The following is a 113,604-nucleotide window of genomic DNA, read 5'->3' on the forward strand; positions in this document are numbered from 1 at the left end:
GATATTCCGACTCACTGTCGGTTCGCTGAGGGATCACATCATGAACAAGCTCACTGCCACCATTCTCGCCAGCTGCTTCTCGTTCGCGACCGCGGGCGCCTTCGCCGATGATAGTGTACCGACCGACGCGACTGCCAACGACGCGCCGAGTCAGGAGATAACCGCAAAGAGCGCAACAGAATCAGACGCGATGAGCGCCGACAGCGCGGCCAAAGACGCGATGAAAGAAGATGCGATGAACCATGACGGCATGGCCGGAGATGAAACAAAGAATGCCGAGGTGAAGGAGTAGTGTCGATGACAGGTGATCCGCTGATGCCAGACCAGAAGACGCTTCCCGGAGGCGCTGCACGGATCACCCTCACCAGGCACCCGCGCAGTAGTCAGGCCCTTCGAAGCCTTGACGGTTTCGGAACGTCCGTTGCCTGCTGGAGAGCCGACGTACGAATGTCAGCGTGAGAACGGTGGCCAGCGTCGGCAACTGGCGGGCATAACAACAAGGTGAAATGTCCAGGCTCTTCGCTAAGCCGCAGCCCCTCCTTATGCAAAGTTTGCATATGTCCATGCCGACACAGCATTAGACGAGCACGTCGGGCCACTTCATCATCGCGTCTCCGCAGCAATTGCGGTTGCCTCTACATCCCAGTGGTCACAAGGCATTACAACAAGGACATGCGTTATCAGGGCCGGCCGGCCGTGTAGACAGGCTCGGTACGGTACATGGATGCCGTACTCCCGGTATGGCTCGCTCGCGCTGTCCATCACGTAGGAGACAATGTGAAGCAATCGATACAACGGAACATCGGCCCGTTCGCGCTGATGTTCACCGGCCTCGGGTCGATCATCGGTTCGGGCTGGCTGTTCGGCGCGTGGAAGGCGGCGAAAATTGCAGGTCCGGCGGCGGTTTGCGCCTGGATCATCGGCGCCGTGGTCATTCTGGCCATCGCGCTCACCTACGCCGAACTCGGTGCGATGTTCCCGGAGTCGGGCGGTATGGTCCGCTACGCCCGCTACTCGCACGGCGCACTGGTGGGCTTCATCAGCGCGTGGGCGAACTGGATCGCCATTGTCTCGGTGATCCCGATCGAAGCCGAAGCCTCGATCCAGTACATGAGCACCTGGCCCTATGCCTGGGCGCACGCGCTCTTCGTCGACGGGTCGTTGACGCATTCAGGGCTCGGGCTCTCCGCGATTCTCGTGATCATCTACTTCATGCTCAACTATTGGGGCGTGAAACTGTTCGCGCGTGCCAACAGCGCGATCACGATCTTCAAGTTCATCATCCCGGGTCTGACGATCATCGGCCTGATGGCGGGAAGCTTCCACCAGGAAAACTTCGGCCAGACGACCTCGTTCGCCCCGTACGGCTGGTCGGCGGTGTTCACGGCAGTCGCCACGAGCGGCATCGTGTTCGCATTCAACGGCTTCCAGAGCCCGATCAACCTCGCGGGTGAAGCGCGCAATCCGGCGAAGAGCGTGCCGTTCGCAGTCATCGGCTCGATCCTCTGCGCGCTCGTGATCTACGTGCTGCTGCAGGTCGCCTATATCGGCGCGGTCAATCCGGCCGACGTCGCGAAGGGCTGGAACACGTTCAACTTCAAGTCGCCGTTCGCGGAACTCGCGATCGCGCTGAACCTGAACTGGCTCGCGATCCTGCTCTACGTCGACGCGTTCGTGAGCCCGAGCGGCACCGGTACGACCTACATGGCGACGACCTCGCGCATGATCTACGCGATGGAGCGCAACAACACGATGCCGAAGATGTTCGGCAACGTGCACCCGTTCTACGGCGTGCCGCGCAACGCGATGTGGTTCAACCTGCTCGTGTCGTTCATCTTCATGTTCTTCTTCCGCGGCTGGAGTTCGCTCGCGGCGGTGATCTCGGTGGCAACGGTGATTTCGTACCTCACGGGTCCGATCAGCCTGATGGCGCTCAAGCGCGCCGCCACGGACATCGAGCGCCCGCTCTCCGTGCCGTTCATGAAAGTGATCGCGCCGTTCGCATTCGTCTGCGCATCGATGATCCTGTACTGGGCGAAGTGGCCGCTGACCGGCGAAATCATTCTGCTGATGGTCGTCGCGCTGCCGGTGTACTTCTACTTCCAGAGCAAGCAGGGTTTTGACGGCTGGGGCCAGGATCTGAAGGCCGCATGGTGGCTGTGCGCGTACCTGCCGATCATGGCGCTGCTCTCGCTCGTCGGCAGCAAGCAGTTCGGCGGCGCCGGTCTGCTTCCGTACGGCTGGGACATGCTGGTCGTCGCGCTGGTCTCGCTCGTGTTCTATTACTGGGGCGTGAATTCGGGCTATCGCTCGCCGTATCTCGCGGAACGCCAGGAGCACGACGAAGTCCTCGAGGGCATCGCAGTCCATTGAATGTCGATCGCCTGTCATGCGCGCCGTGGTCATCGCCAGCAGAGATATCTCTGCTGGCGCTCGGAAATGCATTACAGGCTGCGAAGACGCGGGAGCATTGCAGGGGGCGGCGTCCATCGCATGGTCGAACGCTTTGACGCTGGCACCGCTCGAAGATCGGAGGAGGTAGTCGTGGCGATGCGTGCTCTGATTGCGGGATCAGGCCTGAAGTTGGCAACAGAAAAGATGTTGCGAAGTACGGCGGCGTCTAGGCATCACTGGATGAAACGTCGTAGCTCTACCGTGGACGGGCGGCCGAAGATGTCCTCGGGCGGTCCGCTTTCCCATACGCGGCCTTCGTGCATGAACACCACGTTGTCACTGACCGCGCGCGCGAAGCGCATTTCGTGGGTAACCATGATGAGAGTCATGTTCTCGCGCGCGAGGCTTTCCACGACGCCCAACACCTCGCCCACCAGTTCGGGGTCGAGCGCGGATGTGATTTCGTCGCAGAGGAGTACGCTCGGCTTCATGGCGAGTGCGCGCGCAATGGCGACGCGCTGCTGCTGTCCACCCGAGAGTTGATTGGGATATGCGTCGAATTTGTCGCCCAGACCAACGCGCTCCAGCATTTGATGCGCGTTGGCGCGCGCTTCCTTGCGCGGCGCCTTCTTGACAACCGTCTGTGCAAGCATCACGTTTTCGCTGGCCGTGAGATGCGGAAACAGGTTGTATTGCTGGAAGACCATGCCGACCTTCAGCCGCAGTGCCCGCAGGTCCGCGTGCCGTGCATCGACGTGTTCGCCGTCGATTTCGATCGATCCCGCGTCGATACTTTCGAGCCCGTTCAGCGCCCGCAGCAATGTGCTCTTGCCGGAGCCGCTGCGCCCGATGATGCTGACGACCTGGCCGCGTTCGACCGTAAGGTCGATTCCCTTCAGTACATGATGGGCGCCGAACTGCTTTTCGACGCCCTCGGTCTTAACAAGCGGCATGCCATTTCCTTTGCAGGGCCCGCGCATACCGCGTAAGCGGGTAGCAAAGGGCGAAATAGACCAGCGCAACGAGTCCGTAGACGAGAAACGGGCGAAACGTCGCGTTCGAAATTTGGGTGCCAGCCTTCGTGAGTTCGGCAAAGCCGATAATCGACACGAGCGCCGTATCCTTGATGGCCTGCACACCGAAACCCACGGTGGGACCGATGGCGATACGCGCGGCTTGCGGCAGGATCACGTGACGTAACTGCTCGAAATAGTTCATGGCGAGACTGGCGGATGCTTCCCATTGACCTTTGGGCACCGCCTCCACGCAGCCGCGCCAGATTTCTGCCAGATAGGCACTGGTGAAGAAGGTAAGGCCAAGCGTGGCCGCCATCCAGGCCGAGACGTCGACACCTAGCAGCGGCAGGCCGAAGTACACGATAAACAGTTGCAGCAGCAACGGCGTGCCCTGGAACACTTCGATATAGACACGCACGAGAGCGCGCAGCACGCGCGAGCTCGATACGCGCATCACGAGCAGCAGCAAACCGACCATGCCACCGGTAACGAACGAAACGAGTGAGAGCAGGACAGTCCATCGCGCGGCCAGGAGCAATCCTGCGACGATCTGCGCGAATGTGAACTCTATCATCGCGCACCTCGCATGTTGCGCGTGAACAGTCGTCGGCCGGCGGCGGTGAGCGCGGCGCGCAGGAGTAGCGCCATCGCAAGATAGATCCCGGCGATGAGGAAATACGTTTCGAAAGCACGGAAATTGCGCGACTGCACGTAGCTAGCCGCATACGTGAGATCCGCGACCGAGATCTGCGAGACGACGGCCGAGCCAAGCATCGTGATGACGATCTGGCTCGCCAGCGCCGGGAACACCTTCGCGAATGCTTGTGGAAGCAGCACGTGCACAAACGTTTCGCGGCGCGACATCGCGAGTGCCGCAGCGGCCTCGTGATGTCCGCGCGGCACCGCTTCAATGCCTGCGCGCAGGATTTCCACGGCGTACGCACCGAGGTTCAGCGTCATGGCGAGCACGGCCGCGGTGTATTCGCCGATGTGCACGCCGAGGGCGGGCAGACCGAAGAACACGAAGAAAAGCTGGACGAGAAACGGCGTGTTGCGAATCGCCTCCACGTAGGCGTGAACGACTGCGCGCGGCGTCGCGCGGGGGCTCTGATATGCGGCGGCCCCCGCAACGCCGAGGCTGATGCCCAGCAGCGTTGAACTCGCCGTGAGCGCAAGCGTGACTGCGGCGCCGCTCGCGAACATGGTGGCATAGGCGGCGAGGTCGCCGAACTGAAGCTGATAGCTCATGAGGAAATGAGGGTTGCGTAGCGGAAATTGCCAGCCACGCGTGGTGGCAACGCGGGCGTCACAGATTGGCGGGCAACGGTTGACCGAACCACTTTTTCGACATCGCCTGAAGTGAACCGTCTTTCTTCGCTTGCTCGATGGTTGTGTTGACCCTCGTGAGCAGTTGCGGCTCGTTCTTGTTGAGGCCCACGAAACACGGCGAGTCCTTGATGACGAACTTCATCTGCGGTTCGCGCGGCGGGTGTTTTGCGAGGATCGCCGCGGCGACGATGTTGCCCGCCGCGATCAACTGCACCTGACCCGAGAGAAATGCCTGGATGGTCGCGTTGTTGTCGTCGAAGCGTCGGATGGTGGCGTTGGGCGCCATGTTGGTGAGCGCGACTTCTTCGAGTGCACCGCGCGTAGCGCCAACCGTTTTGCCAGTGAGGTCCGCCGCTGTGTTGACCTTGATGTCGGCTGGCCCGAAAACGCCCTGGAAGTACGGAGCATAGGCCTGCGAAAAATCGATGACCTTCTCGCGCTCCGGCGTTCTGCCGAGCGAGGAGATCACGAGGTCGACCTTGTCGGTCTGCAGGTAGGGAATCCGGTTCGCGCTGTTGACGGGCACGAGTTGAAGCTTGACCTTCATCGATTTTGCGAGCAGTGCCGCCATGTCGATGTCATAGCCTTGCGGCTGCATGTCGGGACCGATAGCGCCAAACGGAGGATAGTCCTCCGGGACGGCTACACGCAGCGTGCCGCGCTTGGCGATGGCGTCGAGCGCATCGGCGTTGGCGGCCTGTACCGTAACGAGGGCCAAGGCTGGCACTGCCAGCAGCGCAGCGAGCCAGCAGCGACGGCGAAATGAATTGGACTTGTATTCCATGCTGGATTTCCGAGGAGATTTGCTGCTCGCCATGGGTATCAAGCGCGAGCGTGCCATGCTCCAAGCAAGGACCGCGCCAATGCCGGCGCGCCAAGCCCGTGATCCTCCAGGCAGATGAAATGACTGCGCCGGTTTTGGCTCGATGTCGGGGATATTCACCAGATCGGTGCGTGCTGGCTTCCGCGGGGAATGCATCACGAGCACACAGGTGCGTTTCGCGCGACGCCATGCGGGCAGCCCCGATTTGCCTACCGCAAATTCAGGAAAACCTGACAGCTGTTCCGTTTCAGTCGTTGCGGCGAAACACCGTAAACATGGTGGTACCACCGGCTACGAAACGAGTCGCAACGGCGAAGCACGCGAGCGCCGGCCGCGCGAACTATCAGGAAGTCAGCATGCACAGCTTCACACAAAGCATCAAATTCAAGATCGTTCTTGCATTCAGTGTATGTCTGGTACTCATCGCTGCAATGGGTGCCTTTGGTCAGTTTGGGCTTTCGCGGCTGAATTCGAATGTAAGCGATTCCTATGAGGGGAACCTGCTTCCGATTCTTGATCTCGAGGACATGCGAGCCGCACTGCTCGAAATGCGCCTTCAGGTTCGTCGCGCCCAGTCTCTTCACGATGTAGCACAGACGAAAGCCAGCATCGGCAGGATTCGCGCGGCTCAGGATCGCCTCAGCAAGGGCTGGAGCGACTACTACCCAAACCGCGTCTCCAGTGACAAGGAGCGCGAACTCGCCGACACGATCAAGAATTTGTTGCCGCAGTTCGAGGCAGGCATTGATGCGGAGGTCTCGGCGCTGGAAGCTGGCAACTACGACGCCGTATCGACACTCGTTGACAAGTATGGCGAAGTGGCCAATGCGACCAGCAAATCGCTCGACGACGACGTTGCCGAAAATCGGCGCCAGGCAAAGCAGTCTGTCGACGACAGCGAAGGCACTTTTGGCACGATTCGCTGGGTATCCATTGCGCTGATTGGCCTCGGTCTCGTAGGTGCCACGGGAGCCATGTTCTATCTTTCCCGGGCTGTTACGAAGCCGCTCGGCGAAGCGGTGGGCATCGCGAACCGGATCGCCGTCGGCGAACTCGAAAACCGCATCACGGTGCGCACACGCGACGAATTTGGCCAACTGCTCGAAGCGTTGAATAAAATGGACCAGCAGTTGAGCGACACCGTGCGGGGCATCAAGTCGGGCGCCGAGTCGGTCACCGTGGCAGCGCAGGAAATTGCCGCCGGCAACACGGACCTGTCGGCCCGCACCGAAGAGCAGGCGGCGTCGCTCGAAGAAACAGCATCAAGCATGACTGAGTTGACCGAAACCGTGAAGCAGAATGCCGAGAACGCCCGGCAAGCCAATGCGCTTGCAACCCGAGCCACCGAGATGGCCGATTCAGGCAACGAAGCCGTACAGGGTATGGTCGGCACGATCGAGCGGATCAGCGGCAGTTCGACGAAGATTTCGGAGATCACCGGCGTGATCGAGGGCATCGCGTTTCAGACCAACATTCTCGCGCTCAATGCCGCAGTGGAGGCAGCGCGGGCGGGTGAACAGGGTCGGGGATTCGCGGTGGTCGCCAGTGAGGTTCGCAGCCTGGCACAGCGCTCCGCGGCGGCTGCCAAGGAGATCAAGGAACTGATCGGTTCGTCTGTGGCGATGATTCGGGACGGGGCACAGCAGGCGGGCGACGTGGGTGCGACGATGGGTGAGGTCAAGCAGGCGATCAAGCAGGTGTCCGACATCGTGGGCGAAATTGCGGCGGCATCTGAAGAGCAGAGCCGCGGCATCGAGCAAGTCAATCAGGCCGTCATGCAGATGGACGACGTGACCCAGCAAAACGCCGCGCTCGTTGAAGAGGCCGCGGCAGCGGCGCATTCGCTCGAAGAGCAGGCAATGAGTCTTACGGGTACGGTTGCGGTGTTCAGGCTTGCCGACGCAAGGGGCGCCCAAACGCGAACACCGGAAAAGCGGCGAATCAAGACCGCTTGCCGCGCTGCTCCACCGGCGTGAAATCGAAGCTGGCGAAACTGCCGCCCTGATACCGCTGCGCCGTCGCGTCGAGCGGGTTCTTTTGCGCCAGAATTTCAGCCGCCCAATCTTCCGAGTTCTGCTTCGGCTCATAGCCAAGGCGCTTCGCGTCGTCGTGCGCGCCTTCCTGAATCCAGTAGCTGCGCGTGTTGTTCGACACGCCCCACACCACGGCAAAGCCGATTTCATCCACATTGATCACACGATCGACGAGATGGAACAGGTCCTCGTGGCCGAACCACGTGCTCAATTGACGGAACTCGGTGGGCCTCGGCAGGCAGCTGCCGATGCGCACATTCACGGTTTCGATGCCGTGCTTGTCCCAGTACAGGCGCGCGAGCGATTCGCCCCACGCCTTGGAAAGACCGTAGAAGCCGTCCGGGCGAAACGCGCAGTCGAGCGTGAGCTTCTCTTCCACGGGGTACATACCGATCGCGTGATTCGAGCTCGCGAACAGCATGCGCTTCGTGCCGTGGCGGCGCATGCCCTCGTAGACTTCGACGAGACCGCGCAGATTGTTCTCGATGATCTCGGGCAGGGGACGCTCGACGCTCGTGCCGGCCATATGGATCAGCACGTCCACGCCGTCGAGCAGGCGGTCGACGACGGCGGGGTCGCGCAGATCGCCGTGCATCACGTCTTCGCCCGCGACGAGCGGTTCGAGCGGCTTCGAGCCGGCCGCGGAACGCAGGTTCACGCCGCGTTCGAGCAGGCCCTTGCGCAACACGGTGCCGAGCTGGCCGCCCGCACCGGTCAATGCAACTTTCTTCACTGTGATTGTCCTCACGTAGAAATGCCGAAAGCCGGCACCCTCGCGGGCGCCGGCCGGTGAACAGGGCGATCAGGCCTGCACTTTGTGCGAGGGCTGGAGCGCAGGGCTGCCCGCGTTGTCCTTCTGCTCGTTCGAGATCAGTCGCCATGCCACACAGGCGCCGATGATGTCGAACAGCATCAGGCACACGAACAACGGGTTATAACCGATCGTGCTGGCCACTGCGCCGACGATGAGCGAGAACACCGTCGCGCCGAGGTAGCCGAACATGCCCGAGAGACCCGTGGCCGTGGCGACTTCGTGCTGGCCGAACACGTCCGAAGCCAGCGTGAACAGCGCGCCCGAAATCGTCTGGTGTGCGAAGGTGCCGACACAGAAGAGGGCGATCGCGGCGTAGGGGCTCGCAACGAGGCCCACGCAGGCCGGACCGACCATCAGCAGCGCGCCGGTCGTGATGACGAGCTTGCGCGAAGTGATGAGCGAGCAGCCGAACCAGCGGATGAAGAGCGGCGCGAGGTAGCCGCCCACGAGGCAGCCGAGGTCGGCGGCGAGGAACGGCATCCATGCGAACAGCGCAATTTCCTTCAGGTTCATGTGACGCACGGTGACCATGTACAGCGGAATCCACGCGCCGAAGGTCTGCCATGCCGGTTCCGCGAGCATGCGCGGAATGCCGATGCCCCAGAAGCGGCGCGTCTTGAGCACTTCCTTGAACGAGGCGCGGCGGCCGCGGGTCGACTTCTGCGCTTCGGTCTGGCCTGCGCGGATGTAGTCGGCCTCTTCCTGCGAGAGCCGCGGGTGCTCCGCAGGCATCTTGAAGAACACGAGCCACAGCGCCACCCAGATCAGCGCGCCGCTGCCGGTGACCACGAATGCGAACTGCCAGTTGAACTTGAGAATGCACCACACGACGAGCGGCGGAGCGAGCATCGCGCCGATCGAGGTGCCGGTGTTGAGCCAGCCGGTCGCAACCGAGCGCTCCTTCGCGGGGAACCATGCGCTGATGGCCTTCATGCCGGCCGGGAAGATGGCCGCTTCGGTCATGCCGAGCATGCCGCGGAAAGCCGCGAGCGCGGGCCAGCTGCCGGCGAGGCCGTGCAGCATGTTGGCGACGGCCCAGCCGAACGCGAAGATCGCGAAGCCGATCTTGATGCCCACGGAGTCGAGCACGAAACCGGCGATCGGTTGCGCGAGGGCATAGCAGGCCTGGAAGGCCGTGACCACGTACGAGTACTGCTGCGTGGTCATGTGAAGCGTTTCAGTCAGCGTGGGTGCGGCTACCGCGAGCGAACTACGCGCGAGGTAGTTGAAGATGGTGCCGATCATGACGAGGCCGATGATCCACCACCGCACCCCCTTGATTGTCTTGCGTTGCACTGCGCGTCTCCTGCTGTTGGCGGGCTCTGGCACCAAGCTGTGCCTGGCCGGGATCAAGGGCGCTGCTGTTCGCGTCGGGCCCTTCATGTAAGACATCATTCTATTTGCGGCAAAGTTGTAAAGCAAATATTGATGTGATGGGGATTTCCCTGATGCAGGGTCGGGGTCGGACGACCGGCGCGACCTCTGCCCGGCCATTTGTTGACTTTGACCATCATTTCTGGAGCCGCGCACGCCGATCTCACGGGTATTTCGCGCCAGTCCGAAGACCGGTCGTCATACATCCTGGGGTGGCCCGCAGCGCAATGGCGGGTTGACAATTTTCGTGTTGTATTACAACAATGCGACCGATCCGCTCGACAGTTTTTCGAGCCACCGCCCGCGCCACGCGCACCACGAAACACGACAACGGACGAGACACGATGACTTCCCCCGCCATGCCCGTCAGCGATGCCGCGCTCGAACAACTGCGCCACGTTTCCAACGCCACGCTCACCACGCAACTTTTCAAACGCGGCCTGCGCAACGTCTTCCTGCAGGGCGTGAAGCCGCTCGCCGCACCGGCGCCGGGCGCTCCCAACCTGGTCGGTCCGGCCTTCACGATGCGCAATATCCCGGCGCGCGAGGACCTCGACCAGTTGAGCGCGTTCCAGAACCCCGAGCATCCGCAACGTAAGGGCGTCGAGACCGTGCCCGCGGGCGCGGTGCTCGTGCAGGACTGCCGCGGCGTGACTGACGCCGCTTCGATGGGCTCGATCCTCGCCACGCGCATGAAGGTGCGCGGCGTGGCGGGCATGGTCTCGGACGGCCCGGTGCGCGACAGCGCGACCATCGCGGCGCTCGGCATTCCGGTGTTCTGCGCGGGTGCTTCGGCGCCGCTCAATCTCTGCAGGCACCACACGGTCGACCTGAACGTGCCGATCGGCTGCGGCGGCGTGGCCGTGTTTCCGGGCGACATCATCGTCGGCGATGCGGATGGCGTGGTCGTGATTCCGCGTCATCTGGCCGAGGAAGTCGCGCGCGACGCCACGGAGCAGGAAACGCTCGAGCGCTTCATCACCGAGCGCATCGAGGCGGGCGCGGCGCTGCCGGGCACCTATCCGCCGAACGAGGCAACACTCGCTGCGTACGAAGCCTGGAAGAAGGAGCAGCGTTGAGCGCGCAGCACGACGTGACGCTCGATGCGGTGTCGACGCCCCCTGTGAGGCCGCTCGAGGCACACGATGCGCGGCGCTCGTCGGTCGGCGAGTGCCCCGTGTGGCGTGCTGAGGAAAGCGCGCTTTACTGGGTCGATATTCCCGCTCAAACGCTCGTTCGCTATGCGGTCGATACGGCGCGCCGCACCGAGTGGACGCTGCCGGAGCGCATCGGCTGCTTCGCGTTCGCGCGCGATGGCGGTGTGCTGGCGGCGTTGGAGACGGGACTTTTTGCCGTGACGCTGCACGAACCGGCCGCGAACGCGCGGGCAGGCGAGGCAAGTGTGCGGCCGCTCGCGAGCGTGGCGCACGAGGCCGCGCGCATGCGGTTCAACGACGGCCGCTGCGATCGTCAGGGCCGTTTCTGGTCCGGCACGATGGTGCAGGACGCGGCGGCGCCCGACCCGGCGGGCAAGCTCTATCGCTACACGGCGCAAGACGGCTTGTCGGCGCCCGTGGTCGAGGGGTTGTGCACGCAGAACGGCCTCGCCTGGTCGCCGGACGGCCGCACGATGTATCTCTCCGATTCACATGCGTCGAGCCGCCTGATCTGGGCCTTCGACTACGACATCGACGATGGCGTGCCCACGAATCGCCGCGTGTTCACCGATCTGCACGACTACACGGGGCGCCCCGACGGCGCGGCCGTGGACGCCGACGGCTGCTACTGGACCTGCGCGAACGACGCGGGCCGCTTGCTGCGCTTCACGCCCGCAGGGCGGCTCGAGCGCAGCGTGGGGGTGCCGGTGGCCAAGCCGTCGATGTGCGCGTTCGGCGGAGCCAACCTCGACATGCTTTACGTCACGACGATCTGCCCGCCGCAGACCGGCGAGCTGGACGGCCTCGTGTTCGCCATCGATGCCGGTGTGCGTGGCCTGCCCGAGCCCGCTTTCGCGGGTCCGCTGCGCGCGACCGACTGACCTTTGCCCTATGCCCTTAACGCGTTGACGATATGCCGCCGTTTCAGGACCGTGGCTCGGCCTGCCCGATGCGATTCACACCGGCCTCGGCCTGCGCTGGCTGGAGCCGGGGGAAACGCAGAAAGCGCAACTGCGCATCCGCGCGAGTGCGCTGCGATAAAGCGGGACAGCGCAAAAGCGTAAGCGCCCGTAAATTGGCTGCAGATTGGTAAAGCGGGACGGAAAGCGCGCAAACACCCGCAAAATGGGGGCTGGCCGGGGGCAGGTGCACGCTATCGGCGTGCCATATGACTTACAATTGACGACACTCCTGACAACCCAAAGTGCACCGTCCGATCATGTCTGAGCAGAAAGCGCCGAATATGCCGGCGCGGATTTACAGCGACATCCTCAATCGCATCATCGAGGGCGAATACAAGGAAGGGGAGCGCCTGCCGACCGAGCACATGCTCGCGGAGCGCTTCGCGACCTCGCGCCCCACGGTGCGCGAGGCGCTTGCCCAGCTGCGCGCAGACGGCATCATCGCCACGCGCCACGGCTCGGGCACGACGGTCATGCGGCGTCCCGACCCGGACGTGCGCCGTTTCGCGCCGCTCGAAACGCTGTCGGACATTCGTCGCTGCTACGAATACCGCGTGGTGGTCGAAGCCGGGGCGGCCTCGCTCGCCGCGCAAAAGGCCGAAGATGAAGACATCGCCGCGATCCAGCGCGAGTGGGACAACCTGCAGACCATCATCGAGACTTCGGGCATCGGCGCGAAAGACGACTTCGCGTTCCATATGGCCGTGGCGCGCGCCTCGAAGAACCAGTTCTTCATCACGGCGCTCTCGGGCATCCAGGAGCAGATGGTGTTCAGCATGAACCTGTCGCGCAACCTCTCGCTCGTGAAGTCGATCGAGCGGCAGCGCCTCGTGCAGCAGGAGCACCTCGAAGTGCTCGAAGCGATCCAGGCGCGCGACCCCGAGCGCGCATCGACCGCCATGCGCGCGCATCTCGAGCGCGCCGTAAACCGGATGTTCGGCTCCTGAGCGCACCTGCGCGGCGTGTGCCTTCATGGGTTCAAACGTTCTGCGCCGGCTGGCTGTTGTGACTGCGACGATCGCGGCGAGCGCGCTGATCGTTGCGCCGGCACCCGCACAGGCTCGCGCCGTGCGACCCGTCAGTGTGATCGCCGACGCGCGCATGAAGGTCGATACCCCGCAAGGCCACGCACAATTCCCGCTCTATGTGAGCGCGGACTGGAACGTGCCGCGGCCCGCCGTCCAGCGCGCGGTGGTAATCGTGCACGGACGGCTGCGTAACGCCGATACCTACTTTCGCACCGCGCAGCATGCGCGCGAGCTGGCGGGCGTCGATCCGGCGGCCACACTGCTCGTCGCCCCACAGTTTCTCGCCACCGCCGACGTGAGCGCGCACCACGCACCGGGCGACCTTCTGAGCTGGCGCGGCAACGCGTGGATGGCCGGCGCGGACGCCGCGAGCGGCGTGCCGGTGAGTTCATACGCCGTGCTCGACGACATTGCGCGGCATCTCGCCGACCGGCGTCTGTTTCCCAATCTGAAAACGATCGTGTTCGCGGGGCATTCGGGCGGCGCCCAGGTGCTGCAGCGCTACGCGATCGCTTCGCATACGGATGCGCTCGCCGCCGCGGGAATCGACGTGCGTTTCGTGGTGGCGAGTCCGTCGTCGTACGCGTATTTCGACGCGCAGCGCCCCGGCGCGAACGGCGCGCCGGCGGCATTCGACGCCTCGCGCTGCGCAGATTTCGACCACTGGAAATACGGGATGGAGAACCGGCCGGCATCCATCGCCGGGCGCACGCCCGCACAGCTCGAAGCGGACTACGTGAAGCGGCGCATCGTCTACCTGGCGGGCGGTAACGACGACGACCCGGCCTCGGCCTCGCTCGACAAGCGTTGTGCTGCACGGGCGCAGGGCGCGCAGCGCGTGGCCCGCGCGCAAGGCTTCTACCGCTACCTGCAAACTCGCCACCCGAATGGCCTGAACCAGACGTTTCATATCGTCCCCGGCGTGGGACACGACGGCGCGCGCATGCTCACGTCGAGTTGCGCATTGGCGACGATGTTCGATACGCCTGGCTGCGCGCCTTGACGGCTCACGCTGCGTTGCGCCGGACCCTCCAATGGCAAACGGGCGAGGAACTCGCATTGCACGAGATCCACGCCCGTCTTCAGTCCGGCTGGCGGCAGCGGTTGCTTCCGCCAGCGGAAAGTAAAGCGTAACGCTTAGGCAGCCTGCTTGGTGGCGCGCGCCGAAGCTTGCGCGACGGCCTTCGTCGCGGCCTTGCCGGCGGCGTCGAAGTTGCTTTCCGCGAATTCCACAGCCTGCTTCGCAGCCTTGTTCACCGACGTGTACGCGTTGTTGGCGGCGTTCAGCGCCGACTTGATCGCGGCGACAGCGGCTTCCGAGCCGGCCGGGGCGTTCTTCACGGCGTTGTCCACGAGCGTTTCGAGCGCGCGCTGCTGCGTTTCGTACTGCGACTGCGCGGCGGTGGCGAATTCGGCTTGCGTAGTCGAAACGATGCCGTAGACGCTGCGGCCATAGGCCAGCGCTTTTTCAGCGGCGGGCTGGGCGAAGCCGGCTTGCACGGCGAAGAAGCCTTGCGGGTCCTTGGCGGAGAGCGCGCGCTGAGCTTGTTCCTGACCTTCGGCGAACGCCGAGCGGGCCGTTTCGATGTTGAGTTCGGCGAGCTTGATCGCGCCTTCGAATGCCTTGCTCGTCAGGCCGAAGAGGGCCTCGAGACCGGCTTTCTGGTTGGCGGCGAATTGTTCGGGGGTCGGCAGGTTCATGTCTCTTTCCTTTGGGGACGCTACGCGTCGGTTTCGGTTACGAAAACAAACTTTCGGTTCGATCACCGGTTCGCGCAGACAAAGTTTTGTGCGATGCAGCAATCGAGTTCATGGTAACCCATCCATAAAACGTGTCAAGAACTTTTTTGTGCGTCGCAACAATTATGTAAACGCCTGATTTTGGGTGGAAATTTCCAACATGGCGGGAGGCCCCTAAGCTGGGCTGCGCGGCGCGTGAACCGCTTGAGCGCAGCGCTTTGCGTCTGCGCGCAAAATGGCCGTTCCCTCGGGCGAGCGCGGGTGCCGAAGGCTGGCACCGGCGCGCAGCCCGGGTTGGTCCCCCAATCTAGCAATGGCGGCCCCGACTGCGGCTCGAACCTGCTTTCGCAGTCGCACGGGCGCGGTGCGCGCAGCCGCCATGCGCGAATCCATCAGGAGAGCGGTAATGGGTGCATCGAACGACAAGTCTCCCGGTCATTCCACGACGAGCACGGGCGCGCCGGCTGTCAGCGACCGTAACTCGCTCACGGTCGGTCCTGATGGCCCGATCGTGCTGCACGACGTGCATTTCCTCGAGCAGATGGCGCATTTCAACCGCGAGAAGGTGCCCGAGCGCCAGCCGCACGCGAAGGGCGCCGGCGCGTTCGGCGAATTCAAGACCACCGAGGATGTGTCGCGCTACACGAAGGCCGCGCTGTTCCAGAAGGGCGCGGCCACGGAAATGCTGGCGCGCTTTTCGACCGTTGCGGGCGAAATGGGCAGCCCCGACACCTGGCGCGACGTGCGCGGCTTTTCGCTGAAGTTCTACACGACCGAGGGCAACTACGACCTCGTCGGCAACAACACGCCGGTTTTCTTCGTGCGCGACCCGATGAAGTTTCCGCACTTCATCCGCAGCCAGAAGCGTCTACCCGACTCGGGCCTGCGCAATGGCCAGATGCAGTGGGACTTCTGGACCAACAATCCCGAGTCCGCGCACCAGGTCGCCTATCTGATGGGCGAGCGCGGCCTGCCGAAAACGTGGCGCCACATGAACGGCTACGGCTCGCACACCTATATGTGGGTGAACGCGAAGGGCGAGAAGTTCTGGGTCAAGTATCACTTCCATACGAACCAGGGCATGCAGTTCTTCACCAACGCCGAAGCCGCAGCGATGGCGGGCGAGGACGCCGACTTCCACCGGCGCGATCTGTTCGATGCGATCAAGCGCGGCGAGTTTCCGTCGTGGACGCTCTCCGTGCAGGTCATGCCGTACGCGGAGGCGAAGAAGTACCGCTTCAATCCGTTCGATCTCACGAAGACGTGGTCGCACAAGGACTATCCGCTCATCAAGGTCGGCACGATGACGCTCAACCGCAACCCGGAGAACTTCTTCGCGCAGATCGAGCAGGCCGCGTTCTCGCCGGGCAACACGGTGCCGGGCATCGGCCTCTCGCCGGACAAGATGCTGCTGGGCCGCGCGTTCGCCTATAACGACGCGCAGCGCGCGCGTATCGGCACGAACTTCAATCAGTTGCCGGTGAATCGTCCGAAGGTTCCGGTGCAGACCTATATGTTCGACGGCAACATGGCCTACGAACATAGCGGCAACGCGCCGACTTACGTGCCGAACAGCTTTGGCCGTCCGTGGGCGGATACGACGGGCGCGGCGGACGACGGCTGGGAAGCCGACGGCGACATGGTGCGCAGCGCCTACTCGCTGCATGCGGAAGACGACGATTTCGGCCAGGCGCACGCTCTCGTGCGCAACGTGTACAACGACAAGCAGCGCGAGGCGGTGATCCAGCAGGTGGTGGCGAGCCTGAGCGGCGTGGGCAGCCCCGTGCGCGAGCGCGTGTTCGACTACTGGAAGAAGATCGACGCCGAAGTGGGCTCGCAGATCGAACAGCAGGCGGGCAGCGGCAAGTAAGCCGTCGAAGCCACCGAGAGAGCCGGAACGGGTTGCACGGCCCGTTCCGGTTCTTCTTTTGTGCGCGGCCGTTTGCGAGGCGCCGCATGGCGGCCGGCCGCCGCCAAACTGGCAGAACCGCCATCTGGTGGATTCTGCAGCGTCAGGGACGACGGGGCATAATGCGCGAGTCGCCGTGTGGCAGCATCGCGCAATCCCGCCGGCGGAGCGCGTGCGGCGGGAATAAAAATGCCGCGCCGGGCGTTATCCCTACTGATCCGCAACGGCCAAGTCCACGTGAAAACTTCCCTTTCCGCCGAATCCCCGTTTGTCGGTGCCGACGCCGGCGCGCAGAAATACACGCGCGTTGCCGTGCTATTGCACTGGTTGATCGCGCTACTGATCCTCACGAACGTCGCCCTCGGCCTGACTGCCGCGCTGCTGCCCGACGGCGCGCTTTCGGACACCGCCATCCGCTTCGTGATCGATACGCACAAATCGATCGGCATTACCGTGCTCGGACTGGCCATTCTGCGCGTGCTTTGGCGTCTTACGCATCGCCCGCCGGCGCTGCCCGCCGAATTTCCGGGCTGGGAGCGCGCGTCGGCGCACGCAGCGCACGTTGCGCTCTACGTGCTGATCTTCGCGATGCCGCTTTCCGGCTGGCTGCACGACTCCGCATGGGTCGCCGCCGCCTCGCATCCCATGTATCTCTTCGGCCTCGTGCAATGGCCGCGCATGGGCTTCATCATGAATCTCGATGCGGCCACGAAGGAACAGTTGCACAGCCAGTTCGGTGCGCTGCACACGGCGTGCAGCTATGCGCTTTATGGCGTGCTCGCGCTGCATATTGCGGGCGCGCTCAAGCATCAATGGATCGACCGTCATTCGGTGCTGCGCCGGATGATGCCGTGAGCAACAGGTAAGGGTACGACTTGAAAACCTCGCTTGAAGAGGCGCTCGCACGCACGTCGCCGCGCCTCGTGCCGCCTCCCACGCCATTCGCGAGCATCGCCATCCACCTCGGTGTCATGGCGCTCTGGTTCGTGCTGTTCGCGCGCGCGTTCTTCCTGCAAGGCGTGGTCGCGTGGTCCACGGGCATTGCCTATGTCGTCTACGACACGGTGTTGCTGCTGTTCGTCGCCTGGAAGGCGCGCGTGCTGCTTGCGCCTGCGGCAGCACCCGCGGACGCAGGCGCGGCGAAGCTGCCGACGCTCGGCGTGATCGTCGCCGCGCACAACGAAGCGGCCGTGCTGCCGATCACGCTCGACGCGCTGTTCGCGCAAACCCGCGCGCCGCAGCAGATCTTAATTGCCGACGACGGCTCGACCGACGGCACGGCTGCCTTGCTCGCGCAGCGCTACGGCCTGGCCGACCCAGGCGTCGGCAAGCTGAGCGCGCCTTCGCCGCAGTATCCGAATCTGCGCTGGCTGAAGCTCGCGCACGGCGGCAAGGCGCGCGCGCTCAATGCGGCCTTGCTTGCGATCGCAACGGAAACGGTCATGACCGTGGACGCCGATACGCTGCTCGAACCCGACGCATGCGCTGAGATGGCGAGCGCGTTTGGCCGCGAGCCGGCCCTCGTCGCGGCGGCGGGCCTGCTCACGCCGGTTTGCGACCATACGTTGAGCGGCCGTTTTTTCCAGTGGTTCCAGACCTACGAGTACATCCGCAATTTCATCTCGCGCTTCGCGTGGATGCGCGCCGACAGCCTGCTGCTCATCTCGGGCGCGTTTGCGGGCTTTCGCCGCGATGCCGTGATGGCCGTGGGCGGCTTCGATGCGGATTGTCTCGTCGAGGACTACGAACTGATTCACCGCTTGCGCCGTTATTCGGCGCGCAAGGGCCTGGGCTGGGATGTGCGTGTGCTGGGCACCGCCCGCGCGCGTACCGATGCGCCCGGTACGCTGACGACCTTCCTGCGTCAGCGCCGCCGCTGGTTCGCGGGCTTCCTGCAAACGCAGTACTGGTATCGCGACATGACGGGCAACCGCAAGTACGGCAAGCTCGGCCTCCTGATGCTGCCCGTGAAGGCGTTCGACACCGTGCAGCCCATTTATGGACTGACGGCGTTCGCGTTGTTGATCGCCTTTTTGTTCGACGGCCGCTTTACGATCGTGCTGCCGGTGCTGGGCGTAATCGTCGGCAAGATCGCGATCGACCTCGCGTTTCATTTGTACTCCGTACATCTTTACCGGCGCTGGAGCGGCGACCGCACGCACTCGAGTTTCGGCATGGCGTTTCTTGCCGCCATCTTCGAGCCGTTTTCGTTCCAGTTGATGCGCCACGGCGGCGCGGCGCTCGGATGGCTGCATTTCCTGCTCGGGCGGCGCAAGTGGGGCGTGCAGAGCCGCACCGGGCTGGCGGCGGCGCGCAACCGCGAGGGCGCGACGTCTCAATGATCTGATTTCCGTGGCATTCGACTTGCTCCCAGGTTAAAAGGGCCGCGCCACGCGCGCGGTTCCGGCCTTTAACCGGTCAGGGAGAATCAAATGCATCGAATCAGCGTCCTCGCTTTACTATTGCCGCTCGCACTCTCAGGCTGCCTGTCGTTCAGCAGCAGCGATCCCAACCCGCCACCGCCGCGTACCGTCGTCGTGCCGCAGCAGCCGGCCACCGAGGCGCCGCCACCCCCGCCGGGTGCGGCTTGTGTTGCGCCTTGCTGATCGATTCACTGACCTGCGGCAGCGTTGTGCATTGCGCCGTCCGGCGCTTTCGCCTCCAGCGCGTGCCGCACTTCGCGCATCAGGCTGCCCGCGAACAGCACGTCCGGTACATCGTCGAGACCCGCCGAGCGCAACGCTCGCGCGGTCCACGTGTTGCAGGTATGCAAGGCATCGTAAGTCCCTGACGCCGCGAAATAGACGCTGCCCGTATAGGGTCCGTCGGCGAGGCGGCGCGGCGCGCCATCCGCGTCGGTTTCCAGCGAAGTGCGCAGATAGCGCTGAACGCTGGCAAGTCCGGCGTCGCCCACCGGCACCTCCACGACGTTCTGCGGGCCGAAGGCCGCCTCCGGGGCCGCGCGCAGTACTGTCATCAGAACGGTAGCCTGGCTCGGTATGAGTGCGCCGATCATCGTCAGCGGATCGTGGCGGCGTTCCACCACGAACTGTCTCTCTCCAAAGCCGAAGCACAGGACGGTTGCGTCGTCGAAGCCGCGCGCGAGTGTGTCGACCCAGGCATCGGCGTCGCGCACCCGCAGGCAGATATCGGTATGCCAGTCGCGCTGCACGACGGCAACAGACGTGCGCGTTGGGCCGTCGCGGGCCGCCGGTTCGAGCGCGGCAGGCAAGGGACCGGCCATGTTCGTACATGCGCCGAGTGCGAGCGCGGGCACGATTGCGCAAAGCGCTTGCCACGCAGCAATTTTCGTACGACGCTCGTTCACGCAGGTCGCTTCGGTCATTCGAACTCAAGGCCCTCCAGTTGCGTGCCGCGTCTGCATATAGCGTGCCGCGCGAGCGCATTGCACCACCTTGAAGCGCAAAATCGGCGCCGCATTGGCATGCCCCGTTTCGACGCCGCCGAACCGCCCCGCGTTGCACCAATCGAGCGCATGAAACGCGCTCCAGGGCCGATGGCATACGCCTTGCTTTTTCCTGTACCGCAGCGCGCAACGCATCGTCTCGCCTCATTCATGAGACGAAACGCGGCGGCGCCCGCTGACCGAGTTGCACTCACGCGCGAGAACGAACCGATGCAAGTCCATGACGAAATGCGCGACGAGGGCGCGGTGCGCCCGCACTACGAACGCTTCCAGCAGTGGCTGGAGAGGCAGACTGGCGAGACGATGGCGCGCAAGCGCGCCGAGGCGGACCTGTTGTTCAGGCGGGTCGGCATCACGTTCGCGGTGAACGGCGACCTCTCCGGCACCGAACGGCTCATTCCCTTCGACCTCATTCCACGCATCATTCCCGCAGACGAATGGGTTCTGCTCGAGCGCGGACTGCGCCAGCGCGTGCAGGCGCTAAATCTGTTCCTGCACGACGTCTATCACGAGCGCAACATCGTGCGCGCCGGCGTGATTCCGGCCGAGCAGGTCTACACCAATGCGCAGTACCGGCCGGAGATGCAGGGCATCGACCTGCCGCTGGGCGTGTATGCGCATATCGCGGGCATCGACATCGTGCGCGATGGGCGCGACGGCGCGTTCTACGTGCTCGAAGACAATTTGCGCGTGCCCTCCGGCGTCTCGTACATGCTCGAGAACCGCAAGATGATGATGCGGCTCTTTCCTGAGTTGTTCGTTCAGCACAAGGTGGCGCCGGTCGCGCATTATCCCGATCTGCTGCTCGATACGCTGCGCTCGGTGGCCCCCGAAGGCGTGGACGATCCGACCGTCGTGCTGCTCACGCCCGGCATGTACAACTCCGCGTATTTCGAGCATACGTTTCTCGCGCAGCAAATGGGCGTCGAGCTGGTGGAGGGCAAGGATCTATTCGTAGAGGATAACTACGTATTCATGCGCACGACGCAAGGGCCGCGTCGCGTAGACGTGATCTACCGGCGTGTGGACGACGATTTTCTCGATCCCCTGGCGTTTCGCCCCGACTCCGCGCTCGGCGTGCCGGGGCTGCTCACGGCCTACCGCGCGGGCCGCGTCGTACTCGCCAATGCGATGGGCACGGGCGTGGCAGACGACAAGTCGATCTATCCGTATGTGCCCGACATGATCGAGTTCTATCTCGGCGAAAAGCCGATCCTGAAGAACGTGCCGACGTGGCAATGCCGCCGGCCCGACGATCTCGCCTGGACGCTCGAACATCTGCCGGATCTCGTCGTGAAAGAGGTGCACGGCGCCGGCGGCTACGGCATGCTGGTCGGTCCCGCATCCACTCGCGAGGAAATCGAGGCGTTTCGCACCCGGCTGCTCGCGCGGCCAGGCAATTACATCGCGCAGCCCACGCTGTCGCTCTCCGCTTGCCCGACCTTCGTCGAAGCGGGCATCGCGCCGCGCCATATCGATTTGCGGCCCTTCGTGCTCTCCGGCAAGACGATCCAGATGGCGGCCGGCGGTCTCACGCGCGTGGCGCTCAAGGAGGGCTCGCTCGTCGTCAACTCGTCGCAGGGCGGCGGGACCAAGGACACATGGGTGCTCGAATGATTCCACTGGCCCTACCACACGCACACCAAGAGGTTCGACCATGCTGAGCCGCACCGCCGATCATCTGTTCTGGATGGCCCGCTACATGGAGCGCGCGGAGAATACCGCGCGCATGCTGGACATCAATCTGAAGGCGCTCCTGCTGCCCGGCAGCGCGGACGCCGAGGCGCGCACGCATCGCGCGATGCTGCGGATCTCGGAACTGGAGCCCGCCTTCGATGCGCGACACGAGGAAACGACCAGCAGCAACGTGCTCAAATTTCTCGTCGCGGACCCAACGAACCCGTCGAGCATCTACTCGTGCCTGCAGGCGACGCGCGAGAACGCGCGTGCGGTGCGCGGCACGCTCACCACGGAATGGTGGGAAACAATCAACGACACGTGGTTGCAATTCGTCGAGCTGTTGCGCGGCGGTGAGCTGGAAGCGCGTCCCGATGCGCTGTTCGAGTGGGTGAAGTTCCGCTCGCATCTGTCGCGCGGCGTGCGCCTTGGCACGGCGCTGCAGGACGACGCGCTCTTCTTCACGCAGCTCGGCACATTCCTCGAGCGCGCGGACAACACGGCCCGCATTCTCGACGTGCGTTTCGTCGACGTGGAAAACGCTGACTCGCGCTCGGCCGCGCGTCAGCTCGAGGACTTCTACTACTGGACCTCGATTCTCGGCTCGGTTTCCGCGCTCGAAATCTATCGCAAGGTTTACCGCGACGTGGTGACGCCCGCGCGCGTGGTGGAGCTGCTCATCCTCAACCAGCAAATGCCGCGCTCGCTGCTGGCGTCGCTGGATGGCGTCTGCACGAATCTCGCGATGCTGCGCACCGATGGCTCTCGCGAAGTGGAGCGTACTGCGGGCAAGCTGCGCGCCGAGCTGCTTTATGCGGACCTGCGGCAGATCTTCTCCCTTGGCGTGCATACGTTTCTTACGCAGTTTCTCGCGCGCGTGTACGAGCTGGGCAATCAGGTGGCGCGCACCTATCTGATGTTGCCGGTCGGTTAGCGCGATCCCGCGCTCATCGAACTCCCAATCGCCTCGATGGAGGATTGACGTCATGCAACTCGCGGTCCGGCACGACACGGTGTACCGCTACGAAGCGCCCGTGCATTATTCGATCCAGCAGTTGCGGCTGTCGCCGCTCACCACGCCCACGCAGATTGTCAAGCAATGGCAGGTCGAAGCGCCGGGCAAGCTCGACGCGTGCCGCGACGCCTACGGCAACGCGCTGATGACGCTGGTGCTCACGCGTCCGCACAAGGAAATTCGTCTGCGCGTGCGCGGCGAAGTCGAGACCGTGGCATTGCCCGATGGCCGGCTGCCCGAAGGCGAGGGCATGGTGCCGATGCACCATTTCACTTCGCCGACACGCCTCACCGAAGCCGACGAGGCACTCACGGAATTCGCGTTCAGCCTGCCGTCGCTGGACGACACCGCGGCCGTACTCGACGCGGCGTCGCGCATCACGGAGCGCGTGCGCTACGAATCCGGCGTCACGGATGTGACACACACCGCGGCGGACGCGCTGGCGCTCGGCCGTGGCGTGTGTCAGGACCATGCGCATGTGATGCTGGCGGTGTGCCGCGCGCGCGGCGTACCGGCGCGTTACGTGAGCGGATATATCGACCCCGGCGACGTGCCCGAGATGGCGAGCCATGCATGGGTCGACGTGTGGCTCGACAACGGCTGGGTGACGGTGGACGTCACGCACGCATGTTTCGCAAGCGAAAAATATTGCCGGATCGCGGTGGGGCGCGACTATGACGCAGCCGCGCCGGTTCGCGGCCGCCGCGTGGGCGGCGCCGGTGAAACGCTCGATGTCAGCGTGCACGTGAGCGCGCAACAGTCGCAGCAATAGTTTTGCCGCTATAACAAAAAGAGCGGCGAGGTCAGGGAGGCGCATGACGTACTGTGTGGCAATGGCAGTGGATGAGGGGATCGTGTTTCTCGCGGACACGCGCACGAATGCGGGTGTCGATCACGTCAGCACGTCGCGCAAGATGGCCGTGTTCGAAGAGCCCGGCGAGCGTGTGCTCGTGCTGCTCGTCGCGGGCAATCTGGCTATCACGCAGGCGACGCTGCAGGTGCTGACCGAGCCGCAGGACGCGGGGCGCGCCACGCTCTGGAACGCGCCTTCCATGGTCGAGGCTGCGCGCGTGGTGGGCGAAGCCGTACGCGAGGTGCACCGGCGCGACGCCGAAGCGCTCAAGACTTTCAACGTCGACTTCAACTGCAGTTTCATTCTCGGCGGCCAGATCGGCGGCCATGCCATGCGCCTGTTCCAGATCTACGCGGCCGGCAATTTCATCGAGACGTCGAGCGTCAATCCGTATTTCCAGATCGGCGAATCGAAGTACGGCAAGCCGATCATCGACCGCGTGCTGACACCGGACACGCCGCTCGACGAGGCCGCGAAGTGCGCGCTCATCTCCATGGACTCGACGCTGCGCTCGAACCTCTCGGTCGGCCTGCCGCTCGACCTGCTCGTGTACGAGCGTGACGCGCTCCGTGTCACGCGATATGCGTCGCTCGATCAGTCGAATGCGTATTTCCAGATGATCCATTCGACGTGGGGCGAGCGGCTGCGCCAGGTCTTCGGTGAGATTCCCGATCCGCTCTGGACCGACGAAGGCGATGTGCCGCGCCACGAGCGCGCGACGTTGCCCAGCGCCCCGCGCGCCGCGCATGAGGGGCACGCGAGCGAACCGCGTCCCGCGCAAACGCTCGCGCAAGCCCAGCCGCAAGGCGCCGCAAGCGCGCCGCGTATGCCGCGCGACGGTTAAAAGGGCGGCTCGAGCGCTTCGTTTTTGCCTGGCCAACTGCGGAACCGGTATCCTGCTGCGTAATATTCGCGGTACGCCGCGCGCAATGCGCGTCCCCTCGACAATGGAGGCAGGCTGATGAAGCAGAACGACGAACCCAGGAACGGGCGTCCCGAAGAACCTTCCATTCCCGCCGGTCCGGACGATCCCGCGCGCCGCCGTGTGCTCGGCGGGCTGGCGGCGGTTGGCGTGGGCCTCGCGCTGGGCGGCTGCGAGACGCCGGCGCAGAGTGCGGCGGGCGCGCCGCGCAGCGCTGCCGACGCGCGCGTCGATGCCGCGTTGCGCGACCAGGTGCGCCAGATCGTCGTGATCTACGCCGAGAACCGCAGCTTCGTCAATTTGTACGGCAACTATCCCGGCGTGCAGACGCCGCTCGCGAATGTGAGCGCCGAGCGCTACGCGCAGCTCGATCGCGACGGCAAGACGCCGTTGCCGCAGTTGCCGAAGATCTGGGGCGGCCTCGTGCCCCAGGCGCAGGAGCTGGATGGCAAGCGCTACATGATCGCGGAGCATCAGATCACGGGTCTGTCCAACCGTCCGTTCCGGATTGTGGATACGCACGGCAATCCGCTGCCGAACGGCATCATCACGCGCGACCTGATCCATCGCTTCTATCAGAACCAGATGCAGATCAATGCGGGGCGCAACGACCAGTTCGCCGCGTGGGGCGACTCGGGCGGCCTCGTCATGGGCTTCTACGAGAACTCCGCGCAGACGCTGCGGCTCTGGAATATCGCGCAGCAGTACACGCTCTGCGACAACTTCTTCATGGCCGCGTTCGGCGGCTCGTGGCTCAACCACATCTTCCTGATCTCCGCGCAGGTGCCGCAATACGCCGATATCCAGACGAGCGCCGCCAGGCATCTCGCCTCCGTCGTGGAGGGCGACGATCCCACCGGTACGCGCCTGAAGGTCGCGCCGAACTCGCCGGCCTCGGCGCTCGACGGGCCGCCGAAGTTCGTGAACGACGGCCTCTTCACGCCCGACGGCTACGCCGTCAACACGATGGCGCCGCCGTATCAGCCGAGCAACGTGCGCCCGTCGGAAGACGGCAACCCGGCGCTCGCCGATCCGGCCAATCCGCGCGTGCTGCGCCCGCAGACGTACGCGACGATCGGCGACCGGCTCTCGGCGAAGGGCGTCGACTGGGCCTGGTATAGCGGCGCCTGGCAGTTTGCGCTGGACCATCAGGACACGGGCGCGGTGCCCGACTTCCAGTATCACCACCAGCCGTTCAACTACTTTGCCAACTTCGCGCCGGGCACGTCCGCACGCGCGCGTCACCTGCGCGATGCGGGCCTCGGCGACGATCCGTCGACCAACCGTCTGCTCGCGGATATCGACGCAGGGCGCTTGCCTGCCGTGACGTTCTACAAGCCGCAGGGCAACCTGAACATGCACGCCGGCTATGCGGACGTCGAGTCGGGCGACCGCCACATCACGACCGTGATCGAGCACATCCAGCGCGGCCCGCAATGGGCGAACACGATGATCGTCGTGACGCACGACGAGAACGGCGGCTGGTGGGACCCGGTCGCGCCGCCCTTGGGCGACCGCTGGGGTCCGGGCTCGCGCATCCCGGCGCTCGTGATCGCGCCGTTCGCGAAGAAGGGCTACGTCGATCACACGTTCTACGACACGGTCTCGATCCTGCGCTTCATCAGCCGCGTGCATGGCCTCGCGCCGCTCGACGGCGTGGCCGCGCGCGATCAGACGTTCCTCTCGCGGGAGCAGACTCCGCCCGGCGATCTCACGGCGGCACTCGATCTGGCCTGAGTGCTGCACGCACGGATGCATCGAGGGAGAACGGGCGGCGGCCGTCGCGAAACGTTTGCGCCGCCGCCCCGGGTTGCCCATCCGGAACGCAATTTGATGCATCCGCGACACAAGCGACGAACTCTCTATCCGATCAATGAGTTGGCGCGCTCGCCAGGCGGTTATCAACAGGTTTGTCACCAAAAACTGTGGACAACTTTGCTGCGCAAAAAACATGCATTTTTCATGTCGTTTGCGAGCTTCCCGTTTCCATTCAAGGACTTGATGCGGATGTCCAGAACTTGCTAACAGGGCTCTCAACAAAATCTGTGGAAAACCCTCCGCGCGTTTCCCCCCAAAACGCCGCCGCTGCAACAAACGGCAACGCTGCGCACAATCCGAATCGCATCAAGCACTTGGTGCAGTCGTCAAAGGGTTACGCACAAGGCTGTCCCCCGAAGTTGTGGATAGCGCACCCAGATGTTGATCGCTGCGGGCTCAACCTTGCACAGTGTGGGAGTTCGGCCCGATAATCGCCGTCGATATGGCCGTCGCGTGACCGCGCGTGCACGGGCAACTCTCTTCTCGCCACTACCCGCCGCGCCGTGCTCAAAAACTCGCGCTTTGCCGGTCTTCTGCGTATTCCTGGTTTTCTGCCACTCGCCGGCGCCACCCTGATGCTCGGCGTGGCGATGTCCTTCACCGCGCCTTATCTCTCGCTCTTCGGCGTCGAGCGCGCCGGCATGACGCCGTTCCGGCTCGGTGTGTTCATGACCGCCATTGCCACGAGCGGCGTGATCGCGAGCACCGCGGCGGGCCGCTGGAGCGACGCCACCGGCAAGCACCGAACCCTGCTGCTCGTCTCGCTGTGCGCGGCCACGCTCGGCTATCTCTGCCTGTGCGTCGTGCGCGATTACCGGCTGCTGCTGCTCGTGGGCATTGCGTTCATCGGCGCGGGCGGCTGCGCGCTCTCGCTCGTGTTCTCGTTCAGCCGTGCGGCGCTGCCCGCGAGCGACGACGCCGAGCGGACCTTCGCGAGCGCGACGCTGCGCACGATCCTTTCCGCCGCGTGGGTGTTCGGGCCCGCGGTCGGCGCGCTCGTGCTGGCGGCCACGAACTTCTACGGGCTCTTCCTGTTCGCGGCGGCGAGCTTCGCGGCTTGCGGCACGATCGTCTGGCGCATGCGCGAGCCGCGCCACGACGAACACGCCACGCAGCATCTGATGGCGCGTCCCACCGCCGGCGAAGTTGCGCAGGAGATCGATGCTCAGAGCGAGGCGCAGTACGAGGGCCAACCGCTCACGCAGGCCGAAGTGCAGCCGGGTGCGCCACGCGACCCCGCAACGCTTCCGGCGGCTAAGGCAACGGCAAAAGCGAAGGTCAGAGCGGCGCGCGCGCCGGTGCCCGCCGCCGAGGGTTCGCAGAAAGACATCATGCGCGCGATCGTTGCGCTCACACTCATCGGCCTGGCCGCCAATGCGACGATGATCGTGCTGCCGCTCTACATCGTCCATGGCCTGCAGGGCACGCGCATCGATGTGTCGATCATGCTCGGCCTCGGCGCGCTCATGGAGATACCGATGATGCTCGCGCTCGGCGCGCGCGCCTCGGTGCTGGACAAGTCATGGTGGCTGGCCGCCTGCGCCGTGGTGCATGCCGTCTACTTCGTCGCGATGTCGCTGGCGCCGGGCGTGCACGCGCTGATCCCGATGCAGATCCTCAACGCCTTCGTGGTGGCCGTTACGTCGTGTCTCGGCATGACGTTCGTGCAGGATCTGATGCCGTCGTCGCCGGGACGCGCAACGGCGCTGTTCTTCAACGCGTCGCGGCTCGGCTCGATACTGTCGGGCGTGCTTTCCGGCATGCTCGTGCAGGCGTTCGGCTATCGCGGCACGTTTCTTGTTTGCGGCGCGCTCGCGCTGTGCGCGCTGGTGCTGTTCGCCGTACCCGGCGAGCAGTATCCGAAGATGGCGCGTGCCGTGCGGCGTTATCTGCGTGAGCGTTCAGGCAAGCGGGATTGATTCATGCCGTGCGGCCCAGCCAGTGCCTGTGTCAGTGCATGTAGGTGACGCGGCGCGAGCGGTCGCTCAACCGCACGCCCGCGTCGAGCAGCGCGATGGCGAACCAGCGCGCGGTCTTGAGCATGCCGCTCACGCTCGGCATCGGCAGCCAGTCGTTGAGCAGTTGCACGGCGGCCTCGCTGCGCGTGGACTGCAGGAGCGCGATCACCTGCAGCAGCGAGCCTTCGTCCTTCGCGAGTTCGGAGGCGCAGCGGCAGCGCGTATCGAGCGGGCGGCACGAGGCGCGGCACAGGGTGCCCATCAGCAGATCGAAGTAGCCGAAGCCTTCGCCGCCGAGCCCCGCGTCGGCGAGCACGCCGCGCCAGCTTTCGGCCTTGCCGTAGGCGTCGCAATGCGGTCGCAGCCAGGTGCGCACGGCGCGCAGGACGGTCTGCTCGGCGGTGTCGGGATGATGGACGAAGGTGTCGTCGATCAGCGTGTCATTTCTCGCGAAAGGGGTGGTGTAGTTCATGGAGCCTCCGGTCCCGCACAAATCATTCGGGTGGTGCCGGGTCGTCCGGCATGGGCTGTATTCTGGGACAAATGGCGGCTAAATGCAAATGATTCTCATTTGTAAAAATGAGTCGCTGCGCAAAGGCGGCCTCGCACACCCAGTAAGGGACTGTTCCATCCAGCGCCCTTAATTGCGGGGACACAAGCCGTTAAAGTGCCGGCCATGCGTGTTCCAGTGTTCTGGCGCAACGTGAGAGTTGGCCCCGGCCTCATGAAGGCCGGGGCTTTTTTTTGCACCGCGCAAGGGCGCGCGGGGCGGGCCTGGCACGCGTTGTGGAGGGCGCCGGGGACCTGACTTCGATGCATAAGTCATTGAACCGAAAGAAACAAGTAAGGTATTATTTCGGCCGCGCAGCGTGACAGCGTGCCGCGCGTCATGGCGCCCAGAAGGTCGAAAGCGCTGCTTTCGCGATCAAAAATGGGTGGTAACAGCCCGTTTGTTGTTTTTTCTCTTAGTACGTTATTGAATAAAAACAATGACTTGCGTCAATCTTAGATCCGGCCCGTGTTGTTGCGCTGCAAAACTTCCGTATTCCGTTTACCCTCGTTAACCCTTGAACGTGTGTTGCATTTCGCCTCGTCGCTGACAAATACATTACAGCCAGCCTGGTTCGATTTTCACCCCGCGTCAATCTTTCAAGTTGCTTGCGTACCTGAACGTGCGCCGTGGAAGCTATTTGCTCCGCATTTTTGAGGTCCTGTTGAAATGCAATCCGTTCCATTCCTGAGTCTGGCGATCTGGATTCCCATCCTGTTCGGCGTGGCCGTGCTGCGCCTCGGGTCGGATCGTCATCCGCAGCGTGCCCGTTGGCTGTCGCTGGTTGGCGCCGTCGTCGGTCTGCTGCTGACCCTCCCGCTCATCGCCGGCTTCGACAACCACGCGGCCGGCATGCAGTTCGTCGAATTCCGCGACTGGCTGCCTGAGTTCGGCGTGGCGTGGCGACTCGGGATCGATGGTATTTCGATGTGGCTCGTGGTGCTCACCGCGTTCACGACGCTCGTGATCGTGATCGCTTCGTGGGAATCGATCACGGTGCGCGTCGCCCAGTACTTCGGCGCGTTCCTGATTCTCTCGGGCCTGATGGTCGGCACCTTCGCCGCGACCGACGGCATGCTGTTCTTCGTGTTCTTCGAAGCCACGCTGATCCCGCTGTACCTGTTGATCGGCACGTGGGGCAATGCCCGCCGCACCTACGCCGCGGTCAAGTTCTTCTTCTTCTCGCTCGCCGGCTCGCTCTTGATGCTGGTGTCGATGCTGTACCTCTACAGCCAGTCGCACACCTTCGACATGTCGGTGTGGCACAACCTCACGCTCGGCTTCATCCCGCAGATCCTCGTGTTCATCGGCTTCTTCGCGGCCTTCGCGGTGAAGGTCCCGATGTGGCCGTTTCACACGTGGCTGCCCGACGTCCACCTCGAAGCGCCGACCGGCGCGACCGTGATGCTGGCCATGCTGAAGCTCGGCGGCTACGGCTTCCTGCGTTTCACGCTGCCGATCACGCCCGACGCTGCGCACTTCTTCGCGCCGGCGATCATCACGCTCTCGCTCGTGGCCGTGGTCTACTCGAGCCTGCTCGCGCTCGCGCAGACCGACATGACCAAGCTGCTCGCGTACTCGACGGTCGCCCACATGGGTCTCGTCACGCTGGGCCTCTTCCTCTTCAACCAGATCGGCACCGAAGGCGCGATCGTGCAGATGATCTCGTACGGTTTCGTTTCGGGCGCGATGCTGCTCTCGATTGGCGTGCTGTTCGACCGCACGAAAACGCGCACGATCTCGGCTTACGGCGGCGTCGTCAACGTGATGCCGCGCTACGCCACCTTCATGATGCTGTTCTGCATGGCCAACCTCGGCCTGCCGGGCACGTCGGGCTTCGTGGGCGAGTTCATGGTCATCATGGGCGCGATCCGCGTGAACTTCTGGGTCGGCGCGATCGCCGCGACGACCGTCATTCTGAGCGCGGCGTACACCCTGTGGATGTACAAGCGCGTGATCTTCGGCGCTGTGGCGAACAAGGGCGTTGCGAAGCTGGCCGACATCGGCCGCCGCGAAACGCTGATCTTCGCTTCGCTCGCAGCGTTCGTGCTGGCAATCGGCCTCTACCCGAAGCCGATGACCGACGCGATCGAACTGTCGGCGGCGAACCTCGTCACCCAGGCCGGTCGCAACAAGCAACCCGTCGACGAAGCAGCGCCTGCTGACGCAGTGCGAGCTGGCACGGACGTTCGTGCTCAGCACTCGCCGACGTGATCACTGAAGATTGACGGCGCAACCAACGCGCCGCATCGCCTCCGGGCGCTGCGGCGCGTTGTTGCGTCCAAGGGTTTTCGAATTTTGAGATTCGAGAAGTAGCCGCGGCGGGCCGCTGTCAAGGGCAGAGCAGGGCGCGACGTGCGTGTGTTTCCGAGGCGCGACAAACCTCGCGAACACATGCGACAAAGTGTCTCAATCTTCTTTTGACAAAGGTCATTTTCCACATTCATTGATTGCGAAATATCAAAGCGGCTGTATGATGCGGGCGCGCTTCCTTTGTCGGATGTCAGGGGACGCGTCCGGAACTATTCAATGAATGAATTTCAGGCAAACGTGATGAAAAGAACGACCTTTCAAAGGTTACTGCTTCCCATCAGCGCCGGATTGGCCTTGTGTCTTTCCGGATGCAACATGGAGCTCCTTGACCCCAAGGGAAGTGTGGGCGTGGCGGAAAAGCAGCTGATTGCGACCTCCACATGGGCCATGCTGATTGTTGTGATCCCCGTGATCGTCCTGACGCTGTGGTTTGCGTACCGCTACCGCGCGTCGAATCGTAGCGCCACGTACGACCCGAAGTGGTCGCATTCGACGGCGATCGAAGTCGTCGTCTGGACCATTCCGACACTGATCATTCTGTTCCTCGCCGTGCTCACGTGGAAAACCACGCACGAGCTCGACCCCTACAAGCCGCTCGAATCGAACGTCAAGCCGATCAACGTCGAAGTTGTCGCGCTCGACTGGAAGTGGCTGTTCATCTACCCCGATCTCGGTATCGCGACGGTGAACCAGCTGGCCGTGCCCGTTGGCACGCCGGTGAACTTCAGCATCACGTCGGATTCGGTGATGAACTCGTTCTTCATCCCGCAGCTTGGCACCCAGGTTTACGCGATGGCCGGCATGCAGACGCGTCTGCACCTGATCGCCGACCACGCTGGCGACTACGCCGGCCTCTCGGCGAACTTCAGCGGCAAGGGCTTCTCGGACATGAAGTTCCGCACCCTCGCCACCAGCCAGCAAGACTTCGACGCGTGGGTCCAGAAGGTGAAGGCGTCGCAGACGCAGCTTTCGATGGATCAATACGCGACGGTCGCACAGCCGAGCGAGAAGGCTCCGGTGGAGTACTTCTCGACGGTCGACCCGAAGCTCTTCAACAACATCATCGCGAAGTACAACAACGGCCACGTCACGAATTTCAGTGACCCGTCGTGCGTGACCAAGGGGTAAACCAGGCATGTTCGGAAAACTTACACTGGACGCCATTCCGTATCACGAGCCGATTATTCTCGGCACGATGATCGGTATGGCCGTCATCGGCGCATTCGTGCTCGGTGGCATCACTTACCTCGGTAAGTGGAAATATCTTTGGACGGAGTGGCTGACGAGCGTCGACCACAAGCGTCTGGGCGTGATGTACATCGTGCTCGCCCTCATCATGCTGCTGCGCGGCTTCGCCGACGCGATCATGATGCGTACCCAGCTTGCGCTTGCGTACAACGCGCCGGGTTACCTCCCGCCGCACCACTACGACCAGATCTTCACGGCTCACGGCGTGATCATGATCTTCTTCATGGCCATGGCTTTCATGGTCGGCCTGATGAACATCATCGTTCCGCTGCAGATCGGCGCACGCGACGTCGCGTTCCCGTTCCTGAACTCGCTGTCGTTCTGGATGACCGCAGTCGGCGCCATCCTGCTGATGATCTCGCTCGTCGTGGGTGAGTTCGCAATGACGGGTTGGCTCGCGTATCCGCCGCTTTCGGAGCTTGCGTACAGTCCGGGGGTAGGGGTGGATTACTACCTGTGGGCGCTGCAGATCTCCGGTGTCGGCACGCTGCTGACCGGCGTGAACTTCTTCGTCACCATCATCAAGATGCGTGCCCCCGGCATGACGATGATGAAGATGCCGGTGTTCACGTGGACGGCACTGTGCACGAACGTGCTGATCATGGCCGCGTTCCCGATCCTGACGGTGACGCTCGCGCTGCTCGGCCTCGACCGCTACATCGGCACGCACTTCTTCACGAATGACGGCGGCGGCAACGCCATGCTGTACCTGAACCTGATCTGGGCCTGGGGTCACCCTGAGGTGTACATCCTGATCCTGCCGGCGTTCGGTATCTTCTCGGAAGTTGTCGCGACGTATGCCAGGAAGCCGCTGTTCGGCTACAAGGCAATGGTCTACGCGACCTGCGCGATCATGGTTCTGGCGTTCGTCGTGTGGCTGCACCACTTCTTCACGATGGGTTCGGGCGCCGATGTGAACGCGTTCTTCGGTATCGCCACGATGATCATTTCGATCCCGACGGGCGTGAAGATCTTCAACTGGCTGTTCACGATCTACCGCGGCCGCCTCGAGTTCAACTCGGCGGTGCTGTGGACGATCGGCTTCATGGTCACCTTCACCATCGGCGGCATGACCGGCGTGATGATGGCGATCCCGGGTGCGGACTTCGTGCTCCACAACTCGCTGTTCCTGATCGCGCACTTCCACAACGTGATCATCGGCGGTGTGGTGTTCGGCTATCTCGCCGGCATGAACTACTGGTTCCCGAAGGCGTTCGGCTTCAAGCTCAACGAAAAGCTCGGCAAGCGCGCGTTCTGGTTCTGGCTCTCGGGCTTCTATGTCGCCTTCACGCCGCTGTACGTGCTGGGCTTCATGGGCGCAACCCGCCGTCTGAACCACTACGACAATCCGGCATGGCATCCGTGGATGATCATCGCGTGGGTCGGCGCCGTGCTCGTGGCAATCGGTATCGCACATCAGCTGCTGCAGCTGTACGTCTCGATCCGCGACCGCAACCTGCCGGAAAACCGCGACTTGACGGGCGATCCGTGGGGTGGCCGTACGCTGGAGTGGGCGATCTCGTCGCCGCCGCCGTCGTATAACTTCGCGATCATTCCGCAAGTGAGCGAACTCGACGAGTTCCAGCACCTGAAGGACACCGGCCGCGAAACCGTGGACGTCGCGAACACGAAGTACACCGACATCCACATGCCCTCGAACACGAGCGCGGGTCTGTTCATCGGTCTCTTCAGCCTGGTGCTCGGCTTCGCTGGCATCTGGCACATCTGGTGGCTCATGATCGCTGGCTTCGTCGGCATTCTCGCGACGGCTATTGGCTACAGCTTCCAGAAGAACGAAGGCTATTACATCCCGGCCGCCAAGGTTCGGGCAGACGAAGAAGCGCGCGAGCGCGCACTGGTCAAGGCGTTCGCCGACAAGCAACGCAATGGCAAGGTTGAAGCAGCACTGGAGGCCAACTGATGTCGACGCATACTAGTGCGGCCGCACACGCGGAGCACGATCACCACGATCACCCGCCGTCACACTCGGTGTTCGGCTTCTGGCTGTACCTGATGACGGACTGTATTCTGTTCGGCTCGCTGTTCGCAGTGTTCGCCGTGATGCAGAACCAGTTCGCAGGCGGCCCGACGGGCAAGGACCTGTTCGACATTCAGGGCGTCGCGATGGAAACGGCAGTGCTGCTGCTGTCGTCCATCACGTACGGTTTCGCGATGATCGGCGCGCACAAGCAGCGCAAGGGTCAAGTGTTCGTCTGGCTGGCGATCACGTTCCTGCTCGGCGCAACGTTCCTGTATTTCGAACTGCACGAATTCGCGAACATGATCGCCGAGGGCAACGGTCCGCAACGCAGCGCGTTCCTCTCGTCGTTCTTCACGCTGGTTGCCACCCACGGTATCCACGTGACGATGGGCATGATCTGGATGGTCGTCCTGATGGTTCAGGCCTTGAAGGCGCCGGTTCTGGGCGAGCGTGAAATTCGCCGCCTGACCTGCCTGAGCCTTTTCTGGCACTTTCTGGACATCGTCTGGATCTGCGTGTTCTCCTTTGTCTATCTTGCGAGCGTGATCTAAATGAGTGCTCATCCTATCCATGAAGAAGAAAGCCACGGCAGCGTAGGCAGCTACCTGGTTGGTTTCGTCCTGGCGGTGGTGCTCACGGCCGCTTCGTTCTGGCTCGTGCTGCATGGCGGCTTTTCGCGCGAAACCGCGCTGCTCGGCCTCGCCGTGCTGGCAGTCGTGCAGATCCTGGTTCACCTCGTGTTCTTCCTGCACATGAACACGTCGTCGGGCCAGCGCTGGAACGTGACGGCATTTGGCTTCACGGTGTTGACGGTCCTGATCGTGGTCGTCGGCACGCTGTGGGTCATGCACAACGTCAGCATGAACATGATGTCGCGTTAAGCGTTCATCGTTGCTGGACTTGCGCTTCGCCCGCTGCGGGTGAAGCGCAAAAGAAAAACGCCGCCAGGCCTTCGGGCCGGCGGCGTTTTTTCTTTTTGCAGCCCGATGTGCGCTTATGCGCCGAAGCGCTGACGCACGACTTCCGCGACGGCGTTGCCGAGCCGGTGGTGTTGCGAGGCTTCGTAGTGAATGCCGTCGGTGGGGCTAACAGTGGCGAATTCGCCGGCGTCGAGAAACGCCGAGCCGTATTTGACGGCTACCCGCTCATAGAGCGGCGCAAGCAGGCGCGATTTCGCGGCGCCCCCCGTGAAGATATCGCCGAGAAAGCCAATCTCTTCGATCGGCACCGGCGACATGAGCAGCACATGCGGCGTCGAGCCGCCCGGACCCGCGCGGCACGCGACGAGCGTTTCGAGCAGCACATCGACCGAGTTCGCAATGTCGGTGGGCGTGACGGAAAAGCGTGTCTTGAGGTCGTTGGTGCCGAGCATCAGCGCGACCACATCGACGGGCAACTGGCTTTCGAGGCATGGGCGCAGATAGGCGAGACCGTTCTTGTGCCGGCCTTCGATGGGATCGTCGTGAACCGTGGTGCGCGCGGGCAGGCCTTCCTCGATGATCGCCCAGCCCGGCCCCAGCGCCTCGCGCAGCACGCCGGGCCAGCGGTCGGCGGGGCCGAATCGCTCGGACACACCGGGCACGGTCAGCGGCTTCGTGCCGTGCGTATTGGAATCGCCGTAACAGAGCAGGGTGCGTGACGTCATGGGTTGCCTCTTCCTGGTTACTGGTTAGCTGGTTGCGGGGTGCGATGCAATGCCATTACTCATCGTGGGAGATTACTAGACGACTGGTCTAATCGCTCTGTACCATGTCACCTCATGAATGCAGCGGCAGCCGTCGAAGTGCGGCAACACATCCTCGATACCGCCATGCCCATTCTGCTGGGCAAGGGCTTTTCCGCAGTCGGTCTCAATGAGATCCTCGCGGCCGCCGGTGTGCCTAAAGGGTCGTTCTATCACTATTTCGGCTCGAAGGAAGCGTTCGGCGAAGCCTTGCTCACGTCGTATTTCGACGAGTATGCGGAGCGTCTCGACGATCTGCTGGTGCGGGCGCCGGGCACGGCGGCCGAGAAGCTGATGCGCTACTGGGACGAGTGGCGCCTGATCCAGTGCGCCGACGATCCCGTAGGCAAATGTCTCGCGGTGAAGCTGGGCGCGGAGGTGAGCGACCTTTCCGAGGCGATGCGCGAGGCGCTGCGTCTTGGCACCGATGCGACGATCTCGCGCATTGCTGCGTGCCTCGAAGCAGGGCGCGTGGATGGCTCGCTCGCAGGTGTAAACGACGCCGCGACCATGGCGGTGACGCTCTACGAACTCTGGCTCGGCGCTACGCTGCTCGAGAAGATCCACCGCGACCGCAAGCCGCTCGACGCGGCTATGGCGACCACGCGCATCCTGTTGAACCTGCCTCCGGGCAACTAACCGAACGCGAAGCCGCGGCGGCGTGTGAAGTGCGCGCGATTGTCGCGTTTTGCGCAGAAGTACTAGACGACCGGTCTAATAGAGCATGAAGAGACTGGTTTCCGAAGGGCGTGCGAGCGCCCGAACCTAACGCAAAAAAGGAACGCCGATGAAGGTACTGATCGTTTTGACCTCGCACGAGGACCTCGGCAACACGGGCAAGAAGACGGGTTTCTGGCTCGAGGAGTTCGCCGCGCCGTACTACGCGCTGCGCGACGCGGGTGCCGAGCTCACGCTCGCGTCGCCCAAGGGCGGCCAGCCGCCGCTCGATCCGAAGAGCAGCGATCCCGCCGCGCAGACCGATGCGACACGGCGTTTCGCATCCGATAGCGTGGCGCAAACGGCGCTAGCCAGTACGAAACGTCTCGCCGAGATCGACGCGGGCGCGTTCGACGCCGTCTTCTATCCGGGCGGCCACGGCCCGCTCTGGGACCTGGCCGAAGATCCGGTTTCGATCGCGCTGATCGAAAAGACGATCGCCGCGGGCAAGCCTGTCGCTGCCGTTTGCCATGCACCGGGCGTGCTGCGTCACGTGAAGGGGGCAGACGGCAAGCCGCTCGTGGCCGGCAAGTCGGTCACCGGGTTTTCGAATGACGAAGAAGCCGCCGTGCAGTTGACGGACGTCGTGCCGTTCCTCGTCGAGGACATGCTGAAGGCCAACGGCGGCCAGTACTCGAAGGCCGCCGACTGGCAGCCGCATGTCGCAACCGACGGCCTGCTCATCACGGGCCAGAACCCGGCTTCGTCGGAGCCGGTTGCCGAAGCCCTGCTCGCGGCGCTGCGACGCGCTTGATGTTGCGCGAACGCGCGCGTCTTTGGCGAGCGCGTTCGCTTCCCTCGATTTCCTTTCGGCAACGCTGCGAGGCGCGCTCGCAGCGCGTGCGCGGCTGCGCGTTGCCGCAAGGAAATCCCGTTTTTGCCAACCGGCGCAGGTGCCGCGCGACGCGCGACCTGTGCCAGGAAAGGAGCTGTAGATGTCCGCATTGTTCGAACCGTTCAAGCTCAAGGGCGTGTCCCTGCGCAACCGCATCGCCGTGCCGCCGATGTGCCAGTACATGGCCGTCGATGGCGTGATCAACGACTGGCACCACGTCCACTACGCGCAAATCGCGCGCGGCGGCGCTGGCCTCGTGATCGTCGAGGCGACGGCGGTTTCGCCCGAAGGCCGCATCACGCCGGGCTGCACGGGCCTGTGGAACGACGCGCAGAGGGAAGCGTTCAAGCCCACCGTCGCGGCAATCAAGGCAGCGGGCGCCGTGCCCGGCATCCAGATTGCGCACGCGGGGCGCAAAGCGAGCGCGAACCGCCCGTGGGAAGGCGACGATCACATCGCCGAGGGCGATGCGCGCGGCTGGCAGACCATCGCGCCCTCGGCAACGGCGTTCGGCGCGCATCTGCCGAAGGTGCCGATGGCGATGACGATCGACGACATCGCGCGCGTGCGCGAGGATTTCGTGGCCGCGGCGAAGCGCGCGCTCGAAGCCGGCTTCGAATGGCTCGAACTGCACTTTGCGCACGGCTATCTCGGCCAGAGCTTTTTCTCGACGCATTCGAACCAGCGCGACGATATCTATGGCGGCAGCCTCGAGAACCGCAGCCGTTTCCTGCTGGAAACGCTGGCCGCGGTGCGCAAGGTCTGGCCGGAGCATCTGCCGCTGACGGCGCGCTTTGGCGTGATCGAGTACGATGGCCGCGACGAGGAGACGCTTGCCGAATCGAGCGAACTGGCCAAGGGCCTCAAGCGCGAAGGCCTCGACATGCTGGGCGTGAGCGTCGGCTTCTCGACGCCCGCCGCGCAGATTCCATGGGCGCCCGCATTCCTCGCGCCGATCGCACAAAAAGTGCGTCGCGCAACCGGTCTGCAGGTGTCGTCGGCATGGGGGATCGGCACGCCGGAACTGGCCGAGCGCTCGGTGGCGAAGGAGCAACTCGATATCGTGATGGTCGGGCGCGCGCATCTCGCGAATCCGCACTGGCCGTATTTCGCGGCTCAGGAACTGGGTGTCGAACGCGCCGCATGGACCTTGCCGGCGCCTTACGCGCACTGGCTCGAGCGCTACAAGGTCGGCTGAAATGTGCCGACCGGTTCAACCGTTGACGATGAGGGAATGACGATGACCGTCTATCTATTCGCGAGCATTACGCCCAAGCCCGAGCATGTCGCCGATGTGGAGGCGCTCATGCGCGATATGGTTTCGCACACGCGCAAGGAACCGGGCAATTTGCGCTACGACCTGCTGCGCCGCTCCGATGGCGCACCGGGCTTTTACCTTTACGAAACCTATGTCGACGAGGCCGCGGTGCAGGCGCATCGCGAAAGCGCACACTTCGTGGCATACCGCGCGAAGATTGGTGCGTGGGTGACGGAGCCGCCCGAAGTGAAGCTGCTGAAGGGCGTGGACGTCGCGGACTGAGGCCGCGCTTCTTGCCGCAATCGTTGCGGCGATCCATTGACGCGCCGGATATCGCTTCGCAGCGGTGTCCGGCGCGTTTTTCATTGAGCGGCCACGCTCGGCTCAGCCCGCCATATCGAGCACGACGCGGCCTTCGATCGCGCCGCGCTCCATGCGCGCGAACACGTCGTTGATGTTCTCCAGTTTTTCCGTGGAGACGGTCGCCTTGACCTTGCCTTCCTGCGCGAACATCAGCGACTCTTCGAGATCGAGCCGTGTGCCGACGATCGAGCCGCGCACCGTCACGCCGCCCAGCACCATGTCGAAGATCGGCAGCGGAAAGTCACCGGGCGGCAGGCCGTTCAGCGACACCGTGCCGCCCCGGCGCACCATGCCAAGCGCCTGCGAAAACGCAACGGGCGAGACCGCGGTCACGAGCACGCCGTGCGCGCCGCCAATCTCCTTCTTCAGATACGCCGCGGGATCGGTGGTTTTCGCGTTGACCGTCACGGTCGCGCCGAGGCGTTTCGCCAGTTCGAGTTTCGTATCGTCGACATCGACGGCTGCGACGTTGAGCCCCATCGCGCGCGCGTACTGCACGGCCATGTGGCCGAGGCCGCCCACGCCGGAAATCACGACCCAGTTGCCAGGGCGCGTGTCGGTGACTTTCAGGCCCTTGTAGACCGTCACGCCCGCGCAGAGCACGGGTGCGATTTCGATGAAGTCGATATTTTTCGGCAGCAGGCCGACGTAGTTCGCGTCGGCTTTCGCGTATTGCGCGAAGCCGCCATTGACCGAATAGCCGGTGTTCTGCTGCTGCTCGCAAAGCGTTTCCCAGCCGCCGAGGCAATGTTCGCAATGGCCGCATGCCGAGTAGAGCCACGGAATGCCCACGCGATCGCCTTCCTTCACGTGCGTGACGCCCGCGCCCACTCCCACCACATAGCCGACGCCCTCGTGACCGGGAATGAACGGCGGCTGCGGCTTCACGGGCCAGTCGCCGTGCGCGGCGTGCAGGTCCGTGTGGCACACGCCGCAGGCTTCGATTTTCACCAGCAGCTCGCCTGGCCCCGGAGTGGGGACGGTCACTTCCTCCAGCACGAGGGGTTTGCCAAATGCGCGGACTACCGCGGCTTGCATCGTCTTGCTCATCGTCGGGCTCCTGTCGAAGCTGAGTGGCGGCGCGCGGCCGGATGCGTTGCGCATCGCGGTGTCGCCGCACGTCCGCCTGCCTTTCGAGTTTGAAGGAAAGGATTGTCGTGTGCGATGAACTTGCTCAATAGTCGGTAGTAGAACGGCTGTGAAGGTTTCGAAAGAAACTGCCGTTAATATTGAATAAGGTTTGGTAACGACTTCGTTGCACGAATTCAGTGAGCCCGATGCAGAACGACTCCCTTTACGAGCGCGCCAGTGAGCGCCATTTCGCCGGCGACCTGCCGCGCGCGCGTCAGTTGTACACGCAATTGCTCGAAGCCGACGCAGCGCACGCGGGCGCGATGTTTCGCCTCGGCGTGATTGGTCTACAGGAAGGCGCGCCGGCCGATGCGATCGGCTGGCTGCAGCGCGCGCTCGCCATCGAGCCCGGTCAGCGGCGCTATCGCGAAGCCCTGGGGCAGGCCTATGCCATGGCCGCGCGCCACGCCGAAGCGGCGCAGATCTATCGCGGTCTGCTGGCGGACGACGCGTCGTCGGCCGATCTCTGGTGCGGGCTCGGCGCGGCGCTGCAGGCGCAGGGTGCGCTGGCGGAAGCGGTGGAGGCGTGGCGCGCGGCGCTGGAGCGCGAGGCGAACCGCGCCGATGCCTGGAACAACCTCGGCAATTGTCTGCGTCTGCTGGGCGATTCCGGCGAGGCTCAGGCCGCTTATTGTCACGCGCTCGCCTTGCAGCCGGGCGATGTCAACGCATTGACGAACCTCGGCACGCTGCTGCAGGAAGCGGGGCAGGACGAGGAGGCGCTCGAAAGCTTGCGCGCCGCGTTGGCGGCTGCGCCGGAAACCGCCGTCGCGATGATCAACCTTGGCGTGCTGCTGACGCGTCTGGAGCGTCTGGACGAGGCATTGCCCCTGCTCGAACGCGCGGTGGCCATCGAACCGCATATGGCGCATGCGGCCTACAACTATGGCGTCGCGCTGCAGGCGCGCGGCCGTTTGCGTGACGCCGAAGCGCAATATCGCCGCGCGCTGGCGCTCGACGCGGCGCATGCGGAAGCGGCGAACAACCTTGGGAATGTCTGCCGCGATCTCGGCGATTACCCGGCTGCACGCGAAGCGTACGAAACGGCTATCCGCGCCCGGCCGGATTTCGTCGACGCGTTCAACAACGCCGCCAACCTGATGCGCACGCTCGGCAGCCTCGACGAGGCGCAAGCGCTCTTGCGCCAGGCCCTCGACCTCGATCCGTCGCGCTCGGCTACGCTCAACAATCTGGGCAACGTGCTCAAGGACTGCGGGGACCTGGACGAAGGCATCGAATGCTTTCGCCGGGCCGTGGCGAGCGAACCCGGCAACCTCATCGCGCACAGCAATCTTCTGTACGCGTTGTCGTTCCAGGCCGAAGACCCGCAGGTGATTCTCGACGAGGCGAGACGCTGGTCCGCGCGGCACGAAGCGCCGCTCGGCGTGCAACGCACGCGGGCGGCTGTCGAACCCGCGGCGGGAAGGCGCTTGCGCATCGGTTACGTATCGGGCGATTTTCGTGAGCATTGCCAGGCATTGTTCATGACGCCGCTGTTTGCCCACCACGACCGCACGCGCTTCGAGATTCACGCATACTCGAGCGTGGTCAGGCCCGATGCTACGACCGCACGTCTCGCCGCGCACGTAGACGAGTGGCACGACGTGCGCACGTTGAGCGACGCGGCGCTGGCGGACCAGATCCGTGCGGACGGCATCGATATCCTGGTCGATCTCACGATGCACATGTCCAATGGCCGGCCTCTGCTGTTCGCTCGCAAGCCGGCACCGGTGCAGGTCGCCTGGCTCGCTTATCCCGGTACGACCGGCATCGGCGCGATGGACTGGCGGCTCACCGATCCGTGGCTCGATCCGCCTGCACACGATCGCCACTACAGCGAAAAGTCGTGGCGTTTGCCGCACACGTTCTGGTGTTATGACCCGCTTGCTTCGGAACCCGAAGTGAATGCGCTGCCGGCGTCGAGCGCGGGACACGTCACGTTCGGCAGCCTGAACAACCCGTGCAAGCTCACCGATACGACGCTGAACCTGTGGGCCCGTGTATTCGCGCGCTTGCCTGCGGCGCGCCTCGTGCTCATGGCCGCCGAGGGCGAAGCGAGGCGCGGCCTCGTACAACGGCTTGCGCGGGCAGGCATCGCCCCGGCGCGCGTGCGCTTCCTGCCGTTCCGGCCGCGAACGGATTATCTGCGCAGTTATCACGAGGTCGATCTCGGGCTCGACACGTTGCCGTACAACGGCCACACCACCTCGCTCGACGCGCTGTGGATGGGGGTGCCCGTCGTCACACGCATCGGGCCGACCGTGGCTGGGCGCGCGGGCTTGAGCCAGGTCGCGAACCTCGGTCTTACCGAATTGGCCGCCGATTCCGACGAGGCATTCGTGGAGACGGCGGTGAGTCTCGCGAACGACTTGCCGCGCCTCGCGAATCTGCGCGCGACGCTGCGCGAACGCATGGTGCACTCGCCGCTCATGGACGGAGAGCGGTTTGCGCGCGGCGTCGAAGCGGCGTACGACGGCATGTGGCGCGCTGCAGCGCAATAGGGCCATCTGGCGCGTAAATACGGGCCACTGGCGGCCGAGACCCAGCCGAACGGCCATCCAGCGTGCTGTATAAATATACAGTAGAATCCTAGCCTGACAGCCAGGGCCGCGCGCCGATTCCCCGCGCGCGCCGCGCTGCAAGTTGCCGGGCCGCGCCGCGTATTTGCCCCATTTCGCGCGCCGTCCGGCCCCACGCGTGTGATCCAGCCGGAATGCCAGCGCAAGTGAGCGAAAACCGATCCATCCGAATCCGTGGTGCCCGCCAGCACAACCTCAAGAACCTCGACCTCGACCTGCACACCGGCGAAATGACGGTCGTCACCGGGCCTTCGGGCTCGGGCAAGTCGAGCCTCGTCTTCGATACGCTTTACGCGGAAGGCCAGCGCCGTTACGTCGAAACCTTCAGCGCCTACGCCCGTCAGTTCCTCGACCGCATGGACCGGCCGCAGGTCGATCGCGTGGACGGTGTGCCGCCCGCCATCGCCATCGACCAGACCAACCCCGTGCGCAGTTCGCGCTCGACGGTCGGCACGATGACGGAGCTCAATGACCACCTGAAGCTGCTGTACGCGCGCGCCGCGAATCTGTTCGACCGCGTCACGGCGCAGCCCGTGCGGCACGACACGCCTGAGACGATTTACGCCGAACTGATGGCGCGTACGGCAGCGGGCGACCCGCGTCTTGTGGTCACGTTTCCGGTCGAGTTGCCCGATACGACCACCGAGGAAGAAGTCGCGCAGTGGCTCTCCGCGAGTGGCTATACGCGCGTGCAGGCGCAGCGCGAGGTGAAGACGGCCGAAGGCACGCGCAAGCTGCTCGACGTCGTCGCCGACCGTTTCCGCATGCAGAACGTGGAGAAGAGCCGCGCGATCGAGGCGATCGAAGCCTCGCTCAAGCGCGGCAGCGGGCGCGTGAACGTCTACGTGCTGGCCAGCAGCGATGACGATGCGCAGGCCGAGCCGCAGATCTGGCGCTTCTCGACGGGGCTGCATTGCCCGGACAGCGATTTACGCTACGCAGATCCGCAGCCCGCGTTGTTCTCGTTCAACTCGGCCTACGGCGCCTGCGACGCGTGCCGCGGTTTTGGCCGCGTGATCGGCGTGGATTGGGGCCTCGTGATCCCCGACGAACGCAAGACGCTGCGCGGCGGCGCGATCAAGCCGCTGCAAACGCCGGCGTGGAAGGAATGCCAGGACGACCTGATGCGCTATGCCGCCAAAGCCGGCATTCCGCGCGATACGGCATGGTCAGAACTGACGCAGGCGCAGCGCGACTGGGTGATCAACGGCGCGCCGGACTGGAAGGGCAGCTGGCAAACGCAGTGGTACGGCGTGAAGCGCTTCTTCCAGTATCTGGAGTCGAAGGCCTACAAGATGCACATCCGCGTGCTGCTGTCGAAGTACCGCAGCTATACGCCGTGCGAAACCTGCGGAGGCGCACGCCTGAAAACCGAGGCCCTGCAATGGCGCCTCGGCACGCAGCAGAACGCGGACGACGTGCTCGCGCCGTCGGGACGTTTCCTGCCGCACGGCGTGGACTGGACACGCGCGCAGCTCGAAGCGTTGCCGGGCCTCACCGTGCACGACGTGATGCTGCTGCCGATCGAGCGCATTCGCCGCTTCTTCGACAATCTTTCGCTTTCCTCAGCACTGCTCGACGACGCGCTGAAGCTGCTGCTCGAGGAAGTGCGCACGCGCCTGAAGTATCTCTGCGACGTGGGTCTCGGCTATCTGACGCTCGACCGCCAGAGCCGCACGCTTTCGGGCGGAGAAGTGCAGCGTATCAACCTGACCACGGCGCTCGGCACGTCGCTCACGAAAACGCTGTTCGTGCTCGATGAGCCGAGTATCGGCCTGCATCCGCGCGACCTCAACCGCATCGTCGAAGCGATGCAACGTCTGCGCGACGCGGGCAATACGCTCGTCGTGGTCGAGCACGATCCGTCCGTGATGCTCGCGGCCGACCGCCTCATCGACATGGGCCCCGGCCCGGGCGAGCGCGGCGGCTCGATCGTCTACGACGGCACGCCGAACGATATCCGCTCCTCGGGCACCCTGACGGGCGAGTACCTGGGCGGCCACCGCGCCGTTGCCGACGCTTCGCACTGGGAGCGACGCCCGGTTGACGCGTCCACGCCGAACCTCCTGCTCGAAGGCGCGAGCGAACACAACCTGCGCGACGTGACCGTGCAGATTCCGCTGCAGCGGCTCGTGTGCGTGACGGGCGTTTCGGGCTCGGGCAAATCCACGCTCGTGCAGGACGTGCTCTATCCCGCGCTCGCGCGGCATCTGGGCAAGGCGACGGAAGCGCCGGGCACGTTCCGCAAGCTGAGCGGCGCGGAGCAGATCAGCGACGCCGTGTTCGTCGACCAGTCGCCGATCGGCAAGACGGCGCGCTCGAATCCGGCCAGCTATGTCGGTGCGTTCGACGAGATCCGCAAGCTGTTCGCCAAGGCGACGCTCGCGAAGCAGCGCGGCTACACGGCGGGCATGTTCAGCTTCAACTCGGGCGAAGGTCGATGCCCGACTTGCGGCGGCTCGGGTTTCGAGCACATCGAAATGCAGTTCCTGAGCGATGTGTACCTGCGTTGCCCCGATTGCGACGGCAGCCGCTATCGCGCGGAAGTGCTCGAAGTGAAGATCGAGCGCGCGGGCCGCACGCTTTCGGTGGCGGACGTGCTCGACCTCACGGTCAGCGAAGCAGTGCAATGCTTCGCTGAGGATGGCGAAGTATTGCGCGTGCTGCAGCCTATCGTGGACGTCGGTCTCGAATACGTGAAGCTCGGCCAGCCGGTGCCGACGCTCTCGGGCGGCGAGGCGCAGCGCCTGAAGCTCGCGGGGTATCTCGCCGAAACCGCGCAGTCGCGCGGCAAGGAAGCGGGCGGCCGCCTCTTCATGTTCGACGAACCGACTACGGGCCTGCATTTCGACGACATCGCCAAGCTGATGCGCGCCTTCGGCAAGCTGCTCGCGGGCGGTCATTCGCTGCTCGTGATCGAACATAACCTCGACGTGATCCGCGCCGCAGACTGGCTGATCGATCTCGGCCCCGAAGGCGGCGACGCGGGCGGCGAAGTGGTGTGCGTCGGCACGCCCGAAGACGTGATCGCGTGTCCGCGTTCGCATACGGGCGCGGCGCTCGAGCGCTACGAAGCCGCGCTTGGCAGCGGCGTCGAACTGCTGGCGGAAGAAGAGGGCGTGGCGCTGCAAACCGCATTGCGTGCCGCGCAGGCGCGCCGCGACGTGCAGGGCGAGGACGTGGTGCGCATCGTGAATGCGCGCGAGCACAACCTCAAGGCGCTCGACGTCGATATCCCGCACGGCCGCTTCAACGTCATCACGGGCGTGTCGGGCTCGGGCAAGTCCACGCTCGCGTTCGACATCCTCTTTCACGAAGGCCAGCGGCGCTACCTCGAATCGCTCAACGCGTATGCGCGTTCGATCGTGCAGCCCGCGGGCCGCCCCGAAGTCGATGCCGTGTACGGCATTCCGCCGACCGTCGCGATCGAGCAGCGCCTTTCGCGCGGCGGCCGCAAGAGCACGGTCGCCACGACCTCCGAGGTGTGGCACTTCCTGCGTCTGCTTTACGTGAAGCTCGGCGTGCAGCACTGCGTGCATGACGGCACGCCCGTCACGTCGCAGAGCGTCGATGCGATCGTCGCGCAACTGCTGCGCGAGCATCGCGGCCAGCATGTCGGTTTGCTCGCACCGCTCGTCGTCAATCGCAAGGGCGTGTACACCGATCTCGCGAAGTGGGCGAAGGCGCGCGGCAATACGCATCTGCGCGTGGATGGCGAGTTCGTGCCCGTCGCGCCGTGGCCCAAGCTCGACCGCTTCCGCGAGCATACGATCGAGTTGCCCGTGGGCGACCTCGTGATCGAGCCTGAAAACGAGGCGCAGTTGCGGGCGATGCTCGGCGCGACGCTCGAAGCGGGCAAGGGCATCGTGCACCTGCTCGCGCCGCTCGACGGCCTCGATCATGTGCTGGGCAATGGGGGGTCGACGGCGAGCATCGGCGAGGTGAAAGTGCTTTCGACGCGGCGCGCCTGCCCGGTGTGCGGCACGAGCTATCCGGAACTCGATCCGCGCATGTTCTCGTACAACAGCAAGCACGGCTGGTGCACGACCTGCGTGGGCACGGGCCTCGCGCTCACGCGCGAGCAGCGCGCCGCCTATGACGACACGATCGTCGCCGAAGACGGCCGTGGCCGCGAGCAGACCCTGCCTTCGGAAGAGCAGGAGCCCGACGGCATGGTCGACGAGCCGTGCCACGATTGCGGCGGCACGCGCCTGAATCCGGTGGCGCGCGCGGTGACGTTCGACGCGCATCCCATCGTCGATGTCGCGCAGTGGACCGTGGCGGATACGCGCCGCTGGATCGATACGCTGAAGCTCAATGGCCGCGACGCGCAGATCGCGCGCGACGTGGTGAGCGAAATCCGCAGCCGACTGCAGTTCCTGGAAGAAGTGGGGCTCGGCTATCTGAGCCTCGATCGCGCCGCGCCGAGCCTTTCGGGTGGCGAGGCACAGCGCATTCGTCTCGCTGCGCAACTCGGCAGTAACTTGCAGGGTGTGTGCTACGTGCTCGACGAACCGACCATCGGCCTGCATCCGCGCGACAACCAGATCCTGCTCGACGCGCTGCGCAGCCTCGGCGAGAAGGGCAACACGCTCGTGGTGGTCGAACACGACGAGGACACGATCCGGCGCGCCGATCACATCATCGACATTGGCCCGAGCGCGGGCAAGCGCGGCGGCCGTGTGGTCGCGCAGGGCAGCGTGGCCGATCTCGCGGCGCAGGCCGATTCGCTCACGGGCCGCTATCTCGCACAGCCGATCCAGCACCCGCTGCAGCCGCGCCGCGAAGTGCGTCCGGCGCGGGCGGGACGCGAGGCGGTGCCGGGACAATGGCTCACCGTGCATGGCGGCAAGCTGCACAATCTGCGCAACGTCACCGCGCAGATTCCGCTCGGACGTCTCGTGGCGATCACCGGCGTGAGCGGCTCCGGCAAGTCCACGCTCGCGCGCGACGTGCTGCTTTCCAATCTGCTCGACGCCGTGGGGCGTTCGGTGCTGTCTTCGCCTGCCGAGCGCCGCGCGCGCAAGGCGGTGAAGGAGAAAGCGCCGAGCGCGGCGGAGCGCCGGTCGAGCGTGCTCGCGCGCACGAGCGCGAAGCCGAAGCTCGAGGTTTCGCATACGTGGCAGGGCTGCGATTCGATTAGCGGATGGGAAAGCATCGACCGCGTGCTCGAAGTCGACCAGACGCCGATCGGCAAAACGCCGCGCTCGTGCCCCGCGACCTATATCGGCGTGTGGGACGCGATCCGCCGGCTTTTCGCCGATACGCTCGAGGCGCGCGCCCGCGGCTATAGCGCGTCCCGTTTCTCGTTCAATACCGGCGACGGACGCTGTCCCGCGTGCGAAGGCCAGGGCGTGCGCACCATCGGCATGAGCTTCCTGCCCGACGTGAAGGTGCCGTGCGACGTGTGCCACGGCCAGCGCTTCAATCCGGAAACGCTTGCCGTGACGTGGCGCGGCCGGAACATCGGCGAAGTGCTGACGATGGAAATCGACGAGGCGGTGGAGTTCTTCGGGTCGATCACGAGCATTTCGCACCCGCTGCAGCTCATGAAGGACGTGGGTCTCGGCTACCTCACGCTCGGCCAGCCTTCGCCCACGCTCTCGGGCGGCGAGGCGCAGCGCATCAAGCTCGTGACCGAACTCTCGAAGGTGCGCGACGACATCACGCGCCGCGGCCAGAAGGCGCCGCACACGCTCTACGTGCTCGACGAGCCCACGGTGGGCCTGCACATGGCCGACGTGGCGCGCCTCATCAGCGTGCTGCACCGGCTTGCGGACGCGGGACATAGCGTCGTCGTGATCGAGCACGACCTCGACGTGATCGCCGAAGCCGACTGGATCATCGATCTCGGGCCCGAAGGCGGCGTGGGCGGTGGCACGATCGTCGCCGCGGCCGATCCCGAAGCGCTTGCGAAGGTGCGAGCGAGCCACACCGGTGCGGCGCTCGCGCCCGTGCTGGCGCGTGGCCAGGGTGACGTGAGCGCCGCCGAAAGCAAGCCTGCACCAGAGCGGCGCGCAACGGGCGCGGCGGCTTCAGGCTAAAGGAATGGAGCGGGCCGCAGAGGCCCGCTCCGCCTTGAAACCGCTTGATCTGTGCCGCGCGCGCAAGGTATCATCGGTTCCGCTTGCAGCAAACGTTCGCTCACCTGTAGCGGCGTCACCTGAGAGCGGAGCAGCGGACTACAGATCCCCTCCGAACCGGTCGCGGGCTCCATACCCAGGCTACCTCATCAGTGCAGCAAGGCTTCGCAGTTCGTGCGCGAAGCCTTTGTCTTTTCAGGGAAGACCATTCTTTGCCGATCGTTGTATCGGTGCCTTGCCCTTGACGAAGCGAGAGGAATTAATCGATGTTCGACCTCGATGGAGAGGCGCGCGAACGGCTCATCGTGTGGATTCGACGCCGCATGGAAGAGTACGGCATTACGTTCGAAGAGCTTGAAGCGTCTATTGCTGAAAGCGAAAAACTACCCAAGTACCGCGACGCATACGGGAATACGTGGAATGGCGAGGGCGATATGCCGGCCTGGCTGTTGCGCTATAAGCACGCGGGACAGGATATCGAGCATTTTCGCTGCTAGCCATGACGGTGCGTGAGTGCGCGCCGGTGTTGCCCTTCGACCGCCAGACCGTTCGCGGCGCATGCCGCAAAGCCCGCACATCGGTGCGGCGCCCAGTATTATTCAGCATAGTTTTAAAATGCCTTTCGGCGCGAGCCGGGATTTAATTGCGCCTCCTAATGTGCCGTGCCGGTTTAGGTGCGCAATGATTTATGCATTCTTTTTTGCTGGCATTTGCGCGCGTAATTAGTCAGCTTTTTTGAAAACTTCGGTTGGCTGCGCGATCAAGCTGCGCGACAATCTCGCCCATTGCGTTCTTGCTACGGCAGGGAGGTAGTCATGGCGATACTCGTGCTGGGCCTCGTGATTTTCATTGGTGTCCATTCGATCCGCATCGTGGCAGGGCCCTGGCGCGCCGCGCAGATCGAGCGCCTGGGTCCGCGTGCCTGGCGAGGCGCGTTCGCGTTGCTCTCCATTCTGGGCTTCGTGCTGATCGTCTATGGCTACGGTCTGTCACGCCGCTACCCCGTGCCGATCTGGCTGCCGCCGTTCTGGATGGCGCATGTCACGGCACTCCTCACCGCCATTGCCTTCATTCTGATCGTCGCGGCCTATGTGCCGGGCAATCACTTCAAGCGCGCGCTCGGCCAGCCGTTCGTGAGCGGCGTCGCGCTTTGGGCGTTCGCGCATCTGCTCGCCAACGGCACGCTCAACGACATCATCCTCTTCGGGGTCTTCCTCGTCTGGGCGTTGTTCGAGCTGCGAGGCGAGAACCGGCGCGACCGAGAAGCCGGGGTGGTCTATCCGCCGGGAGAGGTGTCGCGCGATGCGATCGTCGTCGTGGTCGGGCTCGTCGTCTGGGCCGTGTTCGCCTTCTGGCTGCATGGCGTGCTGATCGGCGTGCGGCCGCTCGGCTGAGTGCGCGGCAGGCCGCGAGCGCACTGCAAAAAAAGAAGCCTGCGCATGGCAGGCTTCACAAGGTACAGCTCGGAGTTCCGCGATCAGATCGCAGTGTCACGATCATAGGGCCAGTTCATGAAAGCCGCGTGAAAGTCCGCGCGATTCGTCTCGCGTGTCCGTTGATGCATCAAAGATCGAAGAACACCGTTTCCTGTTCGCCCTGCATGCGGATGTCGAACGTGTAGACGATGCTGCCGGCCTGCTCGCTACGGCGCGCGATGAGCGTGTCGCGGCGCGCCGCGGGCACGGCGGAGAGCACTGGGTCCGCGGCGTTGGCGGCGGCTTCGTCTTCGAAGTAGATGCGCGTAAAGGTGTGCGTGAGCATCCCGCGCATCATCACGATCACATTCAGATGCGGCGCTTCGCCGGCGATCTCGACGCCCGGCTTCACGGTGTGCACGATGAAACGGTGCTGCGCATCCGTGCCCGTGCCCACGCGTGCAAAACCGCGGAAGCCGTCTTTGGCGATTTCCTCGCGCGAAGCCGGATAGCGGCCGTTTGCGTCGACCTGCGAAAACTCGAGCATCGCGTCGAACACGGCGTTGCCGTCGCCGTCGATCACGCGGCCGATCAGCGTGATGTGCTCGCCCGGCGTTTCAGGCCCGACCACGTTGGCCGTGAAGAGGCTCTTCAAATCGAAGTCGTATTGCTGCGGACACAGGCCGTAGGCAAAGTACGGGCCGACCGTTTGCGAAGGCGTTTCCTTGAGGGCCATGGTTCAACGCTCCGTGGGGGTTTGGTTCGGGCCGCGCAGCACGATGTCGAATTCGTAGCCGAGTGCGTAGCCTTCTTCGGTGGTGTCGAGCGAGAAGCGCGAAATCATGCGCTCGCGTGCGTCTTCCGGCGTGCCCTGATAGATCGGGTCGAACGCGAGCAGCGGGTCGCCGGGGAAATACATCTGCGTGACGAGACGCGAGCCGAAGTAGTCGCCGAACAGCGAGAAGTGGATGTGATTCGGACGCCACGCGTTCGGGTGATTGCCCCAGGGATACGCGCCCGGCTTGATCGTGAGGAAACGATAGCGGCCGTCGTTATCGGTGATCGCGCGGCCGGCGCCGAGGAAGTTCGGATCGAGCGGCGCGTCGTGCTGGTCCTGCTTGTGGACATAGCGGCCGGCGGCATTGGCCTGCCAGATTTCGACGAGCGTGTTGCGCACCGGCTTGCCGCCTTCGTCGAGCACGCGGCCCGTCACGATGATGCGCTCGCCGAGCGGCGCGCCATTCCTGGCCGCGTTGCGCGTGAGGTCGTGGTCGAGCGCGCCGAGGTCGTCGGTGCCGTACACGGGTGCGTGCTGGTTGCGCAGCTTTTCCTTCAGGGGGATGAGCGGGAGCGTGGGGCCGCGTTTGACCGACGAACGGTACGGCGGATAAACGTACGCGGGATGCGAGTCGAAGTCGCGCGGCGACAGGATGGACTCGTCCATGGGGTGTCTCCTGGGGTGGATTATTGGGGAAAGGCTCGTTGCCTGCAGCGATTTGTCGCTACGAGCCGATGCAGCCACTTTATCCAAAGCGAAAAGTTATGCAAAATGATGTTTTTTCGCACTTCGTATAACGAACCGTTATGCAAAACCGGCTCGCGGACGGACGCGTCAAATTCCGCCATCTCCAGTGTTTTCTTGCCGTGGCGCAGATGGGCAGCGTGCAGCAGGCTGCCGAGAGTCTTTCGGTCACGCAGCCCGCGGTGTCGAAGACGATCGCCGAGCTGGAGCTCGTGCTGGGCGTGAAGCTGTTCGAGCGCGGTCGGCACGGTGCGGTGCCCACCCGCGAGGGGCAGCTTTTCATGCCACACGCGAGCGCCTGCGTGAGCGCGCTGCGCCAGGGCGTGGCCTTGCTCGCGCGCGACGAAGGCGCGGTGGCCGCGACGCTCGATATCGGCGTGCTGCCCACGGTGGCGACGGCGTTGCTGCCCGGCGCGTTGCGTCACTTCGGCGAGGAATGGCCGCGGGTGAGCGTGCGGCTCGTGACGGGCGCCAACACGGAGTTGCTCGAGCGGTTGAAGACAGGGGCAATCAGCTTTGCAGTGGGCCGTCTGGCCGACCCCGAGCGCATGGTGGGCCTGAGCTTCGAGCAGTTGTACAACGAGCCGCTCGCCGTGGTGGTGCGCGCGGGACATCCGCTCGCGCCGGGGGCGGGGCTGCCGGCGCAACTCGCATCGTTCCCGCTTGTGCTGCCGCCGTTCGGCACGTTGATCCGCCAGGCGGCGGACAGTCTGCTCGCCGCCTGGGGGGCGCCGCCGCTGTCGGCGTTCGTCGAGTTGCTATCGGTTTCGGTGGGGCGCGCGCTCGCGCTCGAGAACGACGCGGTGTGGTTCGTGCCCGCCGGTGCCGTCGAGTACGACCTGCGGCGCGGGACGCTGGTGCGGTTGCCGTTGCCTTCTGCGGGCGGCGAGGAGCCGGTGGGGGTGATTCAGCGTACCGATACCCAGCCCACGCCTGCCGGTCGCGCGCTGATCGAGGCGGTGCGGCGTGCGGCGCGCGAGCGCGATGTGCGGCCGGATGGCTCAGCGGCTCCGCGGGCGCGGCGTGCGCGTACCGCAAACCCTTCCGCTGGCAAGCGTTCGCCCGACGCCGGGGGGTGAGGCTTTACGGCTCCATCAGACCCAACGCCGCGCGCCACATCTAGCTGGCCGTGAGCTTCGTCCTGGTGCGTGACTTCGAGGTTGCCGACGCTTCCGGTGCGACGCCGGGCAGGCGCGCACTCGTTGCCATCCACAGCACTTCGGCGTCTTCTTCGCTCGTCGAAATGGCCGCGTGGCCGGTGCGGCTGTCGAAGTAGAGGCTGTCGCCGGCTTCCAGACACGTGGGCGCGTAAAGCTCCGAATACAGGCATACGCTGCCGCTGATCACGTAGAGAAACTCTTCGCCTTCGTGGCGGCCCCAGTCGTCGAACGCATCGAGCGAATGCGCGGTGATGCGGATGCGAAACGGCAGCATGGCCTTGTGCGCGAGATCGGTTGCGAGCAACTCCATTTGATAGCCGCGATAGGCGTGGCGTTGACCCGCGCCATTGCGCGTGAGCGCGCGGCGGCCGCCGGCATTGAGCTTGGGCGGGGTGCCGAACAGCTCGGCCAGGTCGATTCTGAGCCCGCCGACGATCTTTTGCAGCACGTCGAAGGTCGGCGACATGAGCCCGTTTTCGACTTTCGACAGGGTCGAGCGCGAGACGCCGCACAGGCGGCTAGCCGTATCGAGCGTCAGCTCCTGGGCGACGCGCGCGGCGCGCACGCGGCGGCCGAGGTCGGTGGTCGCCGTGCTGGCGGATGGGGTGAGCGTGGAATCCATGGGCTACGTTCGAATGCTGCGAAAAGCCCTGGTTGGGCCCCGCGATGTCTTACCGATCATATCAAACGGTTGCCCGCACGAAACCCTGGATTGGCCTGGCTGGGCCGCGCCGCGACGTCGGCTCGGCGGTATGGGGTAACCCATCGTGGATTGACGTCCTGTTCAATTGCGAATTAAAACGATTCGACTTAACGATATCTAAAAGTTAATCCGCCGATGTTTTAACAAATTTTAAAGATTTCTGGTTTTGATATTAGAGTGACGCCTCAATATGCGTCCATGCGCCGCGGCTCTCACGGATTTTGATATTTATCATTGTAATTAGATGATGTGGATCAAGTGGAGAGAGCAAAATGCATGACGAACGACTGGAGTTATTGCTGGCAATCTCGCGAAGAACGCTCGGGATCGAGAGCTTCGAACTGACCGGGAAGCCGACCGCCGACGCGCACCTCGTGAGCGCGGAGGATATTGGCCGCGCGCTGGAGTCGGCCTATGACGCCGGGCTGATCGTCGGCTACCGCATGGGACGCGTGGAGTGCGAAGAGAACACCTGATTACCGCATGACGCGATTTAGGAGCGGCGCCCTTTAAGGGGGCGCCGTTTTTATTTTGGTTTTGGTTAATGCGATAATAAACGTTGCCTGATTAATGGGCGATGTGGTGCCTGATCAGTTCCGACGATTGTCAATCGACGCTTCATCGGCTGCATGACTCCCGGGGTGCCTGCACCTGTTACCAGGGAAACCTGACCAATCAGACGAGCCGACGCAATGGCGCGAGCGACCAATCATGCGGCACGCCATGCACGGCGAAAAACCACGCGGCCACCCATGACGCCGCGACGACGATCAGGTCGCAGCGTCCGCTGCGCCACCAGTTCAGCGAATGCCGTTGAAAGATCCACGGCACACCGAGCGGATTGGGCCAGTCCGCGAACAGGTGGATCACGCCTCCGCAAGCGAAGCCGAACGCGGGCGCCGCGAGCGGCACGTGCCCGAGTTTGTGATACGACCACACGAGCAACGCGATCCAGCCGATGCCCCAGTGCGTGAACGTGCGATGCGTGATCCAGAGGCGCCGCTTCTTGCGCCACCAGGCGACCTCCAGCCAGTCGGGCGCCGATCCGCCCGCGACACCCGCTGCGAACGCGAGCGCGGCGTAGAGATGCCAGGCGCTATCGGCGCCCTGATGCGTGACGATTGCGGCGGCGATGACGCCGGCGGCCCAACCCGTGGCGTGATGTGCGGTGCCTGATGCCATGAAGCGGTGTGTTGCGAAGTCGAAGGGGGCGCAATCTTCGCAGATGTGTCGCCGTTATGACAGGGGTGACATGCGGGCGACTTGCGGTACGTCGTGTGGCGCGTGCGGTGCCCGCGCCAGCCGTTCGCGCGTCAGGTCGTGCAGCGCGCCACGTCGAAGCGCAGTTCTTCTTCAGGCGGATCGTTCGACGCGGAAGCGCCGTGCGTCACGCGAATGACCGAGCCGTGGCCGTTCGGCGTGAGCGTGACGAAGTACGACGCGTCCGAGCGCGAGCCTACGCTCAGTTCCGTCGTATTGCCGTCGCGCGAACTGTGCACGTGCGGCAAGCGGTCTTCGAGGCAGCTCGCGACCGACGACGCCGAACGCGCCGACGAAGCGTAGATCATCGGTTCGCCATTCGAAGCAGTGCCGGACGGCGGTGTCGATCCACAAGCGGCGATGAGCGCGAGCGGAGTCGCGGCGAGAAGTCGTTGCGTGAGCGTTTTCATAGGCGGCGTGACAATATCGAAGCAGCGGATTATGCCAATGAGTATACGCACCCTGATCTGAATCAAGGCCTACGCAGACGTAAAAAGATGCAACAGTTCACAAGAAAAAACGCACATGCGCTTGTGGCGCATGTGCGTTTCGCAAAGGACAGGCAGCGTGGCGGGTCGCGCCGGGTTTGCCCAACCGCGAGCGATCAGAAGCGGTGACGCAGACCGACTGTCGCGGCCACCTGGTTGTTCGTTGAAGAAGGCGAGAGCGTATTGATCGCAGCGACGTTTGCGATGCCCGAGCCGTCGGCGTTATAGCCGAGCGAGCCCGAAGCGTGCTGGTAGACGCCAGCGAGGTAGACGTCCGTGCGCTTGCTCAACGAGTAGTCGGTGCCGAGCAACACGGTGTGCCACTTCGGGCTGTTGTTGCTGCCGTTGCCGGTGACCGTGCCGTCGGTGAACGTGTAGGAGCCGACGAACGCGAGGGCGGGCGTCAGATGGTAGGCGCCGTTGATTTCATAGTTGTCGACGTGCAGGTTGAGGCCTGAGAGGCCCGGCAGCGGCGCGCTGCCGCCACTCGAGAGACTCTGCATGCCGTCGATCTGCGAGTGTGTCCACACGAAGCCAACTTGTGCCGGGCCGTAGGTGTAGTTCACGCCCGCGCCAAACGAGCGCTGCAGCCGCGCCGAGATGTTCTGGTCGGCCGAGGCCGCGCTGTTCGCGGCGCCGAGGCCGCCGGAGTTGTTTTGTTGCGAGTAGGCGGCCGCGAAGTTCAGCGGGCCGTTGCCGTACGATGCGCCCACGCTCCACGCGCGGCCATTCGCGAAGCCGTTCGCGTCGTTGCTGAAGCCGTACAGGCCGCCGAACTGGAGGCCCGCGTAGTTTGCGCTGGCGTACTTGACCGAGTTCTTGATCGAATAGCTTTGGGCGAGGTTGTCGTTGTCGAACGGGTGGCCCGCGAGATTGTTGCCGTAGCCCGCGCCGGCTTCCGAGAGCGGCGAGAGGTAGTCGACCATCGAGTCGTACTGCCGCCCGAGCGTGAGCGTGCCGAACTTGTCGCTCTTCAAGCCGACGTAGGCCTGGCGGTTAAAGCCGCTGTCGCCGTTCTTGTAGCCGCCGTTGTTGAGATTGAAGCCGCTTTCGAGGGTGAAGATCGCCTTCAGGCCGCCGCCCAGGTCTTCGGCGCCGCGAAAGCCGAAGTAGTTGTTCGAGAGAGCGCCGCTGCCCTGAGCCCACAGGCTGTGGCCGCCGACGTTGTTCGCGTAGACGATGCCGGCGTCGAGCGAGCCGTAAAGGGTGACGCTGCTTTGCGCATGGGCGCTGATGGCAAATGCACTGAGGACGCCTGCAGCAATGAGTGCTTTTTTCATGTTTTTCTCCGGTCAGAACTTGAGGAATCTCAGGCCGAATATTCTGAAAATCGATTTCGTGCCCGGATGATTCGCAACGAAGTGTAAGCCCGGTATTCGGCGTATTTACGCAAATCGACGCAACAATGCATTCATCTCATTTCGCGATCGGCATTAATCGCCGTAAGTGATTGCATATAAAGACTTTTTCTATTGGATTATCGGGTGCGACAAAATGGTCGATCTGGATAATCCGTTGTGCATCCGCGACGATGCGACAAACCCGCGCAGGAGCTGGCCTAACGCGAATTCAACGCTTTTTCAAGCGCGATTCTTGTCGTTTGGTGAAAGGTACTGTTCCAGATCATGGGCTGAACCCACGCATTGCGCGGCGGTACAATGGCTTCAGCCCTCGACCAAGGGTGGTCTTTTTTCATCTGTTTTTACGCGGCTCTCGGGCCGCGTTTTTTTTGCCCGCAGGAAATTATTTTAAATTAATGCGCAAGGCGGAATGATGCGTTGCGGAAAACGCAATGATTAAAATCGCCAGTCGATATTCTGCTTTGGTGGCGCGATAATCCGAATTGGCTGGATAGAAAGACGCGGCGCCCGACGCGCGACGCGATCCGGGTAGAATCTTGCCCTTGCCCCGCGACGGGCAAGTCCCCCGCAGAACCCGATGAAAACCCCGCGATGACCGATTCCTCACCCGCAACCGATTCCGATTTCCCCGCCGATGACCTCGCCGCTGAAGCCGAGGTGATCCAGGAGGCGCGCCTGTGGCGCAAGGACGGCTGGACCGCGCGCGTGATCAAGAATGAGGACGACGACGGCTGGGCCGTCGAAATGATCAAGGACGGCGAGCCTGAGCCTGCACTCGTCGGCCCGTGGACCATGGGCCGTGACAAGAAGAATCCCAAGCCGCTCGACACGTCGGCGTTCAACACGCTCGTGAAGACCGCTTCGGAGGTGCTGCGCCGGCACGAGCAGCAATTGCGCGCACTGCTGCACAAGCGCGTGAGCGTGCAGACCGCCGAAGGCGATGTGGACGTGACGCTCGACATCGTTCCCGACGAGTACGAGCCCTACGGGCTCATCAGCGCGATCGACGCGTTCGGCGAGCAACTCGCTCAGGCGCGCGTCGCGCCGAACTTCAAGCTCACGAAAGCCCGCGCCGAGGCCTGGGCCGAAGGCGGTTTCGGGCGTATCGAATAACGCTCAAAGCCTGCCCGCTTACTCCTGCTTGCAGAAGATCGCTGTTAATAGCGGTCCGGCATGGTGGACGATGGCGTTATTGCCTGCCGCCGTGAGGGCCGCCTGCACCCTCGTCTGGGTGCCGACCACGACGGCGCCGTAGGCGGAAGGGGCGATGGGTGTGCCGTCGCCGGTCTTGAAGAGCGGGTCGTCCTTCTGGAAACCCACGATGGCGAACACGCTGAAGCCATAGGCGGTCATGTGCTGGCCGCGCGCGGGCCAGAATGCGTTGATCGAATTGCTTTCGACCTTCATGGGCTTCGGATCGATCAGGTTTTGCGTGATCAGCCCGGAGATGAAGTCGTGTGCGGACTCGCTGCAGGTCAGCGAATCGTCGATGGCGGCGGCGCGGGCGTTGCCGGCGAGAAGCGTCAGGACAGCGAGAAAAAGGGCGGCAAAGGTAAAGCGTTTCATTACGTGAATGGCGAAAGTGCGTGCGCCGGAGCCGTTGGACGCAAAACGTCCGGGCTGGCGCGAAGGGTTGCACTCTACGCGTGTTCGGGCAACTTCGCTTGCGGCGCCGCGGGAGCCGATCTAGCGCTTTGCCTTACAGAACCACAAGCAAAAAGTGGGACGATCGTCGGAATACCTGCAAGATTTCTGGAAGGCGTATATATTGCGCGGTTATGACCGAAAAAGACAAACCTGTAAAAATGGCTCCGAAAGCGGTGCCGCCGCCGCGCACGTGGGACGCTCGCGCGGCGCGCTGGCTTGTCACTCCGCTTGTACCCACGCGCGTTACCCCGAATCATCTGACCACGCTGCGACTCCTGATTGGCGTTGCCGGCGGGTTTTTTCTGGCGCGCGGAGACTTTCTGCACGTCAATATTGGCGCGTTTCTGATCGTACTGTCGAATTTCGTCGATCATACCGACGGCGAACTGGCGCGTATCGGCGGTAAAACCAGCCGCATCGGGCATTTCTACGATCTCGCGGCGGACGCGCTCGTCACCGTCCTGCTGTTCCTCGGCATGGGCTACGGCCTCGGCGTCGTGGCCGCCCACACCGGCGCCGAATGGCATGCGCCGCCGGCCGTGCTGGGCGGCATCGCGGGCGTCGCGGTCGCCGTGATCTTTTTCCTGCGCATGCGCATCGAGGAAATGGCCGGCAAGGCGGGCACCCAACAGGCGTTCGCCGGCGGCTTCGAGACCGAAGACGTGCTGTATCTGCTACCCCTTGTCACGCTGACGGGCGTCGTGTCGCCGTTCATTATCGCGGCTTCGATCGGGGCGCCGTTGTTCGCCATCTGGGTGGTGCTCGACTATGTGCGCGTGACGCGCCGCCTGCGCCCCGCCAAGGAAACCCGCCAGGTGTGGAGCAGCAGATGAGCCTGCAAGCAGAACAAGAACAGGTCGTAGCGCCGCGCGCCCCCGCGCCAGCCCGCGCCTCACGCGCGGCGGCTGGCGAGCCGGACGGCGCGATCGGCCGCGCGCTGCAACCGCTGAACACCGCGCGCCTGCGCGATGACTATCAGAGCCAGGGCTCGTTCCTGTATCTCGCCGATTTTCTGCCCGCCGACGCCACGCAACAGTTGATCGACGCGGCCAACGCGCTGCTTCCCGAAGTCAACCGCAACTATCTGCCGGGCCACAAGGCGGGCGGAAGCGTGAGCCGTCACACCATCGACCGCCTCGCGCCGTACATCGCCGAGCTTTACCGCTCGCCGCAGCTCATCGCGTGGCTCGAAAAGATCACGGGCGACCGCCTGCAGCTTTCGCCCGAAGACGACCCGCACGCTTACGCTCTCTATTACTACACGCGCGCCGGCGATCACATCGGCTGGCATTACGACACGTCCTATTACGACGGCCGCCGCTATACGGTGCTGCTCGGGGTAATCGACGAGTCGTCGTGCAAGCTCGACTACGAACTGCACACGAAAGACCCGAACAAGGCGGATGAGCCGGGTTCGGTGCAATACCCGCCGGGCGCGCTCATCGTGTTCGACGGCGACAAGCTTCGCCATCGCGTCACGCCGAGTCTCGAAGGCGAAGTGCGCGTTTCGCTCACGCTCGAATACGTGACGAACCCGAATATGCGCCCGTGGCGGCGTTTCATTTCGAACATGAAGGACGCGATTGCGTACTTCGGTTTCCGCCAGGTGTTCCGCAAGGCATTCGGAGGCAAGGCGTGAGCCGTGCTGCCATCCTGTTGCTGTCGATCGGCACGGCGCTCTTCATTGCGCTGCTCGCCTGGCAGGGGCTCGGCTCGGTCACGGGCGCACTTGCGGCCGCGGGCTGGGGCCTCGTCCTCGTCGCGGCGTTCCACGTCGTGCCGCTCGCACTCGACGCGGGTGCGATCGCCGTGCTCTTCGGCCGGGACGAGCGCGTCGATCAGCGCGATGCATTGCTCGCGCGGTGGACCGGCGAATCGGTCAACAGCCTGTTGCCCGCGGGCCAGATCGGCGGCCCCGTGGCGATGGTGCGCCAGCTCGGTCAACGCGGCATGTCGATGCGCAATGCGGCTGCGGCCATCACCGTGAGCACGACGCTGCAAGCCGTCGCGCAGATCGTCTTCGCCGTATTCGGCATCGTGCTTTTTTCGGCCTACGCCGCGAATGGCGCGCCGCGCGACCTCGGCGTCGCCGCGCTGATCGCGACCGCCGTGCTCGGCGGCCTGATCGCGCTGTTTTATGTCGCGCAGCGTCGCGGTCTGTTCGGCCGCCTGCTGCGTCTGGCATCGAAAGTGTTCGGCAAGCGCGACTGGTCGGCGCTTGCCACGCGCGCCGACGCGATCGACGAAGCCGTGAAGTCGCTTTATGCCCGGCGCGGCCGCGTGGCGGCCAGCTTCGCGCTGAGCCTCGCGGGCTGGCTCGTGGGCACGGTGGAAGTGTGGCTCGCGCTGCGCTTTCTCGGCCATCCCGCAGGCTGGATCGATGCGCTGCTGCTCGAGAGCATCGGCCAGGCGATTCGCGGTGCGGCCTTCGCCATTCCTGGCTCGCTGGGCGTGCAAGAGGGCGGTTATCTGCTGCTCGCGCCGCTCGTCGGCCTGCCGCCCGAGGCGGCGCTCGCGCTCTCGCTTGCCAAGCGCGCGCGAGAAATCCTGCTCGGCTTGCCGGGCCTTCTGTATCTGCATTTCAGCGAACGTAGCTGGCAACGCCGACGCGCCTTGCGCGTCTCCGCTGTCGAAGTCGCCGATTGACCTTTTTCTTCCAAGGAACGTTTGCGCATGCGCGCCATCATTCTCGCGGCAGGCCTCGGCCTGCGCCTTCAGCAACCCGCTGGAGAACAGTTTCCGAAATGTCTGCTGCAGTTCGAGGGCGTGACGCTGCTCGAACGCCATCTGCAATTCCTGGAAGAGGCGGGTGTCACGGAGGTCGTGCTCGCGCTCGGTTTCCAGCCTGAGCTGGTCGAGGCCGAACTCAAGCGCATCGGCTGGCCGCACAAGGTCGAGGTCGTGATGAATCCGCGCTTCGACCTGGGCAGCGTGCTCACGGTACATCGCACGGCAGAGGCGCTTACGCGCGGCGGCGATGTGCTGCTCATGGACGCCGACGTGCTCTACGACGAGCGCGTGTTCGCACCGCTCGTGGCGGCCGGGGCGCCTGCCAACCGTCTCTTGATCGACCGCGACTTCGAAGCCGGCGACGAGCCCGTGAAGCTGTGTCTGCGCGACGGCGTGCCCGTCGAACTGCGCAAGCAGCTGGCGGTCGGTCTGAAATACGACACGATCGGCGAGTCGGTGGGATTCTTCCGCCTGAACGAAGCGACGGCGCGCCGCTTTGCGCAGATCGTCGAAGGCTATGTCGATACGGGCCGCGCGAACCTGCCGCACGAAGAAGCGCTGCGCGACCTGCTGCTCGAACGCGGCAGCGAGTTCGAAACCGCGGACGTCACCGGCGCGCCGTGGATCGAGATCGACTTCCCCAACGACGTCACGCGCGCCGCGCAGCAGGTGCTGCCGCAACTGCGTCCCGTGGTGAGCCGCGTGAAGCAGGCCGCTATCTAGAGCGCATCTGCGCGGATTGCCTCACGCAGATTGCTTGAATCAGGCCGCGAGGTCTGTCTCCGCATGAAGGCGGAGGCGGGCTTCGCGGCTTTTATTTTTTGCGCGCGCGTTTGCTGCGTGGCGCACACGCAAAGGGCGCCGCTTCATCTGTTGCCGGGTTCCCGTTTTCCGCAACAAGGGCCATAATGGCAGCTTTACGCCATCAGCCACGCTGATCGTCGTTCCTGCCCATGCCATTAGCCCTCGGCACATTCATCGTTCCGCTCATTGTCGCGTGCTCGATGTTCATGGAGAACGTGGACGGGACGGTCATCGTCACCGCGCTCCCCGCACTGGCCCGCGATCTCGGCCAGGACCCCATCACACTCAAGCTGGCCGTCACGAGCTACGTGATCGGCCTTGGCGTGTTCATCCCGATCTGCGGCTGGGTGGCCGATCGCTTCGGCTCGCGCAATGTGTTTCGCACTGCCATCGGCATCTTCATGGCAGGGTCGCTGTTGTGCGCGGCTTCGCGCTCGCTCGAGATGTTCGTGGCCGCCCGCTTCGTGCAGGGTATCGGCGGCGCGATGATGGTGCCGGTGGGCCGGATCATCATTTTCCGCTCGCTGCCCAAATCGGACTTCATTCGCGCGGTCAACTATCTCACGGTGCCCGCGCTGCTCGGCCCGGTCGTGGGGCCGCCGCTCGGCGGGTTCATCACCACGTATCTGCACTGGCGGCTGATTTTCTTCATCAACATTCCGATTGGCGTGCTCGGCATCTGGCTCGCGAACCGGCATATCGAGAACATGCACGAGGAGCATCCTGGGCGGCTCGACTGGGTCGGCTTCGTGCTCTCTGCGGGTGGGGCGTCGCTGTTCATGCTCGGCCTCTCGCTCGTGGGCGGCGAGATCGTGGCCACCGGCACCGCGGTGACGATGTGCGTGATCGGCGCGTTGCTGCTGGCGGCCTATTGGTTGTATGCGCAACGTGTCGAGCGACCCGTGCTCGATCTGAAATTTCTGCGCATCCCCACCTTCAATGCGAGCGTGGCGGGCGGGTCGCTGTTTCGCATCGGGCTCGGCGCCGTGCCATTTTTGTTACCGCTCACGCTGCAGGAAGGGCTCGGCATGACGGCGTTCGCTTCAGGCGCCATCACTTGCGCTTCGGCGTTCGGCTCGATCTTCATGAAGGCGATCGTCTCGCGCGTGCTCGGGCGCTTTGGCTTTCGCCGCACGCTGATGGTCAACGCGGTCCTCGCGGGCACGGCCATCGCGATATGCGGCTCGTTTTCGCCGGGCATGCCCGTGTGGCTCATCTGGGTCATCGTGCTCGCGGGCGGGATCTTTCCTTCGCTGCAATTCACCGGCCTCAATTCGCTCGCCTACGCCGATATTCCGACGCGCGACATCGGCCGCGCCACGAGCGTGGCAAGCGTGATCCAGCAGGTGTCGCTCGGCCTCGGCGTGACGATCGCGGGCCTCGTGCTGCAGATCTCGCACCGGGTGCAAGGGCATTCGGCCATTGTCTGGTCCGATTTCTGGCCCGCGTTTCTCGTGGTCGGGCTCTTTTCGGCAGCGTCCATTCCGGTGACGATGCGTTTGCCCGCGAATGCGGGCGACGAAATTGCGCGCGGCCGGCGCGGCGAGGCCTGATCCAGTCCAGAACGGACGCCGTCTTGCACGGCAGCGGAATCAGCGGATCGCCGGATCGCAATCGTTTTCCTGGCGTGCTATAAGGCCAAGGCAGGTTTCTGGTAGGCCAACAAACCGAATCATGGGGTGAACTCGATGAAGCTGGTTGAAAAAACGAAAATTTCCGCTGCCGCTCTCGCACTGCTTTCGCTATCCGCCTTGTCCACGGGCTTCCTCGAAGCCACGCCGGCCTTTGCGAAGGATACGCAGCAACGCCCTGCGGTCCTCAATGCATCCGCCGTGGCCGTTGCCGACAAGTACGCGGCCGACGCCGCCGAGCAGATCCTCAAGGAGGGCGGTAACGCCGTCGACGCGGCGGTCGCCATCGCCTTCTCGCTCGCCGTGACGTACCCCGAAGCCGGCAACATCGGCGGCGGCGGGTTCATGACGCTCTACGTGAACGGCAAGCCGTACTTTCTCGACTATCGCGAGCGCGCGCCGCTCGCCGCCACGCGCACGATGTACCTCGACGACAAGGGCAACGTGATCCCGGGCAAGAGCCTTTACGGCTACGACGCCGTGGGCGTGCCGGGGACGGTCGAGGGCATGTGGGAGGCGCAAAAGCGCTTCGGCAGGCTGCAATGGAAGCAGGTGCTCGCGCCGGCGATCAAATATGCGCGCGACGGCTTCGTCGTGGACGAGCAGCTCGCGAAGCGCCGTGAGGCCGCGGAAAAGGACTTCGCCGGCAAGACCAATTTCGATGACTACTTCGGCAACCTGAAGGAGGGCGTCACGTTCAAGCAGCCCGATCTCGCCAATGTGCTCACGCGCATTGCGAACCAGGGCGCGAAGGACTTCTATGACGGCAAGACCGCGGATCTGATCGCCGCTTCGATGAAGGGTCACGGCCTCATCACGAAGCGCGACCTGCAGGAGTACAAGGCAGTGTGGCGCCAGCCCGTGGAGGCGAAGTGGAACGGCTACGAGATCATCACTGCGCCGCCCCCGAGCTCGGGTGGCGTGGGCCTCGTGCAGCTGCTCAAGATGAAGTCGATGCTGGCGCCGCAATTCAAGGATGTGCAGCTCAATTCGCCGCAGTACATCCATCTGATCGCGGAGATCGAGAAGCGCGTGTTCGCGGATCGCGCGCAATATCTCGGTGACCCCGACTTCTACAAGGTGCCGGTCGCGCAGCTCACCGACGACGCGTACCTCGCGAAGCGCGCTGCCGAAGTCGACCCCGACAAGCCATCCGACACCAAGAGCGTACAACCGGGCCTCGGCACCTCGATGCCTGAGAAGGCGGAGACGACGCACTTCTCGGTGGTCGACAAGTGGGGCAACGCCGTTTCGAACACGTACACGGTCAATGGCTACTTCGGTTCGGGCGTGGTCGTGCCGGGCGCCGGCATCGTGCTCAACGACGAGATGGACGATTTCGCGTCCAAGCCCGGCGTGCCTAACATGTTCGGCGTGGTGGGCAGCGACGCGAACGCGATTGCGCCGAAGAAGCGTCCGCTTTCGTCGATGACGCCGACCATCCTCACGAAGGACGGCAAGGTGGCGCTCGTGATCGGTACGCCGGGTGGCTCGCGCATCTTCACGTCGGTGTTCCAGGTCATCAACAACAACTACGACTTCGACATGCCGTTGAAGGACGCGGTGGCGGCGATGCGCTTCCACCACCAGTTGCTGCCGCCCAACACGATTTTCTGGGAGCCGTATGCGCCGATCGACGGCGAACTCGCCAGGCAGGTCGAGGCGAAGGGCTACGTGCTGAAGGCGCAGGACTTCAACGGCGACATCCAGGCGATCCGTATCAACGGCGATACGCCCGACGCGGTTTCCGATCCGCGCGGCCGTGGCGTCTCGCGTCTGATCCAGTAAAACCGCGACGCCGATGCGAAACGATGCGCCGCGCATGAAAGCAAATCGTTTCGCATCGGCAAGCTGGCATGAGGCGGCAAAAGGTTGCATGACGTGAGCGTTTGTCCTCAAATCTGGGGATGCCGCTCCGTAATTCATCGCGTACTATGCAACCTCCGGCGGAAGACAGCCCTTTGCCGGCGTGTGTTTTTCTTGGGGCGGCGTTTGCCGCCCCATTTTCTTTTCGGCATGCCCGCTTCGCGCTTCACAGTCGCACTGCATATTGAATCCGTCAGGCGAGGTCATTAAGCTCTGACGTTTGCGTCGCCGCGCAAGCGAGGCGCGCGCCCACTTTTCATCGCACCCGAGCATGGACCTGACGAGCCGCGAACTCGCGTTGATCGCCGACGTCTTCAAGCTGCTGGCCGACCCTATCTTGCCCGAGGGTGCCTTGCGTCTCGAAGTGGGGCGGCGCCTGCTCGAACTGCTGCGCGCCGACGGCCTGCATGCGGGCGCGGACCTGTTCGTCTGGTCGGGCGAAGAGGATCTCGATCATCTGCGCATCGGGCGCGGCAAGCGGCGCGAGCATCTTTCCGATCGGGAGCTGGCGCTGTTCGATCTGGTGCGCCCGGCTTTCATCGCCGCGCTGGCGCGCTCGCGCGCGCAGACGGGCCACGTTCAGCCGCCGCCAGCCGACCCATCCACTGCGGATAACGAAGCGATCAACCGCTTGACGCGGCGCGAGCGCGACGTGGTCGCGCTCGTGGTGGAAGGGCTGCTCGACAAGGAGATCGCCGAGCGGCTAGGCATTTCCTATACGACCGTGCGCACCCATCTCGATCGTTCGTTTCAGAAACTCGGCGTCAGCAACCGCTCGCGCCTCGCGCGACTCGTGCAGTCGACGCAGCGCTGAGGCGTGCCGCGCTTGCCCTTATTCCGGCACGGCTGCCGAAACGTTCTTGCCCGCGGCGTCGATCAACCCGAGGCAGGTTTGCGCGTTGCCGATCCGCTCGATCGCGAGCAGCGCGAAGCGCGCAAGAAAGAGCGGGCCGTTGACTTCGCCCAGATTGGTCATGGTCTTGCACAAGTGCGTGTAGACGGTGTCGAGTTCGCTGTCGGTCATGGCTTTCTCCATCTGTACTTGATTCCGCCAGCGCTCAGGCGCACAGCGCATGGTCAAGGGCGGCGAGCGCCTGCGTGGCGACTGTGCCGGCTTCGCCGTGCCAGCGGCCGAGCACGTGGCCGTCCGGGCGCACGAGGTAGAGCGTGCCGGGCTTGGCGCCGTACATCGGGAACAGGCGTCCTATTCGGTCCCAGCCGCTGCGGCGTGATGCGTCGTCGGGCTGGCGCTGTGCGAGCGGCACCAGCGCGAACGGCAGCGCGCGGGCGGCCAGCGTCGTTTCGAGCGCGGCGATCGGGGCGGGCGTCGCGCCATCCTCGCTGAAGTAGAACGCCGTAAAGCATGGCGCGATCAAGTCGGTCATGTGCCCTTCACGCACGCCAGCCTGATCGACGATCGTGAGCGGGCATTCGGGCAGCACCGTGCCCGGCACCGGACCGCTCGCGAATGCGTCGGAGGCCGCGTTGAGCGGCGAGGCCGCGTAGGCGATGGCCGAAGTCTGGCGCGGATTGATCAGCGAGCGCACGGCGGCGTGCTCGCGCGCGAGGCTCAGCACGGCGGTGCGCATCAGGTCGAAGGCGAACGACGGCGGCGCCATGAATTCTGTGCTCTTCGTGCCATAGCTCAGGTTTTCGTGCGCGGCGTAGACGCGCTCATCGGAGTAGCTGTCGAGTAACGCGTCGCTCGCGAGCCCCTTCACGACATACGCGAGTTTCCACGCCAGGTTGTCGGCGTCGTCGATGCCGGAGTTCGCGCCGCGTACGCCGAAGATCGGCACGAGATGCGCCGCGTCGCCCGCGAACAGCACGCGGCCGTGGCGATAGCGCTCGAGCGTGAGCGCATTGGCCTTGTAGATCGTGATCCAGACCGGCGACCACGATGCTTTCTCGCCCATCATGTCGAGCAGGCTCTGCACGCGCGGCATGACGTTTTCGGGCTTGATCGCTTCGTCGGCGTCCTCGCCGTCGCGCAGCTGATAGTCGATGCGCCAGACGTTGTCGGGCTGCTTGTGGACGAGCACGGTCGAGCCGGGATTCGACGCCGGGTCGAAATACGCGAGCCGCTCCGTGGGCCGCGCGCTGTCGAGCAGGATGTCGACGATCACATAACGGCCCTCATAGCTCGTGCCCTGAAGCTTCAGGCCGAGCGACTCGCGCACCGTGCTGCGGCCGCCGTCCGCGGCGATGAGCCAGTCGGTCTGCGCGGTGTAGTCGCCTGCGGGCGTGGAGAGCGAGAGCGTGGCGCCATGCGCGTCCTCTTGCAGGGCCGTCACCTTCGTGCACCAGCGAATGTCGATCAGATCGGCGTGCCGCTCCGCCGCGTCGAGCAGGAACTGCTCGATGTGGTACTGCGCGAGGTTGACCATCGGCGGGAGCTTCTGGTTTTCGTCCTGCGGCATCGTGAAGTGCAGCACTTCGTCGTTGCGATAGAAGCTGCGCCCACCGGTCCACGGCAGACCTTTGGCGAGAAAGCCGTCGAGCGCGCCGAGGCGCTCGATGATTTCGAGGCTGCGGCGCGAGATGCAGATCGCGCGGCTGCCGTAGCAGACCGATGCGTCGGCTTCGATCAGCACCGAGCGCACGCCGTGCTTCGCGAGGCCGAGCGCGATGGCGAGGCCCACTGGACCGCCGCCGACGATCGTCACGGCGTGGCGTTGCGCTTCACGGCTGCCTTCGAGTTCGGGCAGGCGGGCGGCGTGCTGCCTGGCCTCGAACGGATAGGGTTTGAATCCGGCGCTCATGGGGATTGCGTCTCCGATACGTAAGTCTTGTGCTTGCCGGCATGCCCCGAGCGGGGGCGCTGGCGATGAAGTCAGTATGGAGCGCGAGGCGCGGCCCGCTGTCCTCAATTTGGGTACAGGGGGCTTACGGGGAAAATTTGCGCAGTGGTTTTTTTCGCGCTTGCGGCGGATGTTTAACCGTGATCCGTCGCGAGACAAAGCGCAAACAGCTGCCGCTGGCTCGAAATGCCCAGCCGCTGATACGCGCGTTTCTGATAGGTCACCACACTGCTGGGCTTCACGCCCATACACTCGGCGATTTCAACGGCGCTGCGTCCTTCGAGCACGCCGCGCAGGGCGTCGAGTTCGCGTTTGGAAAGCGTGGGGCAGAGCCCGCGCAGGCGCGCGAGCATCATCTGAGGAATGCCGAGCTGGCTCTGGCCGCGAATCGTGTAGTGATGCCGGGCCGACTCGCCGATCAGCGGCGCGAGCGATTCGACCAGTTCCACTTCGCCCGGCTGAAAATTGCCGGCGTCGCTTTCGCGGTACAGGTTCACGGAGAGCCAGATGTCGGCGGCGGGCTGCAGCAGCAGCGAGAGCCGGTCGGATACGTTGGGCGTGGCGTAACACGCGGTGCGATAACCATCGTGCGCGATGTCCGCGCTGCTTTGCCAGTGCAGCACGAGCGACGAGCCGGGCTTGTCGGCCGAGGCGCCGCAAACGATCTGCTGATTGCCGTCGAGCGCGTAGAAGAGGCGCGCGTAGGTGTCGGCGACGTCGCGCAAAAAGCGCCCGCCGCGATGATCGGCCACGGAAACCGTGCGCGGCCGGTTGCCGAATTCGTAGGCGAACACGGTGCACTGCGTGACCGACGTCGCCGGGCCGAGCATGTTCAGCACTTCGGCGGCGAGTGCGTTGGCGTCGTCGCGGCCGATGGCCGAAACGAGGCTGGTGACGCGCGAGAGGTCTAACTGACCTGCCTGCCTCGGTCGATCGAGATGCCAGTAACGCATGTGTCTTGACGGAAAACGGCTGGAAAAAGCAACTTTTACGAGATTAGCACCGTTTCGCATCGCCGCGAAAGCGCCGGCAGCGGGGCCGGATCGCCCGCCCGATGCCGCCGCGAAGCCTGCGTCAACGAGAGCAAGGAATGGCACGTTGGGGTAATCTCCACCCTCGGCCGGCGCGGTATGCGCGCCACGTTTCCTTACCTGAATATCCCTGCGCGCAGGTTATCTCGAAATGTTGACGCTCCCCACCGCGATTCCACCCGATTTCGGCGCCGGAGCGGTCTTTCTCAGCGTACTCGTGACGCAACTGGGCGTGCCCGTCCCGGCCGCGCCGGTGTTGATTCTCGCGGGCACGATGGCGGCGAGCGGCGAGACGTCCTACGGGAGCCTGCTGGCGGCGGCCGTGATCGCGACGCTGCTCGCGGATTCGCTGTGGTTCGCCGCAGGCCGCAAGCGCGGGCGGCGTCTGCTCAATGGGCTCGTGCGTTTTTCGCTGTCGCTGGACACGACGATCCGCATCGCGCGCAACGTATTCGAGCGCTACGGCGCGCCCATTCTCGCGGTGGCGAAGTTCGTTCCGGGGCTCGGCCTGATTTCCGCGCCGCTGCTCGGCACGACGACGGTGGCGGTTCACGTCTTCCTGCTGTGGGACACGGTCGGCGCGGCGTTGTGGGCGGGCACCTGGCTGCTCGGCGGCGCGGCGCTGCATGCGGAAATCGTGCGATTCGCGGCGTTCGTGCGCGCGAACGGCATGACGATTTTCGACGTGCTCGCCGTGGCGGGCGTGCTGTTCCTCGCCTGGCGCTGGCTGCGGCGCATGCAGTTCCGCCACTGGCTGGCGACGCACCGCATTTCGCCCGATCAGCTCGACGAGATGATGAAGTCGAGTGCACCGCCCATCGTGCTCGACGCGCGTCCGCAAGCCGTGCGTCAGAAGGAGGCTTACCGCATTCCCGGCGCGCGGCCGCTGAATCTCGAATCGAGCGAAGAACTCTCGCCCGAGCTGATCGGGCGTCCGATCGTCGTGTACTGCGTGTGCCCGAACGAGGCGACGGCCAAGCGCATCGTCGATCAGTTGCGCAACAAGCACATCTATCACGCGCGCGCGCTCAAGGGCGGGCTCGACGCGTGGGAGCGCCACGGTTATCCGGTCGAGCCGCTGTCCAACGAGTTTCACGCGGCCCATGCCCATGCCGATGAGCTCGAAGCGGGCGAGGAAGCCGAATACACCGTGCGGGCAAGTCTTTCCAAATAACGGTGGTCCTGCCGCCGCGCGTTGTCAGGCGCGCGGCGGGACCTACGCGCGCTGCCTGCGCGAGCCGCCGCCCACGTTCTGTCCCGCATCGCGCGCCATCTGCGCATAACCCCACACCGAGATCAGCGTGAGCACGCCGGCCGCGAGGAAGGCGAGCCGGAAGTCGTCGAGCGTGAACACATGGCCCGTGGTTTCGCCGTTCAGGTTCGCGGCCACGCGCAGCGCGAGCGCGCCGAACGCAATGCCAAGGCCGATCGTCATCTGCGCCGCGGCGCTCCAGAGCGTGCTGGCCGCGCTCATTTGCGGCTGCGCGACGTCGGCGTAGGCCAACGTGGCGAGGGTGGAAAACTGCATCGAGCGCGCCATGCCGTAGACGAACACGACGACCAACACGATAACGAGCGGCGTGCCGGGCGTGAGCAGGCCGCACGCAATCAACGAGACACCGGCAACGCTGACGTCGACGACGGAAACGAGCCGGAAGCCCCAGCGTTCGAGAATGCGCGTCGTGAGCGCCTTCATGCCGAGATTGCCGAGCGCGCTCGCGAGCAGCAGCAGGCCGGACTTGAACGCCGAAAGACCGAAGCCGATCTGGAACATCAGCGGCATCAGATACGGCGCCGCGCCGATGCCGATACGCGTGATCGAGCCGGTCACGATCGTGACGGAAAAGGTCGGAACCTTCAGCGTGGAAACATCGACGAGCGGGTATGGATGGCGTTTCGCGTGCACGAACGCGACGACCCCGATCGCGACGCCTGCCGCCACGAGCGCCATTGCGCGCCACGGATTCTGGCCGACCTGGCTCGCGAGTTCCGCGCCGTAAAGGATGGCGGTCAGCGCGGCGCCGCTCAGCACGAGCCCCGCGACGTCGAGCGGCCGGCGCTGTTCGCCGCGCAGGTTCGGCACGATGGCGGCGATGGCCGCGAGCACGGCGATGCCGAACGGCACGTTCAGCAAAAAGATCCAGCGCCACGACGCGTAGGTCGTGATGAAGCCGCCGATGGGCGGTCCCACCACGGGCGCGGCGATAGCGGGCCAGGTGATCGTCGAGATCGCCTGCATGAGCTTGCTTTTCTCGGTGCTGCGCACGACGATCATGCGCCCGACCGGCACCATCATCGCGCCGCCAATGCCCTGCAGGATGCGCGCGCCCACGAACTCGTCGACGTTCTGCGAGATCCCGCACAGCACGGACGCCACCGTGAACGTGACCACGGCGCTGAAGAACACGGTGCGCGCGCCGCAGCGGTCCGCCACCCAGCCGCTGGCCGGAATGAAGATGGCGAGCGCGAGCATGTAGGCGGTCACGCCAAGACTCAGGCTGTTCGGGCCGATGCCGAACGAGCGCGCCATCTGCGGCAGCGCCGTGGCGATCACGGTCGTGTCGAGGTACTCCATGAAGAACGTGGCGGCGACGAGGTACGGCAGCCAGCCGACGCCGGGGGAACGTTGTGCGGGAGCGGTCATTGCGCCTCCACGCAGCAGCGGAGAATCAATGCGATCTTGTTACGGAGCATGGGCAGGCAGCGGAGATATTGCCGATCGGTACGTTGCGGACCGGATAGTGAAGCACAAAGCCCGCGGCGAAAGGCGACAGTTTCCATCAGGCAAAAGCATCTGTACAGCCGCGCGGCGGTCCGCGGCGCGGCGAGCCGTTCGCCGTGTGACCCGCGCGGCAAGCCCGAATCGAAGCGCGTAGACTCGTCCGCTGTCGGCATCACATCGTCAACCCGTTGATTAATGGAGAGTCGGAAATGGAATACCGTTTTCTGGGTGCGTCCGGAATGAAGGTGCCGGTGCTGAGCTTAGGCACCGGCACGTTCGGCGGCAAAGGCGAGTTCTTCGAGGCCTGGGGCGCAACCGATGTCGCCGAAGCGCGCAAGCTCATCGACATTTGCCTCGACGCCGGGGTCACGATGTTCGATACGGCCGATATCTATTCGAGCGGCGCGTCGGAGTCGGTGCTCGGCGAGGCGCTCAAGGGGCGCCGCGACAAGGCGATCATCTCGACCAAGGCGACCTTCCGCTTCGACGACGAACCCAACAACGTGGGCTCATCGCGCTTCCACCTGAAGCGCGCGGTCGACGCGGCGCTCAAGCGTCTGCAGACCGACCATATCGACCTGTTCCAGTTGCATGGATTCGATGCGCGCACACCGGTCGAAGAGGTGCTGTCCACGCTCGACGAACTGGTACGCGCCGGCAAGGTTCTCTACACGGGCGTGTCGAACTTCTCGGGCTGGCACCTGATGAAGTCTCTGGCCGTGGCTGATCGCTACGGCTATCCGCGTTACGTCGCGAACCAGACGTACTACTCGCTGATCGGCCGCGACTACGAGTGGGAGCTGATGCCGCTCGGGCTCGACCAGGGTGTGGGCGCGGTGGTGTGGAGTCCGCTGGGCTGGGGACGGTTGACGGGCAAGATCCGGCGCGGCCAGCCGCTGCCGGAGAAGAGCCGTCTGCACAAGACGGCGGAGCAGGGGCCGCCGGTGCCGGACGAATACCTCTTTCGCGTGCTCGACGCCATCGACGAGATCGCGCAGGAAACCGGCAAGACCGTGCCGCAGATCGCGCTGAACTGGCTGCTGCAGCGGCCGACGGTCGCGACGGTGCTGATCGGCGCGCGCGACGAGGCGCAGTTGCGCCAGAATCTCGGCGCGGTCGGCTGGAACCTCACGCCCGAGCAGGTGGCCAAGCTCGACGCCGCGAGTGCTGTGCGGCCTGTGTACCCCTACTGGCACCAGGAGGGTTTTGCCGAGCGCAACCCGTCACCGGTGTAATGAGTCGCCTCGCCCGGTGAGGCTTCATCAAGCCGCTTCGGTCTGGCGCAGGATCTGGGTCGCGCCCAGATGCAGCGCCAGCGCGAAGAACTCGCGCTCCGCGAGATTGAGGGTCTTCGCGGCGGCCATCGCGCGGTAATGATCTTCCGGGTGCAGGAACAACTTCACTTCGACTTTCGACTGACGGTTCTGCGCGGACTCCATGGATGCTTCTCCTTCGGTAACCGGGCGCTCGGCCCGTGACGGGTGCGAAGCCCATTACCGGGCGTCCATACGCGCAAAAGCGCGCGCCGTTTGCCGCGACGTGAATAGCAGCATGAAAACGGCGATGACGCGGAGTGGGCCTTTCAAGTTCGCCTGCCGCGGCGCGTGCGCGACGGCAGGACACGCGCGCTGAACTAGCGAAGCGTGGGACGACGCAATGCGCCGGTAGTGCGATTGAAGCCGGGATGAGACAGGTGATGCGACGGCGGGGCAACGTGCTGCATAGCGACCAACCTCCGGAATTCTTCTTCTTGTGCGGCAGGGCGCCGCATGTAGTACGGGCCAGAGTGTAGTCGGGTTTTGTCCTAGGGTAAACCCCTAATTCGAAAAGAATTATTGCGCAGATTGAGAAAATCGCCCGACAAGACCTGGAAATGCGCTGTGGACGCACTTCAATTCATGCGGAATGCATAAGGGGAGTGTGAATGGGGCGGCGTGAGTCGCCGCCCCGGCGCTGGCCAGAAGTGAGCCTGGCAGTCAGCGTGAAGGCGTGGGGCGCATCAGCGCCCGGCCATTATTCCTCGACGCGCTTGCGCAGGCGCGCACGCGCTTCGCCGAGCGACAGGAACTTGCCGTGTGCTTCGTCCAGCACAGTGACCTTGCCGTGGCCGATGTCATAGACCCAGCCCTGCAGTTCGAGCTGGCCCTGGGCCACGCGCGCCGCCACGGCGGGGTGCGTGCGCAGGTGCGTGAGTTGCAGGCGGACGTTTTCTTCCACGAGCGCCTGAACGATCTGGTCGTCGTCCAGACCGCGGGTTTTGACCACGCTGCGCGCGGCTTCCGCGTTGCGCAGCCACGCGTGCACGGTGGGCATGTCGGCCGTGGCTTCCGCACCCGAGGCGAGCCCCTTCATCGCGCCGCAATCGGTATGGCCGCACAGCACGATCTGCTTCACGTTGAGCGCGAGCACCGCGAACTCCACGACGGCGGAAACGCCGCCGAGCATTTCGCCGTACGCCGGCACGATATTGCCGATGTTGCGGCACACGAACAGATCACCGGGCTTGGCCTGCGTGATCATTTCCGGCGAAACGCGCGAGTCGGCGCAGGTGATGAAGAGCGTGTGCGGCGCCTGGCTGTGGGCGAGGCTGCGGAACAGCTCCTTGTTGCCCGGGAAAACGTGATGAGTGAATTCTTCCACGCCGTCGAGCAGGTGTAACAGGTCGCAGCCGCACGAATCGGAGTGACCGTCGTGCGAGTGGGTGTTGTCTGGCATGGATGTTTCTCTCTTTATCATGAATCGACACTATCGAATGGCAACAGCGGGAGTTTACGCTGAGCCGACCCCTTGCGGATCGGAAAACTTCGCGTCACGTTGCCCCGGACAGCCGTTTCCCCGGTACTCAATCGTCGAACCCGCGGGATATGCCGACAAACCGGCAGAAAAGACGGCTAATTACCGGAAAGCGTGCTGCTGCGAAGGCGCTGACGCGTCGTGCGTTTCCGTTCGAAAGGAGATTTTCTCACGCCGGGCGCAATTGGCACACCCGCGGTGTCGCCGGCGATGTCGGGATCATGAGGAAGGAGGAGCCGCGACCGACCAGTCGGTCGGCGCGCTCACCACGCCATGCGCCATTGACCTGATGATTGGCCAGGGGTGTCGGGCAACAGCGTGTCGCCGGGCGGTGTCGTGGCGTCCGAGAAGTCGGAGAGAATCTCGTCGCGCAGCCGCACGAAGCGCGGATCCGCGCGATCGCGCGGGCGCGGCAATGCCACGTCGACGATGCGACGAATGCGGCCGGGGCGCGGCGCCATCGTCACGACGCGCTCGCCCAGGTAGATCGCCTCGTCGACATCGTGCGTGACGAGGATCATCGTGATGCGTTCGCGTTCCCAGATGCGCAGCAGTTCGTTTTGCAGACGGCTGCGCGTGAGGGCGTCGAGTGCGCCGAAGGGTTCGTCGAGCAGCAGCACGCGCGGGCGATTGACGAGGCCGCGCGCGATCGCCACGCGCTGCGCCATGCCGCCCGAGAGCTGATGCGGATACGTCCGCTCGAAGCCCGTGAGGCCCACGAGTGCGATGTGCTCGGCCACCGCGTCGTGTTTTTCGCGTGCCGACAGCGGGGCGTTGCGCAGTGCCGCCAGGATGTTCTGTTCTGCCGTGAGCCAGGGAAACAGACGATGATCCTGGAACACGATGCCGCGCTCGAGCGAGGTGTCGCCAACACGTTCGCCGCGCATCATGATGGCGCCGCTATAGCCCGCGTCGAGGCCGGCGATCAGGCGCAGCAGCGTGGATTTTCCGCATCCGCTCGCGCCCAGCACGCTCACGAATTCGCCGGGGCGCACATGCAGCGTCACGTCGTCGAGCACGACGAGCGTGGACTCGCCCGTGCCGTAACGCTTGCTCACATGCAGAATGTCGAGTCCGGCGGGTTCAGTGGCGCTCATCGGCTTTTCTCCAGTTTCTGTTGATTGGTAGTCCGGATCATTGGGCGGTGATGTGCAGCCGCGCCAGCACCGTTCGCTCCACGCGCCGAGCGAGCGCATTGAGCGCCCAGCCGATCGCGCCCACGACGACGATGCCGCACAGCACGAGGTCCATGCGGAACTGCTCGCTGCCGTCGATCAGAAGATTGCCGATGCCGCTGCCCGCCACGAGCAGATACTCCGCGCCGAGCGTGGCGAGCCACGAATAGATGAGCGCGAGATAAAGGCCAGTAAAAATAGAGGGCAGCGCGGCGGGCAACAGCACGTAGCGGACAAGCTGCAGGCGCGAATAGCGCAACGCCCGCGCGAGTTCGACGTATTTGCGTGGCACGGCGTGAATGCCGTCACACGTATGGGCGGCAACCGGGAGCAGCGCCGCGAGCGAAAGGAAGACCACCTTGGCGGCGTCGCCGAGCCCGAACCATACGGAAATGAGCGGAATCCATGCGAACAGCGAGATCTGCTTGAAGGTGTCGAAGCTCGGCCCCACGACGCGTGCGGCGATGCGCGAAAGACCCAGCGCGCCGCCCAGCAGGAACCCCGCGGTCGCGCCGATGGCAAAGCCGCAGGCTTCGCGGGCAAGCGACGCCGAAAGCGCGCGGAACAATGCACCGCTTTCGATTTGTTCATAAGCGGTGCGAATCACATCGCCGGGACTCACGAGCAGGCCGCTTTTCACGAGATGCGAGGCGCTCAAGGCCCACCACAGCGCGATGGCGACGAGGGGCAGCGCGGCGCCACGTAAATCGACAGTGCGGCGCGGCCTCGCTTCGGTGGCCGCGTCACAGGCGCAATCGGGACGCGCGGATGCTCGTGCAAGCGACATCTTCATGGCGAATTCTCCCTTGTCCTCAATGGCGGCAGTTATTCATCGTCAGCGTCAGCCGCGAAACGCCGAAGGCGTGCCGCGCCGCAAACGTCGCTCGAGCACATCGAGCAGACGATTGATGACGAGGCCGACCGCGCCCACGACGACCACTGACGCCATCACGAGATCGAGCTGAAAGAGCTGGCGGCCATACACGATCAGATAGCCGAGGCCTTCCGAGGACGCCACGAGTTCGACGACGACGAGCGCGAGCCACGCCTTCGTGAAGGCCAGGCGCACGCCGGTGGCGAGCGTCGGAATCGCCGCGGGCAGCACGAGCCTCACGATGCGTTGCCAGCGGGTGTAGGCGAACACGCGCGCGACTTCATCGAGTGCAGCGGGTGTTTGCCGAAAGCCCTGCATGGTGCTGAGCGTGACGGGCACGAGCGCCGCGTGAGCGATGAGCAAATACTTGAGCGGCTCGCCCACGCCGACGAGCAACAGCAGAAACGGCAGCCAGCCGAGCACGGGAATCTGCACGATCGCGTTGAAGCTGGGCAGCACCCACGCTTCGAGTGTGCGGGAGAGCCCGAGCGCACCACCGATCAGGAACCCGAGCGCGGTGCCGCCGGCGAAGCCCAGCAGCACGCGTTGCAGGCTGATCAGCGTATTGCGCGCAAGCTCGCCACTCTGGGCGAGGTCGACGAAGGTTTCATAAACGCGCTGCGGCGCAGGCAGGATTTGCGGCGCGATCCAGCCACGCGCGCAGCCGACGCTCCACAGCAGATACAGCATCGCAGGCAGCAGCCAGGGCGCGAGATGCCAGGTGCATGCGCGCAGTACGCTGCGCCAGCGCACGTGCGCGCTCGTCGTGTCGAAACGTGGTGTTGCTGCACGCGGCGCGTCCGAAGCAATCGTGATCGCGGTTTCCGTCATGATGCGGCTCCTCTCGCGTGCTCAGCCCAGCGGCTTGCCGGCGGCGTCGTAGCGGGTCCAGTAGTGTTCGAGCTTTTGCGCACGCAGCGCGTTGTCGAGATAGCGCGGCTCGAACCACGAATCGACGTCCACGGGCTGGCGGATCAGCTTCAGGCGCAACGCGTCCTGCGCAACGGCTTTGTAGCGCGCCACGATGAACGGATCGATCAGCGGCGAATTGCGGTACTTCAGCGGCTGGTCGCCGAATTCGGCTTGCCAGGACGAATAGCTCACGCCGCTCTTCGCCCAGAGCTTGAAGAGCGCGTCGCGGTTTGCTTCATCGGACGACCATTGCGCCGCCTGCACGAAGACATTGACCACGCGTTGCACGATGTCGGGGTGTGCCTTCTCGAAGCCGTCGAGCACGAGCAGATGCGCCTGGCGCGTCAATTGCGGGCCGTCATGCTGCGATTCGTAGACGATGCGAACGAGCCCCTGATCGCGCAGCCGGTAAAGGTGATAGTCGTTCACCGAGGCGTCGATGCCTTTCGATGCGAGCGCCGCGAGCGAACTTGCGTTGTCGAGGTTGATCACCCGTAGCGCGCGCTCGTCGAGCTGGTTCTCCGCGAGCGCGTTGTCGGCCACGAGTTGCAGATTCGTGCCGCGAAAAATGGCGACGCGCCGGTCCTTGAGGTCCTTGATCGATTTGATGTCGGAATCGGCGGGCACACCCACTTTCACGCCGGAGCGCACGCCCGACTCCAGCAGGATGCGGGTCTTGAGGCCGTTGGCGCGCGCGAGCACCGAGGGCAGGTCGCCTTGATACGCGAAGTCGAGTGCATTGTTGGCAATGGCCTCGTTCACTGCCGGACCCGCGCCTTTGAAGAAGAGCCACTCGACCTTGATGCCGTCGGCGGCGAATTCCTTTTCGAGCAACTGCTGGCCGCGCACTGTGGCAGCGGTCGAACCGCCGAAAGTGGGCGGGTCGCCCGCGCCTTGCTGCGCGACGCCGATGCGGATCACGGCGGGCTTCTCGGCCGCAGCATGCAGGGAGACGAACGAAAGCGCAGCAAAAATCAGAAACTGCGGCAGGTACTGCAATACGCGATGTGAACGCATGGGCAGGTCGGATCTGGGTGACGAAACGGGGTGCGCGGACTGGCGGGCTTGCTTCGCTGTCGTTGCCGTTGGGTCATTCTTTTCCGGGTTTGCCGATGAGGACAACCAATGATTCGAGATTTGCATTTCTCGACAAAGGCGCTGCGCTTTTCGGGGAAGGTGAACGGCAGGGCGCATACATGGTAGTGGAACGTGGCCCGTGCAGTAGGAAGAAATCGTGCTATCGATGTGAGCAGAAGCGCAAAGCCGCACCGCGCGTCGGGGCGCGGTGCGGTGTGTGAAACCGCGCCTTAAGGTGTTTCGACCGCGTGGCGCGGTGCAGCGGCACGCCGCGACGGCATGAAGTACCACACGGCGCAGAGCACTTGCAGACCGACGAGTACGGCCCACACGGTCTGATGCGCGACCGCGGGGTAGTGGCCGTCGAGTGCGGGCCAGTGTGCGAGCGCGGCGCCGATCGCGATCTGCAGCAGGAAGATGCCGATGAAGATGACGAGCGTGAACGTGGTGTTCACGCGGCCGATCAGACGCGGCGGGAAATATTCGGCGAGCACGGCATACGTGAGGATGCCGGTGCCCCCGAACGCGCCGTAAGCCGCCCAAAGCAGCGACGCGGGAAGCGGCACGCGCGCCGCGAGCAAGGCTTGCACGAGCACGAACACAAGCATCGTGACGCCGGAAAAGAGCTGGACGCTCACGCCGCGCCGCTCGAAGCTGCGCGCGAGCGCGCCAAAGCCGATGTTACCGACAATGAAAGCGCCGCCCAGCACGGAAACGAGCGAGGCCGCGCGCGCGCCGACATCGGCGGTGCCGGCCGGCACGACGTCGCGCAGAAACGCGCCGACCCACAACGACTGCATGGCGTAAAACACGGCCTGGGTGAGGCCCGAGAACGTTGCGGTCTTCCAGAATGCATGGCTGCACAGGATATGCGCGGTGCCCTTGAACTGCTCGAGCACGCTCGCCTGGTGGTGGGTGTCGCGCGTACGCGGCCCGCCAATCCAGATGATGGCGGCCACGAGCACCGTGAGCACCGCGAGCCCGATGCTCACCGCGCGCCAGGGCGCGATCGAGAGCAGCCACGAGAGCGGGGCGCCCACGGCCACGCCGCCCAGGCCGCCCACGGCCATCACGAGGCCGTTCACGAGCGTGAGCTGCGCCACGGGAAAGTGCTGCGCGGTGGCTTTGAACGCGCCGCCGAGGCACACCGACACGCCCACGCCGATCAGCAGCCGGCCCACCATCATCGCGGCCATGTTGTGCGAGACGCCGAAGATCAACGCACCCGCCGCCGCCACGAGCATGACGCACGCGGTGACGCGGCGCGGGCCGTAATGGTCGAGCAGCACGCCGCCCGGAATTTGCGCGCCCGCGAAGCCAAGGAAATAAAGGCTCGTGAGCGTGCCGAGATCGGTCGCCGTGAAGCCCATTTCACGCGAGAGAAACGGCGCGAAGCCGAGATTGACGCCGCGAAACAGATACGAAATGAAGTAGCCGAGCGCGAATACGGCGAATACGCGCAGTCTGAGTGAGGTCATGTTGGGGGCGAAAGCGGATTGAATGCCTGGCTGTCGATTATTGGCGATTGCCGTTTGGGAGGCCAGCGAGAGATTTCAGACGGCATTGTGAGTAGAATTTGACGTCATGGCCCGACCTCTCCCTCCTTTGCAGGCGCTGCGCGCCCTTGAAGCCGCTGCGCGGCGCCGCAGTTTCAGCCGTGCCGCGGAAGAATTACATTTGACGCACAGCGCCGTGAGCCATCACCTGCGCGCGCTCGAAACGGAACTGGGCGTCGAGCTGTTCCGCCGCGCGGGCAGCCGCATGATCCCCACGGCGGCGGGCGCGCAGCTGGCCGAGCGCGTGCGCCGCAGTCTGGACGACCTGCGCGATGCGCTCGACGCCACGCGCCCCGGCGTGAGCGGCGTCACGCGGCTGGAACTGAGCGTAATGTCCGATTTCGCATCTGTCTGGCTGATTCCGCGCCTGGGCGACTTCTACGATCGCCACCCCATGGTCGACCTCTCGCTGCGCATGCACGCCGACGTGACGCCGCCCGACCCCTATCCTTTCGACATCGGCATCTGGCATCGGCGGGTCGACGAGCCCGGCTTCCAGATCCGCAAGCTGCTGGACGACCAGGTCGTTGCGGTATGCAGTCCGGCCTTGCTCGCACGTCATCCCGACTTTCGCATGGAAGGTCTCGCGAGCATGCCGCTCCTGCGTTTTTCGCGCCGCTCGTGGCGCGACTTCTTCGAAGCCGCGGGCGTGGCCGGCGACGAACCAGAGCGCGGACCGGTGTTCGACGACGCGGGCCTGCTGCTGCAGGCAACGGTGGCCGGGCAAGGGGTGGCTACGGCGCGCCTGCAGCTCGCACGCGGTTTCATCGAGCGCGGTGAGCTGGTGCAGTTGGGGCAGGTCCGCATTCCGGCCTCACTCGACTATTACTTCACGTGGCGAGAAGGGCATCCGCGCGAAGCGGCGATCCAGCAGTTCTATCGATGGATAAAGGCGCAATTGGCCAATTGATACCGGCCTCTCGTATTGCGCAATGGGTATTCGGGTTAACCGCTGATCGTATTGTCAACGCTACTTGAGTGATGCGCGTTGCTGTTTGAATAAAGCGGCTCAATCCCGCTCTGGATTACGCGATTAGTCATTGTATTCATATCGCATGCACCAAAGCGGATCATGGCTGAAAGCATTGCGCCGGACGTTTAAAAACGGCAATGAAACGCCGGTGAATGGACTGTAAAGCGGGCTTTGAAGCGATTCAATTGCCGTCTAGCGCAATGGCTTCACTATTTGGACTATCAACTGTATTCGTCTGCGGAAAGCGCCAGGAAGTGTGGCGTGGAATCACAGGTTGGGCACGCTTCGTGTCAAGAATGAAATAGTTGCGGTATTGTTACTCCCCATCGCCGTTTGGCGCGTGAATGTTTTGTAGTCAATGGTGTAGTTAACGGCCCATTCCTGGGCCTGCAATAAGACTGACAACAGGAGAAACTGCATGAAGGCTATTCAGATGTTCAAGCTTGCCGCAGCCACGGCACTCGTGGCGGCCTCGTTCCAGGTCTACGCGCAGGACGCTTCGGCCCCGGCGGCCGCAGAAACCCCTGCCAGCGGTCCGACGGCCGCAGCCCAGCACAACGTCAATCAATCGAAGGCAGCATTGCGTCAGGCACGTGCAGCGAACCGCGCGCTCGGCCGCAAGGTCCGTGCGGCGCTGGCGCGTGAAAAGAACGTGAGCGTCTCCAACATCACCGTGCGTGCGAAAGACGGCGCCGTCACGCTGCAAGGCACCGTGCCCGATGCGTCGCAGATCCAGCGCGCTGGCGATGTCGCCAAGGGCGTCGAAGGCGTGACGTCGGTGCGCAACGCGCTGACCATCCGCCCGGTTGGGACCTGAGCATTGGCTAGCCGGCGCGCGCCCATCGCCCTTCGAGGTGCGGGCGACGACGCCGGAGCGGGTGTCTTCCTTCCTGAAGGCCGCACATGCAGTCCCGTTCGTGGACTGCATGTGCGGCTTTTTAATTGCTTATCGACACTGTAAAGCGCTTTGCGCTCACGGCTCGACGTAATGCATTTCCGGCGATTCGCCCATCAGCAGCGGGCGATTGGCGTCGGCGGCTGCGCGCAGATAGTCCCAGAGCGACGTGATGCGCCGCAGCTTGCGCAAGTCCTCGCGGCTGCACAGCCAGAAGCGCCGCGTCACCACGACTTCGTCGGGCAGGATCGACACGAGGCGTGGGTCCGGTTCGGCCATGAAGCAAGGCAGGATGGCGAGCGCGCTGCCCTGCAGCGCAGCATGGTATTGCGCGATCACGCTGGTGCTGCACAGGTTTGCGCTCACGTTCGGCGCTGTGCGTTCGAGATAGAGCAGTTCGTGGCTGAACGCCAGATCGGCGACATAGCTGATGAAGGCGTGATTGCGCAGATCGGCGGGTGTGCGTATGCGCGCGTGGCGCTCGAGATAGGCCGGCGTGCCGTACAGGCGCAACCGGTAGTCGCATAGCTTCGTGTAGACGTACTGTCCGCGCTCGGGGCGTTCCAGCATGATCGCGAGGTCGGCCTCGCGCTTCGAAAGGCTCACGAAATGCGGCACCGGCAAGAGGTCGATCGACATGTCGGGATGCTGGCCCGTGAAGCGCGCCAACTGCGGGGCAAGAAAGAAGCAGCCGAAACCCTCCGTCGAACCCACGCGCACATGGCCCGAGAGCGACTGCGCGCCGATCGCGAACTGCTCGCTGGCCGATTGCACCGTGGTTTCCACCGCATCCGCGTAGGCCAGCAGCCGCTGGCCTTCGGCCGTCAGCACGAAGCCGCCCGAACGCGATTTGTCGAACAGGACAGTGCCTAGCGCTGCCTCCAGCTCGCGCACCCGGCGTGCAACGGTAGTGTGGTCAACGCCCAGGCGCTTCGCGGCGCCGCTCGCACGCTGCGTGCGAGCGACTTCCAGGAAGTAGCGCAGATCGTCCCAGTTCAGTGTCTCCATGCTGCTCGTTGTGTTTTTTTGCATATCGGATGGGCTTTTTCATCTCTATGCCGTGGATATTCGAATAACTATACTCGTTGGACAAGGCGACTGAAACAGACACGGTCGCACGACAACAAGGATGGAGACAGACGATGCAAATGCAGTCGTTCCCCGCGCGGGCGCCGCAGGCATGCACACAGGCGCGTCCGTGCTCAGCAGGACTCTCCTTTACCTCGCCCAGTTCCATTCCCGGCACGCTCGATATGTCCGCATGCATTTGCACAGCGTGCTTGCGTGCGTGCTGCGATTGAAGATTTCGCCGACTCCGCATATTTCGCTATATCCGGCCACGGCCGGCCGGTTCGAATCCATCAGGGAGAGTTCAAGATGAACGCAGTGACCCAGGCATCCAACGCGCAAGTTTCCACCGTCAAGCTGCTCATCGACGGCGAGTTCGTCGAATCGAAAACGAAGGAATGGCGCGACATCGTCAATCCGGCCACGCAGGAAGTGCTCGCGCGCGTGCCGTTCGCGACCGTCGAGGAAGTGGATCGGGCCGTGAAGGCCGCGCACGCCGCGTTCGCCACGTGGAAGAACACGCCGCTCGGCGCGCGCCTGCGCATCATGCTCAAACTGCAGGCCTTGATTCGCGAGCATATGCCGCGCATCGCGCAGACGCTCACCGCCGAGCAGGGCAAGACGCTGCCCGACGCCGAGGGCGACATCTTCCGCGGCCTCGAAGTGGTCGAGCACGCCTGCTCGATCGGCACGCTGCAGCAAGGCGGCTTCGCAGAGAACGTCGCAGGCGGCGTGGACACCTATACGCTGCAGCAGCCGCTAGGCGTGTGTGCCGGCATCACGCCGTTCAACTTCCCTGCGATGATTCCGCTGTGGATGTTCCCGATGGCGATCGTCTGCGGCAATACGTTCGTGCTCAAGCCTTCGGAGCAGGACCCGCTCTCGACCATGCAGCTCGTCGAACTCGCCATCGAAGCGGGTATTCCGAAGGGCGTGCTCAACGTCGTGCACGGCGGCAAGGAAGTCGTCGACGCGATCTGCACGCACGAACTCGTGAAGGCGATTTCGTTCGTCGGCTCGACGGCCGTGGGTACGCACGTTTATCGTCTGGGCAGCGAGCACGGCAAGCGCGTGCAGTCGATGATGGGCGCGAAGAATCACGCTGTCGTGCTGCCCGATGCGAATCGCGAGCAGGCGCTCAATGCGCTGGTCGGCGCGGCGTTCGGCGCGGCCGGTCAGCGCTGCATGGCGACTTCGGTGGCCGTGTTCGTGGGCGCCGCGCAGCAATGGGTGGACGAGCTGGTGGAAAAGGCGAAGACCCTCAAGGTCAATGCGGGCCATGAGGCGAAGACCGACGTCGGACCGGTCGTTTCGCGCACCGCAAAAACGCGCATTCTCGGCCTGATCGACTCGGGCGTGAAGCAAGGCGCAACGCTCGCACTGGATGGCCGCGACGTGAAGGTGCCCGGCTACGAGAACGGCAACTTCGTCGGCCCCACGGTGTTCACGAACGTGAAGACCGACATGGACATCTACACGAACGAGATCTTCGGGCCGGTGCTCGTGGTGCTCACGGCGAGGACACTCGATGAAGCGATCGCCATCGTCAATGCGAATCCGTTCGGCAACGGCGTGGGCCTTTTCACGCAGAGTGGCGCGGCGGCGCGCAAATTCCAGAGCGAGATCGACATTGGCCAGGTCGGCATCAACATTCCGATTCCGGTGCCGGTGCCGTATTTCAGCTTCACGGGTTCGCGCGGCTCGAAGCTCGGCGACCTGGGCCCGTACGGCAAGCAGGTCGTGCAGTTCTACACGCAGACCAAGACGGTCACCGCGCGCTGGTTCGACGACGCGACCGTGAGCGACGGCGTGAACACGACGATCAGCCTGCGCTGAAGCGCTGCCCGCGATAAACATGGAGTACTGAACAATAAGGGAGAAAGGCTCATGAAAATCGGATTTGTCGGGCTGGGCCACATGGGCGCGCCGATGGCGCTCAACCTGCTCAAGGCGGGACATACGGTGACGGTGTTCGACTTGAGCGCGAGCGCGATGCAAACGCTCGCCGAGGCCGGTGCGCAGAAGGCCGCATCGGCGAAGGCGGCGGCAAGCGGCGCGGAGTGGGTCATCACGATGCTGCCCGCTGCGGCGCACGTGCGAAGCGTGCTCACTGCGGAAGACGGCGTGCTGGCGGGCGTTGGGAAGGGCGTGACGATCATCGATTCGAGCACGATCGATCCCGCGAGCGTCAAGGAGTTCGCGAAGCTGGCGCAGGCGCAGGGGAACGCGTTCGTCGATGCGCCGGTGTCGGGCGGCACGGGCGGCGCGGCGGCGGGCACGCTCACCTTCATGGTGGGCGGCAGCGCCGCGCACTACGAGAGCGTGAAGCCGGTGCTCCTGGGCATGGGCAAGAACATCGTCCATTGCGGCGAGACGGGCACGGGGCAGGTGGCGAAGATCTGCAACAACCTCGTGCTGGGCGTCACGATGGCCGGGGTGGCCGAAGCGATGGCGCTAGGCGAGGCGCTCGGCATCGATCCGAAAGTGCTGGGCGGCATCATGAACACGTCCACAGGCCGCTGCTGGAGTTCGGATACGTACAACCCGTATCCGGGCGTGATCGAGACGGCGCCTTCTTCGCGCGGCTACACAGGCGGTTTCGGCACGGACCTCATGCTCAAGGACTTGGGTCTCGCCACCGACGCTGCCAAAGGCGTGCATCAGCCCGCGTACATGGGGGCGCTTGCGCAGCAACTCTATCAGGCGATGAGCAGCCACGGCGACGGCAAGCTCGACTTCTCTGCGATCATCAAGCTGTATCGCGCGGAGAAAAGTTGAGGCGCGTTGTTTCGAGTCGCGAAAGGCGCGCTGCGAAGCGCGCTTTTTTTTGACCGTACTTTTCAGGCCTTGATGCGCGCCTCGACACGCGCGAAGAGCCGCTTGAACCAGACACGGAGCAGCGCGTTCGAAGGCGCGAGCGCGGTGGAGCAGGCAAGAATGCGATAGACATCGTTGCGCGTGACCTTCGAGGTCTTCGCGGGATCGAGCCAGTCGTCGTTGTCGACGAGGCGTTCGAGCGTTTCGAGGCCGATGAGAATGGGCCACAGGCAGGCGAGCCGCAGACGCACCGAAAAGCGCGGCAGCGCGAACGTATAGTCGATGGCCGCGCGGAAATGATCGAGCGAGATACGCACGAGTTCGAGCATGATCGGCCGTGCGCGCGCCGAGGCGCCGGGCTGCATCAGGTCCTGCGCGGTGAGCCCCGCCTGGGCCAGCATCGAAGCGGGCAGATAGCAGCGGCCAATGCGCAGATCCTTGCCGCAGTCCCGCAGCACGTTCACCATCTGCAACGCCTTGCCGAAGCGGATGCCGCGCGTGTACATGGTTTGTTCCAGCGAGGGCGCGAGCGTGCCGGGCAAGTGCATGTAGGTCATCTTCGTCCAGAACTCGCCTACGCAGCCCGCCACGAGATAGGTGTAGCGGTCGAGTTCGTCCCACGTGTTGAGCGCGGCCACCTGGCCCGAGCGCTCGTCGGGGAACGTGCGTAGATCGAATTCCATGCCTTCGGTGAGCGTCGTGACGATCCCGCGCACGGCCTGGCGGTCGGCTTGGTCGAGTTGCGCGAGCACGTCGAGCGCGCTGCCCAGCGATTCGAGCAGCAGCTTCTCGTCCGATTGCGTTTGCTGGCCCGCGACCTCTCCCGCGAGATCGGCGAGCAGGGTGTCATGGTTCGTCGCGCCGTTCACGCGCTCGCGCAGCGCGAGCAGCAGGGCGAGCCGCCGCTCGGGCGGGATCAGCGCGGTGTCGGCAATGGTGTCGGCGGCGCGCGCGAGCAGATAGGCTTCGCCCACGGGGTCGCGCATGCCGGCGGGCAGCACGCGCATCGTGAGGTAGAACGAACGGGAAACGCCTTTGAGCAACGGGCCCAACAGGAAGGCCCGGGTAGTATTCTGCATGTCGGATAGGGGCAGCGGGGGACGGATCGAACGCAGCCGCATTGTATCGTGGACGAAGGAGACTAGGCCCGTTGAGACCCGAACGCGCGTTTTACGACCTCCAGGTGCGTTTCGCGCGCACGGCGGCGCGCCTCGCGGACATCCCGCTCGCGGCGGCGTTGCTCGACTGCACGAATCTTTATGTGCGCTTCGGCGCGGGACGCACCTTCGATCGCACGCACCCGCTGTGGGCCGGCTATCTCGATGGTCTCGATGAGCACGCAAGTGTTGCTGAGCAGTGCGAGTGGACGTGGCGTTACCTGCAGCGCTGCCCAACGCATCAGGCGGCGCCTGCGGTCGACCAGACGGCTGGCTGTTTCTCTTACGCGCAGGAACCGCATGGCGGGGTGCGCCTGCATTTCAATACTCGAACCGACAACGGCATGTCGCCGCTCGATTCCCGGCAACTTGCCGAGCGGCAAGGCGAGTTGCGGACCTTGATCGACCAGTTGTGCGGGCAACTGCGCGAAAGCGGTCGCGGGTCGAGCGACGTGCTCGTCCACGGCACTTCCTGGCTGTACAACGTGCCCGCTTACCGGCGGATCTTTCCCGCGGCCTATATCGCAAGCGCGCAGCCCGTCGCCCGCCTGCGTGCGCTTTCGCTTTGGGGCCAATTTCTCGACCGTAACGGCTGCGTGCGCAACGGCGCAGCCACGATGCTGCTCGCGCGTATCGAACGCGCAGGTGCCTTCGCCGATCTCTTGTCTTGCTTTCCCTTACAGGCACTCGCGGTACAGGCGAGCGTCGAGGTGTTTGCCGATAGAAAGCGAACGTAACCGGTACGGTTACCAAAAATTCTTCAAGGTGACCGTGACAGTGTGCGAGAGAGAGGAGATCGAAAGCCGCTGCATGTACGCAGGGTATTGGCGTAGCGCGGAAATGGATGCGTGCGAAACGACCGTACAGGGCCGCAGCGCAATATTGATGAAAGTAATCCCTGTAATGCAGGGGTAACGCGCACACCGCGCCCAGCGCACTAGACTCCGCCGATGCTTTCGTAACGGAGCGACGCACATGTCCTCGTCCCCGGCTCTTGCCATTCATTCCCTGCGCGATTTCGAGCTGACTGCGGACGGCCAGTACCTGATGGTGAACGGCAATCAGCCGGATAGCGTCGCGCTGCATTGCTCGGTGATGCATGAACTGCTCGCCGCACTTTCCAACGCGATTGGCCGCTCCGAGCGCATTCGCCACAAGACCGCTAGCGTGAAATTCACCATGCCTTGCGAGGCCTGGGAGGTCGGGCGTGAGTCGGGCGACGTGCAGCATCTCGTTGTGAGTTTTCGTCTGCCTGGCGGCGCCGAACTGTCGTTCCGTCTGCAGCCTGCGCAGGCCGTGCACATGACCGAGGTGCTCTCGCTCGCAACAGGGCTCGCGAAGATGCGCCTGCCTGGCCGCGCGAGCATGCAATAGGCGTGGCGCGCCGGCCTCGCCTGGCGCACTCGTTGTACACCCCGCATCCGTGGATGCCGGCCGCGCGCGTCTCGCGCCGGTCATGGCGCATTCGGCACTCTCACGGCTCCTTCGTTGGCTTCACATTCGACCTCCCGCATGACGGCATCAACTACCACGGCGCGCTATGCACGCGCACTGACTCTCGCCGGCTTCGGCATCGGCGTGACCGCTGCGGCGCACGCCACCGAGCCCTTCGTGGTCCAGGACATCCGCATCGACGGGCTGACGCGCATCGAGCCGGGCACCGTGTTCGCCTATCTGCCGATCAAGCAGGGCGAGCCCTTCACCGACGACAAGGCCTCCGACGCCATTCGCGCGCTCTACGCGACGAGCCTCTTCAGCGACGTGCGCATTTCCACGCAGGGCGGCACCGTGATCGTGCAGGTGCAGGAGCGGGCCGCCATCGGCACGATCGATTTCGCGGGGATCAAGGAATTCGATAAGGATAACTTGACGAAGGCGCTCAAGTCGGTCGGGCTCGCGCCGGGCCAGAGCTACGACAAGGCGCTCGTCGACAAGGCGGAGCAGGAGCTCAAGCGCCAGTACCTCACGCGCGGCTACTATGCGGCCGAAGTCACGACGACGGTCACGCCGATCGACCGCAATCGCGTCGGGTTGCTGTTCTCCGTGGTCGAAGGGCCGAGCGCGAAGATTCGCCAGATCAATTTCATCGGCAACAACACGTTCAGCGGCGGCACGCTGCTCGATGAAATGCAGCTTTCCACGCCGAACTGGTTCTCGTGGTACACGAAGAACGACCTGTACTCGAAGGAAAAGCTCACGGGTGACCTCGACAACGTGCGCTCGTACTATCTCGATCGTGGATATCTGGAGTTCAATATCGATTCGACGCAGGTTTCGCTGTCACCCGACAGGAAGGACATGTACCTGACGATCGGGATTCACGAGGGTGAGCCCTATACGATCTCGAGCGTGAAGATGGCCGGCAATCTGCTTGACCGCGAGGCCGAGTTGAAGAAGCTCGTGGGCGTCAAGCCGGGGCAGCGCTTTTCGGCGCAAAAGCTCAAGGACACGACCAAGGCGATCGTCGACAAGCTCGGCGAATACGGCTACGCATTCGCGACCGTGAACGCGCTGCCGGAAATCGACCAGAAGGACCACACGGTTGCGCTCACGCTGCAGGTCGATCCGAGCCGACGCGTGTACGTGCGGCGCGTGAACGTCACCGGCAACACACGCACGCGCGACGAAGTCGTGCGCCGCGAAATGCGCCAGCTCGAAAGCTCGTGGTTCGATTCGAACCGCCTCGCGCTCTCGAAGGATCGCGTCAACCGCCTTGGCTACTTCACCGACGTGGACGTGACCACGGTGCCGGTGGAAGGCACGCCGGACGAGGTGGACGTGAACGTGAAAGTGACCGAGAAGCCCACCGGCACGCTTTCGCTGGGCCTCGGCTATGGTTCGGGCGAAGGGCCGATCATCTCGGCGGGCATTTCGCAGGACAATGTGTTCGGCTCGGGCAACAGCCTCTCGCTAAACGTGAATACGGCCACGACATACCGTACGCTCTCGGTCACGCAGGTCGATCCGTATTTCACGGTGGACGGCATCAAACGCATTACTGACGTCTACTACCGCACGACCGAGCCGCTTTACTACTCGAGCACGAACGACACGAGCTTTCGCATCATTTCCTATGGAGCGGACATGAAGTTCGGCATTCCGTTCTCCGAGACCGACATGGTGTATTTCGGCCTCGGCGTCGAGCAGGACCGCCTCGATGTCGATGCCAACACGCCGCAGACCTATAAGGACTACGTGAACGATTTTGGCCGCGTCTCGAACACGGTGCCGCTTACCGTGGGCTGGTCGCGCGACAACCGCGACAGCGCGCTGGTGCCGAGCCGCGGCTACTACGCGCAGGCCAACGCCGAATACGGCACGCCGGCGGGCACGCAGTACTACAAGGGCGATGCGCAAATGCAGTATTACTACTCATTTGCGCGCGGCTTCGTGCTGGGGTTGAACTTCCAGGGTGGCTACGGCAATGGTTTGGGTGGCAAGCCGTATCCGATCTTCAAGAACTACTACGCGGGCGGTATCGGTTCGGTGCGCGGCTATGAGTCGGGTTCGCTCGGGCCGCGCGACACTACGACGAACGATCCTATCGGCGGATCGAAGATGGTGGTGGGGAATATCGAGTTGACGTTTCCGCTGCCGGGCACGGGGTATGACCGCACGCTGCGTGTATTCACTTTCGTGGATGGCGGTAATGTGTGGGGTACCGAAGGCAGCAGCACCGGGGCGAACGGCTTGCGTTACAGCTATGGCGCGGGGCTTGAATGGATCTCGCCGATCGGGCCGCTCAAGCTTGATCTGGGGTTCCCGATCGTCAGGCACGCCGGTGATCAGTATCAGAAGTTTCAGTTTCAGATTGGGACTTCGTTCTGAGTTTTTTGCGGCTTTGGCCTTTCCTTGTTTTCGTGGCGGTATGCAGGCGTTGCCCCTGTGCGGGGCGGCACCTACTTTCTTTGCGGCGGCAAAGAAAGTAGGCAAAGAAAGCCGCTCAAACCGCTAATGCCTGCCACAGTTCACATCTCGACGTACATGGTGAATGGCTCCGGAGCGTCTGTCACCTCGCACCACCCAACTTAGTGACAAGGCAGTCATTCATCCCGCTGCTCGCTACGCGCGCTGCGGTCGCGTCTGCATGGGAAACCAGATGGCACGCGTGAGCATTCGCGAGAATGCACGCGTACCAATGGTTTTAGGTTATGCCCTTCGGCGCGCGTAGCGCCGCCGGAAGGAAGAGCGCCTTGTCACTAACTTTGAAGGTGCGAGATGGCGGACGCTCCGGAGCCATTCACCGTGTACGTCGAGATGTGAACCGTGGCAGGCGCAGGCGGTTTGAGCGGCTTTCTTTGCCTACTTTCTTTGCCGCCGCAAAGAAAGTAGGTGCCGCCCCGCACAGGGGCAACGCCTGCATACCGACGCGAAAACAAGGAAAGGCCAAAGAACCCAGAACAAAGACAAAAAAAGCGGCCAATCAAATCAGCAACTCAAGCGAGTGATAAAGCCGCCTACGCTCAGGATTAGCAGAAGCCTCACCAGCATGAATCGCCTCCTTGAGGCACTCCAGAAAGCACTCAGCCGCAGCAGAAAGCGGCACACCACGCCGGGCAACCACGCTCACCACCGTGCGATCCACTTCCTCCTGAAGCGCGAGCGCACGCAAATTGTCGCGCGCAAACCGCGTTTCCACCAACGGCCACGGAAAAATACTCACCATATCCGTGTTCATGATAAGCCCCATCGCCACCACGAACGAGTGCGCCAAATGCACGTTGTTCGGCATCGGGAGACCGTGACGCAGGAAAACATCGTCGGCGATCATCTCCTTGCTGGCCGGGTCCCAGTTGAGCAACCATTCGCAATCCTGAAGTTCTTTCAGCGATTGCGCATGCGAGAGCGGATGGTCCTTGCGTACCACCACGGCCGACTCCGTGGCGAAGATCGGCGTCTGCGTGAATTCCGCATGCAGCGAAGCGGGCCCGGGCTTGCCTAGCGAAAAGTCGAGCGACCCGTCGCGCAGCCGCGGCATCACGATATTGAGCAGGCCCTCGTAGAACTCAAGCTGCATGCCGGGCATGCGCTCGCGAAACAGCGTGACGGCGTCGGGCAAAAAGGACAGGGCGAGCCACGGCGTCACCCCGATCGCGAGCTTGCCGCCGCCGCGCCCGCGCCGCGCATCGAGTTCGTCCTGGGCGCGCGACATCTGGTGCACGACCAGCCGCGCATGAACGAGCAGCGCCTGTCCCGCCTCCGTGAAGGCGATGCCGTTCGCATTGCGCGTGACGAGCGCGATTTGCTGCTCGGCTTCGAGCTCGCGTACCGCTTTCGTTGCCGCCGCCGGCGAGATGCCAAGCGCACGCGCGGCCGCACGAATGCTGCCGGTATCGGCCATGGCGACGAGCGCGCGGAACTGATGAAACTTCATAGGGATAACCCGAGTGCGCACTTCTGGTTGGCGGGCCAACTATTTTAGGGCTGTCGGCCAAAAGGAGACGTCATTATTCTCAAGCGAATTCACACTCACGCTCGCCCTGGAGGGAATTCGTATGAACACGATGGCTATCCCGGCCGCAATCGCCGCGATCGAAGAGGAGATGATCGCGCTGCGCCACGAGATCCACGCGCATCCCGAACTGGGCTTCGAAGAATTCGTCACGAGCGACCTCGTCGCGCAGCGCCTCACCGAGTGGGGCTACGAGGTGCACCGCGGGCTGGGCGGCACCGGTGTCGTGGGCACGCTCAAGGTGGGCGAAGGCGCTCAGCGCCTCGGTCTGCGCGCCGACATGGACGCGCTCCCCATCCACGAAAACACCGGCCTCGATTACGCGAGCCGCATTCCCGGCAAGATGCACGCGTGCGGCCACGACGGTCACACGGCCATGCTGCTCGCAGCGGCGAAAAATCTCGCGCAGTCGCGCAACTTCAGCGGCACGCTGCACCTCATTTTCCAGCCCGCCGAAGAAGGCCTGGGCGGCGCGAAGCGTATGCTCGACGAAGGCCTTTTCGAGCGCTTTCCCTGCGACGCCGTGTTCGCCATGCACAACATGCCGGGCTTTCCCACGGGCAAGCTCGGCTTTCGCGCGGGGCCGTTCATGGCTTCATCGGACACGGTCATCATCGACATCGACGGGCGTGGCGGTCATGGCGCGGTGCCGCATAAGGCGATCGACCCGGTGGTGGTGTGCGCCAACGTTGTGCTCGGGCTGCAGACCATCGTGTCGCGCAACGTGCCGCCGCTCGACATGGCGATCGTCACCGTGGGCGCGATCCATTCGGGCGACGCGCCCAACGTGATTCCGCAAACCGCGCAGATGCGCCTCTCGGTGCGCGCGCTGCGCCCCGAAGTGCGTGACTTGCTGCAGGAGCGCATCACGGCGCTCGTGCATGCGCAGGCAAGCGCCTACGGCGCGACAGCGCGCATCGACTATCAGCGCCGCTACCCGGTGCTCGTGAACGACGCGGCGATGACGGCGTTCGCGCAGGATGTGGCGCGCGACTGGCTCGGCGAAGACGGCCTCATCCACGACATGGCGCCGCTCACCGGCAGCGAGGACTTCTCGTTCCTGCTCGAGCGCTGCGCGGGCAGCTATCTCATCATCGGCAACGGCAACGGCGACGGGGAGGGCGGCTGCATGGTGCACAACCCCGGCTACGACTTCAACGACGATTGCCTCGCCACCGGCGCGGCATACTGGGTGCAGCTCGCCGAACGCTTCCTGCGCGGCTGAAGCTCAAAGCCGGCGGGTAAACGCACCACGATACGAGACACGAGACACACGAGGAGACACCCGATGAATGCCACGTCGATTCAGGCGCCGGCCGCTGCCGCCCCGGCTTCCACGCGCCGCTCGCGCGCGAAGGCCATCTTCGCGATCACGCTCGGCAACGGGCTCGAGTTCTTCGACTTCACGGTCTACAGCTTCTTTGCGTCGATCATCGGCTCGCTGTACTTCCCGGTGCACGGCTCGCTGAACCAGTTGATGCTCGCCGTGGGCAGCTTTGGCGTGGGTTTCGTCGTGCGTCCGATCGGCGGCATCGTGATCGGTGCGTTTGCGGACCGCGTCGGCCGCAAGGCCGCCATGACGCTCACGCTCTGGCTCATGGCGCTCGGCTCGGCGCTCATCGCGTTCGCGCCCACTTATGCGCAGATCGGGCTCGCGGCGCCCGCACTGATCCTGCTCGCGCGTCTCGTGCAAGGCTTCGCGGTGGGCGGCGAAGTGGGCGCCTCGACATCGCTCCTGCTCGAATACGCCGACGACCGTTCGCGCGGTTTTTACGGCAGCTGGCAATTCGTGAGCCAGGGCCTGAACACGGTGTGCGGCGCGCTCATCGGCGTGGCGCTGTCCACCATGCTCTCGCAGGCCGCGCTCGAAAGCTGGGGCTGGCGCGTGCCGTTCGTGATCGGCATGCTCGTCGTGCCGGTGGGCGTATATATCCGCCGCCATCTCGACGAAACGCTCGCGAACCCCGTCGAAGTCGAAGACGCCGAACCCGTGGCCGACGTGGCGCGGCCGCTGCGCGAGATTTTCGGGCGTCATCGCACGGCGCTCGTGGCGGGTGTCGTCACGACCATCGGCGGCACGGCGGCGAACTACATCGTGCTGTTTTACATGTCGACCTATGCGATCAAGATTCTCGGCCTGCCGATGTCGGTCGGCATGAGCGCGGCCCTCGTCGCGGCGCTCGTCACGGCAGTCTGCTCGCCGTTCGCCGGCTCGCTCTCCGATCGCCTGGGCCGCAAGTGGGTGATGGGTGTTTCGCGCGTGCTGCTGATCGCGGTGATCTATCCGGCTTTCATGGTCATTCACGCCATGCCGACCATCCCAACCGTGCTCGCGGTCGTGGCCGTGCTGGGCGCGATCGTCGCGTTCACGGCGGTCCCCAATATCGTGATGCTGCCCGAACTCTTTCCTCAGTCGATTCGCGTGACGGGCATGTCGGTGGTGTATTGCGTGGGCGTTTCGATCTTCGGCGGCTTCGCGCAGTTCTTCGCGACCTGGCTCATCAAGCTGCTCGACAATCCGCTCGCGCCCGCCTGGTATCTGATCGGCTGCGGCGCGGTCTCGCTGCTCGCGCTGCCGCTCATTCGCGAGCCGGCGGGTCGTCCGCTCGATTAACGCTTCTCTCTTCTGCCGCTACGCACTTTTAGCGGCCGCGCAGTGTTTGTTTACCCGACTTTTACGCGGCGCTGCCTAGAATCGGTTCGTGTTCAACTCGAGCGCGCCGCCCCGAACGACGGCGTGCGCACAACACGTATGCCGTCTATCGTCTCGCAGGGTCCGAATTCCCGCGGTTCCCGCTCCGCCGCCGCGCCGCGGCCCGTTCTCTCGCTGCACAATCCGGGCAAGCCCCTTCACCCGGCAACCCATCGCACGACAGTGCAGCTGGTCGTGCGCGTTTCCACGCGCGAAGCGCAACTCGCTCGCTGCACGCTGCATGGTCTGGTTGGCAGCGCGCTCGGCGTGCATACAATCGATATCGATCGCCGCAGCGATCTCGCTTGTCTGCACGTCGAACTCGATCGCCGCCGTGTCGCCGAGGCCATGGCGCTGTTGATGCGCACGCTTTCGTGTGCGGAGTTCGGCTCGGTGCGCCGGCTCGATCGCGCCGCCTGATTCGCAGCGCGTGTCGCAACCGCTGCTGCGACGGCTGCGACATGCCTTGATGTTCTCCCGCCCGCCCTCCACGCGACGCACGTTCCGTGCGTCCGCAATCTCCGCTTTCCGCGCTCTCACTTTGTTCCTACGCAAGCGTTGCGCATTTTCACGCGAACGTTAGCGAACGATTCCGTCATTTCGGATTTCGAAATGAATCCGGACACTATTGCTCCGCGAGTGCCGGTCTTTTCATCGAGTGCGACTTTTTGGCCGTCCTGATCCTGCGCTCTCCCGAAAAACAGTAGTATTCGCTCGAGCACCAAAGTCAGTTTGGCGATTTGGTTCGATTCGATCGCCCGCGCGCGCCTGATTTGGGGTTCGTCGGTCCAGCGCAGATCGTCGATAACAACGGAGAACAGCATGACTCACGGATTTCGGGTAGCCAGCTTGTGCCTGTCGCTGGGATTGCTGGTAAGCGTCGTTGCATGTCATGACAATAAACCTGCTGCTGAAACACGACCTGCCGCAAACGTCGACGTGATCAATGTTGCGCTGCGCGACGTGCCGGTGGTCTTCGAATACGTAGGGCAGACAGAAAGCTCGCAACAGGTCGAAATTCGCGCGCGAGTGAACGGCTTCCTCGAAAAGCGCGTGTATACGGAAGGCTCGCTGGTCCACGCGGGCGACGTGATGTTCGTCATGGACCGCAAACCCTTCGAGGCCGCGCTCGATGCCGCGCAGGCCGAGCTTGCACAGCAGAAGGCGCGGCTCGTCACCGCGCAGGCCAACCTCAATCGCGTGCGTCCGCTCGCCGCGAAGAACGCGTTGAGCCAGAAGGATCTCGACGACTCGGTCGGCCAGGAGCAGGCGGCCGCCGCCGCGGTCGAAGGCGCGCGGGCGAATGTCATCAGCGCGACGCTCAATCTCGGCTATACGAAGATCGTTGCGCCAGTCACCGGTCTTTCGAGCTTTGCAAAGAAGCAGGACGGTTCGTATATCGATGCGAGCAACAGCCTGCTCACCTATGTGGCGAAGCTCGATCCCATGTGGATCAACTTCTCGCTCTCCGAGAACGAGATGCTCGATCTGCGCACGCAAACGCAGAACGGCACGCTCAAGCTGCCGCCCGTCGGCAAGCTCGAAGCGGTAATCGTGCTCGCCGACGGCAGCATCTATCCCGAACGCGGCCACATCGCGTTTACCGATGCCTCGCTCAGCTCGGAAACTGGCACCTACCTGATTCGCGCCGCCATGCCAAACCCCACGGGGTCGCTGCGGCCCGGTCAGTTCGTGCGTATCAAGCTGCTGGGCGCGCTGCGGACTTCCGCGGTGGCGGTGCCGCAGGCGGCGGTGCAGCAGGGGCCGCGCGGCGCGTATGTGTGGACCGTCGACAAGGACGGCAAGGCGCAGCAGCGCGTGGTCGAAACGGGTGAGTGGAACGGCAACGACTGGGTGATCAAGTCGGGTTTGCATCCGGGCGATCATGTCGTCATCGACAATACGCTGCGGCTCATGCCCGGTGCGCCGGTCAAGTCGAACCTCGTGGCGACGCCGCCCGCAACCGTCAATATTGGCGGGCCCGACGCCGGTGCAGGCGGCGGGGCGCAGGCGGGCGCGGCCGGAGCTTCGGGCCCGGCGGCTGCGAACGCGAATACCAACGCTCAAGCCAACGCTGGCACGAGCGCCGCTCAACCGGCCGCCGCATCCGGCGCTGCCGACGTGCTGGGCGAACACACCGCGCTTTACTTCGCGTCGGGCAGTTCGAGCCTCGACGCCCAGTCCGCCGACGCACTCGCAGCCGTGGCGCGCCGTCTCGTCGCGGAGCCGGGCATGCGCGTGGTGATTTCCGGCTACACCGATTCGAGCGGCTCGCAAGCCGCGAATGAGCGTCTCGCCGCCGCCCGCGCAGGGACGGTGCGTGCCGCGCTGGTCGTGGCCGGCGTGAAAACCGAGCGCATCGAGATGGGCAAACCGGCGCGGATCGTCGCCAACGATCCGCCCGACAAATCCCGCCGCGTGGACGTCACGTTCTCGCCCGCTGCGGGAGGCTGAACGATGAAGTTCTCCCACTTCTTTATTGACCGGCCAATTTTCGCGTCGGTCCTCTCGATCGTGCTCGTCGTCGCCGGTCTGGTGTCGATGTTCAACCTGCCGATCGCGCAGTTTCCCGACATCGCGCCGCCTACCATCACGGTGAGCGCCACGTATCCGGGCGCGAGCGCCGACATCGTCGCGCAGAACGTGGCCGCGCCGATCGAACAGCAGGTGAACGGCGCGGACAACATGATGTACATGAACTCGTCGAGCTCGTCGACGGGCAACATGACGCTCACGGTGTACTTCAATATCGGCACCGATCCGTCGCTCGCCCAGGTGGACGTGCAAAACCGCGTGAACCTCGCGCTGCCTTTCCTGCCCGACTCGGTGACCGCGCAAGGCGTGTCGGTGCAGAAGCGCTCGTCGGCGTTCATGATGGTGATCGCGATCTATTCGCCCGATAACGCCTACGATGCGTCTTATGTGGCGAACTACGCGAACGTCTACGTGCTCGACGCGCTCAAGCGTATTCCGGGCGCGAACCAGGCGTCGATCTTCGGTTCTGCTGACTATGCGATGCGCGTGTGGCTCAAGCCCGACCGCATGGCCAAGCTCGGCATTACGGTAGCCGACGTGCAGAACGCGATTGCGCAGCAGAACCAGCAGTTCTCTGCGGGGCGCCTTGGCCAGGCGCCGACCAGCAAGCCCGTGAACCAGACGTTCCCGGTGACGACGAAGGGCCGCCTCACGGAGCCCGCCGATTTCGACAACATCATCCTGCGCGCGGCATCGGGCGATGCGGCGATCGTGCGCCTCAAGGACATCGGCCACGCGGATCTGGGCGCCAAGGACTATTCGCTGCGCGGCCGCTACAACGGCAAGACGGCCACACTGCTCGCCGTGTATCAGCAGCCGGGCGCGAATGCGCTGCAGGTGGCCAAGCAGGTGCGTCAGACACTCGAACTGCTGAACAAGAGCTTTCCGCCTGGCCTCAAGTATGAAGTCGCGCTCGATACGACCGAGTTCGTGCATGAATCCATCAACGAGGTGGTCCATACGCTGCGCGATGCGGTGATTCTCGTGATCATCGTGGTGTACATCTTCCTGCAAAGTTTCCGGGCGACGCTCGTGCCGCTGCTCGCGGTGCCCGTGTCGATCATCGGCGCATTCATCGGCATGGAGGCGTTCGGCTTCTCGATCAACATGCTCACGTTGTTCGGCATGGTGCTGGCCATTGGTATCGTGGTGGACGACGCGATCGTGGTGATCGAAAACGTCGAGCGCAACATGACCGAATTCAAGCTGCCTCCAAAGGAAGCGGCCAAGCGCGCGATGGACGAAGTGAGCGGCCCGGTGGTGGCGATCGTGCTGGTGCTGCTCGCGGTGTTCATACCGGTGGCGTTCCTCTCGGGCATCACGGGGCAGCTCTACAAGCAGTTCGCGGTGACGATCGCGGTCTCGGTGGTGCTTTCGGGTATCGTCGCGCTCACGCTATCGCCCGCGCTCGCGGCCATCCTGCTCAAGCCGGGCGAGCACAAGAAGAACCGCTTTTTCCGCTGGTTCAACGAGAAGTTCGAGCGCCTGACCGAGGGCTATGGCAGCTGGGTGCAGACGGCGATACGCCGCGTGATCCTCTCCATCGGCCTGATCGTCGTGATGCTGATCGCGACCGTCGGCCTGTTCAAACATATTCCATCGTCGTTCCTGCCCGTGGAGGATCAGGGCTATCTGTTCGGCGCGGTCGTGATGCCCGACGCGGCGAGTCTGGACCGCACCGGCGACCTTTCGAAGAAAGCGGAGGACTGGTTCGCGAAACAGCCTGCCGTGAGTTCGGTGGCGGCGCCGATCGGCTACAGCCTGATCGACTCGCAGTACAAGTCGAACGCGGGCACGCTGTTCGTGACGCTCAAGGGCTTCAAGGATCGAGGCGAAAACGGCTCTGCGCAGGACTTGATCCGCGATGCCACCAAGGCGTTCTCCACCTTCAAGGACGGCGTAGTCGTACCGCTCAATCCACCGTCGATTCCGGGCCTCGGAACGACGGGCGGCTTCGAGTTCTGGCTGCAGAGCACCGGCGACGGCAGCTATCAGCAGCTCGAGGAAAAGGTGCGCCAGGTGATTGCGAAGGCACGCCAGAATCCGGCGCTGCGCGGCGTGAATTCGACCATCAACACGAATTCGCGCCAATTGCTCGTGGAAGTGGATCGGGAGCGGGCGGAAACGCTCGGCGTTCCGGTTCAGGACATCTATTCTGCACTCCAGACGATGTTCGGTTCCTTGTACGTGAGCCAGTTCCCGAAGGGCAGTCGTCTGTTCCAGGTGATCATCCAGGCCGAGCCGCAATACCGCTTGAGCCCGGACGATATCCAGCAGCTCTATGTGCGCAACCGCAACAACGACATGGTGCCGATCAAGGCCGTGACGACATCGCGTTTCGTGCCCGGGCCTGACATCGTCAACCGCTTCAACAACTTTCCGGCGGCGAAGATCACCGGCGACGCGGCGCCGGGCCACAGCTCGGGCGAGGCGATCGCGGCGATGGAGCAGATTGCCAACGAAGTGCTGGGCGAAGGCTACAGCTTTGAATGGAGCGGCCAGGCGTACGAAGAGAAGAAGGCCGGCTCGACGGCCGCGCTAGTGTTCGGCTTCGCACTGCTGATGGTGTTCCTCATTCTCGCGGCGCAGTACGAGAAGTGGTCGCTGCCGGTTGGCGTGCTGCTGGCCGTGCCGTTCGCGATCTTCGGGGCATTAGTGGGCATCTTGCTGCGCGGCATGGAGAACGACGTGTACTTCCAGATCGGCTTGACGGTGCTGATCGCGCTCGCGGCGAAGAACGCCATCCTGATCTTCGAGTTCGCCGTTGAAATGCGCGAGAAAGAGAACATGTCGCCGTACGCCGCCGCGTTGCACGCCGCCAAGCTGCGTCTGCGGCCGATCATCATGACTTCGCTCGCGTTCATCCTCGGCTGCGTGCCGCTCGCCATCGCCAGCGGCGCATCGGCCGCGAGCCGGCGCTCGCTCGGTACCGGCGTGATCGCGGGCATGCTCGGCGCCACGGTGATCGCGCTCTTCTTCATTCCGATGTTCTTCTGGGGACTCGAAACGCTCTCGTCGCGCAAGAAAGCGAACGCCACGCCGCATCCCGGCACGCCGCCCGTAGCGCCGCCTTCGCAGGAGGGCTGAGCGATGAAGACCCGTTCGAATTTGACGAATCGCGCGCTGCGTCCGCTTGGGCTCGCCATCGCGACGGCTTGCCTTGGCGCCTGCGCGGTCGGGCCCGACTATCATCGTCCGGCGGTCGAGACGCCGTCGACGTTTCGCTACGCCTCGCCGCAGGCGGAAGCCGTCGATACGACGCTCGACTGGTGGACGCAGTTCAACGACCCGGTGCTCAACGACCTCGTCGCCAGGGCGCTTACGCAGAATAAGGATCTGCGGATTGCTGCGGCACGCGTCGAGGAGTTCTACGGACGCTACGTCGTGACGCGCGCGGGCCTGTTCCCGCAGGTATCGGCGAACTTCGGTGCGTCGCGTAGCCGTGGCGTGCCGGCGCCCGGCTTCCCGCCTGTGGTCGGCAACCAGGTGGAGCTGAACGGCACGGTATCCTGGGAACTCGATTTATTCGGCCACTTGCGCAGGCTCACCGAAGCCGCGCGCGCCGATTATCTGAGTACGCAGTCTGCGAAGCAGGCCACGCGCATCGCCATCATCGCGAACGTGGCCACGTCGTATCTGCAACTGCGCGACTTCGACAATCAGCTCGTCATCGCGCAGGACACGCTCGAAAGCCGCAAGGGCGCGCTCGATCTCTTCAACGAGCGCTATGCGGGCGGTGTCGTTTCGCGGTTGCAGGTGAGCCAGGCGCAGTCGGAGTACCAATCGGCGCAGACCTCCGTGTACTCGATCCAGCAGCAGATCGCAACGCAGGAAGACGCCATCTCGCTGCTGCTGGGGCAGAATCCGGGGCCGATTGCGCGCGGCAAGTCGATCACCGAGCTCACGGCGCCCGCCATTCCCGCCGGCCTGCCGTCGACGCTGCTGGAGCGCCGGCCCGATATTCTGCAGGCCGAACAAACGCTCATTTCGGCGAATGCATCGATCGGCGCAGCGCGTGCGTTGTATTTCCCGCAGATTTCGCTCACGGGACTGTTCGGCGCCGCGAGCACGGCGCTTTCGGGGCTCTGGACTGGCCCCGCGCGCGTTTGGTCATTCGCGGGCGCGGTCACGCAGCCGATTTTCGAGGGCGGTGCGATCGCGGGTGGCGTGCATCAGGCCGAAGCCGTGCAGCAGGAAGCGCTTTTCACTTACGAGCAGACGATCCAGCAGGCGTTCGCCGATGTCGAAAATGCGCTCGTGGGCGTCGCGCGCACACGCGATCAACTGGATTCGACGACGCGCCAGGTGGCCGCGCTCACGGAATACACGTCAGTCGCGCGCGATCTGTATGAAGGCGGCTATACGAGCTATCTGGAGGTGCTCGACGCCGAGCGCAGTCTCTTCAACGCGCAGTTGCAGCAGTCGTCGCTGCAGGACCAGGAACTCGCGCAGATCGTGAGCCTGTACAAGGCGCTCGGCTATGGCTGGACGCCGGCAGCGCCGCCGCCGGCGGCAGACAGCGCGAAGCCGTCGCAGTCCTGAGCCGCGACGGCTGCGCTTCGAGGCGGGGTGGCGAAGCGCGAACCTGGCGCGGGCGCGCCGGTTCGTTTCATGGAGATTCAGACATCAGCCAGCGCAGCGATTGCGGAGCGGGCTTGGTGGCTTTGGCGGTTTGCGGGGCTTTGGACGCCGGCTTCGCGACTTTTTGCAGCTGGATGGGTCGGGCGGCGTTGACGGCGGTTGCGTGGCCGCTGGTTTGCGCGAGCGCAGCGGGGCTCGCCGACGCCAACGCGAAGAGCGCGGCGGCGAATATCGGGGCGAGGGGGCGAGTCATTTGGGTTCTCCCGCGTGGGCGAGCGGCCGGCGAAGGGGAAAGGGCCGACGCTGCAAGCGGGAGTATGTTCTGAGGATAACCACCACGCGTCCATCATTTGATGGAGAAACGCGTGGCCTGTGTGGGGAACCCCGCTTATGGAGTTCCGGTTTGATCCCTAGTCGGCGGGGCGACGGTCGGCGAGCGCTCGTTCGCAGTCCTTGAGCACTTGCAGGACGAGCTTGGCCTGGTAGTTCAGGTCGTCGGTGTCGAGAATTTCCTCGACGGCGTCGCGCGCCCAGACCGCGTCCACGAACCACGCGTGCTGCTGCGCGATATCCTGCGCCATGGCGGCGAGGCGCGCGATCGCGAGCCAGTCGGCCTCGCGCGCGTGACGGTCGAGCCACTTGTGCGCCGCCTGGACGTGAAAGGCCGCATTGGGCCAGGATTCGTTGAGATAGTAGGCCCCGAGGCTCCCGCAGGTGAGCCAGCAGAGCAGCTCCACGCGATCGCGCGGACTCAGATGGTGGCGTACATCACTCATGGCGACGCTCGCGAAAGTAACAGAGTTCGATTGACGGGTGCGTGCAGACTTCGAATCCGATGACAAAACGATATCACGGCTCGTGGAAAATCGCCTGCCCCGCACTGGCGCTGCACGCACGGGTGTTACATGGATAGCGTCGCCTGGCGGCGCGTTGTATGCAAACCAGGAGTGACACCAGGGCGCTGCGTGCCGTTATGCGCTTTGCAGCGTTTCGCGTGCCTGCCCATCGCGCCCCATGATTCCCGCGTTCTTTTCACGCGCTTTTGCCGCCGGCTTTCCCGGCGAGCAGGGTGGCCGTGGCCACCGCGCCCATCGCGTTCGCCACGTCGAGCGCGGTGTTGCCCGCGGCGTCGTGCGCCGCCGGGTTCGCGCCGCGCGCGAGCAGCAGGTCGACGATATCGGAGCGGTTGAACATGGCGGCGATCATCAGCGCCGTGCGGCCGTCGGGAGAGGCACCTTCCACGTCGGCGCCGTTTTCCAGCAGGGCGCTGATCACGTCGGCAAAGCCCTTGAAGGCCGCGCCCGCGATCGGCGTTTGCCCGTTGTCGTTGCGCAGGTTGGGGTCGGCGCCGTGCTGCACGAGCGTGCGCACGGCGGCGGCGTGGCCGTGATAGCTCGCGAGCATCACGAGGCTGTCGCCTTTTTCGTTGCGCAGATTCGGCGGCAGGCCCTGTTCGATGAGCGTGGCGAGCGTGTTGGATTCGCCGCGGCGCGCGGTGTCGAATACCTGGCGCGCGAACTCGACGAAACGCGGATCGAGCTCGCCGCCGTCTTCGCCGGAGCCTGACGAAGACGATGAGGGTGGGGTAGGCAGCGCGCTGGCGGTCATGGCAGTCTCCTGGTTCGGATCGCAGATCGATTCGGGGCGGCGTGCCGCCGTCCGGGCTTGCCCATTGTCGCCGATCTTAGCGCGCCGCGAGGCCAGCGCGGCTCACGCGCGCCGCATGAAAAAAGGCGCTGCCGAACCACTGCAAAGCGGCCAGCGCAGCGCCTTCCTTCGCGGCGGAACCGCCTGACGCTCAGGGCACGAGCCAGAGCGCCCCGGCGTAGATCACGAGCGACACGGCGAACGTCACGGCGGTATAGCCCATTACGCGCTGGATGCGAATGCCCGCGATCGCGACGATCGGCACGGCCCAGAACGGCTGCAGCATGTTCGAGACGTTTTCAGCCATCGCCACGCCCATGGCAGTGCGCGGCACCGAGGCGTGCAGGCTCAGCGCGGCGGGCAGCACGAACGGCCCTTGCACGGCCCAGTGGCCGCCCGCGCTCGGCACGAGCAGCGTGATGATGAGCGAGCTCAGATAGCTCCAGAGCGGCAGCGAAAACGGCGTGGCGATCGTGACGAAGGCCTTGGCGATCATCGAGGCGAGGCCGGTGCCCTTCATTACGCCCATGATGCCGCCGTACACGGGGTACTGCAGCAGCATGGAGCCGGTCTGGCGCGCGGCGCGGCGAATGGCGTTCGCGTAGGCGATAGGCGTGCGCTGCAGTGCGAGGCCGATCAGCAGGAAGATCAGGATCGTCGTGTTGATGTCGAGATCGAAACCTTTTTCGCTCCATTCCATCGCCAGATAACCTGCGCCGAGCACGATCAGCAGCAGCGTGCCGAGCATCGACTGCTCGAGGCGCGACGCGAACGAAGGCGTGCCGTTGCCGACGCGCGCGTGCGGGTCGTCGCTGGCGCCGGCGTCGTTCGCTTCGGCTTCGGCCGCCTCGCTGAACGGCGCCACGTGCTCGGGCTTCGGATGCATGCGGATGAAGATGAACGTCATCACGACCACCACGAGCACGGTGGGAATGAAGACGAACGGCGCGAAGACGGTCTGGCTGAGCGGAATCACGTGGCCGGTCGCCTTTTCCACGAGATTGAGCGCGTTGCCGTGCGAGGCCTGCGAGAGGGCGATCGAGCTGGAGAGCCCGCTATTGCAGATCGACCATGCCGAATAGCTGCCGGCTACGAGCCACGCGAAATCCACGTTCACGCGCTTCGCGATTTCACGCGAGAGCAGCGCGCCCACGATCAGGCCCAGGCCCCAGTTCAGCCACGCGGCGATGGCCACCACCGGAAACACCAGCAGCGCGGCGCGCGCCGGCGTTTGCGCCCTGGCCGCGAGCGCGCGCAGGACGCGCTGGATCACGGGCGCTTCGGCAATGGCGTAGCCCGTGGCGAGGATCAGGATCATCTGCAGCGCGAAGCCGAGAATGCCGAACGTACCTTCGTACCAGGCGCTGAGCAGCGTGGGGAGATTGCCGTGCGGCGCGATGACGAGCGCGAGCACGGCGACAAAGAAGGTGAGGCAGATGGACAGAACGAAGGGGTCGGGCATGACCCGCTCGAAAACATACACGAGGGCGGCGACGACACCCTGGCGGGAATCGCGCGTTTCAGTCTGGAGGTCTCTTTTCATGCTCTTTGCGCTAGTTCGTAGCGTGTCGCTACTGGCTGGCCGGAGCGGACAGGAGGCGTTGCTTGCGGGTAGTCCCGGCACCGTGCGGCTGGCGGGGCCAGGCGCGTAGGGGCGGGGAGGCAGGTGCGGCTCCTCCATCAGCGAGAGGCGATGCCGCCCCGGCGCAGCGGGTTCATATCACGCCTTGCACGCGGGTATTTGCACGGCAAGACGACCAGCCCGTTATTGTTGTTCTCGTGTTCGTAACTCGAACACAGTTTCGATTATCGAACGACGCATTATTCGCTTCATGCCAAGTGGATGTCAAGCCTGCGATAGCGCGCCGATGCAGGTTTTAGCGCTAAATAATGGCTAAATGTATGGATGATGTAATGCTAATGAAATAGCAAAGATTTTCATAAGCGTCACGGAGACTATCTAAAATGCAAAAGCGGGAGGCACTTTCGCGCGCACGCAGACCCCTCACGATCACCTCACGAGCTGTAAATCACTGCATTCAGGAGACAGAAGATGACGATTCGTCTTGGAGAAGATGCACCCGATTTCACCGCGGAGACCACCGAAGGCAAGATCCGTTTCCATGAATGGATCGGCGACCAATGGGCCATTCTGTTTTCGCATCCGAAAGACTTCACGCCCGTTTGTACGACGGAACTCGGCTATATGGCGAAGCTCAAGCCGGAGTTCGACAAGCGCAACACGAAGATCATCGGTCTGAGCATCGACCCGGTGGACGACCATGCGAGGTGGGCGAAGGACATCGAGGAAACGCAGGGGAGCGCCGTCAATTATCCGATGATCGGCGACCCGGATCTGCACGTCGCGAAGCTCTACGACATGATCCACCCGAACGCGAGCGGCGCCAGCCCCCGCACGGCGGCCGACAACGCCACGATACGCGCGGTGTTTCTCATCGGGCCGGACAAGAAAGTGAAGGCGATGTTTGTCTACCCGATGAGTTCGGGCCGCAATTTCGACGAGGTGCTGCGCCTGCTCGATTCGCTGCAGCTCACCGCGAAGCATTCGGTGGCGACGCCGGTGAACTGGAAGCCGGGCGACGACGTCATCATCCCGACTTCTGTTTCCGACGATGCGGCCAGGCAGAAGTATCCGCAGGGCTTCAAGACGCTCAAGCCGTATCTGCGTACCGTTGCGCAGCCCAAGTAGCGTTTGGCAGGCCCAAAAAAAACGCGGCGCACTGGCAGTGCGCCGCGGATCACGGACCAGGCAAGCTCTCGCGTCTTACGCGGTCCGGACAGGGGAAGCTGACTGAATCAGTTCGAAGGCGTGGGCCGCCACTTGAGCAAACGATGCTCGAGCGCGGTGAGCACATAGTCGGCGGCCAGCGCGACTACGGCGAGCACGATCATCGCGGCGAACACGCCGCTTGCGTTGAACGCGCCCTGCGCCGTCGAGATCAGCAAACCGATGCCTTGCTTCGAACCCAGGAATTCACCCACCACGGCGCCGACCAGCGCGAAGCCGAAGCTCACGTGCAGGCTCGCGAGAATCCACGAAAGCGCTGAGGGAATCACGACCGAGGTCGTCACCTGGCGGCGCGACGCGCCGAGAATCTGCGCATTGGCGATCATGTAGCGGTCCGCTTCGCGCACGCCCTGGAACGCATTGGCGAACACGACGAAGAACACCATCACCACGGCGAGCGCCACTTTCGACGCCATCCCGAGCCCCAGCGCGATCACGAACACCGAGCCGAGCACCACGCGCGGAATCGAGTTGGCGATCTTGATGTAGAGGCTGAATACGTCGGAGAGCAGCTTGTTGCGGCCAAGCACGATGCCGCAGAACACGCCGGCCACCGAGCCGATGATGAAGCCAAGGCCCGTCTCTTCCAGCGTGACCCAGACCTGCGTGAGCAGGGGCCCTTGCGAGGTGCCGTTCACGAACCAGTCGATGATCTGATCAAAGATGGCCGTGGGCATCGAGAAGAAGAACGGGTCGATCCATTTGAGGCGCGCGGCGAGTTCCCAGCCGCCGAGCACGACGACGAGCACGAGAATACGCAGCGAAATGACGAGCAGATTGCGCTGACGAATGCGCTTTTGCGCAGCGCGCTCGACGGCGTCGAGCGAGGCGGCATCGAGGCCTTGCGGCAGGGTTTGTTGCGGGGTGGACATAGTGAACGGCTCCGGTGTTAGGCGATCTGCACTTCTTCGCGCAGGTCGTGCCAGATCTGGCGCGACAGTTCGACGAAGTGCGGCGCGTAGCGGATTTCGGACGTCACGCGCGGGCGCGGCAGATCGATCTCGTAGACCTTCTTGAGCGTGGCCGGGCGCGCGGTGAGCACGAACACGCGGTCGGCGAGCGCAATGGCTTCTTCGAGGTCGTGCGTGACGAATACGACCGACCCCGTGCCGCCCCACAGCTGCAGCAGCTCGTCCTGCATGAGCGTGCGCGTTTGCATGTCGAGCGCCGAGAACGGCTCGTCCATCAGCAGGATTTCGGGCTTGTTGATGAACGTCTGCGCAAGCGCCACGCGCTTGCGCATGCCGCCCGAAAGCTGATGAGGATAGTGCTTGCCGAAGTTGGCGAGGCCCACGCGGCGCAGCCATTCGTTGGCTTCGTCGTAGGCGGCCGATTTCGAGCGGCCGCGATAGAGCGGACCGGCCGCCACGTTGTCGAGCACCGAGCGCCACGGGAACACCGCGTCGGCCTGGAACACGAAGCCGATGCGCGGATCGATGCCGTTCACGGGCGCGCCCATCACGCGCACTTCGCCCGTGGTGGGTTTGAGCAGGCCCGTGATCATGCTGAGCGTGGTGGACTTGCCGCAGCCCGTGGGCCCGACGATCGCGACGAACTCGCCGCGCGCGACCGACATGCTGAAGTCGCGCAGGGCGACCGTCGCCTTGCCGTCCGGTGAAATGAAGCGGCACGAAACATTGCGCAGCTCGATGGCCGGCGTGCCTTGGGAATGGGAGGAAGTCATTATTTCAGTGGGCTGAACGTGGGGCCGATTGCGTTTTACTTCGACGCCGTGGCGGTCGGAGCCGGCAGATAGTCGTTCGAGTAAGTCTTCGCGAGGTCGATGTGCTTGCCCTTCACCGAAGGATTGAACGCCGAGAGCACCTTGAGCACCGTATCCGGGCCGTCGGCGGGCATGCGGCCGTCCTTCGTGAACATCGGCAGCGAGGACTTCAGCGCGGCCACGTAGAGATCCTGGCTGTTGCCGTAGTAGTCCTTCGGCATCTTCGCGGCGATTTCATCGGCGCTATGCGTGGCGATGAAGTTGAGCGTGCGCGAGAACGCGTGCGCGAGCTTCGTCGCTTCTTCCTTGTGCGACTGCGCCCAGGCGCGCTGCACGTAGAAGCTCGAAGCGGGGTAGGTGCCGCCGAGCGCCGCGCGCGTGCCTTCGAGCGTGCGCATGTCGACGAGCACCTTGGCGTCGCCGGTTTGCAGCAGACGCGAGACCGTGGGTTCCGTCGTCATGCCCGCGTCGATGCGGTTCTGCTTGATCGCCGCGATGAAGGTGTTGTCCGCGCCCACCGGCAGCAGCGTGTACTGGTTGGAGGGCACGCCCGAGCGCTGTGCGAGGTACTGCGTGAGGAAGCTCGTGGAGGAGCCGAGGCCCGTCACGCCGAGCGTCTTGCCCTTCACGTCGGCCATGCTCTTGACCGTGCCGGCTGCCGCGTTCGACACCATTTCCACTTCGCCGGGCACCTGGCCGAACACTACGAGCGTTTGCACTTCCTTGCCCTTGCTCTGCAGGTCGATGGTGTGATCGTAGAAGCCCACCACGCCTTGCACCGCACCCGCGAGCAGTTCGTTCTCCGCGTCCACGCCGGCCGGCTGCGACTGCAGTTCGACGTCGAGGCCTTCGTCCTTGAAGTAGCCGAGCTGCTCGGTCAGTTTGGCGGGGAGATAGATGATCTTGGTTGCGCCGCCAACCATGATCGTGATCTTTTCCGCGTGGGCAGCCGTGGAACCGGCGGCGAGGGCGAACGCGACACTCGATACGGCGGCGATCTGGCGCAAGGTAGGCATCGTGGAGTCTCCTGAGGGTGGTGCGCCGTGCATGCGGCGCTTTTTGGTGGATGGAGCCGATTATAAAAACCGTAAGCCTTCTGCCAGCCTTCGGGCGCCGTGCAAAATCGTCCGTGTTAACCCGCAGGGCGGCGATGCGCCGGCAACGGCACAATCGATTCCCCTGAAACGGCCTTCGCCTTTGCCCGTACCCGCCCATGAAGTTGCTGCTGATCGAAGACAATCCGACGCTTGCACACTGGCTCGTCAAGACGCTGGAGGAGCAGGCGTTCGCCTTCGACGCCGTGCAGGACGGCGAAGCCGCCGACCATTTGCTGCGGTCCAATCACTACGATGTGGTGCTGCTCGACCTCAATTTGCCGAAGCTCTCGGGCAAGAACGTGCTGCGGCGGCTGCGCCAGCGCGGCGACGCGACGCCCGTGATGGTGCTCACGGCAAGCGGCTCGATCGACGAGAAGGTGGAGCTGCTCGGCGCCGGCGCCGACGACTATCTCGTCAAGCCCTTCGAGGTGCGCGAACTGGTGGCGCGCATCAAGGTGCTGATTCGCCGGCAAACGCCCGCGCGCGCGAATGAAATCGGCTGTGGGGACCTCGTGTTCGACCTCAACACGCGCCAGTTCACGCTGAAGGGCGCGCCGCTGAACGTCACGCCGCGCGAGCGCACGGTGCTCGAAACGCTGGCACTGCGCCTCGGCCAGACCGTGTCGAAGGCCGCGCTCGTCGACGCGATCTTCACGCTCGCCGACGAACCCAGCGAGGACGCCATCGAAATCTACGTGTCGCGGCTGCGCAAGAAGCTCGAAGGCAGCTCGGCCGTGATCGTGACACTGCGCGGCCTGGGCTATTTGCTGCGCAGGAAGGATGAGACGCTATGACGACTTGCGCGTGCCGACATGACGGGTAGCCTGCGCGTTCGCCTGCTTTGGTGGATGCTCGTGCCGCTCGCGCTCTACGTGAGTTTTACGGCGACCTCCGAGTATCGCGCTGCGCGCCATACTGCCGATCTGGTGCAGGACGGCGGGCTGCTGTCGTCCGCACGCATGATCGCCGGTTCCGTGCAATGGGCCGATGGCGCGTTGCGCGCCGATGTGCCGCCCGCGGCGCTCGAACTCTTCGCCTCGCCGCAGCAGGACCAGGTGTTCTACAACGTGCACGTGGAGGGCGGCTCGCTGCTCGCGGGCATGCCCGACTTTCCGCATGCGGCCTCGGCGCCCGCCGTCGATTCGCCCGTCGCGTACGACGCCGGGCTGCGCGGTCAGGCCGTGCGCGCCGTGAGCGTGGTGCGCTCCATGTACGACAACGGCCACGTCTGGCGCGTGCGCGTCTCGGTGGGCAAAACCGAGCGCTCACGCGACGCGATGGTGGAGGCGCTCTGGCGTCCCCAGCTCTATCGCCAGATCGGCATGGTGATGCTGGCCGTGGCGCTCGCCTGCATCGGTCTCACGTTCGAGCTGCGTCCGCTCATGAAGCTCAAGAACGACGTGGCAGATCGCGATCCTTCGCACCTCGAACCCATTCGCGCCGAAGGGCTGCATGCCGAACTGCGGCCCGTCGTGGAAGCCATCAATCAATGCATTGCGCGCCTTTCGGCGCAGACGGCGGCGCAGCGCCGCTTCATCGCCGATGCCGCGCACCAGCTGCGCACGCCGCTCACGCTGCTCGGCACGCAGTTGCAGTACGCGCGCCAGCAAAAAGCCGTCGATCCCGCGCTCGACGAAGTGCTGGCGGCCATGCACGTGAGCAACCGCTCGATGGTCGCGCTGACGAACCAGTTGCTGCTGCTCGCGCAGGCCGAGGCGCTCGACCCCGCGCAATTGCCGGCCGCGCCCGTCGACATGGCGCAGCTCGCGCGCGAAGTGGTCGAGGCGCTCGCGCTGCTCGCGCAGACGCGCGGCATCGATCTCGGCGCGGAGTTGCCGCGCGAGGCGGGCGAGGCGGTGGTGCAGGGGCATCGCGAGCTGTTGCGCGCGATGGTCAGCAATCTCGTGGATAACGCGCTGCGCTACACGCCGGCTGGCGGGCACGTCACCGTGTCGGTGCGGGCGAGCGGCGAGATGGTCGCGCTCGAAGTGCTCGACGACGGCCGCGGCATTCCCGCGGAAGCGCGGGCGCGCGTTTTCGAGCCTTTCTTCCGCGCCGCCGTCGGGACCGAAGGCACGGGCCTTGGTCTTGCGATCGTGCGCGAGATCGCGCAGTCGCATCGTGGCGCGGTGAGCCTGAGTCCGGGCGCGGACGGGCGGGGCGTGCGCGCCTGCGTGGTGCTCGCGCGCTGGCAGCCCGCGCTCGTGGCGGAGCCGGAAAAGGAGCCGCTTTAAGGGGCGGTACAATGTGGCCGCCTGAAGCTGCAAGCCCGCGCCGCGCCCGGCGGCCATCGCTGCGGCGACCTCCCGTTCATTCGAAGATCGAGACCATGCAAAAGAAGACGGTCAGCAGTGCCCCGTTGCCCGCCTATGAGCAGATCAAGCGCCATGTGCTCGCGCAGATCGAAAGCGGCGCCTTGCGGCCCGGCGACGTGGTGCCTTCCGAAACGGAACTGGTGAAAGAGTTCGGTGTGGCGCGCATGACGGTGTCGCGCGCGCTACGAGAACTGATGGCCGAAGGCGTGCTGAACCGGGTGCGCGGCTCGGGCACGTACGTCGCGCCGCGCCAGTACGAATCGACGGTGCTGCAGATCCGCAATATCGCCGACGAAATCGCGGCGCGCGGCCATCGGCATGCGGCGCGTGTGCTGGGGCTGGAGGCGAGCGACGATCCGAACGCGATCGCCGCGCTCGAACTCGACGCCGGGCCGGTGTTCCACTCGCGCATCGTGCACAGTGAAGAGGGCGAGCCGATCCAGTACGAGGACCGCTACGTGAACCCCGAGGTGTTCCCCGACTACCTCGCCCAGGACTTCACCGTCGAAACGCCGAATCACTACATGGTGCGCCTCGCGCCGATCCAGCGCGCGGAATTCCGCATTTACGCGCAGAAGCCCGATGCGCGCGTGCGGCAGTATCTGGAGATGGAAATCGGCGAGCCCTGCCTGCTGTTGCTGCGGCGCACGTGGGTGGGGCGTCACGTGGCGACTTCCGTGCGCCTGTGGCATCCGGCTTCGCGGTTTCATCTGGCGGGTACCGTTTGAGCCTGGGCGGCGAGGCCGCTCACTTCCTGCTTACTTGCTGAACTGCAGTCCACCGGACGCTCGAGCGCTCCGTCCCTCTTGATCCCTGCCCGCATCAAGCCCGCCACTTTCGTTTGCGTGGGCGGTCTGGCCGCGTCTACAGACCATGCACTGTGTCGGGCTGTTTGCAGACATCTTGTCTAGACAAAGCTTCGCGGCTCGCCTGCCCGTTTCTTCGCTCCGATAAGCCGAACTCGGCGAGTTTCGTCAGGGTAACTACTAACCCACGTTTTTTTGAAACGAGTTGTATATACAACTTGGCGGCGTTAGACTTAACCCACGTTGCAGCGCTCATTGCATCTCCGCGGGCGCAGCCCTCCACCTCCAGCTTGCTATCCAGACTCGACGGACTCGAACAAATGAACCAACCGAACTTCACCGACCCGCGCCTCGACCCGCGCCTCGACCCGACCCGCACGATCCGCGCGCCGCGCGGCAGCGAGAAGGTCTGCAAGACCTGGCTGGCGGAAGCCGCCTACCGGATGCTCCAGAATAATCTGGACCCCGAAGTCGCCGAG

Annotated in this window: 99 protein-coding genes and 1 pseudogene; 60 read left to right on the plus strand and 40 right to left on the minus strand. The window is 64.3% G+C overall.

Translation table 11 applies throughout. The annotated features are described in order from the left end of the window. Positions 1–40 precede the first annotated feature (40 nt). Together AB3X99_RS24845 and AB3X99_RS24850 are read left to right on the plus strand one after the other, a co-directional pair. Positions 41–292 (plus strand): pentapeptide MXKDX repeat protein, encoded by a 252-nt coding sequence (locus tag AB3X99_RS24845; RefSeq protein WP_069267335.1) that lies wholly within the window; start codon positions 41–43, stop codon positions 290–292. A gap of 485 nt (positions 293–777) precedes the next feature. Continuing rightward, a complete protein-coding gene (locus AB3X99_RS24850; protein ID WP_069267336.1) occupies positions 778–2,373 on the plus strand; it encodes an APC family permease in 1,596 nt (531 codons plus the stop codon). A gap of 254 nt (positions 2,374–2,627) precedes the next feature. On the opposite strand, the gene AB3X99_RS24855 is transcribed toward AB3X99_RS24850, so the two are convergent. The 4 genes from AB3X99_RS24855 to AB3X99_RS24870 are packed head-to-tail and all read right to left on the minus strand — an operon-like array spanning position 2,628 to position 5,523. Next, on the minus strand, positions 2,628–3,347 hold the full coding sequence (locus AB3X99_RS24855) for an amino acid ABC transporter ATP-binding protein (RefSeq protein WP_368618454.1): 720 nt from the start codon (positions 3,345–3,347) through the stop codon (positions 2,628–2,630). Further along, the gene (locus AB3X99_RS24860) at positions 3,334–3,984 is read right to left on the minus strand and encodes an amino acid ABC transporter permease (protein WP_069267338.1); all 651 of its coding nucleotides are present in this window, start codon (positions 3,982–3,984) and stop codon (positions 3,334–3,336) included. Before AB3X99_RS24860 ends, AB3X99_RS24855 begins: the two co-directional genes overlap by 14 nt. Continuing rightward, the gene (locus AB3X99_RS24865; RefSeq protein WP_342923874.1) at positions 3,981–4,658 is read right to left on the minus strand and encodes an amino acid ABC transporter permease; all 678 of its coding nucleotides are present in this window, start codon (positions 4,656–4,658) and stop codon (positions 3,981–3,983) included. Before AB3X99_RS24865 ends, AB3X99_RS24860 begins: the two co-directional genes overlap by 4 nt. Before the next feature lie 58 nt (positions 4,659–4,716). After that, on the minus strand, positions 4,717–5,523 hold the full coding sequence (locus AB3X99_RS24870) for a transporter substrate-binding domain-containing protein (protein ID WP_342946643.1): 807 nt from the start codon (positions 5,521–5,523) through the stop codon (positions 4,717–4,719). Positions 5,524–5,918: 395 nt separating this feature from the next. Between AB3X99_RS24870 and AB3X99_RS24875 the strand changes: the two genes are divergently transcribed. Further along, a complete protein-coding gene (locus AB3X99_RS24875) occupies positions 5,919–7,538 on the plus strand; it encodes a methyl-accepting chemotaxis protein (RefSeq protein ID WP_368618455.1) in 1,620 nt (539 codons plus the stop codon). On the opposite strand, the gene AB3X99_RS24880 is transcribed toward AB3X99_RS24875, so the two are convergent. Then, positions 7,504–8,328, minus strand: coding sequence for an NAD(P)-dependent oxidoreductase (locus AB3X99_RS24880; RefSeq protein WP_069267341.1), 825 nt, complete (start codon positions 8,326–8,328; stop codon positions 7,504–7,506). The genes AB3X99_RS24875 and AB3X99_RS24880 overlap by 35 nt on opposite strands. A 69-nt stretch (positions 8,329–8,397) precedes the next feature. After that, positions 8,398–9,654, minus strand: coding sequence for an MFS transporter (locus tag AB3X99_RS24885; protein ID WP_069267478.1), 1,257 nt, complete (start codon positions 9,652–9,654; stop codon positions 8,398–8,400). Positions 9,655–10,127: 473 nt separating this feature from the next. Here AB3X99_RS24885 and AB3X99_RS24890 point away from each other — a divergent pair, with 473 nt between their 5' ends. The 5 genes and pseudogenes from AB3X99_RS24890 (at position 10,128) to AB3X99_RS24910 (ending at position 13,933) form a co-directional block, all read left to right on the plus strand. Then, positions 10,128–10,862 (plus strand): ribonuclease activity regulator RraA, encoded by a 735-nt coding sequence (locus AB3X99_RS24890; RefSeq protein WP_368618456.1) that lies wholly within the window; start codon positions 10,128–10,130, stop codon positions 10,860–10,862. Positions 10,863–10,891: 29 nt separating this feature from the next. After that, positions 10,892–11,821 carry an SMP-30/gluconolactonase/LRE family protein gene (locus tag AB3X99_RS24895; RefSeq protein WP_368618497.1) on the plus strand — a complete coding sequence of 310 codons (930 nt, stop codon included), beginning with the start codon at positions 10,892–10,894 and terminating at the stop codon, positions 11,819–11,821. Positions 11,822–11,870: 49 nt separating this feature from the next. After that, positions 11,871–11,981, plus strand: a pseudogene (locus AB3X99_RS24900) (aldose epimerase); the annotation flags it as partial. 178 nt (positions 11,982–12,159) lie between these two features. Further along, positions 12,160–12,849, plus strand: a complete 690-nt coding sequence (locus AB3X99_RS24905) for a FadR/GntR family transcriptional regulator (RefSeq protein WP_069267343.1) — start codon at positions 12,160–12,162, stop codon at positions 12,847–12,849. A 25-nt stretch (positions 12,850–12,874) separates the two neighbouring features. Beyond that, complete coding sequence (locus AB3X99_RS24910; protein WP_368618457.1) at positions 12,875–13,933, plus strand: alpha/beta hydrolase; 1,059 nt, start codon at positions 12,875–12,877, stop codon at positions 13,931–13,933. A 134-nt stretch (positions 13,934–14,067) separates the two neighbouring features. On the opposite strand, the gene phaP is transcribed toward AB3X99_RS24910, so the two are convergent. Next, a complete protein-coding gene (gene phaP / locus AB3X99_RS24915; RefSeq protein WP_069267345.1) occupies positions 14,068–14,631 on the minus strand; it encodes a TIGR01841 family phasin in 564 nt (187 codons plus the stop codon). Between the two features lie 445 nt (positions 14,632–15,076). Between phaP and AB3X99_RS24920 the strand changes: the two genes are divergently transcribed. The 3 genes from AB3X99_RS24920 (at position 15,077) to AB3X99_RS24930 (ending at position 18,921) form a co-directional block, all read left to right on the plus strand. Continuing rightward, the gene (locus tag AB3X99_RS24920) at positions 15,077–16,540 is read left to right on the plus strand and encodes a catalase (protein ID WP_069267346.1); all 1,464 of its coding nucleotides are present in this window, start codon (positions 15,077–15,079) and stop codon (positions 16,538–16,540) included. A 276-nt stretch (positions 16,541–16,816) separates the two neighbouring features. Next, on the plus strand, positions 16,817–17,434 hold the full coding sequence (locus tag AB3X99_RS24925; protein ID WP_368618458.1) for a cytochrome b: 618 nt from the start codon (positions 16,817–16,819) through the stop codon (positions 17,432–17,434). 20 nt (positions 17,435–17,454) lie between these two features. Then, a complete protein-coding gene (locus AB3X99_RS24930) occupies positions 17,455–18,921 on the plus strand; it encodes a glycosyltransferase (RefSeq protein WP_368618459.1) in 1,467 nt (488 codons plus the stop codon). A 269-nt stretch (positions 18,922–19,190) separates the two neighbouring features. Here the strand turns inward: AB3X99_RS24930 and AB3X99_RS24935 are convergent, their stop codons facing one another. Beyond that, on the minus strand, positions 19,191–19,925 hold the full coding sequence (locus tag AB3X99_RS24935; RefSeq protein WP_368618460.1) for a DUF2459 domain-containing protein: 735 nt from the start codon (positions 19,923–19,925) through the stop codon (positions 19,191–19,193). A 291-nt stretch (positions 19,926–20,216) separates the two neighbouring features. Between AB3X99_RS24935 and AB3X99_RS24940 the strand changes: the two genes are divergently transcribed. From AB3X99_RS24940 to AB3X99_RS24965, 6 genes are all read left to right on the plus strand, one after another. After that, entirely contained in the window at positions 20,217–21,623 is a 1,407-nt protein-coding gene (locus AB3X99_RS24940; protein WP_342946343.1) for a circularly permuted type 2 ATP-grasp protein, read from the plus strand. A gap of 40 nt (positions 21,624–21,663) precedes the next feature. Beyond that, positions 21,664–22,617, plus strand: a complete 954-nt coding sequence (locus AB3X99_RS24945; RefSeq protein WP_069267349.1) for an alpha-E domain-containing protein — start codon at positions 21,664–21,666, stop codon at positions 22,615–22,617. Positions 22,618–22,669: 52 nt separating this feature from the next. After that, positions 22,670–23,470 (plus strand): transglutaminase family protein, encoded by an 801-nt coding sequence (locus tag AB3X99_RS24950; protein ID WP_069267350.1) that lies wholly within the window; start codon positions 22,670–22,672, stop codon positions 23,468–23,470. A gap of 43 nt (positions 23,471–23,513) precedes the next feature. Then, positions 23,514–24,395, plus strand: a complete 882-nt coding sequence (locus AB3X99_RS24955; RefSeq protein WP_368618461.1) for a peptidase — start codon at positions 23,514–23,516, stop codon at positions 24,393–24,395. 117 nt (positions 24,396–24,512) lie between these two features. Then, the gene (locus AB3X99_RS24960) at positions 24,513–26,210 is read left to right on the plus strand and encodes an acid phosphatase (protein ID WP_368618462.1); all 1,698 of its coding nucleotides are present in this window, start codon (positions 24,513–24,515) and stop codon (positions 26,208–26,210) included. 584 nt (positions 26,211–26,794) lie between these two features. Beyond that, entirely contained in the window at positions 26,795–28,210 is a 1,416-nt protein-coding gene (locus AB3X99_RS24965) for a sugar efflux transporter (protein WP_368618463.1), read from the plus strand. Positions 28,211–28,241: 31 nt separating this feature from the next. On the opposite strand, the gene AB3X99_RS24970 is transcribed toward AB3X99_RS24965, so the two are convergent. After that, complete coding sequence (locus tag AB3X99_RS24970; RefSeq protein ID WP_069267354.1) at positions 28,242–28,721, minus strand: hypothetical protein; 480 nt, start codon at positions 28,719–28,721, stop codon at positions 28,242–28,244. A 747-nt stretch (positions 28,722–29,468) separates the two neighbouring features. Between AB3X99_RS24970 and AB3X99_RS24975 the strand changes: the two genes are divergently transcribed. From AB3X99_RS24975 to cyoD, 5 genes are all read left to right on the plus strand, one after another. Beyond that, a complete protein-coding gene (locus AB3X99_RS24975; RefSeq protein WP_069267355.1) occupies positions 29,469–31,013 on the plus strand; it encodes an NADH-quinone oxidoreductase subunit M in 1,545 nt (514 codons plus the stop codon). Positions 31,014–31,352: 339 nt separating this feature from the next. Continuing rightward, a complete protein-coding gene (gene cyoA, locus AB3X99_RS24980) occupies positions 31,353–32,240 on the plus strand; it encodes a ubiquinol oxidase subunit II (protein WP_069267482.1) in 888 nt (295 codons plus the stop codon). 7 nt (positions 32,241–32,247) lie between these two features. Further along, the gene (cyoB, locus tag AB3X99_RS24985; protein ID WP_368618464.1) at positions 32,248–34,281 is read left to right on the plus strand and encodes a cytochrome o ubiquinol oxidase subunit I; all 2,034 of its coding nucleotides are present in this window, start codon (positions 32,248–32,250) and stop codon (positions 34,279–34,281) included. Beyond that, positions 34,281–34,892 carry a cytochrome o ubiquinol oxidase subunit III gene (cyoC, locus tag AB3X99_RS24990; RefSeq protein WP_069267357.1) on the plus strand — a complete coding sequence of 204 codons (612 nt, stop codon included), beginning with the start codon at positions 34,281–34,283 and terminating at the stop codon, positions 34,890–34,892. Before cyoB ends, cyoC begins: the two co-directional genes overlap by 1 nt. After that, positions 34,893–35,222 (plus strand): cytochrome o ubiquinol oxidase subunit IV, encoded by a 330-nt coding sequence (gene cyoD, locus AB3X99_RS24995; RefSeq protein ID WP_069267358.1) that lies wholly within the window; start codon positions 34,893–34,895, stop codon positions 35,220–35,222. 113 nt (positions 35,223–35,335) lie between these two features. Here the strand turns inward: cyoD and AB3X99_RS25000 are convergent, their stop codons facing one another. Beyond that, positions 35,336–35,986, minus strand: a complete 651-nt coding sequence (locus tag AB3X99_RS25000) for an SGNH/GDSL hydrolase family protein (RefSeq protein ID WP_368618465.1) — start codon at positions 35,984–35,986, stop codon at positions 35,336–35,338. Positions 35,987–36,100: 114 nt separating this feature from the next. Between AB3X99_RS25000 and AB3X99_RS25005 the strand changes: the two genes are divergently transcribed. The 4 genes from AB3X99_RS25005 (at position 36,101) to AB3X99_RS25020 (ending at position 39,156) form a co-directional block, all read left to right on the plus strand. After that, positions 36,101–36,703, plus strand: coding sequence for a TetR/AcrR family transcriptional regulator (locus AB3X99_RS25005; protein ID WP_069267360.1), 603 nt, complete (start codon positions 36,101–36,103; stop codon positions 36,701–36,703). Positions 36,704–36,851: 148 nt separating this feature from the next. After that, entirely contained in the window at positions 36,852–37,535 is a 684-nt protein-coding gene (locus tag AB3X99_RS25010) for a type 1 glutamine amidotransferase domain-containing protein (protein ID WP_368618466.1), read from the plus strand. A gap of 181 nt (positions 37,536–37,716) precedes the next feature. Continuing rightward, positions 37,717–38,814, plus strand: coding sequence for an NADH:flavin oxidoreductase/NADH oxidase (locus AB3X99_RS25015; RefSeq protein WP_368618467.1), 1,098 nt, complete (start codon positions 37,717–37,719; stop codon positions 38,812–38,814). Positions 38,815–38,856: 42 nt separating this feature from the next. Further along, entirely contained in the window at positions 38,857–39,156 is a 300-nt protein-coding gene (locus AB3X99_RS25020; RefSeq protein WP_368603627.1) for a putative quinol monooxygenase, read from the plus strand. 102 nt (positions 39,157–39,258) lie between these two features. Here AB3X99_RS25020 and adhP read toward each other — a convergent pair whose 3' ends face one another. Next, positions 39,259–40,287 (minus strand): alcohol dehydrogenase AdhP, encoded by a 1,029-nt coding sequence (adhP, locus tag AB3X99_RS25025; RefSeq protein WP_069267483.1) that lies wholly within the window; start codon positions 40,285–40,287, stop codon positions 39,259–39,261. A 227-nt stretch (positions 40,288–40,514) separates the two neighbouring features. Between adhP and AB3X99_RS25030 the strand changes: the two genes are divergently transcribed. The 4 genes from AB3X99_RS25030 (at position 40,515) to AB3X99_RS25045 (ending at position 50,424) form a co-directional block, all read left to right on the plus strand. Continuing rightward, complete coding sequence (locus AB3X99_RS25030) at positions 40,515–42,869, plus strand: tetratricopeptide repeat protein (protein WP_368618468.1); 2,355 nt, start codon at positions 40,515–40,517, stop codon at positions 42,867–42,869. A 224-nt stretch (positions 42,870–43,093) separates the two neighbouring features. Next, positions 43,094–48,991, plus strand: a complete 5,898-nt coding sequence (gene uvrA / locus AB3X99_RS25035; protein ID WP_368618469.1) for an excinuclease ABC subunit UvrA — start codon at positions 43,094–43,096, stop codon at positions 48,989–48,991. 305 nt (positions 48,992–49,296) lie between these two features. Next, the gene (locus AB3X99_RS25040) at positions 49,297–49,527 is read left to right on the plus strand and encodes an H-NS histone family protein (protein ID WP_069267441.1); all 231 of its coding nucleotides are present in this window, start codon (positions 49,297–49,299) and stop codon (positions 49,525–49,527) included. A 318-nt stretch (positions 49,528–49,845) separates the two neighbouring features. Further along, positions 49,846–50,424 carry an NnrU family protein gene (locus AB3X99_RS25045; protein ID WP_069267442.1) on the plus strand — a complete coding sequence of 193 codons (579 nt, stop codon included), beginning with the start codon at positions 49,846–49,848 and terminating at the stop codon, positions 50,422–50,424. A 169-nt stretch (positions 50,425–50,593) separates the two neighbouring features. Here AB3X99_RS25045 and pcaG read toward each other — a convergent pair whose 3' ends face one another. Beyond that, positions 50,594–51,181, minus strand: a complete 588-nt coding sequence (gene pcaG / locus AB3X99_RS25050; RefSeq protein WP_368618470.1) for a protocatechuate 3,4-dioxygenase subunit alpha — start codon at positions 51,179–51,181, stop codon at positions 50,594–50,596. A gap of 3 nt (positions 51,182–51,184) precedes the next feature. After that, positions 51,185–51,889 (minus strand): protocatechuate 3,4-dioxygenase subunit beta, encoded by a 705-nt coding sequence (pcaH, locus tag AB3X99_RS25055; RefSeq protein WP_069267444.1) that lies wholly within the window; start codon positions 51,887–51,889, stop codon positions 51,185–51,187. Positions 51,890–52,029: 140 nt separating this feature from the next. Here pcaH and pcaQ point away from each other — a divergent pair, with 140 nt between their 5' ends. Continuing rightward, positions 52,030–53,046, plus strand: a complete 1,017-nt coding sequence (gene pcaQ, locus AB3X99_RS25060; RefSeq protein WP_069267445.1) for a pca operon transcription factor PcaQ — start codon at positions 52,030–52,032, stop codon at positions 53,044–53,046. A gap of 40 nt (positions 53,047–53,086) precedes the next feature. Here pcaQ and AB3X99_RS25065 read toward each other — a convergent pair whose 3' ends face one another. Continuing rightward, positions 53,087–53,749: an XRE family transcriptional regulator gene (locus tag AB3X99_RS25065; RefSeq protein ID WP_342946331.1), complete on the minus strand. Its 663-nt coding sequence runs from the start codon at positions 53,747–53,749 to the stop codon at positions 53,087–53,089. Between the two features lie 353 nt (positions 53,750–54,102). Here AB3X99_RS25065 and AB3X99_RS25070 point away from each other — a divergent pair, with 353 nt between their 5' ends. Then, the gene (locus tag AB3X99_RS25070) at positions 54,103–54,306 is read left to right on the plus strand and encodes a hypothetical protein (RefSeq protein ID WP_342946330.1); all 204 of its coding nucleotides are present in this window, start codon (positions 54,103–54,105) and stop codon (positions 54,304–54,306) included. 199 nt (positions 54,307–54,505) lie between these two features. On the opposite strand, the gene AB3X99_RS25075 is transcribed toward AB3X99_RS25070, so the two are convergent. From AB3X99_RS25075 to AB3X99_RS25085, 3 genes are all read right to left on the minus strand, one after another. Then, positions 54,506–55,012 (minus strand): metal-dependent hydrolase, encoded by a 507-nt coding sequence (locus tag AB3X99_RS25075; protein ID WP_069267448.1) that lies wholly within the window; start codon positions 55,010–55,012, stop codon positions 54,506–54,508. Positions 55,013–55,143: 131 nt separating this feature from the next. Beyond that, the gene (locus AB3X99_RS25080; RefSeq protein WP_256094947.1) at positions 55,144–55,398 is read right to left on the minus strand and encodes a sugar ABC transporter ATPase; all 255 of its coding nucleotides are present in this window, start codon (positions 55,396–55,398) and stop codon (positions 55,144–55,146) included. A gap of 296 nt (positions 55,399–55,694) precedes the next feature. After that, positions 55,695–56,858 carry a porin gene (locus tag AB3X99_RS25085; RefSeq protein ID WP_342946329.1) on the minus strand — a complete coding sequence of 388 codons (1,164 nt, stop codon included), beginning with the start codon at positions 56,856–56,858 and terminating at the stop codon, positions 55,695–55,697. Positions 56,859–57,530: 672 nt separating this feature from the next. Between AB3X99_RS25085 and AB3X99_RS25090 the strand changes: the two genes are divergently transcribed. Continuing rightward, a complete protein-coding gene (locus AB3X99_RS25090; protein ID WP_069267451.1) occupies positions 57,531–58,052 on the plus strand; it encodes a hypothetical protein in 522 nt (173 codons plus the stop codon). Between the two features lie 18 nt (positions 58,053–58,070). Here AB3X99_RS25090 and AB3X99_RS25095 read toward each other — a convergent pair whose 3' ends face one another. After that, positions 58,071–58,505, minus strand: a complete 435-nt coding sequence (locus AB3X99_RS25095; RefSeq protein ID WP_069267452.1) for a hypothetical protein — start codon at positions 58,503–58,505, stop codon at positions 58,071–58,073. 212 nt (positions 58,506–58,717) lie between these two features. On the opposite strand from AB3X99_RS25095, the gene AB3X99_RS25100 reads away from it, so the two are divergent. The 7 genes from AB3X99_RS25100 to AB3X99_RS25130 all read left to right on the plus strand — a co-directional run bounded on the left by AB3X99_RS25100 (position 58,718) and on the right by AB3X99_RS25130 (position 66,431). Further along, positions 58,718–59,419 carry a CDP-alcohol phosphatidyltransferase family protein gene (locus AB3X99_RS25100; protein WP_342946641.1) on the plus strand — a complete coding sequence of 234 codons (702 nt, stop codon included), beginning with the start codon at positions 58,718–58,720 and terminating at the stop codon, positions 59,417–59,419. Continuing rightward, on the plus strand, positions 59,416–60,225 hold the full coding sequence (locus AB3X99_RS25105) for a 2OG-Fe(II) oxygenase (RefSeq protein ID WP_368618471.1): 810 nt from the start codon (positions 59,416–59,418) through the stop codon (positions 60,223–60,225). Before AB3X99_RS25100 ends, AB3X99_RS25105 begins: the two co-directional genes overlap by 4 nt. Then, positions 60,222–61,232 carry a flippase-like domain-containing protein gene (locus AB3X99_RS25110; RefSeq protein ID WP_368618472.1) on the plus strand — a complete coding sequence of 337 codons (1,011 nt, stop codon included), beginning with the start codon at positions 60,222–60,224 and terminating at the stop codon, positions 61,230–61,232. Before AB3X99_RS25105 ends, AB3X99_RS25110 begins: the two co-directional genes overlap by 4 nt. A gap of 27 nt (positions 61,233–61,259) precedes the next feature. Further along, a complete protein-coding gene (locus AB3X99_RS25115; protein WP_368618473.1) occupies positions 61,260–62,039 on the plus strand; it encodes an NTP transferase domain-containing protein in 780 nt (259 codons plus the stop codon). 230 nt (positions 62,040–62,269) lie between these two features. Then, positions 62,270–63,673, plus strand: coding sequence for an MFS transporter (locus AB3X99_RS25120; RefSeq protein ID WP_368618474.1), 1,404 nt, complete (start codon positions 62,270–62,272; stop codon positions 63,671–63,673). Positions 63,674–63,808: 135 nt separating this feature from the next. Beyond that, positions 63,809–65,539 (plus strand): gamma-glutamyltransferase, encoded by a 1,731-nt coding sequence (ggt, locus tag AB3X99_RS25125; RefSeq protein WP_069267488.1) that lies wholly within the window; start codon positions 63,809–63,811, stop codon positions 65,537–65,539. 349 nt (positions 65,540–65,888) lie between these two features. Then, positions 65,889–66,431 (plus strand): LuxR C-terminal-related transcriptional regulator, encoded by a 543-nt coding sequence (locus tag AB3X99_RS25130; RefSeq protein ID WP_342946325.1) that lies wholly within the window; start codon positions 65,889–65,891, stop codon positions 66,429–66,431. 18 nt (positions 66,432–66,449) lie between these two features. Here the strand turns inward: AB3X99_RS25130 and AB3X99_RS25135 are convergent, their stop codons facing one another. The 3 genes from AB3X99_RS25135 to AB3X99_RS25145 form a co-directional block, all read right to left on the minus strand. Next, positions 66,450–66,641 carry a hypothetical protein gene (locus AB3X99_RS25135; RefSeq protein WP_368603617.1) on the minus strand — a complete coding sequence of 64 codons (192 nt, stop codon included), beginning with the start codon at positions 66,639–66,641 and terminating at the stop codon, positions 66,450–66,452. Positions 66,642–66,675: 34 nt separating this feature from the next. After that, on the minus strand, positions 66,676–68,379 hold the full coding sequence (locus tag AB3X99_RS25140; protein ID WP_368618475.1) for an FAD-dependent oxidoreductase: 1,704 nt from the start codon (positions 68,377–68,379) through the stop codon (positions 66,676–66,678). A gap of 173 nt (positions 68,380–68,552) precedes the next feature. Continuing rightward, positions 68,553–69,371 (minus strand): LuxR C-terminal-related transcriptional regulator, encoded by an 819-nt coding sequence (locus AB3X99_RS25145; RefSeq protein ID WP_069267460.1) that lies wholly within the window; start codon positions 69,369–69,371, stop codon positions 68,553–68,555. 229 nt (positions 69,372–69,600) lie between these two features. On the opposite strand from AB3X99_RS25145, the gene AB3X99_RS25150 reads away from it, so the two are divergent. Continuing rightward, positions 69,601–70,623, plus strand: coding sequence for a VTT domain-containing protein (locus tag AB3X99_RS25150; protein WP_069267461.1), 1,023 nt, complete (start codon positions 69,601–69,603; stop codon positions 70,621–70,623). A 42-nt stretch (positions 70,624–70,665) separates the two neighbouring features. Here AB3X99_RS25150 and AB3X99_RS25155 read toward each other — a convergent pair whose 3' ends face one another. Then, positions 70,666–72,093: an MFS transporter gene (locus AB3X99_RS25155; RefSeq protein ID WP_368618476.1), complete on the minus strand. Its 1,428-nt coding sequence runs from the start codon at positions 72,091–72,093 to the stop codon at positions 70,666–70,668. 287 nt (positions 72,094–72,380) lie between these two features. On the opposite strand from AB3X99_RS25155, the gene AB3X99_RS25160 reads away from it, so the two are divergent. Next, complete coding sequence (locus tag AB3X99_RS25160; protein ID WP_368618477.1) at positions 72,381–73,406, plus strand: aldo/keto reductase; 1,026 nt, start codon at positions 72,381–72,383, stop codon at positions 73,404–73,406. A gap of 27 nt (positions 73,407–73,433) precedes the next feature. On the opposite strand, the gene AB3X99_RS25165 is transcribed toward AB3X99_RS25160, so the two are convergent. The 7 genes from AB3X99_RS25165 to AB3X99_RS25195 form a co-directional block, all read right to left on the minus strand. Continuing rightward, positions 73,434–73,610: a hypothetical protein gene (locus tag AB3X99_RS25165; protein WP_154677984.1), complete on the minus strand. Its 177-nt coding sequence runs from the start codon at positions 73,608–73,610 to the stop codon at positions 73,434–73,436. Between the two features lie 574 nt (positions 73,611–74,184). Then, positions 74,185–74,886, minus strand: coding sequence for a carbonic anhydrase (locus AB3X99_RS25170; protein WP_069267464.1), 702 nt, complete (start codon positions 74,884–74,886; stop codon positions 74,185–74,187). Positions 74,887–75,227: 341 nt separating this feature from the next. Then, on the minus strand, positions 75,228–76,061 hold the full coding sequence (locus tag AB3X99_RS25175; protein WP_368618478.1) for an ABC transporter ATP-binding protein: 834 nt from the start codon (positions 76,059–76,061) through the stop codon (positions 75,228–75,230). A gap of 37 nt (positions 76,062–76,098) precedes the next feature. Then, positions 76,099–76,926, minus strand: coding sequence for an ABC transporter permease (locus tag AB3X99_RS25180; protein ID WP_368618498.1), 828 nt, complete (start codon positions 76,924–76,926; stop codon positions 76,099–76,101). 54 nt (positions 76,927–76,980) lie between these two features. Then, complete coding sequence (locus AB3X99_RS25185; protein WP_069267467.1) at positions 76,981–77,844, minus strand: ABC transporter permease; 864 nt, start codon at positions 77,842–77,844, stop codon at positions 76,981–76,983. A gap of 21 nt (positions 77,845–77,865) precedes the next feature. Next, a complete protein-coding gene (locus AB3X99_RS25190; RefSeq protein ID WP_069267468.1) occupies positions 77,866–78,942 on the minus strand; it encodes an ABC transporter substrate-binding protein in 1,077 nt (358 codons plus the stop codon). 290 nt (positions 78,943–79,232) lie between these two features. Next, entirely contained in the window at positions 79,233–80,480 is a 1,248-nt protein-coding gene (locus AB3X99_RS25195; RefSeq protein ID WP_342946318.1) for an MFS transporter, read from the minus strand. A 106-nt stretch (positions 80,481–80,586) separates the two neighbouring features. Here AB3X99_RS25195 and AB3X99_RS25200 point away from each other — a divergent pair, with 106 nt between their 5' ends. Beyond that, positions 80,587–81,468: a LysR substrate-binding domain-containing protein gene (locus AB3X99_RS25200; protein WP_069267470.1), complete on the plus strand. Its 882-nt coding sequence runs from the start codon at positions 80,587–80,589 to the stop codon at positions 81,466–81,468. 481 nt (positions 81,469–81,949) lie between these two features. Beyond that, the gene (locus AB3X99_RS25205; RefSeq protein ID WP_069267471.1) at positions 81,950–82,348 is read left to right on the plus strand and encodes a BON domain-containing protein; all 399 of its coding nucleotides are present in this window, start codon (positions 81,950–81,952) and stop codon (positions 82,346–82,348) included. Between the two features lie 156 nt (positions 82,349–82,504). Here the strand turns inward: AB3X99_RS25205 and AB3X99_RS25210 are convergent, their stop codons facing one another. Continuing rightward, a complete protein-coding gene (locus AB3X99_RS25210; protein ID WP_069267472.1) occupies positions 82,505–83,458 on the minus strand; it encodes a LysR family transcriptional regulator in 954 nt (317 codons plus the stop codon). A gap of 345 nt (positions 83,459–83,803) precedes the next feature. Here AB3X99_RS25210 and AB3X99_RS25215 point away from each other — a divergent pair, with 345 nt between their 5' ends. Both AB3X99_RS25215 and mmsB read left to right on the plus strand, forming a co-directional pair. Beyond that, positions 83,804–85,330, plus strand: a complete 1,527-nt coding sequence (locus AB3X99_RS25215) for a CoA-acylating methylmalonate-semialdehyde dehydrogenase (protein ID WP_342946317.1) — start codon at positions 83,804–83,806, stop codon at positions 85,328–85,330. Between the two features lie 51 nt (positions 85,331–85,381). Continuing rightward, entirely contained in the window at positions 85,382–86,272 is an 891-nt protein-coding gene (gene mmsB, locus AB3X99_RS25220; protein WP_368618479.1) for a 3-hydroxyisobutyrate dehydrogenase, read from the plus strand. 62 nt (positions 86,273–86,334) lie between these two features. Here the strand turns inward: mmsB and AB3X99_RS25225 are convergent, their stop codons facing one another. Beyond that, positions 86,335–87,390, minus strand: coding sequence for a phytoene/squalene synthase family protein (locus tag AB3X99_RS25225; protein WP_368618480.1), 1,056 nt, complete (start codon positions 87,388–87,390; stop codon positions 86,335–86,337). A gap of 71 nt (positions 87,391–87,461) precedes the next feature. Between AB3X99_RS25225 and AB3X99_RS25230 the strand changes: the two genes are divergently transcribed. The 3 genes from AB3X99_RS25230 to bamA all read left to right on the plus strand — a co-directional run bounded on the left by AB3X99_RS25230 (position 87,462) and on the right by bamA (position 91,296). Beyond that, positions 87,462–88,205: a hypothetical protein gene (locus tag AB3X99_RS25230; protein ID WP_368618481.1), complete on the plus strand. Its 744-nt coding sequence runs from the start codon at positions 87,462–87,464 to the stop codon at positions 88,203–88,205. A gap of 238 nt (positions 88,206–88,443) precedes the next feature. Continuing rightward, positions 88,444–88,842, plus strand: a complete 399-nt coding sequence (locus tag AB3X99_RS25235) for a hypothetical protein (protein ID WP_342946313.1) — start codon at positions 88,444–88,446, stop codon at positions 88,840–88,842. Positions 88,843–88,980: 138 nt separating this feature from the next. Further along, a complete protein-coding gene (bamA, locus tag AB3X99_RS25240) occupies positions 88,981–91,296 on the plus strand; it encodes an outer membrane protein assembly factor BamA (RefSeq protein WP_083245500.1) in 2,316 nt (771 codons plus the stop codon). Positions 91,297–91,891: 595 nt separating this feature from the next. Here the strand turns inward: bamA and AB3X99_RS25245 are convergent. After that, entirely contained in the window at positions 91,892–92,842 is a 951-nt protein-coding gene (locus AB3X99_RS25245; protein ID WP_028205070.1) for a LysR substrate-binding domain-containing protein, read from the minus strand. Between the two features lie 121 nt (positions 92,843–92,963). Here AB3X99_RS25245 and AB3X99_RS25250 point away from each other — a divergent pair, with 121 nt between their 5' ends. The 3 genes from AB3X99_RS25250 to AB3X99_RS25260 all read left to right on the plus strand — a co-directional run bounded on the left by AB3X99_RS25250 (position 92,964) and on the right by AB3X99_RS25260 (position 96,032). Continuing rightward, positions 92,964–94,145, plus strand: a complete 1,182-nt coding sequence (locus tag AB3X99_RS25250) for a M20 aminoacylase family protein (RefSeq protein WP_368618482.1) — start codon at positions 92,964–92,966, stop codon at positions 94,143–94,145. Positions 94,146–94,208: 63 nt separating this feature from the next. After that, on the plus strand, positions 94,209–95,534 hold the full coding sequence (locus AB3X99_RS25255; RefSeq protein ID WP_069269307.1) for an MFS transporter: 1,326 nt from the start codon (positions 94,209–94,211) through the stop codon (positions 95,532–95,534). A 123-nt stretch (positions 95,535–95,657) separates the two neighbouring features. After that, a complete protein-coding gene (locus AB3X99_RS25260; protein WP_368618483.1) occupies positions 95,658–96,032 on the plus strand; it encodes a hypothetical protein in 375 nt (124 codons plus the stop codon). A gap of 116 nt (positions 96,033–96,148) precedes the next feature. Here the strand turns inward: AB3X99_RS25260 and AB3X99_RS25265 are convergent, their stop codons facing one another. Further along, a complete protein-coding gene (locus AB3X99_RS25265) occupies positions 96,149–96,436 on the minus strand; it encodes a hypothetical protein (protein ID WP_368618484.1) in 288 nt (95 codons plus the stop codon). Between the two features lie 115 nt (positions 96,437–96,551). Between AB3X99_RS25265 and AB3X99_RS25270 the strand changes: the two genes are divergently transcribed. The 3 genes from AB3X99_RS25270 to AB3X99_RS25280 are packed head-to-tail and all read left to right on the plus strand — an operon-like array spanning position 96,552 to position 102,689. Further along, positions 96,552–98,066, plus strand: coding sequence for an efflux RND transporter periplasmic adaptor subunit (locus AB3X99_RS25270; protein ID WP_368618485.1), 1,515 nt, complete (start codon positions 96,552–96,554; stop codon positions 98,064–98,066). 3 nt (positions 98,067–98,069) lie between these two features. Further along, entirely contained in the window at positions 98,070–101,234 is a 3,165-nt protein-coding gene (locus AB3X99_RS25275) for an efflux RND transporter permease subunit (protein ID WP_368618486.1), read from the plus strand. 3 nt (positions 101,235–101,237) lie between these two features. Further along, entirely contained in the window at positions 101,238–102,689 is a 1,452-nt protein-coding gene (locus AB3X99_RS25280; RefSeq protein WP_368618487.1) for an efflux transporter outer membrane subunit, read from the plus strand. 67 nt (positions 102,690–102,756) lie between these two features. Here AB3X99_RS25280 and AB3X99_RS25285 read toward each other — a convergent pair whose 3' ends face one another. The 4 genes from AB3X99_RS25285 to AB3X99_RS25300 form a co-directional block, all read right to left on the minus strand. Beyond that, positions 102,757–102,981 (minus strand): hypothetical protein, encoded by a 225-nt coding sequence (locus AB3X99_RS25285; protein ID WP_368603601.1) that lies wholly within the window; start codon positions 102,979–102,981, stop codon positions 102,757–102,759. Positions 102,982–103,138: 157 nt separating this feature from the next. Then, entirely contained in the window at positions 103,139–103,504 is a 366-nt protein-coding gene (locus tag AB3X99_RS25290) for a hypothetical protein (protein WP_028205078.1), read from the minus strand. A 256-nt stretch (positions 103,505–103,760) separates the two neighbouring features. Further along, on the minus strand, positions 103,761–104,336 hold the full coding sequence (locus AB3X99_RS25295; RefSeq protein ID WP_368618488.1) for an ankyrin repeat domain-containing protein: 576 nt from the start codon (positions 104,334–104,336) through the stop codon (positions 103,761–103,763). Positions 104,337–104,526: 190 nt separating this feature from the next. Further along, a complete protein-coding gene (locus AB3X99_RS25300; protein WP_368618489.1) occupies positions 104,527–105,918 on the minus strand; it encodes a short-chain fatty acid transporter in 1,392 nt (463 codons plus the stop codon). 510 nt (positions 105,919–106,428) lie between these two features. Here AB3X99_RS25300 and AB3X99_RS25305 point away from each other — a divergent pair. After that, a complete protein-coding gene (locus tag AB3X99_RS25305) occupies positions 106,429–107,085 on the plus strand; it encodes a peroxiredoxin (RefSeq protein WP_069269301.1) in 657 nt (218 codons plus the stop codon). Positions 107,086–107,192: 107 nt separating this feature from the next. On the opposite strand, the gene AB3X99_RS25310 is transcribed toward AB3X99_RS25305, so the two are convergent. From AB3X99_RS25310 to AB3X99_RS25320, 3 genes are read right to left on the minus strand one after another with little or no spacing between them, the layout of a single operon-like run. Further along, on the minus strand, positions 107,193–108,056 hold the full coding sequence (locus AB3X99_RS25310; protein WP_069269300.1) for an ABC transporter permease: 864 nt from the start codon (positions 108,054–108,056) through the stop codon (positions 107,193–107,195). Positions 108,057–108,073: 17 nt separating this feature from the next. Next, positions 108,074–108,868 (minus strand): ABC transporter ATP-binding protein, encoded by a 795-nt coding sequence (locus AB3X99_RS25315; protein ID WP_069269299.1) that lies wholly within the window; start codon positions 108,866–108,868, stop codon positions 108,074–108,076. A gap of 35 nt (positions 108,869–108,903) precedes the next feature. Next, positions 108,904–109,923, minus strand: coding sequence for an ABC transporter substrate-binding protein (locus AB3X99_RS25320; RefSeq protein ID WP_069269298.1), 1,020 nt, complete (start codon positions 109,921–109,923; stop codon positions 108,904–108,906). Positions 109,924–110,120: 197 nt separating this feature from the next. Between AB3X99_RS25320 and AB3X99_RS25325 the strand changes: the two genes are divergently transcribed. The 4 genes from AB3X99_RS25325 to AB3X99_RS25340 form a co-directional block, all read left to right on the plus strand. Beyond that, positions 110,121–110,798 carry a response regulator gene (locus AB3X99_RS25325; protein WP_069269297.1) on the plus strand — a complete coding sequence of 226 codons (678 nt, stop codon included), beginning with the start codon at positions 110,121–110,123 and terminating at the stop codon, positions 110,796–110,798. An 18-nt stretch (positions 110,799–110,816) separates the two neighbouring features. Then, positions 110,817–112,238 carry a sensor histidine kinase gene (locus tag AB3X99_RS25330; protein ID WP_368618490.1) on the plus strand — a complete coding sequence of 474 codons (1,422 nt, stop codon included), beginning with the start codon at positions 110,817–110,819 and terminating at the stop codon, positions 112,236–112,238. Between the two features lie 95 nt (positions 112,239–112,333). Beyond that, positions 112,334–113,047, plus strand: coding sequence for a histidine utilization repressor (gene hutC, locus AB3X99_RS25335; RefSeq protein WP_069269295.1), 714 nt, complete (start codon positions 112,334–112,336; stop codon positions 113,045–113,047). Positions 113,048–113,445: 398 nt separating this feature from the next. Then, positions 113,446–113,604, plus strand: a 159-nt coding sequence (locus AB3X99_RS25340) for a hypothetical protein (RefSeq protein ID WP_368618499.1), incomplete at its 3' end; no start/stop codon positions are given.

It is taken from the genome of Paraburkholderia sp. BR10882 (genome assembly GCF_040948855.1).
GTDB lineage: Bacteria > Pseudomonadota > Gammaproteobacteria > Burkholderiales > Burkholderiaceae > Paraburkholderia > Paraburkholderia nodosa_A.

Bases quoted from the DNA above. Each gene is read 5' to 3' on its own strand.
- AB3X99_RS24845 (WP_069267335.1), top strand. From the start codon at position 41: ATGAACAAGCTCACTGCCACCATTCTCGCCAGCTGCTTCTCGTTCGCG.
- AB3X99_RS24855 (WP_368618454.1), bottom strand. From the start codon at position 3,347: ATGCCGCTTGTTAAGACCGAGGGCGTCGAAAAGCAGTTCGGCGCCCAT.
- AB3X99_RS24860 (WP_069267338.1), bottom strand. From the start codon at position 3,984: ATGATAGAGTTCACATTCGCGCAGATCGTCGCAGGATTGCTCCTGGCC.
- AB3X99_RS24865 (WP_342923874.1), bottom strand. From the start codon at position 4,658: ATGAGCTATCAGCTTCAGTTCGGCGACCTCGCCGCCTATGCCACCATG.
- AB3X99_RS24870 (WP_342946643.1), bottom strand. From the start codon at position 5,523: ATGGAATACAAGTCCAATTCATTTCGCCGTCGCTGCTGGCTCGCTGCG.
- AB3X99_RS24875 (WP_368618455.1), top strand. From the start codon at position 5,919: ATGCACAGCTTCACACAAAGCATCAAATTCAAGATCGTTCTTGCATTC.
- AB3X99_RS24885 (WP_069267478.1), bottom strand. From the start codon at position 9,654: ATGATCGGCACCATCTTCAACTACCTCGCGCGTAGTTCGCTCGCGGTA.
- AB3X99_RS24890 (WP_368618456.1), top strand. From the start codon at position 10,128: ATGACTTCCCCCGCCATGCCCGTCAGCGATGCCGCGCTCGAACAACTG.
- AB3X99_RS24905 (WP_069267343.1), top strand. From the start codon at position 12,160: ATGTCTGAGCAGAAAGCGCCGAATATGCCGGCGCGGATTTACAGCGAC.
- AB3X99_RS24910 (WP_368618457.1), top strand. From the start codon at position 12,875: ATGGGTTCAAACGTTCTGCGCCGGCTGGCTGTTGTGACTGCGACGATC.
- phaP (WP_069267345.1), bottom strand. From the start codon at position 14,631: ATGAACCTGCCGACCCCCGAACAATTCGCCGCCAACCAGAAAGCCGGT.
- AB3X99_RS24920 (WP_069267346.1), top strand. From the start codon at position 15,077: ATGGGTGCATCGAACGACAAGTCTCCCGGTCATTCCACGACGAGCACG.
- AB3X99_RS24935 (WP_368618460.1), bottom strand. From the start codon at position 19,925: ATGACCGAAGCGACCTGCGTGAACGAGCGTCGTACGAAAATTGCTGCG.
- AB3X99_RS24940 (WP_342946343.1), top strand. From the start codon at position 20,217: ATGCAAGTCCATGACGAAATGCGCGACGAGGGCGCGGTGCGCCCGCAC.
- AB3X99_RS24945 (WP_069267349.1), top strand. From the start codon at position 21,664: ATGCTGAGCCGCACCGCCGATCATCTGTTCTGGATGGCCCGCTACATG.
- AB3X99_RS24950 (WP_069267350.1), top strand. From the start codon at position 22,670: ATGCAACTCGCGGTCCGGCACGACACGGTGTACCGCTACGAAGCGCCC.
- AB3X99_RS24955 (WP_368618461.1), top strand. From the start codon at position 23,514: ATGACGTACTGTGTGGCAATGGCAGTGGATGAGGGGATCGTGTTTCTC.
- AB3X99_RS24960 (WP_368618462.1), top strand. From the start codon at position 24,513: ATGAAGCAGAACGACGAACCCAGGAACGGGCGTCCCGAAGAACCTTCC.
- AB3X99_RS24970 (WP_069267354.1), bottom strand. From the start codon at position 28,721: ATGAACTACACCACCCCTTTCGCGAGAAATGACACGCTGATCGACGAC.
- AB3X99_RS24975 (WP_069267355.1), top strand. From the start codon at position 29,469: ATGCAATCCGTTCCATTCCTGAGTCTGGCGATCTGGATTCCCATCCTG.
- cyoA (WP_069267482.1), top strand. From the start codon at position 31,353: ATGAAAAGAACGACCTTTCAAAGGTTACTGCTTCCCATCAGCGCCGGA.
- cyoB (WP_368618464.1), top strand. From the start codon at position 32,248: ATGTTCGGAAAACTTACACTGGACGCCATTCCGTATCACGAGCCGATT.
- cyoC (WP_069267357.1), top strand. From the start codon at position 34,281: ATGTCGACGCATACTAGTGCGGCCGCACACGCGGAGCACGATCACCAC.
- cyoD (WP_069267358.1), top strand. From the start codon at position 34,893: ATGAGTGCTCATCCTATCCATGAAGAAGAAAGCCACGGCAGCGTAGGC.
- AB3X99_RS25000 (WP_368618465.1), bottom strand. From the start codon at position 35,986: ATGACGTCACGCACCCTGCTCTGTTACGGCGATTCCAATACGCACGGC.
- AB3X99_RS25005 (WP_069267360.1), top strand. From the start codon at position 36,101: ATGAATGCAGCGGCAGCCGTCGAAGTGCGGCAACACATCCTCGATACC.
- AB3X99_RS25010 (WP_368618466.1), top strand. From the start codon at position 36,852: ATGAAGGTACTGATCGTTTTGACCTCGCACGAGGACCTCGGCAACACG.
- AB3X99_RS25015 (WP_368618467.1), top strand. From the start codon at position 37,717: ATGTCCGCATTGTTCGAACCGTTCAAGCTCAAGGGCGTGTCCCTGCGC.
- AB3X99_RS25020 (WP_368603627.1), top strand. From the start codon at position 38,857: ATGACCGTCTATCTATTCGCGAGCATTACGCCCAAGCCCGAGCATGTC.
- adhP (WP_069267483.1), bottom strand. From the start codon at position 40,287: ATGAGCAAGACGATGCAAGCCGCGGTAGTCCGCGCATTTGGCAAACCC.
- AB3X99_RS25030 (WP_368618468.1), top strand. From the start codon at position 40,515: ATGCAGAACGACTCCCTTTACGAGCGCGCCAGTGAGCGCCATTTCGCC.
- AB3X99_RS25040 (WP_069267441.1), top strand. From the start codon at position 49,297: ATGTTCGACCTCGATGGAGAGGCGCGCGAACGGCTCATCGTGTGGATT.
- AB3X99_RS25045 (WP_069267442.1), top strand. From the start codon at position 49,846: ATGGCGATACTCGTGCTGGGCCTCGTGATTTTCATTGGTGTCCATTCG.
- pcaG (WP_368618470.1), bottom strand. From the start codon at position 51,181: ATGGCCCTCAAGGAAACGCCTTCGCAAACGGTCGGCCCGTACTTTGCC.
- pcaH (WP_069267444.1), bottom strand. From the start codon at position 51,889: ATGGACGAGTCCATCCTGTCGCCGCGCGACTTCGACTCGCATCCCGCG.
- pcaQ (WP_069267445.1), top strand. From the start codon at position 52,030: ATGCAAAACCGGCTCGCGGACGGACGCGTCAAATTCCGCCATCTCCAG.
- AB3X99_RS25065 (WP_342946331.1), bottom strand. From the start codon at position 53,749: ATGGATTCCACGCTCACCCCATCCGCCAGCACGGCGACCACCGACCTC.
- AB3X99_RS25070 (WP_342946330.1), top strand. From the start codon at position 54,103: ATGCATGACGAACGACTGGAGTTATTGCTGGCAATCTCGCGAAGAACG.
- AB3X99_RS25075 (WP_069267448.1), bottom strand. From the start codon at position 55,012: ATGGCATCAGGCACCGCACATCACGCCACGGGTTGGGCCGCCGGCGTC.
- AB3X99_RS25080 (WP_256094947.1), bottom strand. From the start codon at position 55,398: ATGATCTACGCTTCGTCGGCGCGTTCGGCGTCGTCGGTCGCGAGCTGC.
- AB3X99_RS25085 (WP_342946329.1), bottom strand. From the start codon at position 56,858: ATGAAAAAAGCACTCATTGCTGCAGGCGTCCTCAGTGCATTTGCCATC.
- AB3X99_RS25090 (WP_069267451.1), top strand. From the start codon at position 57,531: ATGACCGATTCCTCACCCGCAACCGATTCCGATTTCCCCGCCGATGAC.
- AB3X99_RS25095 (WP_069267452.1), bottom strand. From the start codon at position 58,505: ATGAAACGCTTTACCTTTGCCGCCCTTTTTCTCGCTGTCCTGACGCTT.
- AB3X99_RS25100 (WP_342946641.1), top strand. From the start codon at position 58,718: ATGACCGAAAAAGACAAACCTGTAAAAATGGCTCCGAAAGCGGTGCCG.
- AB3X99_RS25105 (WP_368618471.1), top strand. From the start codon at position 59,416: ATGAGCCTGCAAGCAGAACAAGAACAGGTCGTAGCGCCGCGCGCCCCC.
- AB3X99_RS25115 (WP_368618473.1), top strand. From the start codon at position 61,260: ATGCGCGCCATCATTCTCGCGGCAGGCCTCGGCCTGCGCCTTCAGCAA.
- AB3X99_RS25120 (WP_368618474.1), top strand. From the start codon at position 62,270: ATGCCATTAGCCCTCGGCACATTCATCGTTCCGCTCATTGTCGCGTGC.
- ggt (WP_069267488.1), top strand. From the start codon at position 63,809: ATGAAGCTGGTTGAAAAAACGAAAATTTCCGCTGCCGCTCTCGCACTG.
- AB3X99_RS25130 (WP_342946325.1), top strand. From the start codon at position 65,889: ATGGACCTGACGAGCCGCGAACTCGCGTTGATCGCCGACGTCTTCAAG.
- AB3X99_RS25135 (WP_368603617.1), bottom strand. From the start codon at position 66,641: ATGACCGACAGCGAACTCGACACCGTCTACACGCACTTGTGCAAGACC.
- AB3X99_RS25140 (WP_368618475.1), bottom strand. From the start codon at position 68,379: ATGAGCGCCGGATTCAAACCCTATCCGTTCGAGGCCAGGCAGCACGCC.
- AB3X99_RS25145 (WP_069267460.1), bottom strand. From the start codon at position 69,371: ATGCGTTACTGGCATCTCGATCGACCGAGGCAGGCAGGTCAGTTAGAC.
- AB3X99_RS25150 (WP_069267461.1), top strand. From the start codon at position 69,601: ATGTTGACGCTCCCCACCGCGATTCCACCCGATTTCGGCGCCGGAGCG.
- AB3X99_RS25155 (WP_368618476.1), bottom strand. From the start codon at position 72,093: ATGACCGCTCCCGCACAACGTTCCCCCGGCGTCGGCTGGCTGCCGTAC.
- AB3X99_RS25160 (WP_368618477.1), top strand. From the start codon at position 72,381: ATGGAATACCGTTTTCTGGGTGCGTCCGGAATGAAGGTGCCGGTGCTG.
- AB3X99_RS25165 (WP_154677984.1), bottom strand. From the start codon at position 73,610: ATGGAGTCCGCGCAGAACCGTCAGTCGAAAGTCGAAGTGAAGTTGTTC.
- AB3X99_RS25170 (WP_069267464.1), bottom strand. From the start codon at position 74,886: ATGCCAGACAACACCCACTCGCACGACGGTCACTCCGATTCGTGCGGC.
- AB3X99_RS25175 (WP_368618478.1), bottom strand. From the start codon at position 76,061: ATGAGCGCCACTGAACCCGCCGGACTCGACATTCTGCATGTGAGCAAG.
- AB3X99_RS25180 (WP_368618498.1), bottom strand. From the start codon at position 76,926: ATGTCGCTTGCACGAGCATCCGCGCGTCCCGATTGCGCCTGTGACGCG.
- AB3X99_RS25185 (WP_069267467.1), bottom strand. From the start codon at position 77,844: ATGACGGAAACCGCGATCACGATTGCTTCGGACGCGCCGCGTGCAGCA.
- AB3X99_RS25190 (WP_069267468.1), bottom strand. From the start codon at position 78,942: ATGCGTTCACATCGCGTATTGCAGTACCTGCCGCAGTTTCTGATTTTT.
- AB3X99_RS25195 (WP_342946318.1), bottom strand. From the start codon at position 80,480: ATGACCTCACTCAGACTGCGCGTATTCGCCGTATTCGCGCTCGGCTAC.
- AB3X99_RS25200 (WP_069267470.1), top strand. From the start codon at position 80,587: ATGGCCCGACCTCTCCCTCCTTTGCAGGCGCTGCGCGCCCTTGAAGCC.
- AB3X99_RS25205 (WP_069267471.1), top strand. From the start codon at position 81,950: ATGAAGGCTATTCAGATGTTCAAGCTTGCCGCAGCCACGGCACTCGTG.
- AB3X99_RS25210 (WP_069267472.1), bottom strand. From the start codon at position 83,458: ATGCAAAAAAACACAACGAGCAGCATGGAGACACTGAACTGGGACGAT.
- AB3X99_RS25215 (WP_342946317.1), top strand. From the start codon at position 83,804: ATGAACGCAGTGACCCAGGCATCCAACGCGCAAGTTTCCACCGTCAAG.
- mmsB (WP_368618479.1), top strand. From the start codon at position 85,382: ATGAAAATCGGATTTGTCGGGCTGGGCCACATGGGCGCGCCGATGGCG.
- AB3X99_RS25225 (WP_368618480.1), bottom strand. From the start codon at position 87,390: ATGCAGAATACTACCCGGGCCTTCCTGTTGGGCCCGTTGCTCAAAGGC.
- AB3X99_RS25235 (WP_342946313.1), top strand. From the start codon at position 88,444: ATGTCCTCGTCCCCGGCTCTTGCCATTCATTCCCTGCGCGATTTCGAG.
- bamA (WP_083245500.1), top strand. From the start codon at position 88,981: ATGACGGCATCAACTACCACGGCGCGCTATGCACGCGCACTGACTCTC.
- AB3X99_RS25245 (WP_028205070.1), bottom strand. From the start codon at position 92,842: ATGAAGTTTCATCAGTTCCGCGCGCTCGTCGCCATGGCCGATACCGGC.
- AB3X99_RS25250 (WP_368618482.1), top strand. From the start codon at position 92,964: ATGAACACGATGGCTATCCCGGCCGCAATCGCCGCGATCGAAGAGGAG.
- AB3X99_RS25255 (WP_069269307.1), top strand. From the start codon at position 94,209: ATGAATGCCACGTCGATTCAGGCGCCGGCCGCTGCCGCCCCGGCTTCC.
- AB3X99_RS25265 (WP_368618484.1), bottom strand. From the start codon at position 96,436: ATGCTGTTCTCCGTTGTTATCGACGATCTGCGCTGGACCGACGAACCC.
- AB3X99_RS25275 (WP_368618486.1), top strand. From the start codon at position 98,070: ATGAAGTTCTCCCACTTCTTTATTGACCGGCCAATTTTCGCGTCGGTC.
- AB3X99_RS25280 (WP_368618487.1), top strand. From the start codon at position 101,238: ATGAAGACCCGTTCGAATTTGACGAATCGCGCGCTGCGTCCGCTTGGG.
- AB3X99_RS25285 (WP_368603601.1), bottom strand. From the start codon at position 102,981: ATGACTCGCCCCCTCGCCCCGATATTCGCCGCCGCGCTCTTCGCGTTG.
- AB3X99_RS25290 (WP_028205078.1), bottom strand. From the start codon at position 103,504: ATGAGTGATGTACGCCACCATCTGAGTCCGCGCGATCGCGTGGAGCTG.
- AB3X99_RS25295 (WP_368618488.1), bottom strand. From the start codon at position 104,336: ATGACCGCCAGCGCGCTGCCTACCCCACCCTCATCGTCTTCGTCAGGC.
- AB3X99_RS25300 (WP_368618489.1), bottom strand. From the start codon at position 105,918: ATGAAAAGAGACCTCCAGACTGAAACGCGCGATTCCCGCCAGGGTGTC.
- AB3X99_RS25305 (WP_069269301.1), top strand. From the start codon at position 106,429: ATGACGATTCGTCTTGGAGAAGATGCACCCGATTTCACCGCGGAGACC.
- AB3X99_RS25310 (WP_069269300.1), bottom strand. From the start codon at position 108,056: ATGTCCACCCCGCAACAAACCCTGCCGCAAGGCCTCGATGCCGCCTCG.
- AB3X99_RS25315 (WP_069269299.1), bottom strand. From the start codon at position 108,868: ATGACTTCCTCCCATTCCCAAGGCACGCCGGCCATCGAGCTGCGCAAT.
- AB3X99_RS25320 (WP_069269298.1), bottom strand. From the start codon at position 109,923: ATGCCTACCTTGCGCCAGATCGCCGCCGTATCGAGTGTCGCGTTCGCC.
- AB3X99_RS25325 (WP_069269297.1), top strand. From the start codon at position 110,121: ATGAAGTTGCTGCTGATCGAAGACAATCCGACGCTTGCACACTGGCTC.
- AB3X99_RS25330 (WP_368618490.1), top strand. From the start codon at position 110,817: ATGACGGGTAGCCTGCGCGTTCGCCTGCTTTGGTGGATGCTCGTGCCG.
- hutC (WP_069269295.1), top strand. From the start codon at position 112,334: ATGCAAAAGAAGACGGTCAGCAGTGCCCCGTTGCCCGCCTATGAGCAG.